The sequence below is a fragment of the Devosia naphthalenivorans genome, assembly GCF_003056355.1.
In the GTDB taxonomy this organism is placed as follows: Bacteria; Pseudomonadota; Alphaproteobacteria; order Rhizobiales; family Devosiaceae; genus Devosia; species Devosia naphthalenivorans.
Genome location: NZ_PYVW01000001.1, coordinates 108,182 through 219,563 on the forward strand (window position 1 = coordinate 108,182; position 111,382 = coordinate 219,563).

The window sequence follows — 111,382 nt, forward strand, 5'->3', positions numbered from 1 at the left end:
GTCTGGGGCTGGGCTATTTGCTGGGGCTGGGCGGCAGGCGCTACGGTTCGATGGTGTCGCGCGCGGCGGGCGGCCTTGCCGCCGTAGCAGGTGTCGGCATTCTCACCGGCATGCTCTGAACGGCGGCAATTTAACTAACGAGCCCGCCCGTCTTCTCGATAAAGCCGATGATCTGCTCAAGGCTTTCGCGCCGCAGCAGATCGGTGAACACATACGGCCGGCCCTCGCGGACTTTTTGCGTGTCGCTCTCCATCACTGCAAGACTGGCGCCGACATAGGCGGCCAGATCGGTGTGGGTGATCACCAGCAGATCGGATCGGGCAATGGCCGGGCCGCCCTTGCGGGGGATTTTTTCGCCCTGTGCCACCGATATGACGTAGATCGTCAAATCCGCCAGATCGGGCGAAAAAGTGGCGGCCAGATTGTCGCCGCCGCTTTCGATCAGGATGATATCGAGATCGGGGAAACTGCGGTTGAGTTCGGCAATGGCCGCCAGGTTCAGCGAGGCATCCTCGCGGATGGCGGTGTGCGGGCAGCCGCCGGTTTCGACGCCCACGATACGATCTTCGGAAATCGCCTGCGCCCGCGCCAGGATCAGCGCGTCTTCCTTGGTGTAGATGTCGTTGGTGACCACGGCCATGGAGTAGCGGTCCCGCATTGCCTTGAGCAGCATCTCGCATAGCGTGGTCTTGCCCGAGCCGACCGGGCCGCCAATGCCGATGCGGAGGGGGCCATTGGGTGATTTCATGATAACCTCAAGGTGAAATGTTCGCTCATGACCGGAAAATCCGGGTGTGCAGGGTTTCGTGCGCCATTTGCGCAATGTCGGTCGCGTAGGCCACGGCGCCGATGGCGTCCAGGCCGAGGTCTTGCCACTGTGAGGCGGCGGCTGAGATGGCTTCTTCCAGTGCGGCGATAATCGCCAGGCCGTCGCTTTGGCCAATCGGCACCAGCCGCACCGCTACCGACACCTGACCCTGTACCGTGGCGGTGAGAAACGCGGTCAACACGGCTTCGAGCGGTATGCCGTGAGCGGCAGTGATGGAGCCGACGGCAATCGGATAGGGGCAGGGTCGGGGCAGCGCGTCGTAGTTGGCAGGCCAGGCTTGGGCCGCGGCGAGGAAGGCGCCGCCCATGGCGAGCGTTTCGTCGTGGCGCTCGCGGGCCGGGGTCAGGGCAAGATAGAGATCAGCGAGATCACGCAGGGTGGGGGCGCTACCGCCAGAGCGATGGGCATGGGCCAGCAGGATGGCGTCGGTTCGCATACCGCCATGGGTCAGGTTGCCCGCGATCCAGCCCTGGGCGCTGGCCCGGTCATGCACCTTGCCAGCGGCGATTGCACTCTCCAGCCCCGCAGACCAGGCGAATGCGCCCACCGGAAAGGCCGGCGACAGCCAGGTCAGCAGTTTCTGCAGATCGCTGTTGGACGTCATCGCGCCAGCAGGGCATGGCCGCTGTCGGCATGGCCGCTGTCGGCATGGCTGTGATAGGCGCCGTGCTCGGCATAAAACGGCTCGTGCACCTCGACGATCCGGGCACCCAGGCCTTCGAGCATGGGCTTGAGCACATGATCGCGCTTGATCAGGATGCGCCCGGCCTCAAGCTGGGCCGAGGTGTGACGATTGCCGATATGCCAGGCCAGACGGACCAGATGGGCAGCATCGCGTCCCAGCACCTCGTATAGGTGTTCGGGGGCAGCGATGATTTCCACCAGCCGTCCGTCGTCGAGCTGTAGCGCGCCCAGATGGTCCAGTGTGACGGTCTGGGGAAAATCCACCATGACCTCGCCGCCGCCCTGCAAGGGCAGTAGCCTGCGCCGCAGCCGGCGCTGATCATGATCGAGCACGACGCTGTCAAAGGCGGGGCCTTGGGCGTGGCCGGCGGGGAGCTGAGTGGTGGCGCGCAGCATGGACATGCCCTTCTAAAACAGGAAGTACCGTTGAGCCATCGGCAAGATGGTGGCGGGTTCGCAGGTCAGCAATTCGCCATCGGCGTGGACCTCGTAGGTTTCCGGATCGACCTCGATCAGCGGGGTGGCGGAATTGTGGATCATCGCGGCCTTGCCGATGCCGCCACGGGTATTGGTGACCGGCACCAATTGCTTGTCGACGCCGAGCTTGTTGCGCAGGCCATCGTCGTGTGCGGCCTGCGAAATGAAGGTCACGGAGGAATTGGTGCGCAGCTTGCCGAAGGCGGCAAACATCGGGCGGTAGTGCATGGGTTGGGGTGTCGGGATCGACGCATTGGGGTCGCCCATCGGCGTGGCAGCGATCGAGCCGCCCAGCAACACCATTTCCGGCTTCACGCCGAAAAAAGCGGGGCTCCACATTACGAGATCGGCGCGCTTGCCAACTTCCACCGAGCCGATATGGGCGCTCATGCCGTGGGCGATGGCAGGGTTTATGGTGTATTTGGCGATGTAGCGTTTCACTCGCGCATTGTCGTTGTCGCCAGTTTCGCCCGGCAGCCGCCCGCGCTGCTTTTTCATTTTGTCGGCGGTCTGCCAGGTGCGGATCAAAACCTCGCCCACCCGGCCCATGGCCTGGCTGTCGGATGAGATGATGGAGAGCGCGCCCATATCGTGCAGGATATCCTCGGCGGCGATGGTTTCCTTGCGGATGCGCGACTCGGCGAAGGCGACGTCTTCTGGGATCGAAGGGGATAGATGGTGGCACACCATCAGCATGTCGAGATGCTCGGCGATGGTGTTGACCGTATAGGGCCGCGTGGGATTGGTGGAGGAGGGGATGACATTGGGTAGTCCGGCGACGCGCAGGATATCGGGCGCGTGCCCGCCGCCGGCGCCTTCGGTGTGGAAGGCGTGGATGGTACGGCCCTTGAAGGCGGCGATGGTGTCTTCCACGAAGCCGCTTTCATTGAGCGTATCGGTGTGGATCATCACCTGCACGTCGAAGGCGTCGGCGACGCTGAGGCAATTGTCGATGGTCGCGGGGGTGGTGCCCCAGTCTTCGTGCAGCTTGAGGCAGGAGGCGCCGGCGAGGATCATTTCCTCGAGCGGAGCAGGGAGCGAGGCATTGCCCTTGCCGGCGAGCGCCAGGTTCATCGGGAAGGCGTCGAAGCTCTCGATCATGCGTTGGATGTGCCAGGCGCCGGTGCAGGTCGTCGCCAGCGTGCCGTGAGCGGGACCGCTGCCGCCACCCAGCATGGTGGTAACGCCTGACATCAGCGCCTCTTCGATCTGCTGGGGGCAGATGAAATGGATATGGGCGTCCATCGCCCCGGCGGTGATGATGCGGCCCTCGCTGGCGATGATCTCGGTCGAGGGGCCGATGATGATGGTGACGCCCGGCTGGGTATCGGGATTGCCGGCCTTGCCGATGGCGTGGATGCGGCCGTCCTTGAGGCCGATGTCGGCCTTGTAGATGCCGCTGTGATCGACGATCAGCGCATTGGTGATGACGGTGTCGACGGCCCCTTCGGCTCGAGTCTTCTGGCTTTGGCCCATGCCGTCGCGGATGACCTTGCCACCCCCGAACTTCACCTCTTCGCCATAGATGGTGAAGTCCTTTTCTACCTCGATGAACAGTTCGGTATCGGCCAGCCGCACCCGATCGCCCGTGGTCGGGCCGTACATATCGGCATAGGTGGCGCGGAAAATGCGTGCGGGCATGGCAGGCTCCGTCTGATTGTGGGCCAAGGCGGCTAGAGCGCGCCCATGATTTTCTGTTGAAAGCCGTAGACGATCCGCGACCCACCCAGCGGCACAAGCCTGACTTCGCGAGTCTGGCCCGGCTCGAAGCGGATCGCGGTGCCGGCAGCGATATCGAGCCGCATGCCGCGCGCTGCTTCCCGGTCGAAATGCAGGCCCGCATTGGTTTCGTGGAAATGATAATGCGAGCCCACCTGGATCGGCCGGTCGCCGGTATTGGCGACGGCGATGGTGATCTGGGCGGCGCCTGCGTTGAGTTCTATATCGCCCGCCTGGGTGATGATTTCGCCAGGGATCATGGTGTCACCGAATGGGTTGGTGCACGGTCACGAGCTTCGTGCCGTCGGGGAAGGTGGCCTCGACCTGGATGTCGGCGATCATTTCAGCGATCCCCTCCATCACCTGCTCGCGGGTGATGACATGGGCGCCGGCCTCCATCAGCTCGGCCACCGGGCGACCGTCGCGCGCGCCCTCGACCACGAAATCGGTGATCAGCGCGATGGCTTCGGGATGGTTGAGCTTGACGCCGCGCTCCAGCCGCTTGCGCGCTACGATGGCGGCCATCGAGATCAGCAATTTGTCTTTTTCGCGCGGCGTCAGGTTCATGGGGTCTCCTTAGAGATGCCAGAGGCGGGGCAGGCGACCGGCCCCGGCCAGTCCGGCGAGAACGGGGATGATCATGCGGCGCAAAGCGAGGCCGGAGTCCGCCATGGCGCGCACGACCAGCCGGTCGCCGATGGCGCTGACGGCGATTTGCCCGTCCGAGGGCAGTAGCGCACGTACGGTTTCCAGACGCTGGGCGGCCTGCGGACCGATATGGACAATGGTGGCGAAGGCCCGCGCGCCATCGAGTAGCGACAGGCCATCGCGTTCGCCGCCATCCCCGTTCAACAAGGTTGCTTCGGCATGGATCAACCGGCCATTGCGGCGGATGCGCCAGTTGTCGCGTAGATAGGCATCGCGGGCCAACTCGCCCATGGCGTCGCGGCCCAGCAGCACAGCCTCGACGGCGGTGAGGCTGGCGCCTTCTGCCAACTCAATATCGATCTGGCGGTCAAGCTTGCTGGCGGCGAACAAAATGGTTTCCTGCGGCAGCCAATCGAGATGGCCGCCCGCGCCGACTTCCAGCCGGGTCTCGACCCGCGCCACTGCGCCGGTGGACCGGTAAATCCGCTCGCAGGCCTGGGTGGTCAGCACCATGTTGCCTCCGGGCGCGGCCTTGGCGTGCCATTGCAAATGGTCGCCACCGGTCAGGCCGCCAGCTGTGTTGATCAGCACGGCTTCGAGGGCATCACTGTGGGTGTTGGGCAGCCGGATCTTGGCGCAGCCGTCCTGATAGAGCGTGTCAATAACGCTGGCGCCGTCGCGCAGCTTGGTCGCGATGCGGCCGCTGCCGCGCGCGCGCTGCATGACAGGCTGATCTGCGAAGGCGATAGCGGTGCTCAATTCATACCATCAGGTGGCGGCGAACTTCGGGCCGGTCGAGATCGCTGGCAACACCGGCATGCTGAATCTCGCCGCGGTCCATCACATAGATATCGTCGGCGATTTCCCGGCAGAAATCCAGAAATTGCTCGACCAGCAGAATGGTCATACTCTTTTCGTCGCGCAGGAATTGCAGCGCCCGGCCGATGTCCTTGATGATGGAGGGCTGGATGCCTTCGGTGGGCTCATCCAGCACCAGCACCTTGGGCCGGGTGACCAGTGCCCGGCCAATGGCCAATTGCTGCTGCTGGCCACCCGAGAGGTCGCCGCCGCGCCGGCCCAGCATGGACTTCAGCACGGGGAATAACTCGAAGATGTAAGGAGGAATGTTCTTGTCGGCGCGTTTGAGCCCGGCATAGCCGGTTTCGAGGTTTTCCTTGACTGTCAGCAGGGGGAAGATTTCCCGGCCCTGCGGCACGTAGCCGAGGCCCATGCGGGCGCGCTTGTAGGGCGGGGATTTCTCCAGCATCTCGCCATCAAGCATGATTCCACCGGCACTGATCTGGTTCATCCCAGTGATGGCACGCAGGGTGGATGACTTGCCGACGCCATTGCGGCCAAGCACGGCGGTAATCCGATTGGGTTTGCAGTCCAGCGATACCGATTTCAACGCCTGGGCAGCGCCGTAGTGGAGATCTATGGAGTTGATGGACAGGGTCATGCTCATCGTCCCAGATACCTTTCGATGACCACCGGATTGGCGCTGACCTGGTCGAGGCTGCCTTCAGCCAGCACCGAACCTTCGGCGAGGCAGGTGACGCGGGAGTCGAGGTCGCGGACGAAACTCATGTCGTGTTCGACCACCACCACAGAGCGGGTTCGTGCGATGTCCTTGAGGAGCTTGGCGGTTTCGACGGTTTCGCTATCGGTCATGCCGGCAACGGGCTCGTCGACCAGCAGGAGTTTGGGATCCTGCGCCAGCAGCATGCCGATTTCGAGCCACTGCTTCTGGCCGTGGCTGAGGTCGGCAGCCAGATGGTCCTTGCGGGCCAGGAGGCGCACGGTTTCGAGGATTTCGCCGATGCGGGCGATATCGGCCGCGCTGGCGGTGTAGAACAGCGTCGGGAAGATGCCCCGGGGCTTTTTCAGCGCCATCTCCAGATTGTCCCAGACGGTCTGGCTCTCGAACACCGTCGGCTTCTGGAACTTGCGGCCGATGCCCAGATTGGCGATGGCGGCTTCGTCCAGCTTTGTCAAGTCGGTGCGGCCGTCGAACAGCACTTCGCCGTCATCGGGTCGGGTCTTGCCAGTGATGATGTCCATCATCGTGGTCTTGCCCGCCCCATTAGGGCCAATGATGGCCAGCATTTCGGCGGGATGGACGATGATCGACAGGCTGTTGAGGGCCTTGAAGCCGTCGAACGCTACCGAAACGCCGTCGAGATAGAGCATGGTGCCAGTCTTGTCGGTCATGGCCTACTCCGCAGCCTTGGGTTGGGGATCGGCGCCGGCCTCGACATCGGCCGGACTGGGAGCGCTGCGGTCGTGCTGCTCGCGCTTGGTGGTCAGGGTGCGGTATTGGCCGATGAGCCCGACAATGCCCTTGGGCAGGAACAGCGTGGTGATGACGAACAGCGCGCCGAGCGCGAAGAGCCAGAATTCGGGGAAGGCGCCGGTGAAATAGGACTTGCCGACATTGACCATGATGGCGCCGATGATCGGCCCGATAATGGTGCCGCGGCCGCCCACGGCGGTCCAGATTACCACTTCGATGGAGTTAGCCGGCTCGAACTCACCCGGATTGATGATGCCGACCTGGGGCACGTAGAGGGCTCCGGCGATGCCGGCGATGATGGCCGAGACCACGAAGGCGAAGAGTTTTACATATTCGACGCGGTAGCCGAGAAAGCGCGCGCGGCTTTCGGCATCTCGGACCGCCACCATCACCTTGCCAAGCTTGGAATTGACCACCATCGAGCAGACGAGCACGGCCAGTGCCAGAGCGATGGCCGACGCGGCAAACAGGGCGGCTCGCGTGGTGTCGGCAGAAATCGGCGCGCCCAGGATTTCCTTGAAGTCGGTCAGCCCATTATTGCCGCCAAAGCCCATGTCGTTGCGGAAAAAGGCCAGCAGCAGGGCATAGGTCATCGCCTGGGTGATGATAGAGAGATAAACGCCAGTAACGCGGCTGCGGAAGGCGAGGAAACCGAAGACGAAGGCGAGCAGGGCGGGCACCAGCATCACCATAAGCATGGCGAACCAGAAATTGTCGAAGCCATGCCAGTACCAGGGCAACTCCTTCCAGTTCAGGAACACCATGAAATCGGGCAGGACCGGATTGGCATAGACGCCGCGGTCGCCGATCTGGCGCATCAGATACATGCCCATGCCGTAGCCGCCGATGGCAAAGAATGCGCCATGCCCGAGCGAGAGTATGCCGCAATAGCCCCACACCAGATCGAGCGCGAGGGCGAGCATGGCGAAGGTCAGATATTTGCCGAATAGCGGCACGGCATAATTGGGCAGGCGCAACGGGTGGCCATTGGGTAGCAGCAGATTGGATGCCGGCACCAGGATCGCTACGGCGATCAGGATGGCGACGAGCCAGATGGCCTTTTTGTCGAGGGCGCGGAACAGGGCCTGGGTCAGCATGGGATGGTCCCCGAGGTCTGAAGGCCCCCCTCATCCGCCCTTCGGGCACCTTCTCCCACGAGGGGAGAAGGGGGGCATCGAGTTTGTTCAACCGCCGAAGTCCCCTTCTCCCCATGTGGGAGAAGGTGGCGCGCAGCGACGGATGAGGGGGACATCTGCATCGGTAAAATCATGCTTCCACCGACCTTCCCTTGAGGGCGAAAAGTCCGCGCGGACGCCGCTGGATGAACAGGATGATCAGCACGAGGATGAGGATTTTGCCGAGCACGGCTCCGGCATAAGGTTCGAGGAATTTATTGGCGATGCCGAGCGTCAGCGCGCCGACCAGCGTGCCCCACAGATTGCCCACGCCGCCGAACACCACGACCATGAAGCTATCGATGATGTAGCCTTGGCCCAGATTGGGCGAGACATTGTCGATCTGGCTGAGTGCTACGCCCGCGAGGCCTGCAACGCCCGAGCCCAGGCCGAACGTCATGGCGTCGACAAAAGGGGTGCGGATGCCCATGGCCGAGGCCATGCGCCGGTTCTGGGTGACGGCGCGCATCTGCAGACCCAGCGCGGTGCGCTTGAGCACCAGCAGCAGGGCGATAAACACCACCATCGCGAAGACGACGATCCACAGCCGGCTCCAGGTGATCGACAGGCCGCCCAGTTCGAACGAGCCTGTCATCCAACTGGGGTTGCCGACCTGGCGATTGGTGGGGCCGAAGATGGAGCGCACCGATTGCTGCAGGATGAGCGAAATGCCCCAGGTGGCGAGCAGGGTTTCCAGCGCCCGGCCATAAAGCCAGCGGATCACGCCACGCTCGATGGCGATGCCGATCAACGCGGTGACCAGGAAGGCCAGCGGCAGGGCAATGGCCAGCGAATAGTCAAACAATTGCGGAGCCGACTGGCGGATGGTCTCCTGCACCATGTAGGTGGTGTAGGCGCCCAGCATGACCATTTCACCGTGGGCCATGTTGATGACGCCCATGACGCCGAAGGTAATGGCCAGCCCGATCGCGGCGAGCAACAGCACCGAGCCCAGTGAAATGCCGTACCAGACGTTCTGCGCCGCATCCCAGACGGCGCGGTCGCGCGCCAGCCCGTCAATGCTCGCCTGGATGGAGGGTTTGAGTTCGTCGGGCGAATTGGTGAGCGCGCCGGTCAACAGGGTCAGCGCGTCACGGCCGCCGATGGCAGCGACAAGAGGCAGGGCGGCTTGTTTGTCCTCCAGCGTCGCGTCCGTCTGGAGGATGATAACGGCGCGCGCCGTCTCCATGATTTGCCTGATCTGTGGATCGGTTTCGGCAGCAATGCTGCCCTCGAGCAGTTCCAGATTGGCGGGGTCGGCATCGTGCAGGATGGATTGCGCGGCCGAGCGGCGGATGCGCGGATCGTCGCTTAGGAGGGTCAACTGGCCGATGGCGGTGCGGATGACGCGGCGAAGGCTATTATTGACCTTGACCTTTTCGAGGTCAGCCTTGGGCGCCTCGCCCAGTTCGGCTAAGGTGACCGGATCGACCAGTCCGAGCGTCGCGCCGGAGCCAGTGATGAACACCACCTTGCCGTCGGCCTCGCTGGCATAGAGGTCGCCTTCCGCCAGCGTTTGCAGCAGCGGGACGACGCGGGTATCCCCGGTGGCGACGAGGGCAGCGATAGCGGCTTCGCGGTCCTTGAAACTGCCAGGAGCCAGGGCGTCGACCAGTTGGGTCAGTTCGGCATCGGCGGTTTGGGCGTATGCGGGGGCGAGCAGTGTTCCGAGGAGCACGGTCAGCGTTGCTAGCAATCTAGAGAACGTCATGGCGGCCCCGGTCTATTCAGCAACTTGGTCTCATCCCGGCTCAAGGCCGGGGTGACATCGTGGTTGGGTGAGCATTCGCGTTGACGAAGGCGGCGGGCCGCCTTCGTCGGGGTGGAAAACCGATTACTGCGCGGCTACGGCAATGCTGCCGCCGCAGGACTTGGTCTCGGTGTTGTAGTTGCCGCAAGAGATCGGGGCGGTCCAATCGGCTTCGATCAACTTGGATTCCGGCAGGAAGTCGGACCAGGCATCGCCGGGGACGAGGTCGCTCTCGGAGACGACTTCGAACTGGCCATCGGCCTGGATTTCACCGATCAGCACCGGCTTGGTGATGTGGTGGTTCGGCAGCATGGTAGCGACGCCACCGCTCAGGTTCGGCGTTTCCAGCCCGATAATGGCGTCGAGCACGGCGTCGGTATCGGTGCTGCCAGCCTTCTCAACGGCCTGGACCCAGAGATTGAAGCCGATGACATGGGCCTCCATCGGGTCGTTGGTGACCTTGTCCGGGTTGCCCATGAAGGTCTGCCAGGCTTCGATGAAAGCCGCATTTTCAGGGGTGTCGACGGACTGGAAGTAATTCCAGGCGGCGAGATGACCAACCAGCGGGGTGGTGTCGAAGCCAGCGAGTTCTTCTTCGCCCACCGAGAAGGCCACGACCGGGATGTCCTCGGCCTTGATGCCCTGGTTGGCGAGTTCCTTGTAGAACGGCACGTTGGCGTCGCCGTTAATGGTGGATACCACGGCGGTCTTCTTGCCGGCAGAGCCGAAATTCCGGATGTCGGTGACGATGGTCTGCCAATCGGAGTGACCGAACGGCGTGTAGTTGATCATGATGTCTTCAGCAGCGACGCCCTTGTCCTTCAGGTACTGATCGAGGATCTTGTTGGTGGTCTGCGGATAAACGTAGTCCGTGCCGGCCAACACCCAGCGCTCGACGCCTTCGTTTTCCATCAGATAGTCGACTGCGGGGATGGCCTGCTGGTTCGGTGCGGCGCCGGTATAGAAGACGTTGCGCTGGCTTTCCTCACCCTCGTATTGCACGGGGTAAAAGAGGATCGAGTTCAGTTCCTCGAAGACCGGCAGCACGGCCTTGCGCGAGGACGAGGTCCAGCCGCCGAATACGGCGACGACATCGTTGACCGCGATCAGCTCGCGCGCCTTTTCGGCAAACAGGGGCCAGTCGGAAGCGGGGTCGACGACGACAGCTTCAAGCTGCTTGCCGAGAACGCCGCCTTTCTTGTTCTGCTCGTCGATGAGGAAGAGCATGGTGTCCTTCAGCGTCGTCTCGGAAATCGCCATCGTGCCCGACAGCGAATGCAGCACGCCGATCTTGATGGTCTCGTCCTGAGCCAGGGCGGGGACGGTCACCGCCCCCATAGTCATCGCGCCAATCCCCAGGCCCGCGATCATGCGGTTTACGCTTCTCATGCTTCCCTCCGGCAAATGTGTTTGCGTCGCCGAAAGAAAATGCAAAGCCCGTGCCAGCCGGTTTATGGCCTCCAACTAATTGATTCATAATGGAAAGTTCAATATCGCCGAACGGAGCCGCTAAACCGTCGGCAAAGAAGAGCCTAAATATAGGGCAAACTGATTATTAAGGCCTAAAATTTGGGCTTGTTGGTGCTTTTTGTGCACATTCAAGCCGGATCATGCGCGGCTCGCAACTTTGCCCAGTCAAATTCCACGCCTGAGCCGGGCGTGTCGGGTGCGATCGCCAGGCCATCGCGAAGCTGCAGGGGCCGTGTCGTGTACTGGTCGATATCGAAACTGTGCGCTTCCACCCAGCCGGCATTTGATTGTGCGGCCACCAGGCTCACATGCAGTTCCTGCATGCCGTGGCTGCAGACTGGCAGCCCGGCCTGACGCGAAAGCTCCGCCACCCGCAGGAAACCCGTAACGCCCCCGCAATTGGAGGCGTCCGGTTGAATGAAGGACAGCCTGGATTGGGCGAAGGCATACTCGAATTCGAGGATGGTGTGCAGGTTCTCACCCATGGCGAGCGGCATGCCGGTGGTCTCCGCGATTTCGGCATAGCCGGCATAATTGTCCGGAATGGTCGGCTCCTCGAACCACACCAAGTCGAAGGGGTTGAAAGCTTTGGCCGCGGCGATGGCCTGCGGCACATCCAGGGCGTAGTTGGCATCCACCATGAATGGCGTGTTGGGGCCGATCAGTCGCCGAACCGCCTCGACCCGTTCGATGTCTTCAGCGAGGTCCGCCTTGCCGACCTTGATCTTGATGGCGGTGAAGCCGGCCGCGAGATAGCCCTCGATACTGTCCAAGAGCTCGGTAAGCGTATAGTTGAGGTCAATGCCTCCGCGGTAAACCCTGGCGCTTGAGCTGGCGCCGCCGGCCATTTGCCAAAGCGGGCGGCCCTCGCGCTTGCCCTTGATATCCCACAATGCAATGTCCGCCGCGGACATTGCGAAACTGGTGATGCCGCCACGCCCGACATAGTGGATATGCCACCACATTGCATCGTAGACGGCGTCGATATCAGCCGCATCGCGGCCGAGCAGGAACGGCGCCAGATCATGTTCGATCGTCGCGAGAATGGCATGGCCGCCTTTGCCGCCGGTATAAGTGTAACCCGTGCCTTCGTGGCCATCGGCGGTGCGAATGGTGACGGTCACGAGTTCGAAATGAGTGTGGGCGCCGTGCTTGGCATCGGTCATGACCTGCCGCAGCGGCACGCGGAACAATTGGGCGCGGATGTCCTCGATCCGGGTGTCGGTCATCGGAGCCTCACGACCAGTTCACATACATGGTTTTCTTGCGGTAGTAGCCGTCGAGGCCGTATTTGCCGTCCTCGCCGCCCAGGCCCGATTGACCCCAGCCGGTGTGGAAGCCCTGGACCAGTTCGCCGCCGCTGCGGTTGAAATAGATCTCGCCGAACTGCAGCACCGACGCCGAGCGCATCAAATGGCGGAAATTCTGCGAATAGACATAGGCGGACAGGCCATAGTCGCTGTCATTGGCAAGCGCGAGCGCCTCTTCGAAGCTGCTGATGGTCATCGCCGGAACCACCGGGCCGAAGATTTCCTGGCGCATGGCCGGCGCTGCGTTGTCCTTCACCTTGAGCACGGTTGGAGCATACCAATGGCCATTGGCATATTCTCCCTCGTGGAGCGGCCCGCCCTTGAGCAGGACCTCGGCGCCGGCCGCGACGCTCTGCTCGACGATCGCCGCCACCTTGTCTAGTTCAGGACCGCTAATCTTGGGTCCGAGATCGGAGTTGGATAGCGGGTCGCCGATGCGCAGGCGCTGGGTGCGAGCGATGAACTTGTCGAGAAATTCCTCGGCAACCCGCTCGTGCAGGTACATGCGTTCATTGCAGGTGCAGATTTGGCCGCAATTGCTGAAGCGCGCGGTGACGGCGCTCTCGACGGCGGCGTTGATATCGGCATCGTCCATGACGATGAAGGGAGCTTTGCCGCCGAGTTCGAGACGCAGGACTTTGATCTGGTCGGCACCGGCGCGGTAGATTTCCTTTCCGGCGCGCGTGCTGCCGGTCATCGTGATGAGATCGGAGCCCGGATGTACGACAAGTGCTTTGCCGACGTTGTGGCCGGCCCCCGTCACCACGTTGAAGACCCCTGGCGGAATGCCGACGCTTTCGGCCAGCATGGCAAGGGCAATGCCCGAGAAGGGCGTGAATTCATGGGCCTTGAGCACGAAGGTGTTGCCGGCTACCAGGGCCGGGCCAAGCTTGCGGGCCGCCAGTGCCGCTGGAAAATTCCAGGCGGTCAGGCCAACTACGACGCCATGTGGCACGCGGCGGATCCACACTTCCTCGTCCGGGGCGTCCGATGGGAAGATGTCACCCTCGATGCGGCGCGCACTCTCGGCGGCGTAGCGCAGGAAGGTTTCGGTGGCGCCAATCTCCCCCATGGCCTGGTTGAGCGGTTTGCCTTGTTCGGCGACGACGATCCTTGCCAGCACGCCATCATTGGCCCTGATGGCATCGGCGAGCGCGAATAGCAGTTCGGCTCGGTCAAACGGGGGCAGGGCGGCCCAGGCAGGTTGCGCCTGCTTTGCCGCGGCCAGCGCCTCCGCGGCGTCATCCGGGCCGCCCTGGGGAATAGTGCCGATGGTGCGCTGGTTGGCAGGGTTCTCCACCTCGAAAATCTCGCGCGCGCTGCCATTAGTCCAGCGGCCCCCGATAAACATCTGGCCGCGATAGGCTCCCGCACCGGTGAGTTCCGACAACATTTGCTGAAGCATGGTGGTGTCCTGTGCAGGGTTTGATCAGACCAATGGGGTGGCAGTGAGTTCAAGAGTGCGACCAAAGTCAAGGTTCTTTGCCATAAGTCAGGGGATTTCGTGCATTGTTCATCAAGTATGGTCAGACCAAATATGTTTGGGGATTGCAATTTGGCGCGAACTTGGTTGAGGTGGTGGTGAGGAGACCGCCGTGCTCGATGCAGTAGATGACCTGACGCCTGAGAAGCCCGCCGACGCCCGCCGGGCAGCGGATTTGATCGTGGCTGAACTCGCGGCGATGATCGGTTCCGGTGCGCTTGCCGATGGCAGCTATCTGCCGGCGGAACGGGAGTTGATGGCGCAGTTTGGCATCAGCCGCACGGTGGCGCGCGAGGCGGTGGCTCAACTGGCCGGACGGGGGCTTGTGGAGGCGCGCCCGCGGTTTCGGCCGGTCGTGCGGCGCCCCGGCTACGATACCGCGCTCTCCGCGCTGGGTGGCGTGGTGACCCATTTGATGCGCGAGAGCGGGAGCGTCAAGCATCTCTATGACATCCGGGTTTTTCTCGAGGCGGCCTTGGTGCGGCATGCCGCCCTGCATGCCCGCAAGGACGACATCGCCGCGCTGCGGCGGGCGCTCGAGGCCAATGAAGTGGCGATCGGCGATTCCACTCAGTTCTATCTGACCGACATGGCTTTCCACGCCGTGCTTTATGACCTGCCGCGCAATCCGGTGATGCCCGCCATCCATCGTGCCTTCACATCCTGGCTCAGCCCGCATTGGCAGCGCATGCCGCGCGCGCCGGAGCGGAACCGGATCAACTTTCTCAGTCACCGCGAAATCTACACCGCCATCGTCGAGCGAGACCCCGATATGGCGGAGCGCGCCTTGAACGGGCATCTGGCAGCTGCCTGGGAATATGTGCGGGGGACGTTCGAAGCCGACTGATTTTGAAGCAATGCGGCCGTGAGGAGGACGGACAGCGTGGTGGAAGAGTACGATCATATCGTTGTGGGAGGCGGGGCCTCGGGCTGCGTCGTGGCGGCACGGCTCGTTGAGGCCGGACGCCGCGTGCTGCTGCTCGAAGCGGGCCACTCGCACCATCACCCGCTGCTGGACATGCCGCCCGGCATCTTCAAGATGATCAACGGCAGCAAGTTCATGCGCTATCACGCTACCACGCCACAAGAACATCTCGACGGTCGCGTGCACGAGATCAGCCAGGGCAACGTGCTGGGTGGCGGCACCTCGGTCAATGCCCAAGTCTACATGCGCGGCCGTCCGTCCGATTATGATTCATGGGATGAGCTGCTGCGCGGCAATAATTCCGGTGTGCGCTGGAACTGGGAGAGCGTCCTGCCGCACTTCCGAGGCATGGAGGGGAATAACCGGTTTTTCGACGAGCGGCATAATGACAGCGGGCCGCTGGTGGTCTCCGATCCGGGCCATATCGACGATGTGTCGCGCTGGTTCGTCCAGTCGGTGCAGGGCCTGGGCGTGCCATTTACGCCCGATTTCAATGGCGCGCGCCAGACCGGCGTTGGCTTTTACCAGTTCATGAACCGGCGGGGGAAGCGGTCCAGCGCCGCCTATGCCTTCATCGAACCGTTGATGAAAAATCCGCGTCTGACGGTGAAGCTCAACGCCGCTGTGCAGCGCATCCTGATCGAGGATGAACGCGCGACGGGAGTGATTTACGATGCAGGAGCAGGCGAGCAGATCGCGCGGTCGGCGACGGAGGTCATTATCTGTTCGGGCGCCCTGGTAACGCCCAAGCTGCTCATGCTTTCGGGCATCGGCCCGGCAGACGATCTGCGCCAGCATGGCATCGACGTGGCCATGGATGCGCCTGGGGTTGGGCAGAACCTGATCGACCATCCCGAAGTGCCTATCCTTGCCCATTTCAACGGCCCCTATGGCTATTTCGGCCATACCGATGGCTGGCGGATGATCATGCACGGCCTGCAGTTCAAGGTGTTTGGCACGGGCATGGTCACCTCGGCCGGGGTAGAGGCGGGGGCCTTCGTCAATCCCTTAGACCCTGATGCCGAACCGACGATCCAGGCTTTCTGCTTACCGTTCGTCTATCTAGATCGCGACCTGCTCAAGCTGATCGAGCCGACGCATGGAGTGACGGTCACGACGGTGGTGACAAAGCCCAAGTCGCGCGGTTTCGTGAAGCTGCGCTCCGCCAATCCGGCCGACATGCCAATCGTGTCGCCGCATCTGCTCAAGCATCCCGACGACATGGCGGCCATGATCGCGGGCCAGCGCTTTTTCCTTCGGGCTTTCCAGAGCGGCCCGCTCGGCGCCCGCGTTGACAAGATCCTGCGCCCCAATCCGGACGATCTCTCCGATGAAGCGCTGGCCACGCACTGCAAGCGCATGGTCAAGACCAATTACCATCCCGCAGGCACCTGCCGCATGGGCCCCGACGGGGACCCGTTGGCCGTGCTCGATGCGCAGATGCGGGTGCGTGGCGTGGAAAACCTGCGGGTAGCGGATATGTCCGTGTGCCCCACCATCAATGCTGGCAACACCGCAGCGCCGGCGATGATGCTGGGCGACCGCTGCGCCGACTTCATCCTCGGCGCGACTATCGAGACCCGCCAGAGCGAACGGGTGAGCCATGTCGCTTGAGGGCAAGACGGTGCTGGTCACGGGCGCAGGCAAGGGCATCGGCAGGGCGACGGCCGTGATGCTGGCTGGCAGGGGCGCCAAGGTCGTAGCCTTCAGCCGGACCGCAGCCGATCTCGACAGCCTGGTCGCCGATATCGGTTGCTTGCCGATAGTTGTGAATCTCGCCGACGCTGAAGCAACCCGGGCGGCTGCGCGTGCGGCTATGCCCGTGGACTTCCTCGTCAATAATGCCGGCGCGACAATCCTCGAGTCCTTCCTCGACACTAGTGTCGAAAGTTTCGACAGCCTGATGGCGGTCAATACCCGGGCGCCGATGATCCTGGGACAGGAATATGCGCGCGACCGGATCGGGCGAGGCCTCGGCGGCGCCGTCGTCAACGTCTCGAGCAATGCTTCATGGATGGGGTGGGCCGATCACGCGGCCTATTGCGCTAGCAAGGGCGCACTGGATGCAATGAGCCGGGTGATGGCAAACGAGCTGGGGCGCCATGGCATTCGCGTCAACTGCGTCAACCCGGCCATTACCCTGACGCCCATGGCGGTGAAGGCCTGGAGCGACCCGGTCAAGGCCGAACCAATGCTCAGGCGCATGCCGCTGGGCCGTTTCGTCGAGCCGGAAGAGGTCGCTTCAGTAATCCTGTTTCTGTTGAGCGACCAGGCAGCGATGATCAACGGAGTGACCATGCCGATTGACGCAGGTTTCGCAGTGAACTGAGGAGACAGGCAAAGACAGAGAGAGAGGTCTATGTAGTGTGTTTTGTATCGGAGATTTTCCGGTGCATGAACGTTGCTGTACGTACGCCAAGTGCTTGGTAAATATCGGTTAAGTGCAGCATTGACGTCATAAATTCTTTGGTTGAGACTAAACCTTAGTGGCCCAGCCACATGCTCGCGGAACAGCGAGATCAACAGGGAGGAATTATCATGCCGATTACCCGCCGTAGTCTGCTTATTGCCTCAGCCGCGAGTGCCGCAGCTTCGCTGCTGGCGTCTCGCGCCTTCGCCGCCGCGCCCCCATTGGAGAAGAAGGAAAGCTACAAGGTCGGGTTTGCCCAGACCGAGAGCAACAATCCCTGGCGCCTGGCGCAAACCAAATCCATGCAGGACGAAGCTGCCGCCCGTGGCTGGCAACTGGTCTATACCGACGCGGCCGGCTCAGCCGCAAAGCAGGTAGCCGATGTCAACTCGATGATTGCCCAGGGTGTCGATCTCATATTCCTTGCCCCGCGCGAGGAAAAACCGCTGATCCCGGCGATCATGGCCGCCAAGGGCGCCGGCATCCCGGTTATCCTGCTCGACCGTAACGTGGACCAGAGCCTGGCCAAGCCCGGCGAGGACTACGTGACCTTTATCGGCTCGAACTTCGTCGAGGAAGGCCAGCGCGTCGCCGAATATCTCGTTGGGTTGGGGCTCGACAAGAAAATCATCATCGAACTTGAGGGCACCACCGGCTCCTCGCCTGCCAACGACCGCAAGAAGGGCTTCGACGACGTCATTGCCCAAAATGCGGACTATCAGATCGTGGCGTCGCAATCGGGCGATTTCGCCCGCGACAAGGGACGGCAGGTGGCGGAAACGCTGTTGCAGGCGCACCCGGATGCCAATGTCATCTACGCCCATAATGACGAAATGGCGATCGGCGCCATTGCCGCGCTGGAAGCCGCCGGCCGCACCGCCGGTCGAGACGATTGCCTGGTATTCTCTATCGATGGCGGCCGGGAGGCCGTGCAACTGGTGGTCGACGGCAAGATCGAGGCGGTGGTCGAGTGCAATCCGCGCTTCGGACCCAAGGCGTTCGACACGGCAGTTGCCTATGCCAATGGTGAAACCATCCCGCCGGTGATCATCAACCCCGACGAGATGTATACGCCCGAGAACGCGGCGGAATTGCTCGACACCGCGTATTGATCTGACCCCGGCACCCGCCGGCTATAACGCTAGCGGGTGCTCCAATACCCCGGAGACTTGAGCATGGCCGATGGTCCGCTGCTGTCGATGATCGGCATCGAAAAGCGCTTTGCCGGCATTCCGGCCCTGGCCGGCGCCTCGCTGGAGATCCGGTCAGGCGAGGTGCATGCGCTGATTGGCCAGAATGGCGCCGGCAAGTCGACCATGATCAAGGTGCTGACCGGCTATCACAAGCGCGACGGCGGCGAGGTGCTGTTCGGCGGTGTTCCGTTCGAAGTGAACTCTCCGCATCAGGCGCAAAAAAGCGGCATCAGCACAATTTACCAGGAAATCAACCTCGTGCCGTTCCGCTCGGTCACGGAGAATATCTGCCTGGGGCGGGAGGCGCGGCGCTTTGGCATGCTCGATTGGAGTGCCATGCACGCGGAGGCTGAACGGCTGCTCGAGGCCTTTGGCATCAATATCAACGTGCGTCGGCCATTGATGGATTTCAACACGGCGACCCAGCAGATGGTCGCCATTGCCCGCGCCATCGGCTTCTCCGCCCGCCTGGTGATCATGGACGAGCCGACGTCCTCGCTGGACGAGGGCGAGGTGGCCATGCTGTTCAAGGTGATCCGGCGGCTCAAGGCCGATGGCGTCTCGGTGATTTTCGTCAGCCACAAGCTCGACGAACTCTATGAAGTGTGTGACCGGGTTACCATCATGCGTGACGGCAGGACCGTGCGCACGGCGGATATGGACCAGATCGACAAGCTCGAGCTGGTTTCGGCCATGCTGGGGCGTGATCTCAGCAAGGTCGAAGGCCATGCCACCGCCTTTACCGGCGCCACGCGCGAGGCGGGAGAAACTGTGTTCGTGGCGCAGCATCTGGCAGCGGCGCAAGCGGTGCAGGATGTGAGTTTCGAGGTGCGTCGCGGTGAGATCGTGGGCTTTGCCGGCCTCTTGGGTGCAGGACGTACGGAGACGGCGCGGCTGGTGTTCGGCATGGACCAAGCCCGCGCGGGCACCATGCAGGTCGAAGGCGGGCCGCATGTGCCCCAGCGGCCCTCCGACGCCATTGCCGCCGGCATGGGCTTCGTCACTGAGGATCGCAAGCATGAAGGCATCGTTCCCGAATTGAGCGTGGCGGAGAACATGAGCCTGGCGTTGCTGCCGTCGATCAGTCGCGGTGGCGTGGTGTCGGAGAGCAAGCAGCGCGAACTGGCCGAACGCTTCATCAAGCAGTTGGGCATCAAATGTTCGGGACCCAACCAGAAGATCCGCGACCTTTCCGGCGGTAATCAGCAGAAGGTATTGCTGGCCCGTTGGTTGGCTACAGATCCGAAACTCCTCATCCTCGACGAGCCTACCCGTGGCATCGACGTGGGTGCCAAGGGCGAAATCCAGCGCCTGATCCGGCAAATGGCCGACCGCGGGCTTGCGGTGCTGATGATCTCCTCGGAACTGGAAGAGGTGGTGGAGGGCGCCGACCGGGTATTCGTGCTGCGCGAGGGACGCAGCGTCGCTGAACTCGATGGCGACGGGATCAGCGAAGAGCGCGTGCTGGGCGCCATGGCCCACGGACATTCGAGCGAGACCGAGCAGGTGCGCGCATGACGGAAACCCTGTCCGGCCAATCGCCCGCCGGCCGCTTCTTCGATCCGCTCGATTTTCTGGCCCGCTACGGCACGGTGATCGCGCTGGCGCTGCTGCTGGTCTTCAACCTTATCTTCACGCGCAATTTTGCCACCCTGCAAACGCTCAACGTCAACCTCACGCAGGTCTGCACCATCGTGATCGTCGCGGTCGGCATGACCATGGTGATCGGCACCGGCGGCATCGACCTGTCCGTCGGCTCGATCATGGCGATCTCCGGCGCGCTGGCGCCGATGATCTTTCTTGGCACCATTGTGCCGGTGGGCAATATCTATCTGTGGGTGGCGGCTGCGATACTGATTGCGGTGGGAGCCGCGACGCTGCTGGGATTGTTCAACGGCTGGCTGGTGGCCTATTTCCGCATCCAGCCCATCGTCGCCACGCTGGTGCTGTTCATTGCCGGTCGCGGCATTGCGCAGGTGCTGACCAATGGCAATCTGCAGGTGTTCAGGGTGCCTGAGTTCCAGTGGATCGGCCTGGGCCGACCGCTGGGTATCCCGGTACAGGTCATCATCATGATGGCCATCGTGCTGCTGGCCGCCTGGTGCCTGCGCCGCACGGTCTTTGGCCGCTCGATCCTGGCCACCGGGGGCAATGAACGCGCGGCGGAACTGGCGGGTATTCCGGTCAATCGCGTCAAGCTCGCCGTCTACGCCATCAGCGGCTTCTGCGCCGGGATCGCCGGACTGGTCGTGGTGGCCATCAATTCGGCAAGCGACGCCAACCTGGTTGGCCTGGGCATGGAACTCGATGCCATCGCGGCCGTGGCGGTCGGCGGAACCCTGCTGAGCGGGGGCAAGGCGACCATCATCGGAACCCTGCTGGGTGCGCTCACCATCCAGCTCGTTCGCTATACGCTGCTAGCCAACGGCGTGCCCGACGCGGCGGCGCTGGTGGTGAAGGCCGCCATCATCGTGCTCGCCGTCTGGCTGCAGCAACAGGGGAGGGCCCGGTGAAGCGCAAGCTCGACGCCCGCATCCTGATCGGCACCTATGGCGTAGTGCTTGCCCTGGCCCTGCTGATCGCCTTCGGCTGGTGGCGGTACGAGAATTTCCTCGGCCTGTTCAATGTCATGAGCGTGCTGCGCTACAACTCCATGTTTGCGCTGGTGGCGCTGGGCATGTGCTTCGTGATCATGACCGGTGGGATCGACCTGTCCGTGGGCTCAACGGCTGCACTAGGCAGCGTCGCCGCTGCCCTCGCCAGCCCATATGGCATCCTGCCGGGTGCCGCGGCTGGCATTGGAGTGGGCGCAGTCGTCGGGGCTCTCAATGGGCTCTTGGTTACCCGGCTCAACATCATGCCGTTCATTGCCACGCTGGCGACCATGCTGGCTGCCAGCGGCTCGGCGCTTCTGCTCGCAAACAACCAGTCGGTGTCGGTTTCCTATGAAAGCGGTTTCACCAGCCTGGGGCAGGGCAATCTCTGGGTCCTTCCCATTCCCGCCCTGATCGCAGCGGGCGCTTACATCATCGGATCGATAGTCCTGAACTATACCAGCGCCGGCCGCACCATTCTCGCCATCGGCGGCAATGAGGAAGCCTCTCGTCTGATGGGCTTGCGCACCGACGCCATCAAGTTTTTCACCTATCTGGCGAGCGGCGGTCTGGCGGGACTGGCAGGGGTCATTCTGGCAGCCCAGTTCGGTGCCGGGCAGCCCATCGAGGGCGTGGGCTGGGAGCTGTTCGCCATTGCTGCGGTCGTGGTGGGCGGAACTCTGCTTACCGGCGGGGTAGGGTCAGTGGGTACAACGCTGGCCGGGGTGCTTCTTCTCGGGATTTTGTTCAACGTGCTCAATTTCGAGAACGGCATGGGCTGGATCTCGCTCTCCGCCTATTGGCAATCAGTAATCCGCGGTGCCTTTCTGCTCGTAGTTGTCATCATACAGGCTCGCCTCATGACCAGCCGACGTGCGGCCCTATAAGGGCCTAGTAGGACCAGCCAGGCTGCGAAACGTCAGCGAATAGCGGGTCTGGGACACCGCCGGGATGCTGTGTTCCCATGCTGACCGCACCTCGCCGCTGAATAGGTAGACCGATCGGGCAAGCAGTTCCGTCGATACCCGTCGCCATTTTCCGCCGGCCTTCTGGCGTAGTCGCAGCGTGCACGAGGCCGCGAGCGACATGCCGATGACCTCACCGAACACCGCCTTGTCCTTGTGCCAACCAATGCCGGCGCCGGGACTATATTCGGTGACCAGCACTTGCTCGAACATCTCGGGAGTGCGGTTCACCGCTGTCGCAACCTTGAGGCGGGCGGAAATAAGAAAATCCGGGATAGGGTCGGCCTGCCGCAGCGTCGCGGCCGCAAAGTCATATTTCCACCCGAACGATACAACCCGCCGTTTTCCCAGAAAGCCGTGGAAGTCAAATTCCCGAAAGGGCAGCTTCTCGATCTCGTCGAGCAGAACCTGTTCATCAGCAGGAGAAAGCACCTCCGTCTGATAGACGAAGCCTTCGGGGAACGAGGTGCCGCCAAAGAGATCAAGGGTCATGACCGAGCTAACGTCGCTGGGGCGGGCGTGGTTCAGTATGGCCGCGCCAGCCGCTTCGAACCTCAAGCTTTTTCTCGCTTGTGATCATGCCGCCTCGCCAAGCGCACAGATAATTTGTTTGTCGAGCTATGTAAGGTCTGACGCTGCCCGGAATAAAAAGGAGGTCATGACGGGCCCCATTTAGCGAAGCAGCCCGTCACGTTCGAATTCTTCCCATCCCTTGAGCAGATAGCGCGCGGCGTCCTCTGGATTACTGTCAGGCGCTGGCTCTCTGACGCGTGGCTTCTGCGCACGGGTGAGCTTTGCCTTCCAGGCTGCCTGGCGCCGGTTCTCGGCTTTGGTAATCGCATCGTCCTCGCGCCAGGCTGATACGAGGTCCTCGTTGAGCACTTCTTCGACAAATCGAGGATCGAATACATGAAAGGTTATCTTCTTGGCGCGACCACGCAGTTTCACCGTGCGCGTTCCAGCGCTTTTAAGCCGGCCGTCCTTGAGCCAACGATATCGTTCGGTGTTTGATATGGAAAGGATATCCTGGATCTCGCGGGGGATCACTGGCAGGCTTTCTATACCTTCCAGTCCTTTCGACACGATCGCCAATGCCGCTCGAAACTCGTCGTCAAAGCCCTCCGGCATGCGCAGAGTCAGCACCACGCCCATTACGTCGAGCGACCTCTTCGTGGCAGAAGGCAAGCGGGCGCGCATTTCAAGCAGGATTCCCTTGGTCCTGACCGTCGATCCGAGTGTGGCAGCGGGTGGCAGCGTCCACTCCTCGACCAGATCGGTCTCCGCGATGATTTTGGGTTTTGCTGGCATACTCGTCAGATATGTCTTCCGCACCGATGCTTCAACTCATTGACTGGAGCAAAGGACCCATGTCTCCAGCATTGGCGACCAGAGGCTCTCAAGTTACTCGGACCGATCGTGATCCCCATATTCGCTTTACCGCACTGACCGAATTGGCGCGCAGGGCGAACATACCTAAGGTGAACCCGTTCAGCCATCGCAGGGAACGCTGTTGTAGAACAGCGTCCCACAGTAGTTTGTTGCTCATACTAGCATTTGCAAAGGCGCTAACTAGGGGACCTAACCGACGCGAGCCAGGATTGCTGTAGCATCAACGATAAACGCTTGCGCTGCATCTTCTGGTGATCGCATGCCGAAGGCAATTTCCTGCGATATGTGTCCAAGCGCCTTGCTGACTTCGCCCGCCGCAGGTGGAGGAGATGGCGGCAATGGCCCGACGAGTTCACCAAGCGAGCCGACGAACTCGACTGCCGCGCGGCTTTCTGGTGGAAGATCATCCGTAAGCGCATCGCGTGCACGCTGACTGCAGGGTACACCGCGTTCCACACCGAGCACCTTTGCAGCCCCGGGATCGTTGACGAAAAAGGAGATAAAGGCCGCTGCTTCCGCAACATTAGCCGAGCTGCCGCTGATCGAAAAGAACTGGGATGGCTTGCGGTAGTGCCCGCCCGTCCCGGTATCGATCAAGGGATAGCAGGCAAGACCTAGCTTTTCCTGGCTTAGCCCTTGATAGACGACCAGCTCGTTGGAATGAATAGGCGTTGTGGCCGCCTTGTTCGTGATAATCATGCTGGCCTCAGCGGAAGCCGTGCTTAAGGCCTGATCCTCGGGAGCAACGATGATGCCTGCATCGCGTAGACCTGCCCACAAACGGAACCATTCGAGCAAGGCTGCTTCATCGTACCCTATCGTTCCTTCGGCCGTATAGAGCGCGCTACCCTGTTGGCGAAGCCAGTTCTCGAATACCACATCGCTGCCGGATGAGTCGGAGAGCACCTTGATGCCATTGCGAACGTTGGCTTTGGCAAAGGCCTCCCCCATTGCTCGATAATCATCGTAGGTTGTCGACAGATCAGGCGGCGCTATGCCCACTTCCTCGAACACCGCGGCGTTGTAGATCATCGCTGCCGAGTTACTGCCAAGCGACACGCCATATAGTTTGCCGCCCACCCGGCCGCCCTCAACCTGGTCCTCGTCAAAACCATCGAGCCGGAGCGTTTCGCCGAGCAGGTCATCGAGGGGCGCGACCACGCCACGCGATGCGTACTCGACAATATAGCGATAATCCATCTGGAACACATCGGGGGCACCGCCACCCGACACCTGAGTGGCCAACCGCGTCCAGTATTCGTCCCAGCCAATGAATTCACCCGCAATCTCGGTGCCGGTCTCCGCCGTAAACATGTCGGCCACTGCATATGTGCGGTTGGCACGATCCTGGCCGCCCCAAAATGCGAGACGCAGCGAGGCCTGCTGCGCGAACGTCGGCATCAAACCGAATGAAGAGACAGCTAGTGCCGAACTGCCCAGCAAAAACTGGCGGCGGGGAATGCGAAACGTCATCTTGATCCTCCGATGATTCGTTGCGGAAGCGCTATGTGCGCCATTTTATTTTCCGGCAGTCTGGCATAGTGGAGTGCGTAAGAAAAATACGATCTGGTATACTCTCGATAGAGAAAACCTATCACCGGAGGCAAGGTGGATAAGCTGCTCAACCAGTTCATCGCGATCGCGGAAACAGGCAGCATCAGGGCGGCGACCGCTGTTCTGAATGTCACCCAGCCGACGCTCACCGTGAATATGCACAAGCTTGGGAGCGACCTCAAAGCGCAACTTTTTGTCCGCTCAGCCCGTGGCGTGCGGCTCACCGCCTATGGAGAAATCGTCTACGAGAATGCCCGGCTGATCCAGCGCCTGGACGACAACATGCGCAAGTCGGTGGGGGACATGCGCACGCGCAACGAGCGCGGCATCAGTATCGGCAGCGGTTATTCCTGGTGGACCGTCTTTGTTCGCGAAATGCTGCTCGACTACCAGCGGCACAATCCAAGAGCACCTGTGCAGGTGAGCCTCGGAGACCAGTTGCGTTGCCTTGACCAGCTGCTGTCAGGCGACATTTCCCTGTTCGTCTCGCACGAAATTCGGGGCCTCAGTTCCGGCATCGGCACGCAGTTCATAAGGCTTAGCCAGGTCTATAACGGTGTCTTCGTTCGCGAGGGGCATCCATTGCTCGGAGCAATGCGTACGAGCCAGGAGATCGAGGCCTATCCCTTGATCACCAGTTCCCTTGCGGAGAGCCGGCAGCAGCGCTTCTTTGACAACGACTGGCGGCGCGAGCGCGGCGAAGATTCATTTGGTCGCGACCGCTACATCTTCGGATCGAACTCCATTTCCGCCTGTATCGACTATTTGCGCAATACTGATGCCTTCTTGCGAATTTCCAACGTCATCGCTCCGTACTTCGCTGAACAGGGAGTGATGGAGGTCCTGCAGGAGGCAAGACCGACCAGCATACCGATGGGGATCTATGTGCTTAAGGAGCGGCGCGGAGAACAGCGGCTGGAACAAACGCTGGATTGGCTGATCGCAGCGTGCCGTAAAACGCTGCCCCCGCTCTTAACTTGACCTTTGCATGATCATCCCGAAACCCGCGAGATCAATGCTGTGGATTCGCCGGGTGAGTTGCGGTGCGCAGTAAGCAAACGCTGGGTGTGGGAGGGCTTTTGCAAATCAGTGATCTTCGAAGCCACCATTTCGGCCGGCTTGCACGGTACTGAGAGGCTGCGAGTGATCTCTTCTGCGCTTGCCAAGCGTCCTGCGGCCAAGAACCCGGCCGCCCCGCCTAAGCTACATCATCGTCTTGATGTAATAATTGAACATGGTTCATTTCGTCCGCGCCATTTGGTTCTTGATATATCAGATTTCAGATGGTAAGTCGCTCTTATGTAAACAGAGGGGGCGGCAATGAATGAGCAAGTTCCACTGTCTCCAGTTGACCCCTGGATGCTGAAGAATCTCCGTGAGCATGTGCACGGCCTCGTTCGCAAGGCGATCATCTCGGGTCGGCTGAAAGCCGGCGAAAAGCTCAATGAGCGCCGTCTCGCCACGGAGCTGGGCATCAGTACGACACCCCTTAAGGAAGCACTCCGCCAATTGGAGGCGGAGGGGCTCGTCCGTACAGAAGCGCGGCGAGGCAGCTATGTGACCTTCAACGCGCGTCAGGCGGAGGAAATGACACTCGCCCGTGCTGCGCTTGAGAGCATGATTGCGCGCCAAGCCGCCAAGCACATCGAAAAATCTCATGTCCTGCGTCTCAGCGAAACCCTAGAGCAGATGAAGAGCGCTCTCCTGGTTGCCGACCTCAATGAGTTGATCGCACTCAATGAGAAGTTCCACGACGCAATTCATGAGGCTTCAGGATGCCAATATCTGCGGCGGTTGCAGAGCAATCAGCGCATGTACAACCATGAAACGCGTCTTCTAGTTCTTGCGGAGGCGCATGAACGCGAACGCTCGTTTCGCGAACACACGGCAATTTTCGAAGCGATCAACCTGCGAGACCAGGACCTAGCCGAAAAACGCATGCGCGAGCATGTGATGACGGCTGGGGAGGAGCATGTGCGCAGGGTTTTTGGATCACAGGCTCTGGGGGATTGAATGAATATCGAAGCTTATCGGCGCGTACTGACCGGCATTTCCGGCGTGCATGTTACTGCATACGACAGCTCGGGTGAAATCGACCCGAAATTGACCGGCAAAATTGTCGCGCGCATTGCAGCCGCTGGCATCCACAACATCGTCAGCGGCGGCAATACCGGCGAGTTCTTCAGCCTGACTTTTGACGAGGTGGTAAGGCTTCAATCGATCGCCATCGAAGCCAATGATGGACGCGCCACTGTGACAGCCGCCGCAGGCCGCTCGATAAAGGAGGCGATCGCCACCACCAAGGCAGCCAAGCAGGCGGGAGCAAATGGTGTGATGGTTCACCACCCGCTTGATCCATTCGCCGCGCCGCAGTCGCAAGCCGACTATTTCCTTGCCATTGCCGAGGCCTCCGAACTGCCGGTCGTAGCGTACCTTCGTTCCGATGCCATCAAGCTCGACGATCTCGGACGGATCGCCGAACATGCCAACATCGCCGGAATAAAGTTCGCCTCCACGAACCTGACGCTGTTCTCAGAATGCGTTCGGGCCACTGCCGGGCAGGCGCCCGTTTGGATTTGTGGGCTGGCCGAAAGTTGGGCAGTGCCGTTTTACTCCTTAGGAGCCAAGGGGTTTACCTCAGGCCTCGTCAATCTTGATCCAGGGCGCTCGCTGGCTGTTTGGAAGGCGCTGGAAGCAGGAGACTACGCGTTGGCCCGCTCGCTTGTCGACGCGATCGCCAGCTTCGAGCAGATGCGAACCAAGTTCAACAACGGCGCCAATGTGACTGTCGTCAAAGAAGCGCTGACCATGCGTGGAGATTCCGTCGGACCTGCCCGTTTGCCGGGCTTACCCGCTCTGGATGACGCCGACCGTAGGCGGCTGAACGAAATTCTGTCCGGCTGGGAGGCAAGCAAGGCCGCCTGAAGACAACAAACTGCCCGGTGAGTTTGGCACCGGCATTAGAACAACCAAACTTACCCTGAGGAGGACATAATGAGTTTCACACTATCACGTCGACATTTCCTTGGCGGCGCAGCCGGCATTGCTGGCCTTGGCGCACTCGCACCGCTACGCGCAATGGCTGCCGGTCTCCCCCTGCCAACATCGCCGGTTACGCTGAACATCATCGATGCTGCGGGCAATCTAGCGCTGACCCAGCCTGCCTTCGACAATTACGTTGCCGCCAGGGGCGATCTGGTGTCGCGCATTACCTTCAACAAGGCACCATCCCCGGAGTTGCCGGGGAAAATCCGCGCCCAGCAGGCAGCCAATCGCGTCGACATCGACATGGTTATTATCGGTCCCGATGCCTTGTCGGCCGGTCTTGCCGACGACATTTGGGTTAATCTGCTGGATGTCGCGGACAGCGGCTTGCCAGACCTGCAGTCCATCTATCTTGATCCAGCTTGGCGCATGCAGGAATTGGCACAGGGGCGTGGGGTCACCATCACTTACTACCCGTCCGGGCCGCTGCTTTCCTATATGCCCGATAAAGTTGCCAAGGTTCCTGCCACCGCCGAGCAACTGCTCGACTGGACCCGCCAAAACCCCAACAAGTTCATCTATGCCCGGCCAGCAAACTCCGGCCCAGGCCGCACTTTCCTGATGGGGCTGCCCTATCTTCTGGGCGACAGCGATCCCAAGGACCCATCAGCCGGATGGAGCAAAACCTGGGAATACCTCAAGGAACTGCACAAGAATATCGAGTATTACCCGTCCGGCACGGGAGCGCTAATGAAAGAGTTTGGCGAAGGCACCCGCGACATGACTGTGACCACCACTGGGTGGGACATTAATCCGCGCGTTCTGGGTGTCGTGCCCAAGGAAGCCAAGGTTTCCAAGCTCGAGGGCTTCCATTGGGTCTGCGACGCCCATTATTTCGCCGTGCCCAAGGGTGTGTCCAATGAAAAGCTGGCCGTGATATTTGACATGATGGCGTTCATGCTGACTCCGGAGCAGCAGGCCTATACCTATGACCAGGGCTATTTCTACCCTGGTCCGGCAGTCAAGGGCGTGACACTGGAGATGGCACCGCAGGAAAGCCAGGACGCGATTGCCGAGTTCGGGCGTCCAGAATATGCCGATTGGATTGCGAACAATCCAATCGAACTGCCGCTTGAGCCGGAATCGCTGGTGACAGCATTCCGCCGCTGGGACGAGGAAGTCGCCTCAGTCGCCAAGTAAGCCTATCCACGCCAACAACAAACTCACGGTGCGCTTCATAGCTTTGCACCGTGAGCCCTTGTGGAGTTAATTCCCATGCAGCTGTCGTCCACCCCATTCAAGGAACTCAGGCTGGAGCGCATGAGCCGCGCCTTCGGTTCCTTCAATGCCCTGCGCGAAATTTCCCTCACCATCCGCCAGGGGGAGTTTATCGCTCTGCTGGGTCCCTCGGGATGTGGAAAATCCACCGCGCTCAATTGCATTGCCGGCCTGCTCGCAACGACGGGCGGCGGCATCTTTATCGATGACAAGCGCATCGATCAGCTCAAGCCCGAAGACCGTGGCTTTGGCATGGTGTTCCAAAACTATGCGCTGTTCCCGCATATGAGCGTACGCGAGAATATTGGGTTCGGCCTCAAGATGCGCGGCGTAGCCAAAGCTGAAATCGAGAGCCGGGTCGATGCGGCTCTCACACTCGTGCGGCTGCAAGGGCAGGGCAATAAGCCGCCGGGGCAACTTTCGGGAGGCCAGCAACAACGCGTCGCCATCGCCCGCGCTATCGTCATCGAGCCGCCATTGGTGCTCATGGATGAGCCATTGTCCAATCTTGACGCCAAGTTGCGCCTCGAAATGCGCGCCGAAATTCGTCGCATTCACGCCCAGTTGGGCGCAACTACGATTTATGTGACCCACGATCAGGACGAAGCGCTGTCATTGGCCGATAGGGTTGTCGTCCTGCGCGACGGTGCTATTCGCCAAATCGGCGCCCCGCATGAACTTTATGACAGTCCCGATCACATCGACGTCGCTCAGTTCATGGGTTTCCGAAATTGTCTTCGTGGCGTCGTCACCGCTCGCAACGGCCTGCAGGCATCGGTGGCGGTAGGCAATGCAACACTGACTGGCATGCTGCGAAATGATCTCAACGTCGGTGACGCCGCTCTGGTAGCCGCACGCGGCGATGACGTCACCTCTGGCGATGAGCACGCAAATACCCTGCCGGCGGTGATCGAAAGCATCGAATATCGTGGGCGCGAATTTGTCGGGTCGGCGCGAACCGCTGACGACGTGGAGCTTGTTTTCCATACGCCCAAAAACGTGGCGGTCGGCAGCCGGGTATTCCTGTCGGTGGATCCGGATCGCACCATCATCTTTGCCGACAAGGAGGTGTGATGACAGTCTCCGCACTCGATGGTCACCATGCCGAGCGAGGCAACAAGAGCATCCGTCAGAAACTGGCGTTGCGCGGTATTGATGGTGTGACGCTATTGATCCTGCCGGCAGCCATCTTCATCGTGGGAGTGTTCATCTACCCGTTTTTTTACGGGCTGGTGCTTTCGTTCACGCCGATGGCAGGCGGCGGCGCCCTCGCGAATTACCAGGCGTTCTTTTCCGATCCGTACCTCTACAACACCATCGCAGCGACGCTGCGCCTCGCGCTGCCCGTAACCATCCTGAGCTTGGCTTTCTCCATCCCGATTGCGATGCGAGTGCGCCTGATGGAACGCCAACGCCTGCTCACAACCATTCTTGTGCTGCCGCTGACACTGGGCACGGTGTTGGTCGCAGAAGGCCTGCTCAATTATCTCGGTCCACAGGGCTGGTTCAGCCGCATCCTCATTCTGATCGGTCTGATCGAGGAGCCGCTGAAGCTGACGAACAACTACTGGGGCGTGCTGGCCTCTCTGATTATCACGGTGTTCCCATTCACGTTCCTGCTGACACTTTCATATATCACCGGGATCGATCCGGCGCTGGAAAAGGCAGCCGCCACGCACGGTGCCAATAGCTGGCAGCGGTTCCGCTTTGTCATGCTGCCGCTTCTGGTGCCTGGCATTGCCATCGCATTCTGCCTGACCTTCGTTCAAGCCTTTGCGGTGTTTCCCTCGGCAGTTCTGCTGGGTGCGCCATCTGGAGATACGCGCGTGATCTCCATTGCCGCGGCGCAAGCGGCGTTTGAGCAGTACGATTTCTCCATGGCATCGGCGATCGCCATGATCATGGCTGTGGTGCAGCTCGGGGTCGTCGTCGCCATTCTCGCTATCCGCAACATGTTCTATCGGGGCACGACCTCGGGCGGGAAAGGGTAATTCTATGATCCGCGATACCACAATCGGTGCCAAGCTCTGGATCGCCGCCGTCTGGGCCACCGTCATCTTCTTCGTCGTCAACGTACTGGCGATGATCGCCGTCGTCGTGATCTCCTCCTTCGGTACCCGCTGGCTGGGCACCTGGCTCCCGGAAGCCCTTACCTTGAAGTGGTATCTCGCAGCCTGGAAGGAATTTCAGCTCAGCGAGGTGCTGCTTGTCACCTTCCAGATCGCCTTCACCGTGGTCGCCTTATCGGGGATCATCGGAGTAACAGCGGCCTATGCCATGGCGCGAAGAGACTTTCCGGGCAAGAAACTGCTGATGTTGCTGTTCCTCTTGCCGCTGCTGGTCCCTCCGATAACGTACGGTATTCCGCTCGCTACGGTCCTCTACCAGTGGGGTCCGGGCGGTACGTTCTGGGGCGTGGTGCTGGCCAATCTGGTCCCTACCGTGCCCTTCGTGATCCTTGTCATGATCCCGTTCATCGAGCAGATCGACCCCAAGATCGAAGCCGCCGCACGAGTCTTCGGTGCCGGCACCTTCCGGCTGTTCATTCATGTACTCCTGCCCATGCTGTTGCCGGGCATTCTGGCCGCCCTGCTGCTGGTCCTGGTGCGCACGGTCGCCATGTTCGAGCTCACCTTCCTCACTGCGGGACCCACCAGCCAGACTCTCGTCGTCGCGCTTTACTACTCTGTCTTCGCGGCGGGTGTTCGCGCGGTGCAATCGATCGATGCCATGGCCGTCATCTATATGGTCTCGACGCTGATCTGGCTGTTGATTGCCTTGCGCTTCGTCAACCCCACCCAGATCGTGGCGCGCGGCAAGCAGGCCAACGCTCACTGACTTTGTCCATTCCGACGGAAGCGCATTGCAGCGCTTCCGTTCGCAGCGAGATCGCAAACAATGAAGATTACGGCGCTCGAAACTATCCAGCTTCCTCATCTGAACAACATCTTATGGGTGCGGCTGCATACCGATCAGGGCATCGTCGGCTTGGGCGAGACCTTCCGCGGTGTGCCAGCGGTTGCAGCATATTTGCACAACGATATCGCGCCGCTCCTGATCGGGCAAAATCCACTCGAAATTGACCGGATTTCCAAGCTGCTGCTGGAGCCTTATGTGGGGTTCCGGTCGTCCGGAGTTGAAATCCGCGCGGCGTCCGCGGTCGATATCGCATTGTGGGATATCTTCGGGAAATCAACAGGTCTGCCCATCCACCAGATGCTGGGCGGCCTCTCTCGTCCGTCGATCCGAACCTATAATACCTGTGCGGGCTATACCTATAACAAGAAGGGCGCCCGTCGCTACGTCAACGCCAACGAAACCGTAGAGGCCGAGGGCCCCTACGAGGACCAGGTTGCTTTTCACAACGATGCCGGAGCACTTGCGCAAAGCCTGCTCGCGGAGGGTATCGAGGCCATGAAGATATGGCCCTTTGACCCATTCGCGGTGTCCGGCGGCGGCAATTTCATCCATCGCAAAGATCTGGATAAGGCGCTTGAGCCCTTCCGCCTGATCCGCGACGCTGTCGGCGACAAAATGGAAGTAATGGTAGAGCTGCACTCGATGTGGGATCTTCCATCGGCCTTGGCGATTGCACGCGAAATTAAGGAATTCCGCCCCTTCTGGATGGAAGATCCAATCAAGATGCAGGATGCGGACGCGCTGGCTATCTATGCCGAACGCTCGGGACTTCCCGTGTGCGCAAGCGAGACGCTTGCCACGCGCGCTCAGTTTCTCGAATTGTTGCGTCGGGGAGCGGCCGACTACGTTATGCTCGACATCTCCTGGTGCGGGGGCCTTTCGGAAGCCAAGAAGGTCGCAACCATGGCGGAAGCTTTCCAGCGGCCGATCGCACCCCATGATTGCACGGGCCCGGTTGTCTTCGCGGCGTCCATCCATCTGGCACTCAACGCGCCCAATGCGATTTTCCAGGAATCCGTTCGCGCCTATTACAGTTCCTGGTATCGAGACCTCGTCACCGTCATGCCGCGCATCGAAAACGGGCAGATCTACCCCTTCGAGGGGCCTGGGCTTGGTCTTGAACTCAGCGAGTTCGTGCTGACCAACAAGGACGCTGTTCGGCGGACGACGGGCGTTGCCGACTTGTGACGCCGTTGGCAGCCCAGACGATTTTGCCTGTTCTCCCGGGGCAGTGGCTCGAATAAGGGGCTGAGATCATGCCAGATAATCTAACCAAACCCATCTTGCTGACTGGTGCGGCAGGCACAATCGGCCGCGTCCTGACACCCCTTCTGGCCGCGCGCGGATACCGGCTGCGATTGACCGATATCCTCGACTTTCCCGATGACCTTCCTCAGAACGCCACGTTCCTTCGACTGGACATTGCGGACGTCGATGCCGTCATGTCGGCCGCAGAGGGTGTCTCTGCCATCCTCCATTTCGGCGGCGTCAATGGAGAGCATTCTCATGAGGCGATATTGCCGGCAAATGTCATCGGCACGTCCAACATGTACGAAGCGGCTCGCCGCTTTGGCGCGCGTATGGTATTCGCCAGTTCCAACCATACCGTCGGCTTTCATCCGCGCAGCCGAGCGATAACGGCTCGGGAGGAATTCAGGCCCGATGGCTTTTACGCCATTTCCAAGATCTATGGCGAAATGCTGGGCCAGCTCTATTTTGCCAAGCACGGGGTCGAGAGCGTGCATCTGCGCATCGGCTCTTGCTTGCCGCGCCCCGTGGATATTCGTCAGCTTTCTACTTGGCTCTCTCATCCCGATCTCGAGCGCCTGATCCTGGCGGCCCTGAATGCGGAAGCGCCCGGCTGTGCAATCGTATGGGGTATTTCAAACAATACCCGAGCGTGGTGGAGCGGGGATGATGCGGCGCGGATTGGCTATAGCCCGCAGGACAATGCGGAAGACTATGCCGCAGATATCGCCCACGCAGACGAGCATCCTGCAGCCGCTCACTACCAGGGTGGTGGCATCTGCGCGATCGATTATACGCGTCAGCGACCCGGTTTCGAAGGTTTGTAGCGGTGGCGATTGTCGAACTGTGCAACGAGCATTGCGGCGTCACGCTCGACCCTGATCGAGGCGCGCATCTTCTCGCATTCGCCTGGGGACGTGGCGACGAGCGTTTCGATATCCTGCGGCGCTGCCCCGAGGAGGGGCCGACACAGGGGGCGGGGTGTTTCGTCATGGCGCCTTTCGCCAACCGGCTCGCCGGCGCGCAATTTGACTTCCAGGGACGATTGATCGCCGTGCCGATGAACCATGCCGCACAGCATGCGGCGCTTCATGGTTTTTCCCGGGATCGAAAATGGGAGGTATTGGGCAAAACGGCGACTGTCGTCAAAATGCGGACGAACTTTGCCAATCCGCTTAACCCGTTCGCCTATGTCCTTGAACAAACGCTTTCACTTCAGGACGATGGCATCGATGTTCAACTAACTCTGACCAATACAGGTCAGGTTGCGATGCCCTTTGGCATGGGTCTGCACCCATGGTTTGCCAAAGAGCAGGGAACCATCCTGACTTTTGCCGCCGAGACGGCCTTTGGGCGAACCGAATTGGGTTTTGCGAATAAGCCAGTCCCAATGGCGCCGCATGGCGGTTTTGCCGACGGTCTGGACGTCAGCACGATGAACTGGTTCGATGGGCATTTTTCAGGGTGGAACAGCCGGACCGCCACAATCGATTGGCCGCCCCGAAGCCTACGTGTGACAATGACCGCAAGCGGAGCGCTTTCCAACCTCCATATTTACGCGCCCGACGATCAGCCGGTAGTGTGCATTGAGCCCGTCAGCCACGTTCCCGACGTCCACAACCGTCGAGAATTTGCGCCCTTTGGTGACTACGTCGCTCTTGCTCCAAACGAGAGCATGAGCGGAGCAATGTCGCTTCGTGCTTCTTGTTGGTCCAGCACTGGCGGCATCTAGTTTCCCTACAGAGCCTCGGGGCTTTGTCGAAAAACTGAACTGAGGAGCCTTGCCGGCTCGCTCCTCACGTGGCGAATATTTCGACCCAGTTCGGTCCCTTGCCGGTGGCGACTGCGTCGCGCTTATCCAGGCTGCCATTACTTTGATCGATCGAGAAAACTTCTATTCGATCCGACATCTCGCCTAGGCTGATAATGAAACGGCCATCGGGCGTGATGTTGAATGCGCGTGGCCAACAGGCGACATTGGTATACCCGATTGACCGAAGCACGCCGCCGTTGGCATGCACAGAAAAGCCGGCAATGGTCGATGATGTGCGGTCGGAAGCGTAGCAGAAGCGGCCGTCTGGCGTCAGCCTAATGTCGGCACCCCAGCCTTCGCGTTGCCAGTGCGGGGGCAGTGTGGATGCGGTACACAAAGCCTGCGGTGAGAGCCCTTCGCCATCCAGGCTGTATACCGATACGGTGGCCGCGAACTCTGTGACAAGGTAGCAGAACCTTCCAGATGGATGCAGGACTAAATGGCGCGGGCCACTCCCGGGGGCCGCAACGGATCGGCTCGGTATCTGGCTCAATTTACCGGCGTCGCTGACACGCAGGGTTAGAATTACGCTGTCTTCCAGACTGGTCGCAAGGAATGCATTGCTGCCCGGTAACGGCACGCAACAGTGCATCTTGCCAGCCGTCGCCAGCGTATCTGTCGGTGCGCCGACAACACCATCGCTCCCGACCGGGTTCATGCTCACGCAGCCGCCGCCATAGGAGGCTGAAAGCAGAAACCGCCCATCGCTGCTGAGTGCGATATGCGCCATAGATTCCGCCAATGGAGCACGGCCAAGCAACACGAGCGATCTTTGAGCTGGATCTACGCCGAAGCTGAGTATTTCATCTGGCTGGCCGCGAAAAGCCAGGTAAAGCCGCTGACGGTCTTCACTGACGGTCATGGGACACGCACCATTGGGCGCGCCGACGCCGGGCAGGGGCTGCTCTCCGAGCTCGGCCAATTTGCCTTCTGCGCTCATGGCATAATGGCTCAGACTGCCTCCGGTAGAATTGCAGACCACGACGAAATAGGCAGGTTGCAAGTAGTTCCTCCCGCTGCTGACGGCGAATGACGACGTAACGCGCTGTATAAGCCACGCGTCATTCCCCGGCGCAAGCAAGTATCATTTTCGAGTTAGGGGGGCATGGACGCTCCATGTCGCCTGTCCCCGCAAATTCCAATTTGGCGGCTATTCTTCTACGAATCTAAGCCGTCGCGATAATCGTTAAGGTCGGCATCGACAGAGGACGGAGCGTCGATCCATTCATGCATCGGCTCACCAGTGGCCGGATCAAGCGCCGGGATGGGGAGCATCATGATGCGCTTGGCAGCGGCGCGACGGATATCCTCGGTGAGGTGAGCTTGCTGAACGTTGTCCCAGTCGCGGCCCTCGGGATAGCCGCCGACCATCTGGATGTCGTTTGAATTGGCGGTCATGCAGTGCGACACGCCGGCAGGCAGCACGATAATATCGCCGGCCTCAATGCGGACGTGCACGCCGCCCTCGCCGAAGAGCACCACCTCCATCCATCCGCCAGCACACCCGAGGCATTCGTGGGTGGTCGAATGGAAATGGTGATAGGTATAGATGCCCGGATAGCGCCAGTTGTTGAGCCAGCCATTGGATCGGAAACGAGCCTGCACGGCGTCCTGGCCGCCTTCGGGCACGGCGTTGCGATGCACGAGCACTGGAAAGCGGCTGTTGGGCAGCATGCCCTTGGGCTTGGACCAAAGCTGTTCGGTCGTTGTCATCACCACCTCCAATGGCGCCGTATTAGCGCTCCGATCTCATAAAAATCGGGGCGCCCGAGGGCGCCCCAACCAGATCACTTCGTGCCGCCCCAAGCTTCGGGGTAGGTTTCCATGTCTTCGCAACCGCACATGGCGTAGTGCAGCGGCGGCATCTTCTCGTTGATGTACTGGTCGAGTACGTCCTGCGTGATTGCCGGCTGCGGCAGCACCCATTCCGGACCTGGGACCTGCTCGCCCTTGAGCGTGTTCACGGCTGCAATGACCGCGGTGCGCCACTGGTAGCTTGGGTAGGTGGGGGCAATGCCCTTGAAACCCAGATCACGCCATTTCTGCAGGTAGTCCTGCTGGTCTTCGCCAGTGACGACCGGTATGTCGACGCCCTGGTCTTCGAAGGCTTCGACCGCGGCAACGGCCGTTGCGCCGGCATCCATCCACACCGCATCGATCGTGCCGCGCTGCAGGTAATCTTCCACGATCGACTTGGTCTTGGCATTGTCGCCGTCGGTGAATTCTTCACCCAGCACCGTCAGCCCGGCTTCCGCAAACATGTTGCGGGCACCGGAGGCACGGGTTTCGAGCACGTCGACGCCGGGCAAGATGCGCAGCATCAGCACGTTGCCCCCAGCCGGCACGTTGGCGATGATGTGGTCAGCCGCCTGGATGCCGAATCCATAGCCACCCACCGGGTGGACAAAGGTCACGGGGCAGTCGGTGGTCACGCCACGGTCGAACACGATGACCGGCAGACCGGCCGCGCAGGCCTTTTCGACCGCCGGCGTCAGAGCCGCCGTCGAGTTGGGCGACACGATCAGCGCGTCGCAATTGCCACCGGCGAGCAGGTCGTCGATGTCGGCAATCTGCTTGTCGTCCGAACCTTCGGCATCGACATGGGTGAAGGTGCCGATTTCGGGATGCAGCTTCACTTCCTCGGTCATGTTGGTGTAGCCCACCACACGCCAGGGGTTGTTCACGCCTGCGTTGGAGAAGCAGACCGTCCAGGGGCCTTCCTTCTTGAATTCTGTCGTATCGACCATCGCGTCGCCTGCATATTGCAGGTAGGGCTGGTCAGCCGGACCGTTGAATGTGGCTGTCAGCTGTTCCCGCTGCTTGGCGAATTCGGCCGGGTCGTCGAAGTTCGGAGCCTGCGCAAATGCACTTCCGGTCAGCATGCCGAGGATGGCCACTGCCAATAGGGTCTTCTTCAAGTTGTCCTCCCTTGTGGGGTTTCCCACCTTTGCTCGGGCGGCCAGAACGACCGTCCGTCGTCGCTCATCGCCCGGCACGCTTGCGCTGGTAAGTCGCAAGCGCCACCGCGCCGATGAGTATGAGGCCCTGCACCACGAGGCGGACTGGCTGGGCCAGGCCGATCAGGTTGAGCAGGGTGAAAATCGCTTCGAGAGCCAATGCTCCAGCAATGGTTGCCGGCACCGAGCCACGCCCACCAAGCAGTTGCGCCCCGCCGATGACAGCGGCGGTAATCGCCTGGAGTTCGTAGCCGGACCCGATATCGACCGAGACGCCGCCGCGTCCGCCCAGGATCACGCCGGCCAGGACGGCCGTGAGCGCCGAGACGACAAAGGCTGAAATGCGCACGCGCTGCACCGGCACACCGGCCAGCCGCGCCGCTTGCGGATTGTCGCCAATGGCATGCAGCATGCGGCCATAGTTGGTCCGGTGCATGCCCCACCAGAGGATCGTGCCGAAGACGACCAGGCAGATCACCGCGACAGGCAGGATGCCGATGAGCGGCACGTCGCTGATATTGAAGCGGCCGAAGAAGCGGAAAGTATCGGGCAGGTAGCCGCGCGGTGCCCCACCCGACCACATGAAGGCCACGCCATTGAGCGTGATCATCATACCCAGGGTGGCGATCAGCGAGGGTACCTTGAGGTAGCTGACGACGAGGCCGTTAATCAGCCCGACGACCAGCCCGATGCCGAGCATCAGCGGGATGATCCAGTAGGTAGAGTTCGGATCATTGCTGGCCAGCATGGACGAGCCGATCACCGTCAGCGTCAGCGTCATCGTCGAGCCGACGCTGAGATCGAAACCGCCCGAGACGATGACGTAAAGTGCCCCGCCCGACAGGATAGCCAGCGCCGCCACGCGCTTGAGGAAGTTCATGTAGCCGGTCGGTTCGCCGAAAGCCGGATTCATGATGAAAATGGCCAGCAGCAAGGCCACGACCAGAACATAGACCGGATTGACCCCGGGCAAGCGGCGCCTGGAGACCTCTGGGCGGGCGGCGGTTTGCTCGGTCATGCCACGGGCCTTTGCGAACGGGCCGCATAGAAGGCGACGGCGGCGATGATGATGATGCCGCGCAGCACCTGCTTCACGAAGGCATCGACGCCGGCCACGTTGAAGATGGAATCGATCAGCGAGAAGATGATGACGCCGGCCATGGTGCCCCAGATGCCGCCGCGTCCGCCAGCCAGCACAGTACCGCCGATGACCACCACGGCGATGGATTCAAGGTCATAGACCCCTTCGGCGCCGATCCATGGGGCGCCCGAACGCAGGCGCGAAGCGAGATAGATGCCGGCAATGGCGGCGCAGAGCGAGCAGATGACATGCGCGCCGATCACCACGCGCGCCGTCTTGATGCCGGCGAGCCGGGCGGCGTCCTGGTTGCCGCCGACCGAATAGATGTCCGAGCCGAAACGGGTGAAGCGCAGCACGAACCAGGCGAGGCCGGCCAGGGCAAACATGAAGATGAGCGAATAGGGCACGATGCCCACCGAGCCGTAGGCGAAGACCTGGAATTCGGCCGGCACGGCCCCGGCGAAGTTGTTGTAGTAATAGGACAGCACGCCCTGGATGATCAGCGACATGCCGAGCGTGGCGATCAGCGGATTGACCTCGAGCTTGGTGATCACCAACCCGTTGATAAGGCCGACCACCGCCCCCAGCGACAGCACGGCCAAGATCGCTGGCAGCATCATCGACGGCTCGCCATTCATCACCACCGAGGTTACGACGGCGGCCGCGGAGATGACGCTGGCGACGCTGAGATCGATCGAGGCGACCAGGATGGCGAAGGTCTGCCCGATGGCCGTTATGCCCAGGGTGATGGACCGGCCCAGGATTGCCACGAGGTTGTCGAGCGTGAGGAACCGCGTCTGGCCGAGCGCGACGACGAGGACGATATAGATGGCGATCGCGGCGAGCAGCAGGATGGTGGATGCGTGCCGGTCGAAGCGGAAGCGCGGCGGCTTGGACGCCGTCAGGGGCGTGTCGGTCATGCCGCGACTCCTGCCGCTTCGCCCGTGGCCGCCAGCATGAGCTCGGCCTCGGTCGCGGTGCGATCGAACTGGCCGACGATACGTCCATCGCGCATGACGACGATGCGATCGGAGGCACCCAGTATTTCGGGCAGGTCGGAAGAGACCATCATCACCGCGGCGCCGCCACGGGCCAAATCACGCATCAGGTGATAGATGCTCGCCTTGGTATCGACGTCGATGCCGCGCGTCGGCTCGATGAAGATCAGCACCTTGGGACGGAGCGCCAGCCAACGCGCCACGATTGCCTTCTGCTGGTTGCCGCCGGACAGGAACCGCATCTCCTGTTCGTAGGAGGGCGCGCGAACCTTCATCTGGTCGAGCAGGCCGTCCATGCCTTCGATGCCGATGAAGCGATTGCTGTTCCGCCTGCCCAGCGCATGAGCAAAACTGCGTGCGGTCAACATGCCGTTGTCGCGCACTGACTGCATCAGCACGAGCGCGCTCGCCTTGCGATCGCCGGGCAACATGCCGATGCCGGCACGAATGGCGTCGCGTGGAGTGAGCAGGCGCACCGTTTTTCCGTCGAGGGTCATGGTGCCGGCGGTGAGCGGGGCGGCGCCGAAGATGGCCATGGCGAGGGCCGTTCGGCCGGCGCCCTGCAGGCCGGCAAAGCCCACGATCTCTCCCGCGCGCAGCTCCAGATCGATATCGCGGAGGGACGCATTGGATCCGCCTGCGATTGTGAGAACCGGTTTGCCGATCTCTGCCGGCGCCGCCGGCTCCGGATAATATTCGGAGATGTCGCGGCCGACCATGGCGCGCACGATGACTTCCGGGGCCGGAACGGTGTCAAAACTCGCCGTCACTTCGCCATCCTTGATCACCGTGACCCGGTTTGCGATCCGCGTGACTTCGCGCATGCGGTGCGTGATGTAGACGATCGCTGTTCCCGACGCCCGCAGACGATCGACCAGCGCGAACAGCACCTCGCATTCGGCCTCGTTGAGCGCAGCGGTCGGCTCGTCCATGACGATGACCTTTGCATTGAGTGAGATCGCCTTGGCGATCTCGACCATTTGCTGGCTGGCGACATCGAGATCGGCGACCAGAGTCTCCGGCTTGATGCGATGCCGGATACCGAACAGAGCGAGGACGCGCTGCGTCTCGGTGATCATGGCACGACTGTCGATGATGCCGTTCTTCAGTGGCTCGCGGCCGAGAAAGAGGTTCTGCGCGACTGTCCGCTCCCGCAGCAGCGAGAATTCCTGATAGATCACCGAAATACCGGCCAACAGCGCGTTTTGCGGATGGCTGAAGTGCTGCGCTTTACCGTCGATCAGCACCTCGCCGGCATCGGGGCGATAGACGCCGGACAGGATCTTGATAAGCGTCGACTTGCCCGCGCCGTTTTCGCCGCAAAGGGCATGCACCTCGCCCCTGGCGCAGGCAAAGGATACGCCCCGCAGCGCTTTCACGCCGGGAAACGACTTTGAGATTCCGCGCATCTCGATAACGGGGGCGTCGATCATGCAGCGAGGTCCCTCCCTGCCGCGTCCCAAGTCCGGCGGATAAACGCGGCGCTTTCGGAAAACAGCGTATCATAGTCGGGGAACAAGGGACGCCAAACTCGCGTCGCAGCCGCGATTGCCGGCAGGCCAGCGCCGAATGCTTCCAGCGTTACCCAGCCATCGTAACCGGAGCGTCTTACCGCCCCCATGATGGCCGCAAAGTCGATATGGCCGCGCCCTGGAATGCCGCGATCGTTCTCCGAAATGTGAACGATCCCGACATGTGGCGCGACCGTCTCATAGGCTTCGACCTGGTTGCGATCCTCGATATTGGCGTGGAACGTGTCGTACATGATCCGCAATGCCGGATGGTCGACGCGGCGCGCGTAGTCGCGGCATTGCACGGTGGTATTGAGGAAATAGGTCTCGAAGCGGTTGAGGTGTTCAAGGCTGAGATAGATCCCATTGGCCTCGGCGCGTTCGGCGAGTGCGCGATGCGCCTCCGCCCCATAGGACAGCTCGCTTTCGGTCGGTCCTGTGCCGGTAAAATGCCCGATGGGCGCATGGATTGGCCCGCCGACGCTCTGGGCGCCGAGCGCGATCGCGCAATCCAGCGCCCAGTGCAGGTGCTTGCGGCCCTGGGCGCGAATAGTGGCGTCGGACGAGATCGGGCTGAGATCGGGGGTGGGAATGATCGACGTCGTGCAACGTTCAAGCCCGATCGCATCCAATTCTCGGGCCAGCCAGGCATAATGCACAGGATCGCCGGACAGGACGGGCACTTCGACGCCGTCATAGCCGAGCGCCTTAATCTGCCGGATCGCTGGTAGGTGCGCCTCGGTCACGAAATCGGTCAAGCACAGCAGGTTGATGCCGAGCTTCATGGCTTACCCCTCGACCCGGCCATACGGTCGAAACGCCTTGAGGTACGTGCAACAACCGTGGCAGCGCACCCTGTCGGCGGATTTCGAACGTTGCCGAAGACCGGCGCCGGACAAACTCCTCCACAATCCTGCAAGTCAGGCCGGCGGCGCTGTTCGCCGCTCTGGTTGACTTGTGGATGTTCCACTCTCTAGCTTGGTGGCAGGGAGCAGAACGCGACGATCATGGCGCACCGGCGCACGACGCGCGTTCGAATGACAACACTGGTAGAATTTATACAGGGATGAGGCGATGAACGGATCAGAGCGTTTGCATGCGGTATCGCGACCGGCGGTCTTCACCGAGCCAGGCGCGCTGATGTATGCGGGCAATTGTGCCGACCTTTACCAGGCATCGCTGGACGGAAAGGTAACGCTCAGCGCCTGGACGCGCCGCAAGTATCCCGGCAAACCTCTGGGCGATGCGCTGCCCCAAGTGCTGTCCGTTGGGGGCTGGGACGCCGCCAATTCGCAGGACTGGGGGCTAAAGGAGCATTGCAACGAGGGCGTCAAGATCGCCTATCTCGCACGTGGCACCATGGTGCTCAAAGTGGATGGCCAGCGCCATGAATTGAGGAAAGGACAGATGTTCGTCGTCCGGCCCTGGCAATTGCACCAGTTCGGTGATCCGCACGTTTCCGCCAGCCAGATCATCTGGGTTCTGTTCGACGTCGGCGTCCGCCGTCCGCACGAGGATTGGCTGTGGCCGGACTGGATGGCTTGGCCGGAACGCGACACAGCGCGGCTGACCACGATGCTGTCGCGCAACGAACAACACGTATTGACAGCCAGCCGCGACGTCGCCCGCAGTTTTCACGATATTGCCGACATCGTTGCCGGGGATGATATTCCCGGCAGCGAAACCCGGCTGCGCCTGCAGATCTCGCTGATGCTGCTGCAGTTCATGGAGCAACTGGAGCACCAGTCCCCGATGCTCGATGAAGACCTGGCGAGCTCCAAACGCACGGTGCAGATTTTTCTCGACCGCCTGCCGCACGCGCTGGACGAACCATGGACGCTTGAGAACATGGCAGCCGAATGCAGCCTGTCGCGCACCCAGTTCTCCCAGCATTGTCAGTCCCTGACCAACATGACGCCGGTTCGCTACCTGCAGATGGTGCGGCTCGAGGCGGGCAAGAAATGGCTGGCCGAGCGCGCCACCGCCACGGTGACCGAAATCGCCCTCGAATGCGGCTTCTCATCCAGCCAATATTTCGCCACCTGCTACAAACGCCGCTTCGGCTTCTCCCCGCAACAAACTCGGCCATAGCTCAGCGCGCGATGCGATGCCTCGCTAGACTGCGTGCTGGGCCATAAGTCTGAGACTTCGGTGAGGGCGGCTTCAAAATGCATGTGCGCCCACTTCTGACACACGCGCCTATTTAGCCGGCGGCTTTCAGGACTCGATCAGGTTTCGTGAACGTCTGAAAGGGTCGCGCAAGCGCGCATTCCCAACAGTTGCCATTCTTGGCTATGATGTTGAGGAAGTCCCGATTTCGCCGTAGCGCGGGCGTTCAACCTACCGGCCACAACTCCGAGCGCCGTCAGCTTTCCTCGTCGTCCTCGACGTCGGTCAGATAGACGGAGATTTCGATGTCGATGCCGTGCCCGGCAATTGCTGCGGCTACATGGGCTGGCAGCCGGGCCGACATGGCTTCCCCATGCTCGGGATAGTCGAATGCGATGTCGAGTACGGCCTTGCCGATGCGCCGGTCTTCCAGCATGGCCGCTATCGGCGAGCCCGAGCGTTCCGCCAGTTCCAGCAGCGCGCGCACCGGATTGTTCACCGGCACATCGACTTGCGCATAAAAGCTCTGCTCAGCGTCTTCCGGCTCATAACGGCTGGTGAGTTGCTTGAGGGCAACGTCCAGATCCTGCTGGTTGAGCGTCACCCCGGAAAGGCGCAGCGCCATGGCAAAGGGCGCAAACTGACTCACGGGATTCGTCCTGCGGTAGCGGCGAACAAGGCAATGGCGGCCGCATTGGAGACGTTCAGCGACTTGATCGGGCCGGGCATGTCGAGCTTGACCATTTCGTCGCATAGCTCGCGCGTGCGCTGGCGCAAGCCTTTACCTTCGGCGCCCATGACAATCGCCAGTGGCTGATCGTCCGTTCTGGGCTTCAGCTGCTGCTCGGATTCTGAATCAAAACCCAGCACCAACATGCCGCGATCCTTGAGCTTTTGTAGCGCGTCCCCAAGGTTGCGAACCTCGATCATGGGTACGAGATCGAGCGCGCCAGAAGCCGATTTAGCCATCACGCCCGTTTCCCGCGGTGAATGGCGCGCCGTGGTGATGACTGCATCGGCCCCGAATGCACATGCGGTGCGCAAGATGGCGCCGACATTATGCGGATCGGTGATCTGGTCCAGCACGACCACCAGCCGCAACGGCTTGATGTCGTCGAGGCCGAACCGGCTGACCGGGTCCACTTCCAGTGCAGCGCCCTGATGTACAGCGTCGTCGCCCAGCAGGCGGTCCAGTTCCTTGGGCGTGGTTTCCTTGACGGTCACCTTGCCGATCTCACCGGTCTCCTTGAGCCGCATCAACGCATTGGGCGTCGCCAGCAGGACCTTCTTGATGCGATTCTTGTTATCCAGCGCGGCACGCACGGTGTGCAACCCGTAAAGGTACACCGGGCCGTCATCGGGATTGTAGCGGGGCTTGGGCGGAAATTTGTTGAAGCTCATTGCCGAGCCCTACCGCCTTTGCGCGAGGCCAGCAAGCGGCATGCTTGCAGTGCTTCTGTGCGGCTTGTCACGGGGGCTAGAGGAGGAAACGGGCGACGCCAAGAACAAACAGGGCCAATAAGAGCCAGGCGACGATCAAGCAACCAACAACGATCCATCCGCGGGGCAGCCGGCGCGTATCACTGAAAACCCGCGACCGAAGCATGTAGTCCACGAACTTGGCCATCATGCACCTCCCAACAACGCGACCTTTGGTTCTGCGCCGTTGAGAGCGTATCGATGCCCAAACTTTGGGCAAGGCAGGTCGTGTACCTAAGCCGAAATGATCAAACAGCTATAATCCGGTCTATGACCGGCAGGTCAAACGAGCGAGATGGCGAAATTGTGGTGGCTTGCCCAAGCTCAAATGTCGCGCGGGATCAGTACGCGGCGAAGAACGATGGTAGAGGGGACTGGACTGCAAGACTCTTTGCTCTCCAACGTCTTGGCTTGGCTAACCTACCTTAAACCGCACATTGAACCAGAACGGCTTTTTGCCAGTGTTGGCTAACTCCCGCCGATCGATTTCATGGCCGATCCGCTAGGCGCTTTTGGTCTGCTGCCTTCGTGTCGCGTGTTGATTGGGCTGCGCCGGCAGCCTGATCGATTGGCTTAGATCGAAGTAGTAGCTGAATAGCGGACGCGCGACTAACCAGTGTTATATTTCTAACTTCATCAACATGTCAGCTTCCAGTCAGTCAAGTAAGCGTAGAGTGCTTGGAAAGGAGGCGGGATGCACAAGAATTTACTAAGGTACCCTCCGATAAAAGCCGGCATCGCCGTATCCATGGCGGTGGCAGTATCTATCACGGCATTTGCGATACTCGCCTCTGTCGAGATGGCGCTTCATTGGCCTACCGGCTTTGCAGTTGCAGTTTTCGCGGGTTTGCTGGCCGGCATCTATGTGGAGTTTTGGGTGTTCCCAAAGATCCGGGCAAAGCGCGAGGCGCTGATCCAGGAGGCGGTTTCTCAACGGTGTGGGCGGACGGAATAAGCACCGAACTTCCTGCTCGTATTGCTAGTTCGCGCCGGCCTCAGATGGCGGCATCTCGACCAAAGCGATGTACTGGGCGATCAGCGCTCGACCGCTCCGCGCTATGTGGATCTTGGCAGGCGAGCCCATCGGGGTCATACCAACACCGCCCCGGCGACGTCGCCGAAACTGTGTAACAACCTGTTCAATATCGATTTTGCGAGAAGCCCGGTTTTGTTGGCCTTTGGGCTTATCCGGGTGGGCGATGGTGGAGGGGACTGGATTCGAACCAGTGTACGCTAAGCGGTCAGATTTACAGTCTGATGGATTTAACCACTCTCCCACCCCTCCACTACAACGTCGCTTGGGTAGGAAACGAAGCGCAATAGCGCGTCGTCGGGGCGGTTTATGGTGGGCAGATGACAGTGTGTCAACACCCCTTTGCCAAACCACGCCAGATTTCCAAGCTAAGTTCGCTGCCAAGATGCCGGGCAGTGCAAAAAACTGCGCGGCCACCGCGACCCATTCCCGCAAGGGGTTGCCTTCAATGGCGAACTCGCGCTAATGCCAGTGGCGTCGGTCACCGACCGGGCGGGTATAGCTCAGTGGTAGAGCAGCAGCCTTCCAAGCTGACTATGCGGGTTCGATTCCCGCTACCCGCTCCAGTTCTCCTCATTCAAATGATAGCCGTTCTTGTTCACCGCTATCGATCCGTCGCGACTGCCCGTTGGGCCTCGTATGCTCGCTGGTATGCCGGCCTCGCCTCGGCCCGTGCGACATAGGCAGCAAGATTTGGATATTCTTCCAGGAGATTGCTCCCCTCCAGGCGGCGTAGCACCAGCACCATCAACAGATCGCCTGCGCTGAAGGAGCCATCCAGCCAACCGGCGTCGCCGAGCCGGTCTGAGAGTTCGCCTAGCCGCTGGCGGATGCGTTCGTCCATGAGAGGCAGACGTTGCGCGTGCCAAGGTTTGTCGCGCTCGGCGTACGAGACCTGTTCGCGTTCGACGATCGGCGGCTCGATGGTGTTCAGTGCGGCGAACATCCAGGCAATCGCGCGTGCCCGGGCGTTCGGCTCCTCCGGTAGCAGTCCCGCGTGGTGCTGGGCAATGTGGAGGATGATCGCGCCGGATTCAAACAACACAAGATCGCCTTCTTCATAGGTCGGGATTTGACCGAAGGGATGAAGCGCCAGGTGTTCCGGTTCTTTCATCTGGGTGAACGATACAAGACGAACATCATAGGGTTGGCCGGTTTCCTCAAGCGCCCAGCGCACGCGCATGTCGCGTGCCAGCCCCATGCCGCCGTCGGGTGATCGTTCAAAAGCGGTGATGGTGGGGATCATCAACGGGTTCCGAAGCAGAATGTTCTTCTGGCGCTTTGGACGTTGCCCGCTAAATTGATGCGTCGCGCCCCTGATCGGGCAAACTGCGGGCAGGAATAGGGCTGTTTGATGACATGCGCGGCGCGCATCTCAGCGTCACCCCAAGTCCGGTTGACCCCCTCGCGCTGGCATCCTCAAGTGTCCGTTCATTCTCGTCGCTTTGGTGGGAGTGCCCGTGCATCGTTCCGCTGCATGCGGGGCGAACTGCTGCAGATTGCGGCTCGCCCGGTATGCGGCATGGCGCTGTTTGGGACAGGAGACGCTCGTTGCCAAGAATATTGTACCTCGTTCACAACCTTTCAGATCCGGCTGTTGGGCGGCGTGTGGCCATGTTCCAGCAGGGCGGAGCCGAGGTCGAGGTCGCCGGGTTCCGGCGTGGCGATGCGCCCCCTCCAGCGCTGCCGCTCGAAACCGTAATCGAACTCGATGTCACCCATGATGGGCGCATGCTGCACCGTCTGGGCGCGACGCTTGGAGCGGCCTGGCGGGGGCCGGAATGGGCGAAGCCGCTTCGGCGGCCGGACATCATCGTAGCTCGCAATCTTGAAATGCTCGGCATCGCCAACCGGCTGCTCGGGCTTTGGGGCCGCGCCCCATCATTGGTCTATGAGTGCCTCGATATTCACCGGTTGATGTTGCGCCCGGACTTGGCCGGGCAGGCGATGCGGGCCGTCGAGCAGCGCCTGATGCGCCATGTCGACCTTCTCATCACCAGTTCACCGGCCTTCCTGCGCAATCATTTCGACAACAATCGCGCGCCCCCATCGCTACTGGTCGAGAACAAGGTTTTTGCCCCGGACCTTCGGGAGCCAGGGTTAAACCCAGCTTTGATTGAGGACAGCGAACCCATCCGTATCGGCTGGTTCGGCGCGCTGCGCTGCAGCAAGTCGCTCGCAGCGCTGGATGCCTTGTCCCGGCATTTCGACGGACAGGTCGAGGTCTCATTGCGGGGCCGCCCGGCACTGACGGAGTTCGAAGATTTCCACGGTGTCACCGCAGCCTCGCCGCATCTCAATTACGAGGGAACTTTCCGATACCCCGACGATCTCGCGCCGATGTACTCGGCCGTGCATTTCGTCTGGGCGATCGACTTCTTCGAAGCGGGTCTCAACTCGGACTGGCTGCTGCCCAACCGGCTTTATGAGGGATGCCTGAACGGCGCGATTCCCATCGCACTGGCGGGTACCGAGACGGCAGCCTTCATCGAGCGGCTGGGCATCGGGATCGTGGTACCCGACATTTCGCAGCAGACGCTGATCGATCTGTTCGAGGGGATGTCGGCCGGCCGCATTGGCGAGTTGGCTGCGGCCGTGGCCAGGCAGGACAACACAATTTTCCGCTGCGGCACGCAGGAATGCGTCGATCTGGTCGCCCGGCTTTCACAATTCAAATCTGCCAAGCCACAATTGGAGGTCGCTGCATGAGTGCGCGCACCATCGTCATCGTTCCCACGCTCAATGAGGCGCGACACATTGGCGGACTGCTGCAAGCCCTACTGGTGGAGGCCGAAGCATTGGACGCCCGTATCGTGGTGGCCGATGGCGGCAGCACCGATGGAACAATCGATATCGTAGCGGCTATTGCGATTAGTGCCCCGCGCGTGGTGCTGATCCATAACCCGCAGCGCATTCAGAGTGCTGCCATCAACCTGGCAGTCGAGCAATTTGGCGACGGCGCGGAGTATTTCATCCGGATCGACGCCCATGGCGCCTATCCGGCCAATTACTGCCGCACCCTGGTTGCCGAGGCGCAGGAGCGGCAGGTGAGCAGCGTGGTGGTGCCGATGACCACGGTGGGCTTGGCATCGTTCCAGCGCGCCGTGGCCACGGCGCAAAATTCGGCAATCGGAACGGGTGGTTCCGCGCACCGTACGGGCAAGGGGCAGGGGCCGGTGGACCATGGCCACCATGCGCTGATGCGGGTCGATGCCTTCCGCAGCGTGGGTGGATATGACCAGACGTTCCGCTTCAACGAGGATGCGGAACTCGATTTTCGGCTGCGCCAGGCCGGCAATACGATCTGGCTGACCAACCGCACGGCGATGACCTATTATCCGCGCTCAACGGCAGCGGGCCTGTTCCGGCAGTATTTCGGCTATGGCGGGGGCAGGGCGCGCAACATCCTGAAGCACCGGATGCGTCCGCGCCTGCGCCAAATGGCGCCCCTGGCCATATTGCCGGTCGTGCTGCTCGCAGCGCTCTCGATCTGGCATTGGGGCTTTCTCGTGCCGCTGGCGCTCTGGGGCGTCGGCTGCATTGCCCTCGGCGTGCATGCGGCGAGGAAGCACTATCCAGAATATGGCATGCCCATGGTGCTGTCGCCCCTGGTTGGGCTTGCGGCCATGATCATGCACTTTGCCTGGTCGTCCGGGTTTTGGGCACATCTGGCGCAGCGCTCGTTCCGGCGCGGGACGGTGTAGCCCATGGCCAGCGTTGATATCTGCATCTGCACCTTCCGGCGGGCTTTCCTGGCTCAAACTCTCCAGTCCATCGCGCGTATGGACAATGGCGGGCACGCGATCCGTGTGATTATTGCCGACAATGACCACGATCCATCCGCCCGCGATCTGGTTGAGGGCATGCGCGAGCAACTGCCGTTCCCGCTCATTTATGTACATGCCCCGGCCGCCAATATCTGCATCGCCCGCAATGCCTGTCTCGATCACGCGGAAGCCGAGTTCATCGCCTTCGTGGATGACGATGAAGTGGCGACGCCCGGCTGGCTTACCGGACTGGTCGGCAAGGCCCAAGCAAGCGGGGCTGCAGCGGTGTTGGGCCCAGTGCGGGCTATCTATCGCCCGGATGCGCCGCGCTGGATGGTCGAGGGCGATTTCCACTCGACCTTCCCCGTCTTCGTCAATGGCGCGATCCGCACGGGCTATACCTGCAACGTGCTGGTCCGCTGGAACGAGAGTTATCGCAAGCTGCGCTTCGACCCGGCACTGGGCAAGTCCGGCGGAGAGGATACCGCGTTTTTCTATCAACTGACTGCCTTGGGCGGCACGATCGATTATGCCCCCGATGCCCTGGTGGACGAGCCGGTTCCGGCGGAGCGCGCCAGCATGGATTGGTTGGTGCGCCGGCGCCTGCGGTTTGGGCAGACCCATGGCATGCTGCAATCGGGGTCGCGCGCCAAGGCGCTGGCCATCGTTGGCGCCAAGATCGCCTTCTGCGGCGCCATGACGGCGCTGACCACATTTTCACCTGTCCTGCGGCGGAGGAACTGGCTGCGGGCAGTTCTCCATCTGGGCGTGGCTGGGGGCATCCTCGGGGTGCGCCAGGCAACCCATTACGGACATTCGACGCCCTCGTGAGCGTCTCCTTCTTCTTGCCGACCATATTGGCGGAGTGCATGCATGCTTGAAAAATCTGGCTTTCTGGAACCACTGGCGCCCAAGTCGTCGGACCTCAAGACGATCGACCTCGAGCGGGTGCTTTCGCTGCTGCGCCGTCAGTCGCTCGTTCTTGGGCTGTGTATCGGGTTGGCGCTGCTGCTGGCGGCATTCTATCTGACGCTGGCGCCGCGCAACTACATGTCGGCTGGCCAGGTGCTGCTGGACCGTAACCTGGAGCAGGCTGCGGGTGAGGGTGGCACGGTGACCAGCAGCGTTGACATGGAAGCCCAGGTGCTCAACCAGATCGAAGTGCTCCGCTCCAGCCGCGTCGCTGCCGCGGTGGCGCAGGCGGAGAACCTGATGACCGATCAGGAGTTCCTCAATCCGCCGCCTTCGTTCAGCCAGCGCGTGCGCGGCCTCATTCCCTTCATGAGCACGGAACGCCCGACCGATCTGGAGGCAAGTCTCGACGAAGTCGTGGGCATGCTGCGATCCAATGTGCAGGTTGATCGCATGGGACGCAGTTCGATCATTCGCATCGGCTATGAAGCCGCGACGCCCGAACTGGCACAACGCATTGCCCAGGCCTATGCCGAGGCGCTGCTGCAGGACCAGCTCAATGCGGAGCTGGAAGCGACCAGCGCAGCGTCGGACTGGCTGCAGCAGCGGTTGGCCGAAATCGGTGAAAGCCAGCGCCAGGCCAGCCTTGCCATCGAGAATTACCGCCGGCAAACCGGTCTTTCCGTAGGGCAGGACCGGAATCTGACGACCAAGCGCATCGAGAGCCTGTCCGAGCAACTGGCCGAGGCGCAGGCTGAGGCGGCCCGGCTGCGGGCTCTGTCCGGACAATTGGAAACCATCGTTGCCGCAGGGCCGGAGTCTGCCTCCAGCAATGTGTCGCTATTGAGCGACACGGCGGCCGATCCGGCTGAAATCGCGGCGCTGCGCACGCAGTCGGCGGCACTGATCAGCCGTATCGGCGAGGTCGAGGCCAATTTTGGCGAGGACCACCCGCAATTGCAGACGCTCCGCGCCGGGCAAGCGAGCCTTAACAGCCGCATCTATGCCCTGCTGCAGAACCTCGACCAGCAATACCGCACCCAGCTTTCCATCGCCGTACAGCAGGAAGCCGGCCTGCGCCGCGATATCGACGCCGAAGGCCAGAGCGCCGGCTCGATCAGCCAGGAGCAGGTGCGGCTCAATGAGCTGCAGCAACGCTCCGACGCACTGCGCTCGCTCTATAACAGCTATCTGCTGCGCTATGAGGAATCGGTGCAGCGCCAGAGCTTCCCGATCCCGTCCATTCGGATCGTGACGGACGCCTTGCTGCCCGAGCAGCCATCGAGCCCCAAGATCCTGGTGATCCTGGCCGCGGCCTTTATCGCCGGCTCGTTCCTTGGGGCCCTGGTGGGCACGTTCAACGAACTGCGCGAAAGCGGCTTCCGCATCGGCTCCCAGGTGCGCCGCCATCTGGGGCTGCGGTTCCTGGGCTATGTTCCCAAGCTGCAGATCGACGCGAGCGCTCCGCCAGCCGATCGGCGCCGGGCCGTTCGCACCCTGATCCGCAGTGCTACCGGCCGGCGCATCGGCCGGCGTTGGGGCGGGCCCTACATGGAAACGCTCAAGGCCGCGCGCCTCGTGCTGCAGCCGATGGCCGATCGCGGCACAACGGTGGTCGGCGTCTTGTCCGCACTGCCTGGCGAGGGCAAATCGACCTTTGCCGCGTCGTTCTCCGAGATGCTGGCGGCCTCCGGCTCGCGCGTCCTCGTGATCGATGCCGACGAGAACGCACCGCAGGACCGCTCAAATCGTATCATGCCATCGCAGATGGGTGATTGGCGCGCGGCGACGACCACCGATAACGAGACCGGCATCGTGACGCTCCCAGCTGCAGCGCCCGAAGCGGGAGCAGGGGACTTGTCCGGTGCAGCCATGCAGAAGGTGCTGAATGAAGCTCGCGGGCAGTTCGACTACGTCATCATCGACTTGCCCGCGCTGGGCATGGTGATCGATGCGCTGGCCGTCCTGCCGCTCACGGATGGTAGCATTCTAGTTACCGAATGGGGCAAGACGCCTCGTCGGCTACTGACCGGATTGATGGAGCGGGAGCCGGAACTGGCTGACTATATCGCCGGCGTGGTGCTCAACAATGTGGACCTCAACGCCCTGCCGAAATTCACCGATGCCGGTGGGCTGGAGCGGTTCGCCTACAACGCCGAACAGCGGATGGAGGCGGCGCCCAACTAGGGCGCCGTCCACTCATGGTTATTCAGCGGCGATTCTGAAGCCTTCGGTCAGCGTCTCGTTCAGGCCCAGCCGGGCGAGCGCCGCCAGGAAGTCGTCGCCGATATCTTCGCGATCCAGCGCATAGGCCACGTTGGCGGTGAGGAAGCCGATCTTGGAGCCGCAGTCGAAGGACTGGCCGTCATACTTGACGCCGGTGAAATTCTGCTGCGTCATCAATGTCTGCATGGCATCGGTGATCTGGATTTCGCCACCGGCGCCGCGCGGCTGGTCCGCCAGCAGGTTGAATACCTCCGGCTGCAGAATGTAGCGGCCCGAGATGATGAGGTTGGATGGCGCATCCGCCACTGCAGGTTTTTCGACCATGCCATTGATGCGGAAGCTTTTATCGTCGCCTTCGCCGCGCCCTACAACGCCGTAGGAGGATACCTCGGCCATGGGCACTTCCTCGACCGCGACGACATTGCCGCCGGTGGCTTCGTAGGTATCCATCATCTGCTTGAGCACGCCGCGCTCGGCCTTGAACAGCATGTCTGGCAGAAGCAGGGCGAAGGGTTGATCCCCCACGATATCGCGGGCGCACCATACTGCGTGGCCGAGCCCCAGGGGCTCTTGTTGCCGGGTGAAGCTGGTGCGGCCGGCCGAGGGCAGGTCGCGCTGCAGTTCACGCAATATGCCGGTCTTGCCGCGAACCTCTAGCGTCGCTTCGAGCTCGAACTGGCGGTCGAAATGGTCTTCGATGACACCCTTGTTTCGGCCGGTCACGAAAACGAAGTGCGTGATTCCCGCCTCGCGCGCTTCATCCACCGCATATTGGATCAGCGGACGATCGACGACTGTGAGCATCTCTTTGGGCATGGCCTTCGTCGCAGGCAAGAAACGGGTTCCCAGTCCTGCAACGGGAAATACGGCAGTCGTTACACGTTTTGGCAATTCACTCTCCTTGAAATGAGAAAACGAGTGAATTGGACCATGACCCGGCAAGTCCAGCCACCTAAAATTGCTGGTGAAGCTGCATGGCTCGATTGCAGATATGCTGTTGATCTTGCTTGCCCAGCTTCAACGTGATTAGGTCAGATTTTAGCCGTATTGTCACGGCTCTGTCATGTTTTCTTTCAAGTTGATCTAAGAACTTTACAGTAAATTCGAGTTGGCAGCCCCAGTTCCAAGTAGATGAACGGCCCGGAGAGAACAGGCGGGGCGCTTCCTCAACGCAGACGTGATCGAAGGTCCTATTTGCCCTTTGGCGTGAGGGTTGTATTTACCCGAAGTTGGTAGAGAGTTGTGGGGCGCTGAGGGTGTCCGGCAGAAGATAGGCCAGCTATCGCTGCCGAGGGCCGTAACGGCGTCGTGGGGAGGTTTTTGTGGAGCCAAAGCTGCCTGATGACGGCCGAGCGCGCGACGCCCGGCTAGTGGCGTCCCCCTCTGCCCGTGATCGTACAACGCTCCCCTGGCCCTGGGGCCTGGTTGCCATCGGCGTCATGGCGCTGGCTTGGGTCGGCATTTACCTGCTGTGGAATGGCGTGGCGTTCCTGTTTGGCTGGTAGGCCGTATCTCAGCTTTTCAGTCCTGCATTATTTGCACGGCTTGGCCGGCTAAGAACAACTCCACAGATAGTCTTTGAGACCTGCCAGAGCCTGGCTCTTTTGACTTTACCCGCTGATTTGCCTATGAATTCGGACAGCGATTTTGGGTAAATTTATGACGAAGGCCCGCATCGCAGCTATGCGCCCCGGGCGTTGCCTCGCATTTCCGATCATGTTTGCCTGACCTCGACAGCGCAGCATCGTCCAGTGAAGGACGGGGCGCGGTTATGAACGGCGCGCCCGGCGAAAGGGCGAACTGACGACTTCGATGTGCCTGGATCACGTGCGCGCCTGTGTGCCTTCGCGATCCATGTCCAATGTCCAGACGAACGGGGAAGCGCCGCATGTTCAAAGTCTCAAACTTTGCGAGAGAGCGTCATGTCGATCACAAATGCTGAAGTCGGCCCACCGGACGGGCAGTCCAATTCCGGCACGAAGCGAGGGCTCGGCACAAAGCGGACCTTCGACGTCATGGTTGCTACGGCCATGTTGCTGTTTGCGCTGCCAGCCATGTTCTTCATCGCCGTCATCATGTTTTCTACCGACCGCGGACCGATCCTGTTTTCGCATGAGCGGATCGGGCAAAACGGCAAGAGGTTCCGGTGCCTCAAGTTCCGCTCGATGGTTGTCGACTCCCAGGAAGCGCTGCGCCGCCACCTGGAATTGTTCCCCCAGGCGCGAGCCGAATGGGAAGCGACGCAGAAGCTGCGCGACGATCCCCGCATTACCCCGCTCGGACGCTTCCTGCGCGTGACCAGCCTTGATGAGCTGCCCCAGCTCATCAACGTCATCAAGGGCGACATGAGCCTCGTTGGCCCGCGCCCTATCGTCCAGGACGAGGTGGTCCGCTATGCCGATCAGATCGAGCACTACGCCGCCGTTCGCCCGGGCATCACCGGATTGTGGCAGGTCAGCGGTCGTAGCGACGTTGACTATGAGCAGCGTGTCCAGCTCGACACGCTCTATGTCCGCGAGTGGTCGTTCATTGGCGATCTCGTGATCATGCTCAAGACCGTCAAGGTCGTCGTTCTGCGCACCGGTAGTCGGTAAAAGGAGACCAAAATGGTACTGCTTTCACTTCGTCCTCGTGCCTTCCGCACCCGCAATCCCGGCCGCGATGCCGAAACGGACGAGGCGCGCCTCGGCACGATCAGCAATGCCATTTCCATGGCGCTGGCAGACGCCCGCCGCGAGCGTGATGGATTGGGCCAGCGCATGAACCTCTACTACGCCCAGGCGGCATCGCTGCTGGACAATTCGCCAGATTACGGCAAGCGCAATCGCACGGACGAAGCTGCCATCGGTTCGGCTGAGAACAGCGCCGCGCGCGCCCGCCGGCGCGTCGCGCATCTCGATGTCCAGATCGAGAAGCTCGAAGGCCTGCTGGCGCAAGTCAACGGCACCTTTGCCACCGATGCCCAGCCCAGCGAAGGCGTCGCCTGAAGGCGGCGCGGCAGACCAGTAGCATGCAGCCCCTGAACGGACAGGCTTCGGCCAGGCCGCGCGTCAGCGTGATCATGGCCAACTACCAGGCGGGCGACAAGATCGTGCCCGCCTTGGAATCCGTGCTTGCCCAGACCATGCCGGACCTGGAAGTGATCGTCAGTGACGACGCCTCCCAGGATGACAGCATCGCACTGGTGCGTGCCAGGATGGCTGCGGACCCACGTATTCGCCTGATCGAGAACCCCGCCAACCGGGGGCCGGCCCATTGCCGCAACCAGGCCCTGGCTGTTGCCCTTGGCGAATGGGTCGCGATCGTTGACTCTGACGACATCATCCATCCCGAGCGCTTCGAGCGGCTCCTTGCCGCAGCAGCGCACCACCACGCCGATATCGTGGCGGATGACCTGCTGTTGTTCCATGAGGATGGCAGTCCTCCTCGTCTGATGCTGGGCGAGGAAGCGCGCGGCAGTTTCGCGGTTTCGGCGCAGGATTGGGTACTGGCCGGCCTCGATGGCTCGCCGGCGCTTGGCTACCTCAAGCCGATGATCCGTGCCGAACGCCTCACCCGGTTCCGCTATGACGAAGCCCTGCGTATTGGCGAGGACTACGATTTCGTACTCCGCCTGCTGCTGGCGGGCGCGCGCATGGTAATCGCGCCGGAGCCGTTCTACCTCTACCGGCGGCATTCCGCATCCATTTCGCATCGCCTTTCCGTACCGGACATGGAGGCCATGGCCCAGCGCCAGCAGGATCTGGCTGACGCGCACCAACCCCTACCAATTGAGCTTTCGGCCGCCTTCGCCCGGCGGCTTTCAGAACTGCGATCGGGACTGCGCTACGAGCAACTCGTCGCCAGCATAAAGCAGCGCAAACCAGCCGATGCGCTGGCCTTGCTGCTGCGCGACCCAGCTCATCTGCTCCGCCTTTGGGCTTCGTTCAGCGAGGGACGCCGGCGCCGGAATGCGCAACCAATTGCTCCCCAGAGCCGGGATTTGATCGTCCTTGGCGGGCAGGGCACCTCCGGCCCGGGGAAACTGGTTCCCGATTATGTGCCTCCCCACCTGGTCGACTGGTCAATCCCTCGTCCGCGCTCGACATGGTGCGAACTGGCGGCTCACGCCAAAGGGCGCTGTGTCGCGCTGGATCAGGCGGGGCGCTACGCCGCCGGCTTCATTCCAGAGGCGATCCTCGACAAGCCGGAGGTCGCATCATGAACACGGCCCCTCTGCGCGTGACGATAGATCAGGCCTACATCCTGGCTTTCGGCGCCTTTGCCGCCCTGGTGCTCAACGCCATGTTCGGCTCGCTCGCGGCCCTGACATTTCTAGGGTGTGGCGGGTTGCTGATCGTCAGCAATCCTGCCGCCAGCATCGATAGCCTGCGCCGCTGGTGGTTCGTATTGCTGCTGCCCGCCTTTTGCCTGCTGACGGCGCTGTGGTCGCAATATCCCAGCAACTCCTTGCGTTACGGGCTGCAACTGACCTTCACCTTCGTCGTTGCCATCGTGCTGACGGGGCGGCTGTCGACTGCTTCGCTGATGCGCATGATGTTCATTGTCTATGGCATCGGGGTAATCGCCAGCATTCTGTTTGGCCGCACCGGCACCGGCGGTGTCTGGTTGGGTGTGTTTGGCAGCAAGAATGCTTTCGCTGCCCATATCGCGGTGTTTGCCCTGATCGCGGTTGCCGTGGCCGCGGACGAGAATTCCAACTGGGTGCTGCGCCTCCTCGGCGCCGCGGGGGCTGTCGCTTCGGCTCCGCTGCTCGCCCTGGCGCAGTCGGCCGGTGCCAGCCTCATGGTTGCGCCATGCGTTGCCATTGTCCTGCTGAGCATCCTCTCGGTTCGCCTGAGCGGCATGCAACGGCTCTTCCTGATCGTCATGCTGACGGTGATCAGTGCTGCCTTCGCTCTCGTGGTCATAACCATGGGCGATACGCTGCTCGCCGGCATTCTCGAAGGATCGGGCAAGGACGCGACCCTGACCGGGCGCACGGACCTTTGGGCAACGGGGCTCAGCTACATCGCCGAGCGGCCACTTCAAGGCCTGGGCTATCGCTCGTTCTGGGTCACTGGCTTCGCTCCGGCCGAAGAGCTCTGGGCCATGTTCGGCGTGCCTTCCGGGGCCGGTTTCAACTTTCACAACACCTATATTTCCAACGCCGTGGAGATCGGCCTGATTGGCCTCGGGCTCCAGATCGCTATCATGTATGGCGGCGCGATCCTGATGGCGGCCCTGACCTTCGCGCGGCCCAATGCGCCGAATGCCCTGCTTTTGGCCCTGCAGACGCTGATGATCCTGCGCAGCTTCATCGAGGTGGAGGTGTTCTTCGAATTCTCCATCCGCTCCATCATGGGCGTCGCCACCCTCATATATGCCGCCGCCGGGCTTATTGCCTTGCGCCGGCCTTCGGCTGCCCCAAGGCGGCCGCACCTTTCCAAAGGACTACTGAGCCATGTCGCAGTACCAGCCCGACCTCGTCCACTTCCGCACCCCGACCTATAAGCGTCCCGAGGCATTGCGCCGGGCGCTGGAGTCGATGATCGCGCAGAGTTCGCCGCACTGGGTCTGCGACGTCTACGATGATGACCCGGCCGAGGCCGGTCGCGCCGTCGTGGAAGCCCTGGGCGACAAGCGCATCCATTACACCGCCAACAAGCCGCAGCTGTTCGCCTCGCGCAATATCGACCATTGCTTCACTGCCGAGAACCCGCATGGCGCGGAGTTCTTCTGTGTGGTCGAGGACGATAATTTCCTGATGCCGAGCTTTTGCGCTGACAACATCGCCCTGTCGCGACGGGAGGGCGTCGAGATCGTGCTGCGCAACCAGGTGATCGAATATTCCAGCGGCACCTCTTCTGCCCGCGTCGGTACGGTGGGCGTGCTCGACGACCTGTTTACGGAAGGGCGCTTTGCAGCCGATGAATTCCGCCTGGCCTTGTTGGCCGGCATCGGCGTTTCCAACGGTGGCCTGTTCTGGTCGGTGCGGACCAGATCGCCGCTCGAGATCCAATATTCCTGCACCGCGACGCTGCAGGAATATCTGCGCACCTATTCCATCACCGAACCGGTTTACGTCGCCATGGAGCCGCTCGCAGTGTGGGCAGAAAATGCGGAGCAAACTACACGAAATGCGGAGCTAAATGCGGGGTACCTTCGTCGCGAACTCGATCTAAAGCGAAGCGTGCAGGCCCTTCGCCGCATGGTCTGGGACCAGACCAGTCCAGAACAACGGGCCGCCTTCATGACCAATCCACGCTTTGCCGCCCCAGCCGGCGTGCGCGCCACCCATGTCGGAAAAGCCCTTATATCGGAACAGCTTACGCGCCATGTCTCCCACTTTGATGCCCTCCGGCTGCGCGCCCGCGGCCTGATGATCCGCGTCCTCGGCCGCCTGACGCCCGAGTTCGACCAGTTCGTCGCCTCCCGCCAATGACCATCGCCGCAGAACCCGCCACCCGCGACCACCTCACCAGGGGCCGGGCGTCGGCCGCGATCAAGGGAACGCTATGGTCGCTGGTCAGCAGCTTTGTGCCGGGAGCCCTGGGTTTCCTGGTGTTTTTGGCCAGCTCCCGCGTCCTGACGCCTGCCGAATTCGGCATCGTCGCCTTCGCCGTCAGCATCGCCAGCATCGGCGTTGCCGTCGCGCCCGCAGGCTTTCGCGAGGCCCTGATCCAGCGCGAAAAGATCACCTCCGTTCACCTCGATACGGTGTTCTGGCTCTGCACCGGTGCGGCGCTCGTCATCTATGCGGCGCTGTGCGGTTCGGGGCCGCTCCTCGCGCAGGCGTTCGGTCAGCCGCAACTGGCGCTGCTCATTCCGCTGGTCGCGGCCCGCGTCATCTTCGAGATGGCGGCGGCGGTGCCTAACGCGCTGATCGTGCGCACCATGTCCTTCAAGATGCTGGCGCTGCGCACCACGGTGGCGTCCGTTGTTACGGCCCTCGTGTGCCTAGGCCTGCTCTGGGCCGGTTTGGGCATCTGGGCGCTGGCTTTCTCGCAGCTAGCGGGCTCGATTGCGGCGTGCCTGGCCGCGCTGGTCGGGGCGCGGTGGTTGCCGGGACGGCAGTTCGACATGTCCGCACTGCGCGATCTTCGTGCCTTCGGCCTGTTCTCCAACGGCAGCCATTTCATCACTACGCTCAATGTCGACCAGTTGCTGATCGGCGCACTGATGGGCCCCAACTGGCTCGGCATCTACAGCTTCGCCCGCCGCATCTTCCAGATTCTCACCGATCTTATGTCCGGCGCCCTGAACCTGGTTTCCTATTCGTTGCTATCGTCCATGCAGCGCGAGCCAGCCAAGCTGCGCGAGGCCTACCTTTTGGGCACGTTTGCCTCGTCCGTGGTGGCCTTTCCGGTATTCTCCGGGCTGGCGCTGGTGGCGCCCGACCTCATTCCGTTCGCATTCGGCGAGGCTTGGCTTTCAGCCGTGCCGGTCGTGCAGGCCTTCTGCGTGTTGGGGCTGCTAACGGCCGTCGGCATATTGCAATCCTCGCTGATCCGCAGCCAGGGGCAGGCGGACCTATGGTTCTACTATATCTTGGGCAAGCAAGCCGTCACCGTGCTGTACATTTTCCTGTTCGCTGGCTGGGGTGTGGTGGCGCTGACGACGTCGCTGGTGATCCTTAACTGCCTGCTCTGGCTGCTGGCGGTTCGCATGGTGGTCAAGCTGCTGGACGTTTCTGTCTGGGCCTATCTCGCCACGTTCGCACTGCCCGTGGCCGCGACGCTTCTCATGTGGGGCTGCGGTTGGCTGGTGCAGCAGGAACTGGCCGAAGCTGAGACTGTGGTTCGGCTCGGCGCAACAATAGGCGCCGGAGCGGTGAGCTACGGCGCCTTGATCATGCTGCTGGGGCGGGGCCGCATCGGCCCCCTGCTACGCTTCCTGCGCCGCCGGTCTTAAGCGGCAGCCACGCGACTGCGGACAAACTCATCCACCGCCGATTGGGCACGCTCGGTCACCTGCTGGATCATCCCGTCGCTGCTCAACTGCGGCTCGATGCGGGCCATTGAATCCAGATGCCGGGCTGCGATGTCGGTCAGTATCCGGTTGGGAATACCCGCCAATGGCGAAGCGCTCACACGCCCGACTTTGCCCAGAGCTCCGCCGCGGCCGGTCTTGCCGATATAATATTCAAGCACGCTGCTGGGCTTGAGCGTATTGAGGCGCACGTCGATGTCCAGCGCACCCGCCCAGTCGAGCCATTTCTTGTGGTGGCCGCCATAGATCGGACGCGCCCCGACCCACGGCGTGCGCAGGGCATCGGCGACGATGGCGCCGTGCATGGCTTCGGTGACGAGCAGTCGTGCCCCGCGGATCTGGCTCAACACCTTCTCGACCGGCTCGGTGGCGTCGATCAGGGTGATCCCCGCCTGCCGGCAAGCCTCGGCCCAATTGCCGCGCTCAAGGCTTTCATAATGCGGCATGAAGGCGACGCCGACGTTCTTTGCCGGAGCCGGAAGTTCCATGGCGCGCAAGAGAATGGCGCTATCACAGATGGACAGGTTGGGGTCGATCTTCAACGTCTTGGCGGTATTGGGGCCACGAACGAAGCGGATGTCCCAGCTTCCGTCATGCACATCGGGCAGGCCCATATAGCCCGCATAACCCGAACCCATGACGAATTTGCGCGATTTGGCCGGCAGATGGTTGCCGATGATCGAGCCGATGCCGACGAAAAGCTCGTCCTCGTCTTCGTCGAGAAAACCCTGCGGCAGCAGCGCCGGCCAGACGTGCAGATTCAGCTCATCGCCAAAGTTCGGCACCTTGCCGCGAAAGAAAACCAGCTTCATCAATTGTCCTTGTCGTCTTAGCAGAGAATGGAGTCGTCAAACGCGCAGCTTTCGCCAAGGGGAGTGAAGGCCACCCAATCGACCTCCATGGCAATGGGCGCAGAGACGGGTGCGAATGCGCCCATCCAGTCGGTCAGCGTGTCGGAGCCCCACAGGCTGAAGAAGATGCGCTGGGGATTGCTCGGAATGGCTTTTGGATCGTCCATTGTGCGGACGAGTTCGCCGTCGATGTAGAAGCGCAGGCGGTCCGGCTCCCAGGTGAAGGCATAGGTGATGAAGTCGCTATCCGAAGACCGGGGCAGGGTGTGAGACTGGCCGCTGCCGGTCTCGCCGTCGCCGCTCTTGCCGTTGACGAAGGTGGTGGTGTCCACCTGGCCGGTATTGCGCAGCAGCACTTCGAAATCGATCTCGTCATGCGGCTTGCTCTGCTGCGGGCCGATATAGGTAAAGAACGCAGCGTTGAGCCCTGAACCAGCGGGCGTCTTGAGGCGCGCTTCGAATGTGCCGTAGCCATAGGCCGTGCGCGTCTGGATTTCACCGCAGCGAAATTGCCGATCGCCCTTTGGCTCCGGGGCAAAGCCGACCTGCAGCATGCCATCTGAGGCTTTGGCCTGATCGGCGGACCATATGCAGTTCTGGTGTGCACCATTGCTCCAGCCATCCGAAACATACCAGCGGGACTGGTCGAGCTGGTCGAAATCATCATGGAACGCCGCGCCCTGGGCCAAGGCAGGCTGCGCCAGCGTCAAGGCACCGGCGGCAATGAGAAGGGCTTTGGTGATCATTGTGTCAACTCCAGTCGGGCGACCACGACGTCGCCTGCGACGAGCGGGGTGGTTGGGTCTGCGGGCACTTCCTGGTCATCACGAACGATGACGTAGGTGTAGGTGGGGGCAGTTTCGCCGGGCAACGTGACACCGGTATAAAGCGCCGCCTCCTGCACCAGTCCCTGCTGTGTTGCGATCTTGAGCTGCAGCGCGGCAATCTGTCCGTCCACGGTCTGCCGCTCGAGCGAAAGGTCGGAAATCCGCTGATCAGTCAATTGCGCCTGCTCGCGCTCGGCAGCGGCAATATCCTGCTGCGCCTGCAGCGTTGTGGTCTGGGTATCCAGCAGCCGAGATTCCAGATCGGAAACATTGGTCTGGAGGGACGCAACCCGAGAGGCCAGAGCGAGCCCATCATCGGAAAGCGTCGCGATCTTGTCCAACTGCGCGCGCGCCATTTCCAGCTGCTCTTGCGTGCCCTGTTCCTTCTGGCGAAAGGCATCGATCTGGCTGTTGAGCAGCGAGACCTGGTCAGTCAGCGAGGTCGATTGCGCCTCGGCCTGCCGCCGATGCGCCGAGAGGATTGCCGTTTCCGCAGCGAGAAGCGCTTCGAGATCATCCGCCTCCGCAAGCTCTGCCGGAACCGCAATCTGCTGCTCGCCCGCCAGTTCGGCGTCGAGACGCGCACGGCGGATCGTCAGCCGGCGATACTCTTCCTGCAGAACGTCCAGGGCGCCGGAAGTGGTCAGCATCTCCCGTTCAGGGCGCGCCAGGACCTCGGCGCCGCGGCGTTCGCCACCAGCCAAAGCTAGTGCCTTGGCGACGGTCAGATTAGGCGCAAACGGGTATTCACCGGGACTGCCGACATCGCCAGACACATAAATGGGCCCGTATGCGGCCACTTCTACCGTGACTGTCGGAGCGGTGCTGAGCCCCAACGTCTGCTTCAGGGCGTCGCCGAGCGTAGCGGCTAGTTCAGCAGTTGTCCTGCCGGCGCCTTCGGTAGCGCCAACTGCGGGAAAGTTCACATTGCCATCGGGCCCGACGACATATTCGCCACCCAGGGCCGCCCATTCCTCGAAGGTGGAATCGGCGGCTTTCCATTGCACCACCTTGATGTTCACCTTGTCCGACACGCCCAGCATGTACGGCGTGGCGGCGTAGGCGGAGCCAAACGCGGCCAGCCCGAGGGCAAGGCCGGCGGCGCGCATGGCATGTCGAAGGTGGCCGGGGGGTGAAATCATGTCCCATCCTTGCTGCTGATAGTCGTAGCAAGGATTGTCGGGACCGATCGTGCCCGCAATGGGGCACCGGTAGGGCGCTATCTGGCCTTTGGGGTAGTTTTTCCCGGTAAACTACTGAGCAGGCTTGCTTTTGGGAACTAGTTCAACGCCTGCCGCCTCACTCACAACAGGTATGCGCGGGGCGGCCAACTGGATCTCCACGCGCGGCGGTTTGCGCCCGGATCGCCTGGTGATCTGCACGCCCGAAGGGGCAAAACCCAAGGATGTCAGACGCCGTCGCTGTTGTTGCGACAGAGCATTCCACACCAGCCTGCGTTGCTCATCGGCAAGTTCACCGAACTCCTGCTGATGTGCCTTGCTCCGCGTCTGGACCTCGAAGACCGAGGCGATGGTTTCATGGCCAATCTGCGCCAGGGCTGCAAACAGCCGCGCCGCATGTTGAGGGGAAAGCTGTACGTTGCGGTCGAAATAGACAGCGACTTCTTCCAACTCCGGGGTCGGGAGTTCTGCCTGCACGCTCCGGATAATGTCATGGCAAGTCTGCTGCTTGAGGCGCGCCGTCAGACCATGCGCGTAGCCTCGGGCGGCCTTTGGCCCCAGCGGTTCGCCATCGAGGTCCGCGGCGATGTTATAGCGGCTGACGCAGGATTCGCAGATCCAGGCGGTGCGTGTGTCGTGGCTAACTTCGTAGGTCAGCCGTTGGGCTGTCCGTCCGCAGAATTCGCAGGTGCTGGATGACGTTATGTCGTCCCTGATCTGCCAAGTGTAACGCCACTCATTTGGATTGCCCACGTGCTCAAGTAACGTGTATCGGTTTTGAACCAAAGGATACTCTCAGTCAGTTGGCTGGGCGGCCATCCCGCGTCGAACCGCGCCACGCAATTGTACGTAATCGATATGTAAGCCAAATCCGGCCGCAGCATGGCGGGGTAGGGCGCGGAATCGAGGCAGATGCTCCAATGCCGTCAGCACCTTGCCGGCCATGCGTCCGCATCCTCCCTATTGCCATAGCACCAGCACGCTCTGCCGCTCCCCTAACGAATAGGCTGAACCAGTGATCACGTCGGTCCACTGCTGAACTGCCAAATTCTGGGGCAGGCTAAGTCCAGCATCGTGCCCCGGCGACAGGTCGGCCATCACTAGCAGCCGGGCGTTTCCAGCTTCGCGCAGGAAGGCCAGGGTGGTTTCCCCCATGTCGATCGGTTGATAGCTCGTGTGGGTGAAAAGTTCAGGGTGCGATTGGCGGAAGCGCAGCAGCTTTTGCGTCAGCACCAGCTTCTGGTCCACCGGACCGTTCGGGCCTGCAAGGCGTCGCCTAAGAGCGGAAAAATCGACCGGCCGGCGGTTGTCGGGATCGACAAAGCTCTGTTCCCAATCTTCGGCGCCGCGGTAGATGTCCGGAACGCCCGGACTTGTCAGCTTCAGCGCCACCTGGATCAAGGCTTTGCGCTGGCCAATCTGCACCAGTGGGGTGCGCAGTTCATGGAAGCAGGCCATGAAGTCCGCATTGCCCAGCGCATTGTCGATAAACGAGGCGACCATCGCTTCGTATTCGGTGTTGTTGACTCCCCAGTCGCTGCGCTCCCGCGCCTCGCGGAGGGATTTTTCCATGGCGCCTTTCAGCCGTTCGGCCAGTGGGGCGGTATCGCCGGCGATTGGCCAGCCGCCATGCAGCAATTGAAAGAACAGATAAAGGTCATTGGGGTGGATGTAGTCGGACCCAAGCATGTCGCGCCACTGCTTGACCGCGCTGTCCCAAACGTCCGGACGGTCTGCGATGGCGCCGATCATGGCGCGGGTGTCTTCGCCGCGCTTGGTGTCGTGCGTGGAAGTGCCGAGCAGGCAAAGCGGGTGACCGGCAAGACGGCGCTGATTGCCGTCGTGGAACGCCGCTATGTCGAGCGAGAACCGATCCGGATGGGCGCCCACCTCGTTGAGCGACACCAGCCGGTTGTAGCGATACAGCGCGGTGTCCTCGAGCCCCTTGGCCATGACCGGGCCGGTATATTGCTGGAACTTCCCAACTGCCGCAGCCACAAGCTTGGGGTCGTATTCGGTTCCAAGCGTACCCAGCAGCAGGTGTTCGATGAAGTTGAACAGGGCAGGCAGGTAATGCGGCTTATATTGCCGCGCCCGGCCAAGTGCGAGGCTGATCTCGCGCCGGTCCCGGTCATTGATGCCCTGATCGTCGATATAGGTGCGATAGACGCCCAGATGCGCGATGGTTTCACGCATCGCCTTACGCAGTCCGTGCTCGCTCAGATCCCTCGTCGCGGGTGCCGACCAGGCGAGATCGGCAAGACAGCGCGCAAGACCAGCCAGTTCTGCGGCGAGTTCATGTTCCATCACGCGCAGCTTGCAATGGTAGGCTTCCTCGTGCGGGTCCGGGACGGCTCCGACAAAGTCCTGATATGTTTTGGTTACCTGTTCTTCTCCGGCGGCGCTGGTCAGTACCCGGGTCAACTGTGCTCCGAACTCATAGCCCGTGGTGCCGTCGACAGGCCAATCGGCGCGAAGCTGCTCGTGCGGAGCCAGTATTTTCTCAATCGCAAGATAGATCGTTCGCGGCGACTTTTCCTTCAGCGTCTTGAGATATCCCGTGGGGTCCAGCAGGCCATCCACATGGTCGATGCGCAGGCCATCCACCAGACCTTCATCGATCAACGAGAATATCACCTGATGGGCGTGGTCGAACACCTCCGGGCGGTCAATGCGAATACCGGCCAGTTCACTGTTGATGAAAAAGCGCCGGTAATTGATCTCGTCATGGGCCGTTGAAAAGTGGATCGGCCGCCAATGCTGGTCGCCGATGAGGCTGTCCAGCGCCGCCCAACTGGTGGGTTCGCCCTTGTTGCCGTTGAGGGCCGCGGTGGCGGCTGTAAGTGACCCGTAACGGTTCAGTATCGCGTTCTGATCCTGGGTGCGGATGGGGAGTTTCTCGGTGCCATAGGCCCACACTGCCAAACCATCGTCATCAACCTTGAGCTGCAGATCGCCATTGGCCAGTGCGTCGGCATAGCTCGTGCCCAGAAACGGCACCATCAGCTTGCCGGCGAGGTCAGGCCGGCGCGGGTTCCAGTCGATGTCGAACCAATCTGCATACTGGCTCTCTGGACCGTGCTTGAGCACATCCAACCAAAGCCAGTTCTGCGATCCCCCAACGCCCATGTGATTGGGCACGAAGTCGAGGATGATGCCCATCCCCGCGTCAGCCAGCGTTTTCGCCAGCGCCCGAAAATCCTCGATGGTGCCGAGTTCAGGATTGATGAGCCTGTGATTGACAGTGTCGTATCCATGCGTGCTGCCCGGTTGCGCCTTGAGGATCGGGGAGAGATAGGCGTGGCTGATGCCGAGATCTGCAAGATAGGGCACCAGGGTTCGCGCGTGGCCGAATGTGAAATCCTTGTTCAGTTGCAGACGATAGGTGGCGAGCGGGATCGTCATGTTATCGAGGGCCTCCAAACAGTAAGCCGCAACGGCAGACGAACGTAAGGGTTGCGCATGATAGGCATGCGTCAGGGTCGGAACTGCCCGGAGCATGGTTGCGTTGCCGAACTGCTGGTCGATCAACTTACCTTTCTGCGCCAGCCACTCGGGGGAACATGAAGTCAGCAAAACCCGTCTCGGTCGTCCGCAATCATGCCATGCGTTTTGGCGCAGAAGTATTTGATGGCGGGACGCGCTTCAAACTGTGGGCACCGCTGCACGAGCAAATTTCGCTCAAGCTCAAAGGCAAACGCAAAAATCTGGCCATGGAAGCCATTGGCGATGGTTGGCACCGGCTGGAAGCAGAAGGTGTTACTGCGGGGACGCTCTACAAATATGTGCTGCCCGACGCCACAGAGATCCCCGATCCCGCGTCCCGCTATCAACCCGAAGATGTCAACGGCTTTAGCCAGGTCGTGGACGGCCGCGCCTTCCGCTGGACCGATGTCGAATGGGTAGGCCGCCCATGGGAAGAAACAATCATCTACGAGCTGCATGTCGGCACGTTCAGCGAGGCGGGCACGTTTCGGGGCGTCATCGGCAAGCTGGACCACCTCGTCAGGCTCGGAATTACCGCCATCCAACTGATGCCGATTGCCGATTTCTACGGCAGCTTCAACTGGGGCTATGATGGCGTGGCCTGGTATGCTCCAGAATCCAGCTACGGCACACCCGATGACCTGAAATCCCTCATCGACGCCGCCCATGGGCGGGGGCTGATGGTCTTCCTGGATGTGGTCTACAATCACCTTGGCGCGCACGGAAATTACCTGCCGGCCATCGCGCCCATCTTCAACAAGAACCACACCAGTCCCTGGGGCGACGCCATAAATTATGACGGGGCGGGCGCCTCGGTCGTCCGCGAGTTCGTCATCGAGAATGCGCTGTACTGGGTCAACGAGTTTAATTTTGACGGTCTGCGCTTCGACGCCGTTCACGCCATCCAAGATGACAGCACCACCCATATTCTGGAAATCCTCGCCGCACGGATTCGTTCGGCGCGCCCGGCGCACTACACGCATCTGATCCTCGAGAACGCCGAGAACCAGGAGAGTTGGCTCAAGCGCAACAGCAGCCTCATTCCGGTCCACTACACGGCGCAATGGAACGATGACGTGCATCACCTGCTCCATTCGGCTGCCACCGGCGAGAACACCGGCTATTACGCGGATTTCGATCATCTCGAAGAGCGCAGCGACAAGCTGGGGCGGGCCCTAGCCGAAGGTTTTGCCTACCAGGGCGAGATGAAGCCGCACGAGGGCATGCACCGGGGGGAGCCTAGTGTCGGCCTGCCGGGCACGAGCTTTGTGGTCTACATGCAGGATCACGACCAGGTGGGCAATCGCATCAAGGGCGATCGCATCACCGAAATCGCCAACGCCGACGCGGTGCGTGCGCTTGCCTCGGTTTACCTGCTGTCTCCTCAGATCCCGATGGTGTTCATGGGCGAAGAGTGGGCTACCAAGCGGCACTTCCCCTATTTCGCCGATGTGCCGCCGGATATGCGCGATGTCGTTCTCAAGGGACGTCAGGAAGAGCTCAAGGGCACGCCCGAGCATGATGATCCGGCCAAGCCCGCGGTGGAAGAAACCGTCGATCCGACGCTCAGGTCGACCTTTGAATCCGCGCGCCTCGATTGGTCAGCGCTTGGCTTGCGTGAGCATGCCGAATGGCTGCAGTTCTATCGCAACCTCATCGACGTGCGGCGCATGGAAATCATCCCGCGCCTCGCCGGCCTCGAAGGTTTCTCCTCAGGTTACGAGGTGATTGGCCCAAAGGCAGTCGCCGTATCCTGGTCGTTGGCCGGAGGAGCGACGCTCCGCCTCTACGCCAATCTAGCAAGTGATACCCAGCACGATGTCCCCCAGATTCGAGGGCGGCGTATCTGGCTGCATGGCTATTCGGAAGAAGCCAGCCTTGGGCCCTGGACAGTTCTTTGGACAGTGGAACTAGCCTCCTGACCTGCTACCAGTAAGCTGCTGAAACGCGGACGTCCTCCGAATCCAGTGCCCTTGATGCGATGGTGAGTAAATCATGCTGCTGATGATCTTTCTGGTCCTTGTTCTCTTGCTCGTGCAAGCATTTTTGCCGGGCAAGTTCCTCGCGGATCAGATCGGCCCGGAGGGACAGATGGGACCTCGAGACAATCTGCCCGAACCCACTCCGGAGCTCTCGCGCTCCCGCCGCGCCCTCGCCAATCTCCAGGAAACGCTGCCAATTTTCCTCGCCTTGGCCATTCTCAGCATCGTCTTCGACGAGCAGGGCTGGCTGTCGCTCCTGGGGGCAGGCGCCTACTTCGTGGCCCGCATCGCCCATCTGATTTGCTACATGAAGGCCCTGTCGCCCTGGCGGTCCATCTTTTTTCTCATCAGCCTCATTGGCAATGTCCTGATCGCCATTCCGCTGGTTACGCATATCTGGAGCTAGTCATCGCGAAGGGTCTTGCGAATTTGCGCTATTGCCATTAGACACAGCCTCGCCTGAAGGGGTTTAGCTCAGTTGGTAGAGCATCGGTCTCCAAAACCGAGGGTCGTGGGTTCGAGTCCCCCAGCCCCTGCCAGGCACAATCAATGACATTGACGATAGTTTCGGAGCCTCTGGGCTCCGCTGCCGCTGCGGCGAGCAACGAAGCCAAGCGTCTTCGTTTGTGGCAGCTGCGCGCGCCCTAATCACATCACCTCCCGCTTAACATAGCGCAATTGCGCAACCCAATGATCTATGGAGCTGTTGGCGCTCGTCTCGCATACCAGCAATGGGAGTGTGCTGGAGGGTCCCATGAATTTCATCGAGCGGAGTGAAACGTCAAAGTCGGCCTGCACCTGCTGCTACATTGTCGTGGAGATTCAGGGCACCTGGTGGATCGATGTGGAAGGCAAGCCCTGCGGTCCCTGTGACACCAAGCAGGAAGCCATTGAATGTGCGTTCAAGCTCATCGACGCTTTTGGTGACCGGAGCCGTCCGGCAGCGGTCTATGCGCCAGGAGACGATGGCCGAACCGAATTGATCTGGCGAGGGCGCCACCCCTGACCGGCCCGATGGTGCACCGGAAACAGCGGAGTGAATCATGGCCAACAACAGGGGCAGGCGCTCTGTCGGCACGATCATTCTGGCGTTGGTCCTGCTGGTCCTGGCGGTGTTGATCGTCTCGTTTGCCCTCGGTTTCGGCCTGGCTACGCGGAACCCTTGAGTGGCAACTCGATGTCTTGCTGCACCTGTCGTTTGAGCTTCTTCTCGGCTTCTCCAGGGTCAGCTTCACCCGAATTGCGGATATTCTGTTCGATGCGAGCGGCCTCGTCGTCATCAATGTAGAGCGGCTTGCCGGTGTCATCCGGCGCTCCCGCTCCGGTCTGAGCGATTGTCGCGTCCTTTGGCCGATCATTAGTGCCTTGAGTGAGCTTTGCCTTGGTCATCGCTTGTTCTCCGTTTCTCAGTCATCCCGGATTTTCATTGTCCACTGCAGGGTGGCTGGGGCGACATAGGCTCGTCCTAGTCGTAGGTGTCTTCGTCGGCGCCGGCAGAAAGCGGGCCTTCGGCACCTGCAATGTCCTCGCTCTTGGACTTGGTCTGGCTATCTTGATCCTTGTTTGGAGCCGGGCTTGCACTCTGTTTGCCGCGTTGTTGAACGGACTCTTCACCCTTCTTCTCAGTTTTGCTCATGAAGGCTCTCCTTGGCTGGCAAAACTCAACGCGCAGGGCCGCGCATGAGGTCCATCACAGCGTCGAAACAATCTTCCAAAGGCAGGAGGCGGCGGCAACCGAGAAGCGTGATGTACCCGGGGCCGGCCAAGCGCGACGCGCTCTCAAATCCCAGCGGTGTGGCCAGAGGTCTCCAGCGCCACGTTGGCCGAGAACCTGGCGCCGTCGTCGGATGTAACTGTGTAGGTGCCAGACATCTGCGCAACGACCCCCTTGAGCAGGCGCGTGCCCATGCCGGGCGTCGTGCCGTCAGTGCTCAATCCGACCCCATTGTCTGAGACCACCAGGTCCGCGCGGCCCGGTCCCGCGGCCTTGATGCTGACGTGGATTTTTCCCGGGGCACGATCCTGGAACGCGTATTTGATGGAGTTGGTCACCAGTTCGCTGAGCAATAGGGCAAGCGGCGTCGCATGGTCCCGGTCCACGCGCAGATGCTCGATGTCATAGACGACCTCCAGATTGGCACCATAGGCCGCCACCACCTCGTTGACCACGCTTGGTACATAGTCGTGCGCGTCGATGTCATCGAAGCTATCGAATTCATAAATATGGGTATGCATCGCGGCCATCGCCGCAAGGCGACTACGCAAGTCGCGCTTGGCACCGTCCGGCATTTCCTGCAAGGCGACCAGGCTTTGCACCGACTGAAGATTGTTCTTCACCCGATGGTGGATTTCCCGGAACAGCAGATTGTTGGCGTCGATAGCTTGTTCGAGCGCCTTGCCCCAGGCAGCATCACGATACAGCAGGCGTACGATCCATATCGAGCCAGCCACCAGGCCCAGTACGATTGGCGAGACGATAAGAAATACCGCAAAGATTCCGTTGCGGAATGTGTTCCAGGTTTGCTGCGAGGAAATCGAGGCCAATGCAACGATCGGCGTACCCTCCACAAGCCGATAGCTGACAACCCTGGCAACGCCGTCGAGCGGAGAAGCTTCGGAGGTATAGGTCCCGACGGGTGTCTCGGGCAGATACTCCTGGAAGAGCGGCAGGTCGGACAGATCTACCGGCCCTTCCGTGGGCGGGAAGCGCGCGATCAGCATGCCATCCGTCCTGACAAGGCTGATGGTGGAGGCGTCCTCGAAATCGAGCATCGCCCAGAAGTCCCTGACCACATCGACCGGAAAGGACAGCATGGCGGCGCCGGCGAATCTGCCGTCGCGCTCGATGCGTTTGCTAAATACGAAGATCGGCTCGGTCGTCAGCCGGCTGACGATCAGGGAAGACATTGCGAAAGGCGCGCCATCGCGCACTTGCGTGAAGTAGTCGCGATCCCGGATGGAAACATTGTCGGCGCCGTCCACGCTCGAAAACAGCGTTCCGCCGGCCTGATCGACGACATAGAGTTCCGCCTGCGCCGGAAGACCCTCCAGCACCAGATCAATGCGCGTCTGGTCCCGCATCTGGGGGCCTATGGCAGCATCGACGCGCCTGAGGGTTTGCTGGGCCAGTTGGTCGATCCAGAACGCGTTGTTGGCGACCACCTGCGCCGCTGCCGCAGAACGCTCTTCAAGGCGCTGTTGGTTGGTGCGAATACCTTGCTGCAGGAAAAATCCGAAAATGCCGGCAAACGCCGCCAGGAATACCAGGAGCAAGCCGAGGATCACCGGTATCGCAGAGATACCCTTTGGCCGGTTGGCAGCAGAACGAGCCAGAGGAGCCTCCTCGGTTATCGAGGCGACTATAAATTGAAGGTGGGCGCAGTCAATTATTGTTTTGAGGCCGTCACTTATCGGACGTGAACGTCACGATGAGATCGGCTCGCCTACCTGGGGTCAGGCTCAGTTCCGCACAAACGGTTGAGGGTGGGTAAAAGGGCTCGGTGCGGGAACGCGGGGCAAGTTGTCGAAGCGGCGCTGCATCTGCAAAGACTGGATGGCGCGCTCATTGGCCCTGATGTCGGACTCTAGCTTGCGCATGCGTGTGTCCTGCTCGATTTCCTGCTGCAGGCAGAGCACGCGCTGCTCGTTGGCGCGGATCGCTTCCCTTGTATTGCCCGGCACGCTGGTGGGGCAGGCGGCCATGGCAGCACTGCCGAGAAGCATCGTCAGCACGCCGGCGAGTGCTATAGCCTTGGTCATAGCCAAATCCTCCTGAGGACATGAATTTGGTCCATGCCTGACAAGGATACAAGGCTGACCCTGATCACTCTGCGGCGATAGGCACCTTGTAGGTGTGGCGGGCCTTGAGCTTGTTGAGCTGGTGGGCGGCATGCGCGAGCAGGGCGGTCCGCACTTCGTTGGAAGCGACATGACCCACATCGGCCTTCACCTTGAGGTCGAGCTTATAATTGGTCAGCGTGCCCATGAAACGCTCTTCGATGTGAACCCGGACGACGCCGGTGATCCGACCAGCGATCAGCTTGTGCGGTCCATAATAGCGGACCTCGCAGCCCTTCACGTCAAACGAAGTATCCCCGAACCCCATGGCCAGTGCCCCTCTGCCATTTTTTCGCCGAAATTGGATCAAAGTCCAACCAGGGAAACGAATCAAGCCGGATTCTGGAAATTCTGCACGAATCGTTAATGTTTGATTCGGATGTGGCGCCGGCGGCCGTCAAAACTCCGGTTTGAACCCTGTTGCAATTGGTGGCGAGTTTCTCTAGATACGCAGTCTCCAGCCGTGTGGGATTCCTGCGCGGCCTTTGGTTTTGCACCAAAACGCCGAAGAGTAGTTTAGCATATGGCCCGACAGAACCCGATCCAGTTCCTGCAGCAAGTCCGGCAGGAAACGTCCAAGGTCACCTGGCCTAGCCGCAACGAAGTCCTGATCTCCACGATCATGGTCATTGTGCTTGTGGCCTTTGCGAGCCTGTTCTTCCTGCTGGCTGATCAGCTCATCTCATGGCTGGTCGGTTTGATGCTGTCGATCCGCTAGTCGGGTCAAAACGAGAATATTAGGAGCGGCGACGCGGCATGGCCAAACGCTGGTACATCGTTCAGGCGTACTCGAATTTCGAGCGCAAGGTGGCGGAAGACATTCGCCAGAAGGTTGCGCAGAAGAAGCTTGAACATCTGTTCGAGGACGTGATCGTGCCGACCGAAAAGGTCGTCGAGATCCGCCGCGGCCGCAAGGTCGATGCCGAACGCAAGTTCTTTCCGGGCTATGTCCTGGTCAAGATGGACATGACCGACGAGGCATTCCATCTGATCAAGAACACGCCCAAGGTCACTGGTTTCCTCGGTTCGGACAACAAGCCGATGCCGATTTCGGAAAAGGAAGCCATGGCCATCCTGCAGCAGGTGCAGGAAGGCGTTGAGCATCCCAAGCCTTCCGTCTCCTTTGAAGTGGGCGAGAATGTGCGTGTGTCGGACGGCCCCTTCGCCAGCTTCAATGGCGTGGTGGAAGAAGTCGACGAAGAACGCGCCCGCCTCAAGGTGGAAGTGTCGATTTTCGGGCGTCCCACTCCGGTGGAGCTCGAATACGGTCAGGTCGAAAAGGTCTGATCTCAGCCTTTTGGCGCAAGCCAAAATGGCCCAGCGTTTCGGCCTCGGCCGAAATCGCTCCCAGCCTCGTGCTGGAAAAACCGTGGGAGAGCAGGGTGCATGCCAATGCCCATCAGCCTCGCACCACGGCGTCAAACGCCTGCTTCTGGCAGGCATTAGAAAGGACGAAAAATGGCAAAGAAAATCGTTGGCTACGTAAAGCTACAGGTGCCCGCGGCCTCCGCGACGCCATCCCCGCCTATCGGACCGGCCCTCGGTCAGCGCGGCCTGAACATCATGGAATTCTGCAAGGCATTCAACGCTGCCACGCAGGAAATGGAAAAGGGCTCGCCCATTCCAGTCGTGATCACCGCCTATGCCGACAAGAGCTTCACCTTCGAGATGAAGCAGCCTCCGGTGACCTACTTCATCAAGAAGGCCGTGAACCTGAAGTCCGGCTCCAAGCTTCCGGGCAAGGAATCGGCTGGCACGATCACCACAGCCCAGCTGCGTGAGATCGCCGAAAAGAAGATGAAGGATCTCAACGCTGACAATATCGATGCTGCCGTGTCGATGATTGCCGGCTCTGCCCGTTCCATGGGCATTCAGGTCGAGGGCTAAGAGGATGGCAAAAGTCGGTAAGAAGATCGCCAAGGCCCGCGAAGGCATCGATCGCAACAAGCTCTACAAGCTTGATGAAGCCATCAAGATGGTTCGCGAACGCGCTTCGGCCAAGTTCGACGAAACCATCGAGATCGCCATCAACCTTGGTGTTGATCCGCGCCACGCCGACCAGATGGTCCGCGGCGTCGTGAATCTGCCCAACGGTACGGGCAAGACCGTGCGCGTTGCCGTGTTCGCCCGTGGCGACAAGGCCGAAGAGGCCCGCAAGGCCGGTGCCGACATCGTTGGCGCTGAAGACCTGATGGAGCAGATCCAGGGCGGCAAGATCGATTTCGATCGTTGCATTGCCACTCCGGACATGATGCCGATCGTTGGTCGCCTGGGTAAGATCCTGGGCCCGCGTAACCTGATGCCGAACCCCAAGGTTGGCACGGTTACTCCTGACGTTGCCGGCGCCGTTAAGTCGGCCAAGGGCGGCGCTGTTGAATACCGCGTGGAAAAGGCCGGTATCCTGCATGCTGGTGTTGGCAAGGTTTCCTTCTCGGAAGAAGCCCTGCTGCAGAACATCAAGGCGTTCACCGACGCCGTGCAGAAGAGCAAGCCAGCTGGAGCCAAGGGCACCTATGTGAAGCGCGTCGCCGTGTCTTCGACCATGGGCCCAGGCGTACATGTGGAGCCGGCTTCGGCGATGTAAGTTTCGAAGACCTCATGGTGAGCTTGTCGAACCACGAGGTCGGGCGCTGCAGCACGCACCGGCGTTTCCCTCGGGTTTGACCCGAGGGCCGGGCTGATAGTGGCCCTCGGATCAAGTCCGAAGGAAACGCTGTGGGTGGGGTGATCCTGGTGATCTCCCCGACATCGAATTCCAGGCGGTTTCGACCGCCCGGATTGCCTCCCGCAAGGGAAGCATAAGTCCTGTCCGAGACTGCCGGTGCCAACCAATCTGGGTTGGCTTAATGTCCACAGACGCCAGCATAGATGGGGTGAAGACCAGAATTTTCCTGGCCCGCAAGGGCAGGGTGATTGCGGTTCGAACCAGGCCAGTTGCCCTTTCGGGCAGCACGGTTGACAGGCATGTAACCGTTGCTCCTCTCCTCCCTCCGGGGAGATCGGAGGGCAGCAATTGGCAATGACCCGGCGCTTCTTCGCCGGGTTAAATGTGGAGACTAGCAGTGGAAAGAGCGGAAAAGCGTGAGCTTGTCGCATCGCTTCAGTCAGCCCTCTCGGGCGCTGGATCGATCGTCCTTGCGCAGAATACCGGTCTGACCGTGGCCAATCTGGAGCTTCTTCGCCGTGAGGTGAAGGGTGCCGGTGGCTATGTGAAGATCGCTAAAAACCGTCTTGCCAAGCTTGCTCTTAAAGACACCGACCACGCTGATATTTCGGACCTGTTCACGGGTCCGATCGTCATCGCCTATGCGGAAGACCCCATGACTGCGCCGAAGATTGCGCAGAAATTCGCTGACAAGAACGCGAAATACGTCGTTCTTGGTGGCGTCATGGGCAAGACCGCGCTGGACGCGAATAGCGTCAAGGCGTTGTCGACCATGCCTTCGCTCGATGAACTGCGCGCCACGCTCGCCGGGATGCTCAAGCAGCCCGCAACGCGTATCGCGTCCGTCATCGTCGCACCGGCTGGTGGTATCGCGCGCGTGTTGGCCGCGCATGCGGAAAAGAGCAACGAAGCAGCGTAACCCCATGGCCCTCACCGAGGGCTGGTTTGAACTGAACATCATAAAGAGAGATTTATCAAATGGCTGATCTCGCCAAGATCGTAGACGACCTGTCTGCCCTGACCGTTCTGGAAGCTTCCGAGCTGTCCAAGATGCTTGAAGAAAAGTGGGGCGTTTCCGCCGCTGCTCCGGTTGCTGTTGCTGCCGCTGCTGGTGGTGCTGCCGCTCCTGCTGCTGAAGAAAAGACCGAATTTGACGTGATCCTCGCCTCCTTCGGCGAAAACAAGATCAACGTCATCAAGGAAGTCCGTGCCATCACCGGTCTGGGCCTCGGCGAAGCCAAGGCGCTGGTTGAAGCAGCTCCCAAGGCCGTCAAGGAAGGCGCTTCGAAGGCTGAAGCCGAAGACATCCAGAAGAAGCTGGAAGCTGCCGGCGCCAAGGTCGAACTCAAGTAATCTCGTTTACTTGACTTGAAATTTGCGAGACGGCGCGCTATGTGCCGTCTTGCATTCTCGTTTTTATGCGAGATGATTCGCCGGACCGATAGGATGGGTCGCAGGCGCCAATTTGCGGAATATATGACGATTTCGATGTCTGAGACACGCTGACGTCCATTGGACCTCATGGTTTTTGACCATGGGGTGTTTGGCGTTTACGGGTCGACACTGTCCTTGGCTAGGACGGCGCCAGAGGCATCGCCAGCCTGACTGACTAGAACAATGAAAGGCACATATCCCGAGACCCGACGGCTGATAGTCGGATTTTTGGATATCTGCCTCCGAGACAAATCGCAAAGAAACAGGAGCTTTCATGGCTACCACGTTCAACGGCCGCCGCAAGGTACGCAAGTCCTTCGGTTCCATTCGCGAAGTCACGGAGATGCCCAATCTGATCGAGGTCCAGAAGGCCTCCTATGATCAGTTCCTCCTCGTCGACGAGCCCAAGGGTGGCCGTCCCGATGAAGGGCTTCAATCCGTCTTCCGTTCGGTTTTCCCGATCACCGACTTTTCCAACACGGCATCTCTTGAATTTGTGAAGTACGAATTCGAGCAGCCGAAGTATGACATCGACGAGTGCCGTGCGCGCGACATCACGTTCGCTGCCCCGCTCAAGGTGACGCTCCGCCTGATCGTGTTCGAAGTGGACGAGGAAACCGGCGCCCGCTCGGTCAAGGACATCAAGGAGCAGGACGTCTACATGGGCGACATGCCCTTCATGACGTCGAACGGCACGTTCATCGTCAACGGTACCGAGCGCGTCATCGTCTCGCAGATGCACCGGTCCCCTGGCGTGTTCTTTGACCACGACAAGGGCAAGACGCACTCGTCCGGCAAGCTGCTGTTTGCCGGACGTATCATCCCGTACCGTGGTTCCTGGCTCGATATCGAGTTCGACGCCAAGGACGTTGTGTTCGCCCGTATCGATCGTCGCCGCAAGATCCCGGTGACCTCGCTGCTCAAGGCGCTCGGCATGGATACCGAAGAAATCCTGTCGACCTACTACAACAAGCTCACCTTCGAAAAGACCGCGACCGGCTGGCAGAAGCCATACGATGCGGAGAAGATGAAGAATGCCAAGCCATCGGTGGACCTGATCGACGCCAAGACCGGCGACGTGGTCCATGAGGCCGGCAAGAAGCTCTCGGCCCGCCAGGCTAAGAAGCTGGCCGAAAACGGCCTGACACATCTGCTGGCGGTCAACGAAGACCTCTATGGCATGTATGTCGCCGAAGACCTGATCAACATGAAGACCGGCGAGGTCTACATGGAGGCTGGTGACGAACTCGACGAAAAGACCCTGACCAACTTGATGGAACTGGGTTTCGACGAATTGCCGATCCTCGACATCGATCACATCTCGATCGGTGGCTATATCCGCAACACGCTGGCCGTGGACAAGAACGAGACGCGTGAAGACGCGCTGTTCGATATCTACCGCGTGATGCGTCCTGGCGAGCCGCCGACCGTCGACACTGCCGAAGCCATGTTCCAGTCGCTGTTCTTTGACAGCGAGCGCTATGACCTGTCCGCTGTGGGCCGCGTCAAGATGAACATGCGCCTTGAGCTCGACGCTCCGGACACCATGCGCACCCTGCGCAAGGAAGACATCGTGGAAGTCGTCCGCACCCTGGTCGACCTGCGCGATGGCCGTGGCGAAATCGATGACATCGACAACCTCGGCAACCGTCGTGTTCGCTCCGTTGGCGAATTGATGGAGAACTCCTACCGCCTCGGCCTGCTCCGCATGGAGCGCGCCATCAAGGAGCGTATGAGCTCGGTCGAAATCGACACCGTGATGCCGCAGGACCTGATCAACGCCAAGCCGGCTGCTGCCGCTGTGCGTGAGTTCTTCGGTTCCTCGCAGCTCTCGCAGTTCATGGACCAGACCAATCCGCTGTCGGAAATCACCCACAAGCGTCGTCTTTCGGCGCTTGGGCCTGGTGGTCTCACCCGTGAACGTGCTGGTTTCGAAGTTCGAGACGTGCACCCGACCCACTACGGTCGTATCTGCCCGATCGAGACGCCGGAAGGCCCGAACATCGGTCTGATCAATTCGCTCTCGACCTTCGCCCGCGTCAACAAGTACGGCTTCATCGAGACACCGTACCGCAAGATCGTCGACGGCGTGTTGACCAACGAAGTCGTCTACCTCTCCGCCATGGAAGAGGCCAAGCACTACGTTGCCCAAGCCAACGTGCAGTTCAACAAGGACGGCACGCTGCAGGACGATCTGGTGGTGGCTCGCCATGCCGGCGACAACGGTCTGACGCCCAAGGAAAACGTCGACCTTATGGACGTTTCCCCCAAGCAGATGGTGTCGGTTGCCGCCTCGCTGATCCCGTTCCTTGAGAACGACGACGCCAACCGTGCTCTGATGGGCTCGAACATGCAGCGTCAGGCTGTGCCGCTGCTGCGCGCCCATGCGCCGTTCGTCGGCACCGGCATGGAAGCTGTCGTGGCTCGTGACTCGGGCGCCGCCATCGTTGCCAAGCGCAAAGGTATCGTCGACCAGGTGGATGCGACTCGTATCGTTATCCGTGCGACCGAAGAAACCGATGCATCGGTGTCGGGCGTCGACATCTACAATTTGATGAAGTTCCAGCGTTCGAACCAGTCGACCTGCATCAACCAGCGGCCACTCGTGGTCGTCGGCGATCACGTCAACCAGGGCGACATCATCGCCGATGGTCCGTCGACCGAGTTGGGCGATCTGGCGCTTGGCCGCAACGTGCTCGTCGCGTTCATGCCGTGGAATGGCTACAACTTCGAAGATTCGATCCTGCTGTCTGAAAAGATTGCCATGAACGACGTCTTCACCTCGATCCATATCGAGGAATATGAAGTCATGGCCCGTGACACCAAGCTTGGTCCCGAGGAAATCACCCGCGACATTCCGAACGTATCGGAAGAAGCGCTGAAGAACCTCGACGAAGCCGGTATCGTCCATATCGGTGCTGAAGTTGCGCCGGGCGACATCTTGGTCGGCAAGATCACCCCCAAGGGTGAATCGCCGATGACGCCGGAAGAAAAGCTCCTCCGCGCCATCTTCGGCGAGAAGGCATCCGACGTTCGTGACACCTCCCTGCGCGTGCCGCCGGGCGACGCTGGTACTGTTGTTGAAGTGCGCGTGTTCAACCGCCACGGCATCGACAAGGACGAGCGCGCCATGGCCATCGAGCGCGAGGAAATCGAGCGTCTCGCCAAGGACCGTGACGACGAACAGTCGATCCTCGACCGTAACGTCTATGCGCGTCTCAAGGAAATGCTGTTCGGCAAGGCGGCTACGGCTGGCCCTAAGGGCTATGTCGTGGGCACCAAGCTCAACGATCAGATGTTCGAGGCACAGCCCCGTTCGAAGTGGTGGCAGTTTGCGGTCGATGACGACAAGGTCATGACCGAGATGGAAGCTCTTCATGCTCAGTATGAAGAGAGCCGCCGTCTGCTCGAACAGCGCTTCATCGACAAGGTCGACAAGCTGCAGCGCGGTGACGAACTTCCGCCGGGCGTGATGAAGATGGTCAAGGTCTTCATCGCAACCAAGCGCAAGATCCAGCCGGGCGACAAGATGGCCGGCCGCCATGGTAACAAGGGTGTGGTTTCCCGCATCGTTCCCGTGGAAGACATGCCGTACCTTGAAGACGGCACGTCGGTTGACATCGTGCTGAACCCGTTGGGCGTGCCTTCGCGCATGAACGTGGGCCAGATCCTCGAAACTCACCTGGGCTGGGCTTGCGCCGGCATGGGCAAGAAGATCGACGACATGGTCCGTGCGTATCATCGCAATGGTGACCTGACGCCGCTGCGTCTGGAAGTGCAGGACCTGTTTGCCGGTGATGAATCCATCACCGACCTCGACGACGACGGCCTCGTGCGTCTCGGCGAGCACCTCTCCAAGGGTGTCTCGATCGCGACCCCGGTGTTCGACGGCGCCAAGGAAGCTGATATCGTCACAATGCTGGAACGGGCAGGGCTCAAGGCCTCTGGTCAGTCCACTGTCTATGACGGGCGTTCCGGCGAGCAGTTCGACCGGCAGGTGACGGTTGGGTATATCTATATGCTCAAGCTCGACCACCTTGTGGACAACAAGATCCACGCCCGTTCGATCGGTCCTTACTCCCTGGTTACTCAGCAGCCACTGGGCGGCAAGGCCCAGTTCGGCGGTCAGCGCTTCGGCGAGATGGAAGTTTGGGCTCTGGAAGCCTATGGCGCGGCTTATACGCTCCAGGAAATGCTCACCATCAAGTCGGACGACGTTGCCGGTCGTACCAAGGTCTACGAATCCATTGTGCGCGGCGACGATACGTTCGAGCCGGGCATCCCCGAGAGCTTCAACGTCCTGGTCAAGGAAATCCGTTCGCTCGGTCTCAATGTCGAACTCGACATGCGTGACCTTGATGACGGTTCGGGCCAGGCCGAAGCGGAGCTCGCCCCTCCTCAGGAAGCGGCGGAATAATCCGGCACTTCCAAACCCAATCAACTTCCAAGCATGCTCGTGGCAAAACCGCAGCATGCTTGGATAGAGGAGAGAACTGATGAATCATCATTCCCACGTCATGGACCCGTTCAACCCGGCTGTCCCGGTTCAGACTTTCGATCAGATGAAGATCTCGATCGCGAGCCCCGAGAAGATCCTCAGCTGGTCCTATGGCGAGATCAAGAAGCCAGAGACCATCAACTATCGTACGTTCAAGCCTGAACGCGATGGTCTGTTCTGCGCGCGTATCTTTGGCCCTGTGAAGGACTACGAATGCTTGTGCGGTAAGTACAAGCGCATGAAGTTCAAGGGCGTCATCTGCGAAAAATGCGGTGTGGAAGTCACCTTGTCTCGCGTTCGCCGCGAGCGCATGGGCCACATTGAACTCGCCGCTCCAGTTGCTCACATCTGGTTCCTGAAGTCTTTGCCGAGCCGCATCGCATTGCTGCTCGACATGACTCTGAAGGACATCGAGCGCATCCTGTATTTCGAGAACTACGTCGTTCTTGACGCTGGTCTCACTCCGTTCACCCAGCATGAACTGCTGAGCGAAGAGCAGTACCTGGACGCCCAGGATGAATACGGCGCCGACAGCTTCACCGCCAAGATCGGCGCCGAAGCCATCCGCGACATCCTGCTCGCGCTCGATCTGGAGAAGATCGCGGCCGATCTGCGCGTTGAAATTGCTGAGTCCACAACGGAACTTAAGCCCAAGAAGCTCGCAAAGCGGTTGAAGATCGTCGAGCAGTTCATCGTCTCGGGTAACAAGCCCGAATGGATGATCATGACCGTCATTCCGGTCATTCCGCCCGAACTCCGCCCGCTCGTTCCGCTGGACGGCGGCCGCTTCGCCACGTCCGATCTGAACGACCTTTACCGTCGCGTGATAAACCGCAACAACCGTCTGAAGCGGCTGATTGAACTGCGGGCGCCTGACATCATCGTCCGCAACGAAAAGCGCATGCTGCAGGAAGCTGTGGACGCGCTGTTCGACAATGGCCGCCGTGGCCGCACCATCACCGGTGCCAACAAGCGTCCGCTGAAGTCGCTGTCCGACATGCTAAAGGGCAAGCAGGGCCGGTTCCGCCAGAACCTGCTCGGCAAGCGCGTCGACTATTCGGGCCGTTCGGTTATCACCGTGGGTCCCAACCTCAAGCTGCACCAGTGCGGTCTTCCCAAGAAGATGGCGCTCGAGCTGTTCAAGCCGTTCATCTACAGCCGTCTTGAAGCGAAGGGTTTCTCTTCGACCGTCAAGCAGGCCAAGAAGCTGGTCGAGAAGGAAAAGCCCGAGGTTTGGGATATCCTGGACGAAGTGATCCGCGAGCATCCGGTTCTGCTGAACCGCGCTCCGACGCTGCACCGTCTTGGCATCCAGGCGTTTGAGCCTATCCTGATCGAAGGCAAGGCAATCCGTCTGCATCCGCTCGTCTGCTCGGCCTTCAACGCCGACTTCGACGGTGACCAGATGGCCGTGCACGTTCCGCTGTCGCTTGAAGCGCAGCTGGAAGCGCGCGTCTTGATGATGTCGACCAACAACATCCTCCATCCTGCAAACGGCCAGCCGATCATCGTGCCGTCGCAGGACATCGTGCTGGGTCTTTATTACCTGTCGCTGATGAACGAGGGTGAGCCAGGGCAGGGCATGGCGTTCTCGTCCTATGCCGAGCTCGAGCATGCGCTCGACAACAAGGTCGTTACCCTTCACACCAAGATCAAAGGCCGCGTGCCTGCTTGGGACGAAAACGGCAACGAGACGACCGAGATCGTGGAGACCACGCCTGGCCGTATGCTGATTGGGCAGATCCTGCCCAAGAACCCGGCCGTGCCGTTCTCGACGGCCAACCAGCTGATGACCAAGAAGATGATCTCCAAGATGATCGACACGGTCTACCGTGGCTGCGGTCAGAAGGAGACCGTGATCTTCTGTGACCGCGTCATGCAGCTCGGCTTCAAGAACGCTTGTGACGCCGGCATCTCGTTCGGCAAGGACGACATGGTTATCCCTACGTCCAAGTACACGATCGTGGAAGCCGCGCGTAAGCAGGTCGAAGAGTTCGAGCAGCAGTACAATGACGGCCTGATCACTCAGGGCGAAAAGTACAACAAGGTGGTCGACGCCTGGGCCAAGTGCGGTGACAAGGTCGCCGAAGAGATGATGGACGCGATCCGCAAGGTGCAGATCGACGAGGAGACCGGCCGTCAGAAGCCGATCAACTCGGTCTACATGATGTCTCACTCGGGTGCCCGTGGTTCGCCGGCCCAGATGAAGCAGCTTGCCGGCATGCGCGGCCTGATGGCTCGTCCGGACGGCTCGATCATCGAGACGCCGATCACGGCTAACTTCAAGGAAGGCCTCAACGTTCTTGAGTACTTCAACTCCACCCACGGTGCCCGCAAGGGTCTCGCGGATACGGCGCTGAAGACCGCGAACTCGGGTTACCTCACCCGCCGTCTGGTTGACGTGGCGCAGGACGCGATCATCGTGTCCAACGACTGCGGCACCGATCGCGGCCTCACCATGGAGCCAATCGTCGATGCCGGCCAGATCGTGGCCTCCATCGGCCAGCGCGTTCTGGGCCGTACGGCTGCCGATGACATCTTCCATCCGTTGTCCGGCGATCTGATCGCGCCCAAGGGCACCATGCTGGAAGAAAAGCATGTCGACATCATCGAGGAAGCCCGGATCCAGTCGATCCGTATCCGTTCCCCGCTGACCTGCGACATGCGCCAGGGTACCTGCGCGGCCTGCTATGGCCGTGACCTTGCTCGCGGCACGCCCGTGAACATGGGTGAAGCTGTCGGCGTTATCGCCGCACAGTCGATCGGTGAACCCGGCACCCAGCTCACCATGCGCACGTTCCACATCGGTGGCACGGCTCAGGTGGTCGACAGCTCGTTCCTGGAATCGGGTGCAGAAGGCAAGATCGCCATCCGCAATCCGAACGTGGTTCAGGTTGAAGGCGGCAAGCTGGTCGTCATGGCCCGTAACGTCTCGCTCGCAATCCTCGATGCCGAGGGCAAGGAACGCGCCACTCACAAGGTGACGTATGGCTCCAAGCTCCTGGTCAAGGAAGGCGATTCTGTTCGCCGCGGCCAGCGTCTGGCTGAATGGGACCCCTACACTCGTCCGGTTCTGGCCGAAGTCGAGGGCGAGGTCGTGTTCGAAGATCTGGTCGATGGTGCTTCCGTTGCTGAGAACACCGATGAGGCGACCGGCTTCACCAAGCGCGTTGTCATCGACTGGCGCACCAACCAGCGTGGCGAGGGCCTGAAGCCGGCCCTGGCTATCGCTCGTGGCGGTGCCGTGCAGAAGGTGGAACGTGGTGGCGACGCCCGTTACCTGCTCTCGGTGGATGCTGTTATTGCAGTCGAGCCAGGCGAGAAGGTCTCGCCGGGTGACGTGCTGGCCCGTATTCCGCTGGAATCGGCCAAGACCAAGGACATCACGGGCGGTCTGCCGCGCGTGGCGGAATTGTTCGAAGCGCGTCGTCCCAAGGATCACGCCATCATCGCCGAGATCGATGGCACCATCCGCTTTGGCCGCGACTACAAGAACAAGCGCCGCGTGATCATCGAGCCGCATGAGGATGGTGGCGAGCCAGTCGAGTATCTGATCCCCAAGGGCAAGCCGTTCCACCTCCAGGAAGGCGATGCCATTGAAAAGGGTGAATACATTCTCGACGGCAACCCGGCACCGCACGACATCCTGGCCATCAAGGGCGTGGAAGAGCTTGCTCGTTACCTCGTCAATGAAATCCAGGAGGTCTATCGTCTGCAGGGCGTGCTGATCAACGACAAGCACATCGAGGTGATCGTTCGCCAGATGCTGCAGAAGGTCGAGATCGTGGACCCAGGTGAATCCGGCCTGCTCAAGGACGAGCAACTCGACAAGCTGGACTTCGACGAGCTCAACGACGCTCTGGTTGCTGAAGGCAAGAAGCCTGCAACGGCCAACCCGGTGCTGCTCGGCATCACCAAGGCGTCGCTGCAGACCCGTTCGTTCATCTCTGCTGCATCGTTCCAGGAAACCACGCGCGTCCTCACGGAAGCAGCGGTTTCCGGCAAGGCAGACTTGCTCGAAGGCCTCAAGGAGAACGTCATCGTCGGCCGCCTGATCCCAGCCGGTACCGGTGCAGGCATCTCCTCGGCCAAGCTGATCGCCACCAAGCGCGACGATCTCATTCTTGAAGAGCGTCGCCGCCAGGCCAACACGGTTCAGATCCCGGCGCCTGCCGCCGAGTAAGACCGTTCAGTATCGAAGTGAGGGAAGGGGGCCGCAAGGCTCCCTTTCTTTTTTGCGGGTATGCTTTGTTGGTTGTCGCGTGCCAAAGCACCGCCCGGGAGTGAAGCCCTGCGGGTGATGGGTCGGTGTTTGTCGCAGAAGGCTGCGACATGGGGCGAGGTTCGTCCCGGTGCCGGTCGTCCGGCAAATTGGTAGAGGTGGAACCCACCTCGCCCCATGTTTCCGGGGGCTCTATGGAGTAAGGACCGTCTGCGGCTAGTCGCCCGTGCCGAAAGTCACACCGGGGGCTTTAATCGGTGCCAGATCATCCTTGTGCCACAGGAGATGGAGCGACCCCCACCTCACCCGGCATTCCCGCACCGACCGTTCGTCGCGACCGCGCAGCGTGTGCGGGAATGGGAGGATGATGACATGGCGCCGTGGGTGGGGGGATAAGGGGGATAAGTTTGCGTCATCGCGCCATTTATCCCCACACCCACAGGGTTCCCTCGGGCCTGACCCGAGGGTCTCTCACCGCTTGTGCCGTGGGGAGAGTGGCCCTCGGGTCAAGCCCGAGGGAAGCATGGTGGGTGGGTGAGGTGGTGCCATACCCTGATATGGGCCTGGGGAGGTGCTGCCTCGCACGGTTGCGGTGGCGAGTTAGCGCCCCACACTCTGGATGGTCACCTCGGGCTTGCCCCGAGGGGTCTGCACTTCGGATTGGCGCCAGCGAGTATAGGACCCTCGGGTCGAGCCCGAGGGTGACGATCGGTGGGGCCCGCGCGTTCTATTGTGAGGGGCGAAGGGTGACCCGGTGGCGGAGCCCCAGCGGCGGTTGCGGTAGGAGTGGGCAGCCAATATGCTCGGGAGTCAGCAGAAAGGGCAGGGCACCTGCTCGCCTAGTTATATCCGACGTGTTCGGCGAACTGGGTCAGAACCATGTTCCAGAGCTCAAACTGAGCGTCGAGGTATTCGGCGGAGACGCCATTGACCAGATCAATATCCATTTCGATGCAAGCGTCCTTGTCCTGGTCCAGATAGGCACGGCTGAAGCGCTTGTTGAGGTTCCAGTCATTGATGACCTCAAGCGTCGGCTTGAGATCCAGGAAGCCCAGATAGAAGTTGATGTCCTCGCAGTCGGCGTTATCGGTGCAATTGCGGAAATAGACTTGGTAGCTGATGCCGTTGATCTTGCCACTGATCTGTGGGTCGCCATTGCTCTGGGTTGCCAGGGTGGCGGCGCCATGGCCTCTGGCAATGTTCAAGATTTCGTCAGTATCGGCGCCGGTGATCGTGGTCTGGGCTTGAGCCGACACGCTCATCGCGAGTGCCAAGATCCCACCGGCGACGAATGATGTGGTTTTCATGTCGGGCTCCTTGCCTGTTGAAACGGCCTGATGCCAGATCTAACAAGGGTGTGCATCGGGAGCAACGCGGAAGCGGGGAAATGCTAACCAAGTGTTAGCACCAAGATGATGAGGTGAGTGCCGATGCGCCGCCGGCATAGAAGCTGCGCGGTTTTTGCGCGAAAGAATCCTTGACGCGCGGGCGAGTCGGCTCTAAACAGCGCGTACCTAAGCGGTCGGTCGTGATTGTCACACCGGGTACCTGCCATCTTGTGCGGGCATCCAGGACACTCAAACACACTGTCGGGTAACTAGAAGACGCAAATCCTTGTGCGCATGACTGCCTGTTTACGCGGGTGGTCCGCTGCAATTAAGGCGCCGCCGCTCCTCGGTTGAGGTCCAGCGAGCGCCGTTTTGGTTTGCTTTTGCTAGACCGCAATGAATTTTGGACGATGGAAAGAGCGCAATGCCCACCATTAATCAGCTGATCCGCAAACCACGCGCCAGCAAGCCAAAGCGGAACAAGGTTCCGGCCATGGAAGCTAACCCGCAAAAGCGCGGCGTTTGCTCCCGCGTTTATACGACGACCCCAAAGAAGCCGAACTCGGCTCTGCGCAAGGTCGCCAAGGTTCGCCTGACCAATCAGCGCGAAGTGATTTCGTATATTCCGGGTGAGGGTCACAACCTGCAGGAGCACTCCGTGGTCCTGATCCGTGGCGGCCGCGTTCGCGACCTTCCGGGCGTTCGTTACCACGTGCTCCGCGGCGTTCTCGACACGCAGAGCGTCAAGGACCGCAAGCAACGCCGTTCGAAGTACGGCGCGAAGCGTCCGAAGTAAGGAGATCGAGATATGTCCCGTCGTCACCGCGCTGAAAAACGCGACGTTATTCCAGACGCCAAGTATGGCGATCTCGTCCTGACCAAGTTCATGAACTCGCTCATGAAGGACGGCAAGAAGTCGTCCGCCGAGAGCATTGTCTATGGTGCATTCGACATCGTCGAAGCCAAGGTCAAGCAGAACCCCGTCGAGGTGTTCCACACCGCGCTCGACAACATCCGTCCGGCTGTCGAGGTCCGGTCGCGCCGCGTTGGTGGTGCTACCTACCAGGTTCCGGTCGAAGTCCGTGCCGATCGTCAGCAGGCCCTGGCCATTCGCTGGCTTATCGAATCCGCCCGCAAGCGTGGTGAGAACACCATGCGCGAGCGTCTTTCGGGTGAGCTGATGGATGCCCTCAATGGCCGTGGCCAGGCCGTCAAGAAACGCGAAGATACGCACCGTATGGCTGACGCCAACCGTGCCTTCTCGCACTACCGCTGGTAGTAGGAGCGCCCTATGGCACGCGAATATCCCATCCCGCTGTATCGTAACTTCGGCATCATGGCTCACATCGATGCTGGCAAGACGACCACGACCGAACGCATTCTGTTCTACACCGGCAAGTCCCACAAGATCGGCGAAGTCCATGACGGCGCCGCTACCATGGACTGGATGGAGCAGGAGCAGGAACGCGGCATCACGATCACCTCGGCTGCCACGACCACGTTCTGGAAGGACCGTAATGGCGTCCAGCATCGCTTCAACATCATCGACACGCCCGGCCACGTGGACTTCACCATTGAAGTCGAGCGTTCGCTGCGTGTGCTCGACGGTGCCGTGACCCTGCTCGATGCCAATGCCGGTGTTGAGCCGCAGACGGAAACCGTCTGGCGCCAGGCCGACAAGTATCACGTTCCGCGTCTCATCTTCGTGAACAAGATGGACAAGATCGGCGCCGATTTCTATCGCTGCGTCGAAATGATCGGCTCGCGCCTCGGCGCCAAGGCCGTTCCCGTCCAGCTGCCGATCGGTTCCGAAACCGAGTTCAAGGGCGTCGTCGACCTGATCGAGATGAATGCACTGGTCTGGCGTAACGAAGAGCTAGGCGCGCAGTGGGACATCGTCGAGATTCCTGAAGACCTCAAGGAATCGGCCGTCAAGTACCGCGAAGCCATGGTCGAAGCCGCTGTCGAACTCGACGACGACGCGATGGAAGCCTATCTGAACGGTGAAGTGCCGAACAACGACACCATCCGTCGCCTGCTTCGTCGCGGCACAATCGATGCGAAGTTCTTCCCGGTGTTTGCTGGTTCCTCGTTCAAGAACAAGGGCGTGCAGCCTCTGCTGGACGGCGTTATCGACTTCCTGCCGTCTCCGTCCGACGTTCCGGCCATCCAGGGCATCGACGCTCGTACGGAAGAGCCGATCGAGCGTCACGCCGATGACAACGAGCCGCTCTCGATGCTGGCGTTCAAGATCGCCAACGACCCGCACATGGGTACGCTGACCTTCTGCCGCATCTATTCGGGCCACGTCGAGCAGGGCGCGATGCTGGAAAACACGGTCAAGGAAAAGCGCGAACGCGTTGGCCGCATGTTCCAGATGCACTCCAACAGCCGTGAGCAGATCACCGAAGCCTTCGCTGGTGACATTGTCGCTATCGTTGGCCTCAAGGACACGACCACTGGTGACACGCTTTGTGCCCAGAACGCACAGGTCATCCTTGAGCGCATGATCTTCCCAGAGCCGGTTATCGACATCTCGGTTGAACCAAAGTCCAAGGCCGACCAGGAAAAGATGGGCCTCGCGCTCAACCGCCTGGCAGCTGAAGATCCGTCCTTCCGCGTCAAGACCGACGAAGAATCCGGCCAGACCATCATTTCGGGCATGGGCGAGCTTCACCTCGACATTCTCGTGGACCGTATGCGTCGTGAGTTCAAGGTCGAGGCCAATATCGGTCAGCCGCAGGTGGCTTACCGCGAGACCATCACCAAGCCTGCCAATGTGGACTATACCCACAAGAAGCAGTCGGGTGGTTCGGGCCAGTTCGCTCGCGTCAAGCTCAGTGTCGAGCCAGGCGAAGTGGGCAAGGGTCTTGAGTTCATCAACGCCGTCGTCGGCGGTTCGGTGCCCAAGGAATACATCCCGGGTGTCGAAAAGGGCGTGAAGTCCGTCATGTCTGCAGGTCCGTTGATCGGGTTCCCGATCGTGGACGTGAAGGTGACACTGACCGAAGGCGCTTACCACGACGTGGACTCCTCGGTGCTGGCTTTCGAAATCGCCGGTCGTGCAGGCTTCAACGAAGCACTGCGCAAGGCGTCGCCGAAAATCCTCGAGCCGATCATGAAGGTTGAAGTTGTCACGCCGGAAGACTACATGGGCGATGTCATCGGTGACCTGAACTCCCGCCGTGGTCAGATCCACGGCACCGAGGGTCGTGGTGTCCTCCAGGTCGTGAATGCCTACGTTCCGCTTGCGAACATGTTCGGGTATGTGAACTCGCTGCGCTCCATGAGCCAGGGTCGTGCGCAGTACTCGATGACGTTCGATCATTACGAGCAGGTACCGCAGGCAGTCGCCGACGAAGTCCAGGCCAAATACGCCTAAACAAGAAACTGAAACTCAAGGTTGGCCGCAGGGCTAACGAATACGGAGAGAAGCGATGGGCAAGGAAAAGTTTTCCCGCAATAAGCCTCACTGCAACATCGGCACCATCGGTCACGTCGACCATGGTAAGACCTCGCTGACTGCAGCGATCACCAAGGTGCTGGCTGAAACCGGTGGCGCCACCTTCAAGGACTACGCTGCCATCGACAGCGCGCCTGAAGAAAAGGCACGCGGGATCACGATCAACACCTCGCACGTCGAGTACGAGACGGCCAACCGTCACTACGCTCACGTCGACTGCCCCGGCCACGCCGACTATGTGAAGAACATGATCACCGGTGCTGCCCAGATGGACGGCGCGATCCTGGTCGTGTCGGCTGCCGACGGCCCGATGCCCCAGACCCGCGAGCACATCCTGCTCGCCCGTCAGGTTGGCGTTCCTGCGCTGGTGGTGTTCCTGAACAAGTGCGACATGGTCGACGATCCGGAACTGCTTGAGCTCGTTGAACTCGAAGTTCGCGAACTGCTGTCGTCCTACGAATTCCCGGGCGACGACATTCCGATCATCAAGGGCTCGGCTCTGGCCGCTCTCGAAGACAGCGACAAGACGCTCGGCCATGATGCCGTGCTCGAGCTGATGCGCAATGTCGACGAGTACATCCCGCAGCCAGAACGTCCGGTTGACCAGCCGTTCCTGCTCCCGATCGAAGACGTGTTCTCGATCTCGGGCCGCGGCACCGTGGTTACCGGCCGTGTTGAACGCGGTATCGTAAAGGTTGGTGAAGAAGTCGAAATCGTCGGTATCAAGCCGACGCAGAAGACCACCGTCACCGGCGTTGAAATGTTCCGCAAGCTGCTCGATTCGGGCCAGGCTGGCGACAACGTTGGCGCACTGATCCGTGGTATCGACCGCACTCAGGTCGAGCGCGGCCAGGTGCTCTGCAAGCCCGGTTCCGTGACCCCGCACACCGACTTCGTTGCTGAGGCTTATATCCTCACCAAGGAGGAAGGCGGTCGTCACACTCCGTTCTTCGGCAACTACCGTCCCCAGTTCTACTTCCGTACCACGGACGTGACGGGCATCGTGACCCTGCCGGAAGGCACGGAAATGGTTATGCCGGGCGACAACATCAACATGAACGTTCAGCTCATCGTTCCGATCGCCATGGAAGAGAAGCTCCGCTTCGCTATCCGTGAAGGTGGCCGCACTGTCGGCGCCGGCGTCGTCGCGAAGATCCTGAAGTAAGCCCCCTAAAGATATTCGCGGCGCGCGGATAAACGCGCGCCGCGATCCATTTTCGTCAGGATTTACAAGATGAACGGTCAGAATATTCGCATCCGCCTCAAGGCGTTTGACCACCGCGTTCTCGACGCTTCGACGCGCGAGATCGTGTCGACGGCCAAGCGTACGGGCGCGCAGGTTCGCGGGCCGATCCCGCTGCCGACGCGAATCGACAAATTTACCGTCAACCGCTCCCCGCACATCGACAAGAAGTCGCGCGAGCAGTTCGAGATCCGGACCCACAAGCGTCTTCTGGACATCGTGGACCCGACCCCTCAGACGGTTGATGCACTGATGAAGCTCGATCTAGCCGCCGGCGTCGACGTCGAAATCAAGCTCTAAGAATACTGAAGTTTCCGCGCCTACCGCAAAAAGGGTCCTCTGAAACCATGACCCGGTACGGCGCCAAAAGAGAAGGTAACAACCGATGCGTTCTGGATTGATCGCACAGAAGCTGGGCATGACCCGCATCTTTACCGAGGACGGCTCGCACGTCCCCGTAACGGTGCTGGAACTGCAGAACTGCCAGGTGGTAGGCCAGCGGACCGCAGACAAGGACGGCTATGTCGCCCTGCAGCTTGGCGCAGGCCAGGCCAAGGTCAAGAACACGACCAAGGCAGAGCGCGGCCAGTTCGCCGTTGCCAAGGTAGAGCCCAAGCGCCACGTCGCCGAATTCCGCGTTGACGAAGCCAACCTCATCGAGGTCGGCGCAACGCTGCAGGCGGACCATTTCGTCGAAGGCCAGCTGGTGGACGTCACCGGCACTTCGATCGGCAAGGGCTTTGCCGGCGGTATGAAGCGCTGGAACTTCGGCGGCCTGCGTGCAACGCACGGCGTGTCGGTTTCGCACCGCTCGATCGGTTCTACCGGTGGTCGTCAGGACCCAGGTAAGACCTTCAAGAACAAGAAGATGCCGGGCCACATGGGCGATCGTCGCATCACTACGCAGAACCTCAAGGTCGTCAAGACCGATGTGGAACGTGGTTTGATCATGATCCAAGGTTCGGTTCCCGGCTCCAAGGGCGCCTGGATCATGATCAAGGACGCGGTCAAGAAGCCGGCTCCGCAGGGCGCTGCCTTCCCAGGCTCGTTCAAGGCCGCCGCTGAAGTCGCGGGGGAAGGTAACTAAATGGAACTCAAGGTCACAACCCTCGACGGCAAGGCCGCTGGTAGCATCCAGCTCGCCGACGACGTCTTCGGTCTGGAAGTCCGCCAGGACATCCTGCACCGCATGGTTCGTTATCAGCAGCTCAAGGCAATGGCTGGCACGCACGATGTGAAGCATCGTTCGGAAGGCTCGCGCACGGGCAAGAAGTTCGTGAAGCAGAAGGGCTCGGGCGGCGCTCGCCATGGCGATCGCAAGGCTCCGCAGTTCCGTGGTGGTGGCCGTGCATTCGGTCCGACGCCGCGCAGCCATGCCATCGATCTTCCCAAGAAGGTCCGCGCCCTGGCGCTGAAGCATGCCCTGTCGTCCAAGGCCAAGTCCGGCTCGCTGATCGTTGTCGATAGCGTTGCACAGAAGGAAGCCAAGACAGCAGGTCTGCTGGCCACCTTCGGCAAGCTCGAGTGGACCAATGCGCTGATCATCGATGGTGCAGCAGTGGATCAGAACTTCGCTCTGTCCGCCCGCAACATCCCGCATATCGACGTGCTGCCTGTGCAGGGGATCAACGTTGTTTCGATCCTCAAGCGTGACAAGCTCGTCCTGACCAAGGCAGCGCTCGAAGCGCTGGAAGCGAGGTTCGCATGAACAAGCTCAGCGCTTATGACATCGTCCGCAACCCGGTGGTGACTGAAAAGTCGACGCTGGCTTCGGAAAATAACCAGGTCGTTTTCGACGTGGCGATCGATGCCAACAAGACCGATATCAAGGCTGCTGTCGAGCAGCTGTTCTCGGTCAAGGTCAAGGCAGTGAACACGCTGGTCCGCAAGGGCAAGGTGAAGCGCTTCCGCGGTCGCATCGGTACGCGTAACGACGTCAAAAAGGCGATCGTGACCCTCGTCGACGGCCAGTCGATCGACATTTCGACCGGCCTGTAAGGGGATAGAGACAAAAAATGGCTCTTAGGCACTATAATCCCACCTCCGAAGGTCACCGCCACCTGGTGACGACTGATCGTTCGGAACTGTGGAAGGGCAAGCCGGTCAAGACCCTGACCGAAGGCCTCAGCAAATCCGGTGGTCGCAACAATCGCGGTCGCATCACCACGTTCCATCGTGGTGGCGGTCACAAGCGCACCTATCGCCTGATCGACTTCAAGCGCGTCAAGTTCGATGCGGTTGGTACGGTCGAGCGTCTCGAATATGATCCTAACCGAACGGCCTGGATCGCTCTGATCAAGTACGAAGACGGCGAGCTGGCCTATATCGTGGCTCCGCAGCGTCTTTCGGCTGGCGACAAGGTCATCTCGTCGATGAACGCTGTCGACGTGAAGCCGGGCAACGCGATGCCGCTCGAGAACATGCCGGTCGGTACGATCGTGCACAATATCGAGCTGAAGCCCCGCAAGGGCGGCCAGGTTGCCCGTTCGGCTGGTGCTTATGCCCAGTATGTCGGTCGTGACCAGGGTTGGGCGATCCTTCGCCTGAAGTCGGGCGAGCAGCGCCGCGTGCATGGCACCTGCCTTGCAACGGTTGGCGCCGTGTCTAACCAGGATCACTCCAACACCTCGCTCGGCAAGGCCGGTCGTGCACGTTGGCTGGGCCGCAAGCCCGTCAACCGCGGCGTGACCATGAACCCGATCGACCACCCGCATGGTGGTGGTGAAGGCCGTACCTCTGGTGGCCGTCATCCGGTTACGCCATGGGGTAAGCCGACCAAGGGCAAGAAGACCCGTACCAACAAGGCAACGGACAAGTTCATCGTTCGCAGCCGTCACGTGAAGAAGGGCAGGTAAGCCATGACCCGTTCAATCTGGAAGGGGCCGTTTGTCGACGGCTACATGCTCAAGAAGGCCGAAAAGGCCCTCTCGTCTGGCCGCAACGACGTGGTCAAGATCTGGAGCCGCCGCTCGACCATCCTGCCGCAGTTCGTGGGTATCACGTTCGGCGTGCACAATGGCCACAAGCACATTCCGGTCAGCGTCACCGAAGACATGATCGGTCACAAGTTCGGCGAATTCGCACCGACCCGTACCTATTACGGTCATGCGGCCGACAAGAAGGCCAAGAGGAAGTAAGATGGGCAAGCCAAAAACTGAGCGCGCTCTCAAGGACAACGAGGCTAAGGCTGTTCTGCGCATGCTGCGCATCAGCCCTCAGAAGCTGAACCTCGTCGCGCAGTTGATCCGTGGCAAGAAGGTAGAGAAGGCCCTGGCCGATCTCGAGTTCAGCCACAAGCGCATCTCCGGCCAGGTCAAGAAGGTGCTGGAAAGCGCCATCGCGAACGCCGAGAACAACCATGGTCTCGATACCGACGCTCTCGTCGTTGCCGAAGCCTTTGTTGGTAATTCGCTGGTGATGAAGCGCTTCATGGCTCGTGGCCGTGGTCGCTCCTCGCAGATCCAGAAACCCTTCGCGCATCTGACGATCGTCGTCCGGCAAGTTGAGGAGGCCGCATAATGGGCCAGAAGATCAATCCAATCGGCTTCCGTCTCGGCATCAACCGCACGTGGGACAGCCGCTGGTTCGCCAACAAGGGTGAATACGGCTCGCTGCTGCAGGAAGACCTGAAGATCCGCACGATGCTGCTGGAGGACCTCAAGGCCGCCGCAGTTTCCAAGATCGTCATCGAGCGCCCGCACCGCAAGTGCCGCGTGTCGATCCACACTGCCCGTCCGGGCATCGTGATCGGCAAGAAGGGCGCTGACATCGACAAGATCCGCGCCAAGGTGAAGAAGTTCACCGACAGCGAAGTGCACATCAACATCGTTGAAGTGCGCAAGCCGGAAACCGATGCGACGCTGGTTGCCCAGGGCATTGCCCAGCAGCTGGAACGCCGTGTGGCATTCCGCCGTGCCATGAAGCGCGCCGTGCAGACCGCGATCCGCATGGGCGCCGGTGGCATCCGCGTGAACGTTGGTGGCCGTCTGGGTGGTGCCGACATCGCTCGTACCGAATGGTACCGCGAAGGTCGCGTTCCGCTGCACACGCTGCGTGCTGATATCGACTACGGCACTGCCGAAGCCGAGACCACGTATGGCATCATCGGGATCAAGGTCTGGATCTTCAAGGGCGAAGTCCTCGAGCATGATCCCACCGCACATGAACGCCGCGCCACCGAAGGTGCCGATGGTGGTCAGCGTAGTGAACGTGAACCGCGCCGCGAGCGTGGCGATCGTGACCGCGAACGCGCATAAGAAGGTTAGTTCATTATGCTGCAACCTAAAAAGACCAAGTTCCGCAAGGCTCACAAGGGCCGTATCCATGGCGTTGCCAAGGGCGGCACCGAGCTGGCTTTCGGCCAGTATGCCTTGAAGGCGACCGAACCCGAGCGCGTCACTGCTCGCCAGATCGAAGCGGCCCGCCGTGCGATCACCCGCGAAATGAAGCGCCAGGGCCGTGTATGGATCCGGATTTTCCCGGACGTGCCGGTTTCCAAGAAGCCGACCGAAGTTCGTATGGGTAAGGGCAAGGGTTCTGTTGAATTCTGGGCCGCCCGCGTGAAGCCCGGTCGTATCGTATTCGAGATCGACGGCGTCCCCGAGGACGTTGCAAAGGAAGCTCTGCGTCTCGGCGCGATGAAGCTCCCGATCATGACGCGGGTTGTTACCCGCATTGCCGACTAAGGACGAGAGCCATGAAAGCCAGTGATGTGCGGAGCAAGACCGCAGACGAACTGAAGGATCAGCTCGTCGGCCTGAAAAAAGAACAGTTCAATCTGCGTTTCCAGCGTGCTACCCAGCAGCTCGAAAAGCCGACCGAGGTCAAGAAGGTCCGCCGCGATATCGCGCGGATCAAGACGATCCTGGCCGAAAAGAACGCAGCGAAGTAAGGAGCCGCGACCATGCCAAAGCGCGTTTTGCAGGGGACTGTGGTCTCCGACGCCAATGAGAAGACGGTCGTGGTGCGCGTAGAGCGCCGCTTCACTCACCCAGTGATGAAGAAGACCGTTCGCCGTACCAAGAAGTACCACGCTCACGACGAAGCAAATGTGGCCAAGATCGGCCAGATCGTCTGGATCGAGGAATGTGCGCCGATTTCCAAGAACAAGCGCTGGACGCTGGTTCAGGGTGCGGCTCAGCAAGAAGGCATCACGTCATGATCCAGATGCAGTCCAATCTCGATGTCGCCGACAATTCCGGTGCACGTCGCGTCATGTGCATCAAGGTACTTGGCGGTTCGCACCGCAAGTATGCTTCGGTCGGTGACATCATCGTCGTGTCGGTGAAGGATGCCATTCCACGTGGTCGCGTCAAGAAGGGCCAGGTCATGAAGGCCGTGGTCGTTCGCACCGCGTTCGACATCCGCCGTCCTGATGGCACGGTGATCCGTTTTGACAAGAATGCCGCGGTTCTGATCAACAATCAGAAAGAGCCGATCGGCACCCGTATCTTCGGACCAGTTCCGCGCGAGCTTCGCGCCAAGAACCACATGAAGATCATCTCGCTCGCACCAGAGGTGCTGTAATGGCTGCCAAGATCAAGAAGGGCGACAAGGTTGTCGTCCTGACTGGCAAGGACAAAGGCAAAACCGGCCAGGTCCTGTCCGTCATCCCGACCGAAACCAAGGCGCTGGTCCAGGGCATCAACCTGGTTCGTCGCCATACCAAGCAGACCGCGTCGACTGATGCCGGCATCTTCACCAAGGAAGCGCCGATCCATCTGTCCAACCTCGCGATCGCCGACAAGGATGGCAAGCCCACCCGCGTCGGTTTCCAGATCAAGGACGGCGTGAAGACCCGCGTCGCAAAATCGACCGGAGATTCGATCGATGGCTGAGACCGCTTACATTCCGCGTCTCCGGACCGAATACGACGAGAACATCCGCAAGGCTCTGACCGAGCAGTTCGGCTACAAGAACGTCATGGAGCTTCCGCGCCTTGACAAGATCGTGCTGAACATGGGCGTTGGCGAAGCCGTCAACGACACCAAGAAGGTCAAGACCGCTGCAGCCGAGATGGAAAAGATCGCTGGCCAGAAGCCGGTCATCACCTATGCTCGCAAGTCGATCGCCGGCTTCAAGGTTCGTGAAGAGATGCCGCTTGGTGTGAAGGTCACGCTGCGCAAGACTCGTATGTACGAGTTTCTTGACCGTCTCGTGAACATCGCACTGCCGCGCGTTCGTGACTTCCGCGGGTTGAACCCCAACTCGTTTGACGGCCGTGGCAACTATGCCATGGGCATCAAGGAACACATCATCTTCCCAGAAATCAACTATGATCAGATCGATCAAGTTTGGGGCATGGACATCGTGGTTGCCACGACGGCCAAGACCGATGATGAAGCACGGGCGCTGCTCAAGGCATTCAACTTCCCCTTCCGCACGTAAGCGGACAGGGAAGGGAAAAAGGATCAGGATATGGCAAAGACCAGCTCCATCGAAAAGAACAACAAGCGCGCAGCGCTCGCCAAGCAGTATGCTGGCAAGCGCGCCGCTCTCAAGGCACAGACCAAGGATCAGTCGATCCCGGCCGATCAGCGTTTTGCAGCTCAGCTCAAGCTTGCCGAACTGCCGCGCAATTCCGCCAAGGTCCGCGTGCGCAACCGTTGCGAAGTCTCGGGTCGTCCCCGTGGCTACTATCGCAAGCTGAAGCTGAGCCGTATCGCTCTGCGTCAGCTGGGCAATCTGGGGCAGATCCCAGGTCTCGTGAAGTCGAGCTGGTAAGGAGAAACCAAGATGAGCTTTTCCGATCCAATCGGCGATATGCTGACCCGCATCCGCAACGCCCAGATGCGTCGCAAGAATTCCGTTTCGACACCAGCGTCGACCCTTCGCGGTCGTGTGCTGGACGTGCTCCAGTCCGAGGGTTTTATCCGCGGCTATTCGGAGACCAAGTTCGAGAACGGCGCTTCCGAGTACGAAATCGAGTTGAAGTATTCGGAAAACGAAGCAGTCATCCGCACGATCGAGCGCGTTTCGCGTCCGGGCCGTCGGGTTTACGCCTCTGTTAAGAACATTCCGCAGGTTGCCAATGGCTTGGGTGTTTCGATCCTCTCCACCCCCAAGGGTGTGATGGCCGACCACGAAGCCAAGGCTGCCAATGTTGGTGGCGAGGTACTCTGCCGCGTATTCTAAGGCCAAGGCCTTAGGATCCGGGGTAAGACGATTACTCAAGGATTGAACTAGAATGTCACGTACTGGCAAGAAACCGGTTGCACCGGTAAGCGGCGTGACGGTCACGATCGATGGTCGTACCGTTTCCGCAAAGGGCCCGAAGGGCGAACAGAGCATCAAGCTCATGGACGTTGTCAATGTGGAGAACGGCACCGACGGTGTCGTCGTGTCTCCCGCCAATGACACGCGTGAGGCTCGTGCCGCCTGGGGCACTACTCGTGCACTGATCCAGAACCTGGTCACCGGCGTTTCGGCTGGCTTCGAAAAGAAGCTCGCCATCCAGGGCGTTGGCTATCGCGCTGCAATGCAGGGCAAGGATGTCAAGCTGTCGCTTGGTTTCAGCCACGAAGTCGTCTACCAAGCCCCACAGGGAATCACGCTCGCTGTCCCGGCGCCGACGGAAATCGTCGTCACCGGTATCGACAAGCAGCAGGTTGGCCAGGTTGCGGCGGACATTCGTGCCTGGCGCAAGCCGGAGCCCTACAAGGGCAAGGGCGTTCGCTATGCCGGCGAGTTCGTCTTCCGCAAAGAAGGCAAGAAGAAGTAAGGAGCGCCACCTATGGCTATCAGTGCAAAAGGTGCGGAACGCCGCAAGGCTCGTGTCCGCAAGGCGCTCAAGGCTCGTGCCTTCGGTCGTCCCCGTCTGTCGGTTTTCCGTTCGGACAAGAATATCTACGCCCAGATTATCGACGACGCGAACGGCCGTACGCTGGCCGCTGCGTCCACCCTCGACAAGGACGTCAAGGCTACCGTCAAGAACGGTGGTTCGGCTGAAGCAGCTGCCGTTATCGGCAAGCTGATCGCCGAGCGTGGCACCAAGGCCGGTGTGGCCGAGGTCGTGTTCGACCGTGGGTCGTATATCTATCATGGCCGTGTGAAGGCCCTTGCAGACGCTGCCCGTGAGGGCGGCCTGCAGTTCTAGGCACGGACAAGGAAAGAAACATTATGAGCAGAGACGTTCAAGAACGCGACAGCGAATTCGTCGATCGCCTGGTCCACATCAACCGCGTGGCCAAGGTGGTCAAGGGCGGCCGTCGTTTCGGTTTTGCCGCACTCGTCGTTGTTGGCGACCAGAAAGGCCGCGTTGGCTTTGGTCACGGCAAGGCCCGTGAAGTGCCGGAAGCCATCCGCAAGGCCACCGAAGCGGCAAAGCGCACCATGATCCGCGTGCCGCTGCGCGATGCGCGTACGCTGCACCACGACGTGCAGGGTCGCCACGGCGCCGGCAAGGTCATCCTGCGTGCAGCCGTTCCCGGTACCGGAATCATCGCCGGCGGTCCGATGCGCGCCGTGTTCGAAACGCTTGGCATCAACGATATCGTTGCCAAGTCGCAGGGCACTGCTAACCCATACAACATGGTGCGGGCAACTTTTGATGCGCTCAAGCGCGTCGACAGCCCTCGCTCGGTTGCATCCCGCCGCGGCCTCAAGGTTTCGGAACTCCAGGCTCGCCGCGGCGAGACTGCAGTCGAAGCTTGATTGCCCGAGGTCAGGAGATAAATCATGGCTGAGAAGAAAATGATCACCGTGCAGCAGATCGGTTCGCCGATCCGCCGCGACAAGGTGCAGCGCGCGACCCTTATCGGGCTCGGGCTCAACAAGATGAACAAGCAGCGCGAGCTGATCGATACGCCCGAAGTTCGCGGCATGATCAACAAGCTCCCGCACCTCGTCCGCGTCGTTGGCGAGTAAGAGGGAAGGTCGATCAAATGACCCGTTTGAATGAACTCCGGGATAATCCCGGCGCCAATAAAACCCGCATGCGTATCGGTCGTGGTATCGGTTCGGGCAAGGGCAAGACCGGTGGTCGTGGCGGCAAGGGCCAGACGGCGCGCTCGGGCGTTGCCATCAACGGCTTCGAAGGCGGCCAGATGCCCCTTCACATGCGTATGCCAAAGCGCGGCTTCAATGCACTGAACCCAGGCAACTGGAACGAAGTGCGCATTGACCGCCTGCAGGCCTATATCGACGCCGGCAAGCTCGATCCGAAGGCTGTGATCGATGCTGCAGCGCTGATCGCTGCCCGCGTGATCCGTCGTCCCAAGGACGGCGTGCGTCTGATTGGCTCCGAGGGCTTCATCTCCAAGAAGGTGACCTTCAACGTGAACTATGCGACCAAGGGCGCGCTTGCGGCTATCGAAGCTGCTGGTGGCAAGGTTGATCTCATCCCGGCCAAGGAGCCGTGGAAGAAGACTCCATACGCCGGTTAATCATCGGCTTGGCGCATCCGACCGCGTGGTTGGGTGCGCTTTTGGTTTGTTGCGTTAGTGGGGCAGATGCATCTGCGTCCCGAAGCGCTCCGAGCGCACCAGGCCCAAAAGCCATAGGGAGCGAATAATGGCGTCCGCAGCCGAACAGCTGGCACGTAATCTCAATTTCTCGACATTTTCCAAGGCGAAAGCCCTGCAACAGCGCATCTGGTTCACACTAGGCGCGCTGCTTGTCTATCGTCTGGGGACCTTCATCCCGGTCCCGGGGATCGATCCGGATGCGTTCCGCGCGACTTTCGAACAGTCGCAGCAGGGCATCATCGGCATGTTCAACATGTTTTCCGGTGGCGCCGTCGAGCGCATGGCGATCTTCGCACTGAACGTCATTCCCTACATTACCGCATCCATCGTGGTGCAGGTGATCACCACTGCTTCGCCGCGCCTGGAAGCCCTCAAGAAAGAGGGTGAGGCTGGCCGTCGCAAGATGAACCAGTACACACGCTATCTGACGGTGCTGTTCTGCGCCATCCAGGCCTATGGCATTGCCGTTGGTCTCGAGGCGAGCCAGGGCGTCGTGCTCGATCCAGGTTGGTTCTTCCGCATTTCCACGGTTATCACCCTGGTAGGCGGCACGATGCTGCTGATGTGGCTGGGCGAGCAGATCACCGCCCGTGGCGTCGGTAACGGTATTTCGTTGATCATTTTTGCCGGCATCGTCGCCAACCTGCCGACCACCATCGTGCAGACGCTCGAACTCAGCCGCACCGGCGCTATTCCGGGCTTTGCCGCCTTCGGAATCTTGTTGATGGGGCTCGCGGTGATCGCCATCATCGTGTTCTTCGAGCGAGCGCAGCGGCGCCTGCTTATCCAGTATCCGAAGCGCCAGGTCGGCAACAAGATGTTCCAGGGCGACAGCTCGCATCTGCCGCTCAAGCTCAATACGTCGGGCGTCATCCCGGTGATTTTTGCGTCGTCGCTGCTGTTGCTGCCGGCCACGGTGGCTTCGTTTACCGCACAGGGTACGGGCTCGGAATGGCTGCAGACGGTTACGGCACTGCTGGGCCGCGGCCAGCCGCTTTATCTGTTCGTCTATGGCGGCCTGACTATCTTCTTCGCTTTCTTCTATACGGCGATCGTCTTCAACCCGCAGGAGACAGCCGATAACCTGAAGCGCTCGGGTGGCTTTATTCCTGGCATTCGCCCGGGTGAACGCACGGCTGCCCACATCGACTACGTGCTGACTCGCATCACGGTGATCGGCGCAATCTACCTGACGGTCGTAGCTTTGATCCCCGAAGTGATGTTCAGCCAGCTGGCAGTGAGCCAGTTCATCGGCGGCACCTCGCTGCTGATCATGGTGACGGTGACGCTGGATACGGTTAGCCAGATCCAGAGCCATCTGATCGCCCAGCAATATGAGGGACTGGTCAAGAAATCCCGTCTTGGAGGAGGCAAGCGTCGATGAGGTTGATACTGCTCGGACCGCCAGGAGCGGGGAAGGGGACGCAGGCCAAGATTCTGGTTGAAGCTTACGGCATTCCCCAGCTCTCCACCGGTGACATCCTGCGGGCGGCAATTGCCGCGCGCACGCCGCTCGGGCTCGAGGCGAAGGCAATCGTGGACCGTGGAGATCTGGTGTCCGACGTCATCGTCAACGGCATTGTCTCCGAGCGTCTGGATGCCGAGGATTGCAAGCCGGGGTTTATCCTCGACGGCTTTCCCCGGACCATTGCGCAGGCGGAGGCACTCGACGAAATGCTCGACGAAAAGGGCGTCAAACTCGACGCCGTGGTCGAGATCAAGGCCGATGCCGATGAACTCGTTCGCCGGGTCATTCAGCGGGCGAAGGAATCGGGCGGTGCTCGTGCCGATGACAACGAAGACGTGCTGCGCAAGCGGCTTGGCGTCTATCAGGACCAGACAGCTCCGCTGGTCGCGTACTACCAGAGCAAGGGTCTGCTCAAGACTGTCGACGGCATGGAGCCAGTCGAGCGCGTGACAGCTGCCATCCAGGCGGCGATCGCGCAATAGAATGAGGCTTGACTTCGCGGTTGACTCTGCGGAATCGAGCCCTTAAAGAACCGGATCAGTCTCAAAGATTATTGGGCTGGATTCGGTTCCTCACAGAAGTTGGGGGTCGAAATCCGGTCCCTTGTTGTTTAAACGGCACGGGCCGTGATGGTTACCGTGTTGAACGAAGGAGAGCAGACGTGGCTCGTATTGCTGGCGTCAATATCCCGACCAATAAGCGCGTGATCATCGCGTTGCAGTATATCCACGGGATTGGCGAGAAGTTCGCCAAGGATATCACTGAAAAGGCAAACATTCCTGCCGAGCGCCGCGTCAACGAACTGACCGACGCCGAAGTGATTTTGATCCGTGAAGCCATTGACCGCGATTACGTCGTGGAAGGTGATCTTCGCCGCAACGTTGCGATGAACATCAAGCGCCTGATGGATCTGGGCAACTATCGTGGCCTGCGCCACCGTCGTGGCCTGCCTGTTCGTGGTCAGCGCACCCACACCAATGCTCGTACCCGCAAGGGTCCGGCAAAGCCGATCGCCGGCAAGAAGAAGTAAGAACCCGCTTCTCGGGTTCTTCGATGTAGCTGCCGGGGCCGGATGGCTAACGGCAGCGCTGATATCGTATAGAGGATATAGATGGCTAAGACTGAAACCGCGCGCGTCAAGCGCAAGGAACGCAAGAACATCACGTCGGGCGTTGCCCACGTGAATGCCTCGTTCAACAACACCATGGTCACCATTGCCGATATGCAGGGCAACACGATTTCGTGGTCCAGCTCGGGTGTCATGGGTTTCAAGGGCTCGCGCAAGTCGACCCCGTATGCTGCCCAGGTTGCTGCTGAAGACGCTGCCAAGAAGGCCCAGGAACATGGCATGAAGACCCTCGAGGTCGAAGTGCGTGGCCCAGGTTCGGGCCGTGAATCGGCGCTCCGCGCGCTGCAGGCGGCTGGCTTCAACGTTACCTCGATCCGTGACGTTACCTCGATTCCGCACAATGGCTGCCGCCCACGCAAGCGGCGCCGCGTCTAAGTCAGGCGAATTGAAGAGCTCCCGGCCCTTGGTGGCCGGGAGTCTTATTGCGTTTGCGGCGGAGCGGCTCGGGCTGGGGCCGCGATTTTGAAAGGACATAACCGTGACGATCCAGAGGAACTGGCAAGAACTGATCAAGCCGACCAAGCTGGAGATTGTTTCGGGCAGCGACAACGCGCGCGTGGCCTCGGTAGTTGCCGAGCCGCTTGAGCGCGGTTACGGGCTTACCCTTGGTAACGCCCTGCGTCGCGTGCTGCTGTCGTCGCTCCAGGGCGCGGCAGTGACCGCAATCCAGATTGACGGCATCCTGCATGAATTCTCCTCGCTTCCGGGCGTGCGGGAAGACATCACCGATCTGGTCCTCAACGTGAAGGAAATCGCGTTGAAGATGGGCGGTGAGGGCCCGAAGCGTCTGGCACTCTCCAAGCAGGGTCCGGGTTCGGTGACCGCTGGCGACATCAAGGTCACCGGCGATATCGAAGTCTTGAACCCTGAACTCGTTATCTGCCATCTCGATGATGGCGCCGAGATCAACATCGAGTTCACCGTCGATACCGGCAAGGGTTACGTTGCCGCCGACAAGAACCGTCCGGAAGACGCACCGATCGGCTATATCCCGGTCGACTCGCTGTTTTCCCCGGTTCGCCGCGTGAGCTACAAGGTCGATGCGACCCGTGCGGGCGAAAGCCTGGACAAGGACAAGCTGACCCTTCAGGTGGAAACCAACGGCGCCGTGTCGCCGGAAGATGCCGTGGCTTATGCCGCGCGTATCCTGCAGGACCAGCTGTCGGTGTTCGTCAACTTCGAAGAGCCCAGCAAGGAAAAGGCCCAGGATTCGGTTCCTGAACTCGCCTTCAACCCGGCGCTGCTCAAGAAGGTCGACGAGCTCGAGCTGTCGGTTCGCTCGGCAAACTGCCTCAAGAACGACAACATCGTTTATATCGGCGACCTGATCCAGAAGACGGAAGCCGAGATGTTGCGGACGCCGAACTTCGGCCGCAAGTCGCTCAATGAAATCAAGGAAGTCCTGGCACAAATGGGGCTTCATCTCGGAATGGACGTCAACAACTGGCCACCCGAGAATATCGATGACCTCGCCAAGCGCTACGAAGATCATTATTGATCTGGCGCTGCCAAGCCCCTTAGGAGACTACCATGCGCCACGGTAATTCAGGCCGCAAACTCAACCGGACTGCCAGCCACCGCAAGGCAATGTTCGCCAACATGTCCGCCGCGCTGATCAAGCACGAGCAGATCGTTACCACCCTGCCCAAGGCGAAGGATTTGCGTCCGATCGTCGAGAAGCTGATCACGCTCGGCAAGCGTGGCGATCTGCATGCTCGCCGCCAGGCCATTGCCCAGGTGCGCGACGAGGGCCAGGTGGCCAAGCTGTTCGCAGTGCTCGGCCCGCGCTACAAGGAACGCCAGGGCGGCTATATCCGCATCATGAAGGCTGGTTTCCGTTATGGCGACAATGCCCCGATGGCCGTGATCGAATTCGTTGATCGTGATGTCAACGCCAAGGGCCAGGACAGCGGCCCGGTGCAGTTCCGTGACGAAGACGAGTCCGAAGCCGCGTAAGCGACATTCGGTTCAAGATTTAAGGCGGTCCGCGTTTGATGACGCGGGCCGCCTTTTCGTTTGCTCAGACCGCTCGAACGTCGGCGAGCCGCTGGACGGCGTAATCGTCCTTCCAACAGACGGCGGCTTCCCACGCAGCGGACGCTTGCGCGGCGATGTCATGCGCGACGTCATCGAGATTGGCGGCATTGTGGGGCAGTGCCAGATCAAGATCAGGGGCGTCGACATGCGACTCGTCCCAATCGATCAGCGCAACCCGATCCGCGGTCATGCGGATATTGCCCGGGTTGGTGGGGTTGCCGTGGACGACGCATGTCGGACGCCCTACGAGCCGGACCCAGGCTGCCCGGCAGCGCGCAACGCCTTCAGGCGGCATGGTGGCAAGATTGATCCTCGTTCCAGTTTCGACGTGCAGGAGATCGGTCGAAGATCGCCAGCCCGGCCGCTGCGGCCAGGTTTGCGTCAATCGATGCAGTTCACGCAATGTGTCGGCAACGCGGCGCCAGTCCGCCTCGGTTTCGGGCGGTCCGCCTTCCAGATAGCGCATCACTACTAGGCCATCGGCGAACAGCCGGCCGTCCGTGGTGGGGATCGGCACCGGCACGGTCAGGCCCGCGCGATCAAGATATTGGAGCAGCCCGGTCTCCCAGGCCAGATCGGCGTGGCTCCTGGTGCCCAGCCGGGCTACCGCGAGGCGCCCGTTGACGCGCACGCTCCAGACATCGTTGGCGACGCCACCCGACAGCGGCTCGATGCGGACGGCACCGCCGCCCCATTGTGCAAGCGCGTCCCAGCCCATGGTCAGGACACCGCGCCCCAGAGCAGCGTCACGCCCAGGCCCATGCAAAGCGGGCCGATCAAGATCACCGCGACGCGGCGGCGGCGCGGCCACTTCATCATCGTTTCGGGCACATCGTTCCTCTCGACTTGTGCTCAGGTTAGCGCCGAATGTCGTGATGGGGCAATTGGCCCGGTAAACGCCGACAGTCTGCCTACAAATTGGCAGTTCGGTGTACCGGCTCCAGATTCCACGCGGCATAAAGCCGATTGAGCTCCCGTCCACCGTTCACAAACACGTGCGGCAGGCCGGTTCTTCGCGCCACATCGCGGTACTTGCGGGCCGAGTTCCGGGTCTTCCACAGCCAGCTCACCATCTCCCATCGGACTCCGTCCTGCCCGCCATCCAGGGCGCCAGCCCGCACCTTCTGGAACAGGCTGCGCCTGAAATAGCGCCGATAACGCGTGACGAGATTGTCAGTGACAACAACGATAGCTGTGGCCCGCTCAAACCGCTGCGGCGCCAGCTTTGAATAGCCACCATCCATCACCCATGCAGGCGTCATGATGGCTTCGTCGTGCAAGGCGGCGAACTCGGCATCTGGTCGTTGCTCCCAATTTGTGTGGGGCAAATGTCGTAGCTGGTCGAGATGAACGGCAGGAATGTCGAGCTTTTTGCCGAGGGCGACGGCCAGCGTCGACTTGCCGGAATTGGTCGGCCCCATGATGACGATGCGGCGGCCGAGGTTCTCAAGAGGTGGAAAGGTCTGCATTTTCAGTTCCGATATATGGTTTGAAGGATCGGGGTGGAAAAGCGTAGTGGGCAGGCGGGTCCTTTGTTGGAGAGACAAAAATCCCCGCCGTGGCGGGGATTGGTATTGCTTGTGAGCCGGGCGGCAGGCCTATTCGGGCTGCTGGTCCTTGCCGGTGTAGATCTCCTCGACCCAATACTGGTCGCGGCGGTCGAAGCCATTGAAGGGGGTAAGCGATGCCTGGGTGTAGGCGCCCATCAGGCCGAATTCGATCCAGTCGTCTTCATCGATGTCGGCGGGCAGGGTGAACACCTGGGGCAGTACGTCGTAGCTGTCGCAGGTCGGGCCCCAGATGGTGAACTCGGAGAACTCAGCGTCGTTGTCATGCACGCGCGGGCCGCGCCAGACGCGGACCGGCGGCGTGAAGTGCATGAATTTAACTTCCATCAGCGATCCATAGGCGCCGTCATTGACATAAACCGATTGGCCGCCGCGTTGGTGCTTGACGCGCAGCAGCAGCGAGGTGGAGGACGTGACGAGCGCGCGGCCGGGCTCGATGATGAGTTCGGGCTTGCGCTTTTCGCCGAAGTGATCGTTGACGGCGGTCGCGATGGTCTCGAAGTAGTAGTCCATCGGCGGGGCTTCGCTGGTCGGGTACGGGGCCGGGTAGCCGCCGCCGATATTGAGGCGTTTCAGCTCGATGCCCGCTTCGTCAACGATGCGGGCGGCTGCGGCGATGTGGCGCTCATAGGCGTAGGCGTCTTCGCACTGCGATCCGACGTGGAAGCAGAGGCTGGGCGTGTAGCCCATCTTCTCGACGGCGGTCACGATTTCGGCCGCGCCCTGTTCCATGACGCCGAACTTGATGCCGAAATCATAGGATTTCAGCGCCTTGCCGGCCTTGAAACGGGTGGTGACTTCGACATCGCGGCTGGGTGAAACCACGGCGGCGAGCTGGTCTAGCTGCTGGGGATGGTCGATGGTGAAGGAGCGGACGCCGAATTCTTCATAGGCGCGCTCGATCTCGCGCTTGTTCTTGATCGGGTTGTTGTAGTGCATGACCGCGCCGGGGGCGAAGTCGCGCACCAACTCCATTTCCCGGTTGGAGGCGACGTCGAATGCCTTCAAACCTTCTTGATGCAGCTGCGCGATGATGTGTGGCGATGGGTTGCACTTGACGGCATAGGTCAGCAGCCCATCAAAGCCCTTCCGGAAGACCTTGACGGCCTTGTGAAACTCACGTTCGGAGAACAGAAAAGCCGGAAAATCGGGGGCTTCCGCTGCAATCAGCGCGGAGGTGTTCGGGTAAACGTGCTTCGGCTCGGTGGTCATGGACGACTGGCCTTTCGGGACTTGAAAGTGCGGGAAAAGAAACGCTGCATATAGGGCGAGGGAACCCCCGGTGCAAACGTTTATTTGACTGGCATTTGCGTCACGGGCGTGACGCCATTTTGGTGACAGAATCCGGGCGTTTGGCTCGGTTTCAACGCTGGTTCCGGAGGTTGGTTCAATGTCTTTGCGTGCGCTGCTGCTGGCGAGTGTTGCCGTGGTCGGTTTGGCCGTGGGCGGCACGGTCGCGTTTTCGCCGTGGAACGCACCGAGCCTGGCGCAGGTCGAAACGCCTGCGGCACCTCCCTCCATCGAAAACCGCATCGTCCCGCAAAGCGATAGCGAAATGCGGCTCAGCTTCGCGCCCGTCGTGCAAGCGGCCTCGCCATCGGTCGTCAATGTTTACGCGACCCGGATCGAGCAGCAGGCGGTGTCGCCGTTTGCGAACGACCCGTTCTTTTCGCGCTTTTTCGGCGAGGGGCGATTTCGCAGCCGGCCACGCGAGTCCCAATCACTCGGCTCAGGCGTTATCGTGGATGCCGGTGGGGTCATCCTCACCAACCGGCATGTGATCGAGGGCGCGACGGATGTGCGGATTGCACTGTCGGATGGGCGTGAGTTCGCGGTGGATGTGGTGATCGAAGACGAGCAGACCGATCTGGCGGTGCTGCGCGTTCGCGATCCCGGCAATGCCAATTTCCCGGCGATCCGATTTGCGGATTCGGATTCTCTGCTGGTGGGGGACCTCGTGCTGGCCATCGGCAATCCGTTCGGCGTTGGCCAGACGGTAACCAGCGGCATCGTCTCGGCACTGGCGCGAACCGGGGTGGAGAGCTCGGATTACGAGTTCTTCATCCAGACCGACGCGGCAATCAATCCGGGCAATTCGGGAGGTGCGCTGGTCGATCTCGATGGCAATTTGGTGGGGATCAATACGGCCATCTATTCGCAGACCGGCGGTTCGGTGGGCATCGGCTTTGCGATTCCCGCCAATATGGCGCGGCTTGTCGCAGAAGCGGGCATCAGCGGCGGGGAGATCGTGCGACCCTGGTTCGGCGCCAAGATGCAGGCGGTGAATTCCGATATTGCCGCTAGCCTGGGGATCGCGGCGCCGCATGGGGCTTTGATCACCGAAGTGGCGCCGGACGGGCCCGCTGAGCGAGCCGGGTTCCGGTCGGGCGACGTCGTTCTGTCGGTCGATGGCGTGGCGGTGGATGATCCGAGCGCGTTCAATTTCCGGCTGGCGACCAAACCGATTGGGCAGACGACACAGTTGGAGCGCTGGCGTGGTGGAACGAGCGAAACGGTGACATTCACCGTGGAGGCGGCGCCTGTTGCGGGCAGCGATATGATTGCCGTTATAACGGGCAATTCGCGGTTTGCGGGAACCAGCGTGCGCCAGATGGATGCCGCCCTGGCCGAGAGCAAAGGGCTGCCATATGACGCAAAAGGGGTGATCGTGACCGCAGTGGAACCAGGCTCACCCGCCGCGGAGATGGGTTTGCAGGTGGATGATATCATCCTGTCGCTCAATGATGTGGCGATGGAAACAGCGTCGGCGTTCTCGGAAATGGCTTCGCAGCGAGTACGGATGTGGCAGATCATTCTGCAACGTGGCGGGCGCGTGATGCGGAGCGTCGTGAGCGGGTAGGGGGCACGCCCCCTGGTTCGAGGGCGTGGCAATGCGCTGGCGGTGGCTGGTTGTTCCCGGCGTCATCGGCTAGATAATACTCATGTCCGATCTGTTTGCTGCTGATACCGATGAGAATGACCGCGCGCGACCGCTGGCTGACCAGTTGCGGCCGCGATCGCTTGATGAGGTGATTGGGCAGACGCATTTGCTGGGACCCGATGGGACCTTGCGGCGGATGATCGCCAGCGGACGGCTTGGGTCTCTCATTCTGTGGGGCCCGCCCGGAACGGGCAAGACGACAGTGGCGCGGTTGCTGGCGGACCAGATCGGGTATCGGTTCGAGCAAATTTCAGCGGTATTCTCCGGCGTCGCGGACCTCAAGAAGGTGTTCGAGAAGGCGCGATTCGAGCGCTTGAGCGGGCACAAGACGTTGCTTTTCGTCGACGAGATCCACCGTTTCAATCGGGCGCAGCAGGACGGGTTCCTGCCGGTGATGGAGGATGGCACCGTGGTGCTGGTGGGCGCCACGACCGAGAATCCATCCTTCGAACTCAATGCCGCTCTGCTGTCACGAAGCCAGGTGCTGCGTTTCGAGTCCCTGGGGCTCGAAGACTTGGAAAAGCTGGTGGAGCGGGCCGAGGCGCTGACCGGGGCGACGCTGCCGCTGGACGCCGAGGCGCGGCAGACTCTGCTGACACTGGC

Annotated in this window: 119 protein-coding genes and 3 tRNA genes (2 of these 122 cut by a window edge); 78 read left to right on the plus strand and 44 right to left on the minus strand. The window is 60.9% G+C overall.

Annotated features, from left to right (window positions below):
• A protein-coding gene (locus C8264_RS00600) for a HupE/UreJ family protein (RefSeq protein WP_108459017.1) crosses the window boundary here: on the plus strand, window positions 1-119 show its 3' end. The gene continues 481 nt to the left of window position 1, outside the view; only the last 119 of its 600 coding nucleotides appear in the window; the start codon falls outside the window, past its left edge; the stop codon is at window positions 117-119.
• A gap of 11 nt (window positions 120-130) precedes the next feature.
• Here C8264_RS00600 and ureG read toward each other — a convergent pair whose 3' ends face one another.
• The 14 genes from ureG to C8264_RS00670 all read right to left on the minus strand — a co-directional run bounded on the left by ureG (window position 131) and on the right by C8264_RS00670 (window position 13,760).
• Window positions 131-748 (minus strand): urease accessory protein UreG, encoded by a 618-nt coding sequence (gene ureG / locus C8264_RS00605; protein WP_108459018.1) that lies wholly within the window; start codon window positions 746-748, stop codon window positions 131-133.
• A 25-nt stretch (window positions 749-773) separates the two neighbouring features.
• Window positions 774-1,433, minus strand: a complete 660-nt coding sequence (locus tag C8264_RS00610) for an urease accessory protein UreF (RefSeq protein WP_108459019.1) — start codon at window positions 1,431-1,433, stop codon at window positions 774-776.
• Window positions 1,430-1,909: an urease accessory protein UreE gene (locus C8264_RS00615; RefSeq protein WP_108459471.1), complete on the minus strand. Its 480-nt coding sequence runs from the start codon at window positions 1,907-1,909 to the stop codon at window positions 1,430-1,432. Before C8264_RS00615 ends, C8264_RS00610 begins: the two co-directional genes overlap by 4 nt.
• A gap of 12 nt (window positions 1,910-1,921) precedes the next feature.
• Window positions 1,922-3,631, minus strand: coding sequence for an urease subunit alpha (gene ureC, locus C8264_RS00620; RefSeq protein ID WP_108459020.1), 1,710 nt, complete (start codon window positions 3,629-3,631; stop codon window positions 1,922-1,924).
• A gap of 32 nt (window positions 3,632-3,663) precedes the next feature.
• Window positions 3,664-3,969: an urease subunit beta gene (locus tag C8264_RS00625; RefSeq protein WP_108459021.1), complete on the minus strand. Its 306-nt coding sequence runs from the start codon at window positions 3,967-3,969 to the stop codon at window positions 3,664-3,666.
• A gap of 4 nt (window positions 3,970-3,973) precedes the next feature.
• Window positions 3,974-4,276 carry an urease subunit gamma gene (locus tag C8264_RS00630; RefSeq protein WP_108459022.1) on the minus strand — a complete coding sequence of 101 codons (303 nt, stop codon included), beginning with the start codon at window positions 4,274-4,276 and terminating at the stop codon, window positions 3,974-3,976.
• Window positions 4,277-4,285: 9 nt separating this feature from the next.
• Window positions 4,286-5,116, minus strand: coding sequence for an urease accessory protein UreD (locus C8264_RS00635; RefSeq protein ID WP_245892879.1), 831 nt, complete (start codon window positions 5,114-5,116; stop codon window positions 4,286-4,288).
• A 1-nt stretch (window position 5,117) separates the two neighbouring features.
• Window positions 5,118-5,822 (minus strand): urea ABC transporter ATP-binding subunit UrtE, encoded by a 705-nt coding sequence (urtE, locus tag C8264_RS00640; protein ID WP_210205905.1) that lies wholly within the window; start codon window positions 5,820-5,822, stop codon window positions 5,118-5,120.
• A complete protein-coding gene (urtD, locus tag C8264_RS00645; RefSeq protein ID WP_108459024.1) occupies window positions 5,819-6,568 on the minus strand; it encodes an urea ABC transporter ATP-binding protein UrtD in 750 nt (249 codons plus the stop codon). Before urtD ends, urtE begins: the two co-directional genes overlap by 4 nt.
• Window positions 6,569-6,571: 3 nt before the next feature.
• A complete protein-coding gene (gene urtC / locus C8264_RS00650) occupies window positions 6,572-7,747 on the minus strand; it encodes an urea ABC transporter permease subunit UrtC (protein WP_108459025.1) in 1,176 nt (391 codons plus the stop codon).
• 169 nt (window positions 7,748-7,916) lie between these two features.
• Window positions 7,917-9,536, minus strand: a complete 1,620-nt coding sequence (gene urtB, locus C8264_RS00655) for an urea ABC transporter permease subunit UrtB (protein WP_108459026.1) — start codon at window positions 9,534-9,536, stop codon at window positions 7,917-7,919.
• A 123-nt stretch (window positions 9,537-9,659) separates the two neighbouring features.
• Window positions 9,660-10,946: an urea ABC transporter substrate-binding protein gene (urtA, locus tag C8264_RS00660; RefSeq protein WP_108459027.1), complete on the minus strand. Its 1,287-nt coding sequence runs from the start codon at window positions 10,944-10,946 to the stop codon at window positions 9,660-9,662.
• Between the two features lie 227 nt (window positions 10,947-11,173).
• Complete coding sequence (locus C8264_RS00665) at window positions 11,174-12,274, minus strand: mandelate racemase/muconate lactonizing enzyme family protein (protein WP_108459028.1); 1,101 nt, start codon at window positions 12,272-12,274, stop codon at window positions 11,174-11,176.
• 7 nt (window positions 12,275-12,281) lie between these two features.
• Complete coding sequence (locus C8264_RS00670; protein WP_108459029.1) at window positions 12,282-13,760, minus strand: aldehyde dehydrogenase family protein; 1,479 nt, start codon at window positions 13,758-13,760, stop codon at window positions 12,282-12,284.
• Between the two features lie 190 nt (window positions 13,761-13,950).
• Between C8264_RS00670 and C8264_RS00675 the strand changes: the two genes are divergently transcribed.
• The 7 genes from C8264_RS00675 to C8264_RS00705 all read left to right on the plus strand — a co-directional run bounded on the left by C8264_RS00675 (window position 13,951) and on the right by C8264_RS00705 (window position 21,847).
• Window positions 13,951-14,685, plus strand: coding sequence for an FCD domain-containing protein (locus C8264_RS00675; RefSeq protein ID WP_245892880.1), 735 nt, complete (start codon window positions 13,951-13,953; stop codon window positions 14,683-14,685).
• 39 nt (window positions 14,686-14,724) lie between these two features.
• Window positions 14,725-16,377: a GMC family oxidoreductase gene (locus C8264_RS00680; protein ID WP_245892881.1), complete on the plus strand. Its 1,653-nt coding sequence runs from the start codon at window positions 14,725-14,727 to the stop codon at window positions 16,375-16,377.
• The gene (locus tag C8264_RS00685) at window positions 16,367-17,092 is read left to right on the plus strand and encodes an SDR family oxidoreductase (RefSeq protein WP_108459031.1); all 726 of its coding nucleotides are present in this window, start codon (window positions 16,367-16,369) and stop codon (window positions 17,090-17,092) included. Before C8264_RS00680 ends, C8264_RS00685 begins: the two co-directional genes overlap by 11 nt.
• A gap of 209 nt (window positions 17,093-17,301) precedes the next feature.
• Entirely contained in the window at window positions 17,302-18,285 is a 984-nt protein-coding gene (locus C8264_RS00690) for an ABC transporter substrate-binding protein (protein WP_108459032.1), read from the plus strand.
• Window positions 18,286-18,348: 63 nt separating this feature from the next.
• On the plus strand, window positions 18,349-19,884 hold the full coding sequence (locus tag C8264_RS00695; protein WP_245892882.1) for a sugar ABC transporter ATP-binding protein: 1,536 nt from the start codon (window positions 18,349-18,351) through the stop codon (window positions 19,882-19,884).
• Complete coding sequence (locus tag C8264_RS00700; protein ID WP_108459033.1) at window positions 19,881-20,879, plus strand: ABC transporter permease; 999 nt, start codon at window positions 19,881-19,883, stop codon at window positions 20,877-20,879. Before C8264_RS00695 ends, C8264_RS00700 begins: the two co-directional genes overlap by 4 nt.
• Window positions 20,876-21,847: an ABC transporter permease gene (locus tag C8264_RS00705; protein ID WP_108459034.1), complete on the plus strand. Its 972-nt coding sequence runs from the start codon at window positions 20,876-20,878 to the stop codon at window positions 21,845-21,847. Before C8264_RS00700 ends, C8264_RS00705 begins: the two co-directional genes overlap by 4 nt.
• Here the strand turns inward: C8264_RS00705 and C8264_RS00710 are convergent.
• The 3 genes from C8264_RS00710 to C8264_RS00720 all read right to left on the minus strand — a co-directional run bounded on the left by C8264_RS00710 (window position 21,842) and on the right by C8264_RS00720 (window position 24,787).
• Window positions 21,842-22,417: an alpha-ketoglutarate-dependent dioxygenase AlkB gene (locus C8264_RS00710; RefSeq protein WP_108459475.1), complete on the minus strand. Its 576-nt coding sequence runs from the start codon at window positions 22,415-22,417 to the stop codon at window positions 21,842-21,844. The genes C8264_RS00705 and C8264_RS00710 overlap by 6 nt on opposite strands.
• 180 nt (window positions 22,418-22,597) lie before the next feature.
• A complete protein-coding gene (locus C8264_RS00715; RefSeq protein WP_108459035.1) occupies window positions 22,598-23,233 on the minus strand; it encodes a hypothetical protein in 636 nt (211 codons plus the stop codon).
• A 270-nt stretch (window positions 23,234-23,503) separates the two neighbouring features.
• The gene (locus tag C8264_RS00720) at window positions 23,504-24,787 is read right to left on the minus strand and encodes an ABC transporter substrate-binding protein (protein ID WP_108459036.1); all 1,284 of its coding nucleotides are present in this window, start codon (window positions 24,785-24,787) and stop codon (window positions 23,504-23,506) included.
• Between the two features lie 135 nt (window positions 24,788-24,922).
• On the opposite strand from C8264_RS00720, the gene C8264_RS00725 reads away from it, so the two are divergent.
• From C8264_RS00725 to C8264_RS00770, 10 genes are all read left to right on the plus strand, one after another.
• Window positions 24,923-25,849 (plus strand): LysR family transcriptional regulator, encoded by a 927-nt coding sequence (locus C8264_RS00725; protein ID WP_108459037.1) that lies wholly within the window; start codon window positions 24,923-24,925, stop codon window positions 25,847-25,849.
• Window positions 25,850-26,227: 378 nt separating this feature from the next.
• The gene (locus C8264_RS00730; RefSeq protein ID WP_245892883.1) at window positions 26,228-26,881 is read left to right on the plus strand and encodes a GntR family transcriptional regulator; all 654 of its coding nucleotides are present in this window, start codon (window positions 26,228-26,230) and stop codon (window positions 26,879-26,881) included.
• Window positions 26,882-27,793 carry a dihydrodipicolinate synthase family protein gene (locus C8264_RS00735; protein WP_108459038.1) on the plus strand — a complete coding sequence of 304 codons (912 nt, stop codon included), beginning with the start codon at window positions 26,882-26,884 and terminating at the stop codon, window positions 27,791-27,793. It begins immediately after the preceding gene.
• Window positions 27,794-27,862: 69 nt separating this feature from the next.
• Complete coding sequence (locus tag C8264_RS00740; protein ID WP_108459039.1) at window positions 27,863-29,053, plus strand: extracellular solute-binding protein; 1,191 nt, start codon at window positions 27,863-27,865, stop codon at window positions 29,051-29,053.
• A 75-nt stretch (window positions 29,054-29,128) separates the two neighbouring features.
• Window positions 29,129-30,205, plus strand: coding sequence for an ABC transporter ATP-binding protein (locus tag C8264_RS00745; protein WP_108459040.1), 1,077 nt, complete (start codon window positions 29,129-29,131; stop codon window positions 30,203-30,205).
• Window positions 30,205-31,122: an ABC transporter permease gene (locus tag C8264_RS00750; RefSeq protein ID WP_108459041.1), complete on the plus strand. Its 918-nt coding sequence runs from the start codon at window positions 30,205-30,207 to the stop codon at window positions 31,120-31,122. The genes C8264_RS00745 and C8264_RS00750 overlap by 1 nt, the downstream gene beginning before the upstream one ends.
• 4 nt (window positions 31,123-31,126) lie before the next feature.
• Window positions 31,127-31,969: an ABC transporter permease gene (locus C8264_RS00755; protein ID WP_108459042.1), complete on the plus strand. Its 843-nt coding sequence runs from the start codon at window positions 31,127-31,129 to the stop codon at window positions 31,967-31,969.
• A gap of 60 nt (window positions 31,970-32,029) precedes the next feature.
• Window positions 32,030-33,238, plus strand: coding sequence for a mandelate racemase/muconate lactonizing enzyme family protein (locus C8264_RS00760; RefSeq protein ID WP_108459043.1), 1,209 nt, complete (start codon window positions 32,030-32,032; stop codon window positions 33,236-33,238).
• Between the two features lie 68 nt (window positions 33,239-33,306).
• Window positions 33,307-34,125 carry an NAD-dependent epimerase/dehydratase family protein gene (locus tag C8264_RS00765; RefSeq protein WP_108459044.1) on the plus strand — a complete coding sequence of 273 codons (819 nt, stop codon included), beginning with the start codon at window positions 33,307-33,309 and terminating at the stop codon, window positions 34,123-34,125.
• Between the two features lie 2 nt (window positions 34,126-34,127).
• The gene (locus C8264_RS00770) at window positions 34,128-35,030 is read left to right on the plus strand and encodes an aldose epimerase family protein (protein ID WP_162783388.1); all 903 of its coding nucleotides are present in this window, start codon (window positions 34,128-34,130) and stop codon (window positions 35,028-35,030) included.
• A gap of 64 nt (window positions 35,031-35,094) precedes the next feature.
• Here C8264_RS00770 and C8264_RS00775 read toward each other — a convergent pair whose 3' ends face one another.
• From C8264_RS00775 to C8264_RS00805, 7 genes are all read right to left on the minus strand, one after another.
• Complete coding sequence (locus C8264_RS00775; RefSeq protein WP_108459046.1) at window positions 35,095-36,114, minus strand: lactonase family protein; 1,020 nt, start codon at window positions 36,112-36,114, stop codon at window positions 35,095-35,097.
• 155 nt (window positions 36,115-36,269) lie between these two features.
• Window positions 36,270-36,824 carry a cupin domain-containing protein gene (locus C8264_RS00780; protein WP_108459047.1) on the minus strand — a complete coding sequence of 185 codons (555 nt, stop codon included), beginning with the start codon at window positions 36,822-36,824 and terminating at the stop codon, window positions 36,270-36,272.
• A gap of 74 nt (window positions 36,825-36,898) precedes the next feature.
• The gene (locus tag C8264_RS00785; RefSeq protein WP_245892884.1) at window positions 36,899-38,029 is read right to left on the minus strand and encodes a substrate-binding domain-containing protein; all 1,131 of its coding nucleotides are present in this window, start codon (window positions 38,027-38,029) and stop codon (window positions 36,899-36,901) included.
• Window positions 38,030-38,093: 64 nt separating this feature from the next.
• Window positions 38,094-39,086 (minus strand): ABC transporter permease, encoded by a 993-nt coding sequence (locus tag C8264_RS00790; RefSeq protein ID WP_108459048.1) that lies wholly within the window; start codon window positions 39,084-39,086, stop codon window positions 38,094-38,096.
• Window positions 39,083-40,069 (minus strand): ABC transporter permease, encoded by a 987-nt coding sequence (locus C8264_RS00795; RefSeq protein ID WP_108459049.1) that lies wholly within the window; start codon window positions 40,067-40,069, stop codon window positions 39,083-39,085. Before C8264_RS00795 ends, C8264_RS00790 begins: the two co-directional genes overlap by 4 nt.
• Entirely contained in the window at window positions 40,066-41,580 is a 1,515-nt protein-coding gene (locus tag C8264_RS00800) for a sugar ABC transporter ATP-binding protein (RefSeq protein ID WP_108459050.1), read from the minus strand. The genes C8264_RS00795 and C8264_RS00800 overlap by 4 nt, the downstream gene beginning before the upstream one ends.
• Window positions 41,577-42,443, minus strand: a complete 867-nt coding sequence (locus C8264_RS00805; RefSeq protein ID WP_108459051.1) for a sugar phosphate isomerase/epimerase family protein — start codon at window positions 42,441-42,443, stop codon at window positions 41,577-41,579. The genes C8264_RS00800 and C8264_RS00805 overlap by 4 nt, the downstream gene beginning before the upstream one ends.
• Before the next feature lie 289 nt (window positions 42,444-42,732).
• Here C8264_RS00805 and C8264_RS00810 point away from each other — a divergent pair, with 289 nt between their 5' ends.
• Window positions 42,733-43,749, plus strand: a complete 1,017-nt coding sequence (locus C8264_RS00810; RefSeq protein ID WP_108459052.1) for an AraC family transcriptional regulator — start codon at window positions 42,733-42,735, stop codon at window positions 43,747-43,749.
• A 274-nt stretch (window positions 43,750-44,023) separates the two neighbouring features.
• Here the strand turns inward: C8264_RS00810 and C8264_RS00815 are convergent, their stop codons facing one another.
• From C8264_RS00815 to C8264_RS22345, 3 genes are all read right to left on the minus strand, one after another.
• Window positions 44,024-44,416, minus strand: a complete 393-nt coding sequence (locus tag C8264_RS00815; protein WP_108459053.1) for a hypothetical protein — start codon at window positions 44,414-44,416, stop codon at window positions 44,024-44,026.
• Window positions 44,413-45,168: a 23S rRNA (guanosine(2251)-2'-O)-methyltransferase RlmB gene (rlmB, locus tag C8264_RS00820; RefSeq protein ID WP_108459054.1), complete on the minus strand. Its 756-nt coding sequence runs from the start codon at window positions 45,166-45,168 to the stop codon at window positions 44,413-44,415. Before rlmB ends, C8264_RS00815 begins: the two co-directional genes overlap by 4 nt.
• A gap of 76 nt (window positions 45,169-45,244) precedes the next feature.
• A complete protein-coding gene (locus C8264_RS22345) occupies window positions 45,245-45,394 on the minus strand; it encodes a hypothetical protein (RefSeq protein ID WP_205245591.1) in 150 nt (49 codons plus the stop codon).
• A 546-nt stretch (window positions 45,395-45,940) separates the two neighbouring features.
• On the opposite strand from C8264_RS22345, the gene C8264_RS00825 reads away from it, so the two are divergent.
• Window positions 45,941-46,201: a hypothetical protein gene (locus C8264_RS00825; protein WP_108459055.1), complete on the plus strand. Its 261-nt coding sequence runs from the start codon at window positions 45,941-45,943 to the stop codon at window positions 46,199-46,201.
• A gap of 245 nt (window positions 46,202-46,446) precedes the next feature.
• Here the strand turns inward: C8264_RS00825 and C8264_RS00830 are convergent.
• Window positions 46,447-46,531: transfer RNA gene (locus tag C8264_RS00830), tRNA-Tyr, on the minus strand.
• A gap of 240 nt (window positions 46,532-46,771) precedes the next feature.
• Here C8264_RS00830 and C8264_RS00835 point away from each other — a divergent pair.
• Window positions 46,772-46,845, plus strand: a tRNA-Gly gene (locus tag C8264_RS00835).
• Between the two features lie 38 nt (window positions 46,846-46,883).
• Here C8264_RS00835 and C8264_RS00840 read toward each other — a convergent pair.
• Entirely contained in the window at window positions 46,884-47,525 is a 642-nt protein-coding gene (locus tag C8264_RS00840) for a glutathione S-transferase family protein (RefSeq protein WP_108459056.1), read from the minus strand.
• Between the two features lie 305 nt (window positions 47,526-47,830).
• On the opposite strand from C8264_RS00840, the gene C8264_RS22005 reads away from it, so the two are divergent.
• Genes C8264_RS22005 through C8264_RS00855 form a run of 4 tightly spaced genes read left to right on the plus strand, consistent with a single transcriptional unit; the run spans window position 47,831 to window position 53,145 of the window.
• On the plus strand, window positions 47,831-48,988 hold the full coding sequence (locus C8264_RS22005; protein ID WP_162783389.1) for a glycosyltransferase: 1,158 nt from the start codon (window positions 47,831-47,833) through the stop codon (window positions 48,986-48,988).
• Window positions 48,985-49,983 carry a glycosyltransferase family 2 protein gene (locus tag C8264_RS22010; protein WP_162783390.1) on the plus strand — a complete coding sequence of 333 codons (999 nt, stop codon included), beginning with the start codon at window positions 48,985-48,987 and terminating at the stop codon, window positions 49,981-49,983. Before C8264_RS22005 ends, C8264_RS22010 begins: the two co-directional genes overlap by 4 nt.
• Before the next feature lie 3 nt (window positions 49,984-49,986).
• Window positions 49,987-50,877, plus strand: coding sequence for a glycosyltransferase family 2 protein (locus C8264_RS00850; protein WP_108459057.1), 891 nt, complete (start codon window positions 49,987-49,989; stop codon window positions 50,875-50,877).
• A 42-nt stretch (window positions 50,878-50,919) separates the two neighbouring features.
• Window positions 50,920-53,145 carry a Wzz/FepE/Etk N-terminal domain-containing protein gene (locus tag C8264_RS00855; RefSeq protein WP_108459058.1) on the plus strand — a complete coding sequence of 742 codons (2,226 nt, stop codon included), beginning with the start codon at window positions 50,920-50,922 and terminating at the stop codon, window positions 53,143-53,145.
• A gap of 18 nt (window positions 53,146-53,163) precedes the next feature.
• On the opposite strand, the gene galU is transcribed toward C8264_RS00855, so the two are convergent.
• Window positions 53,164-54,075 carry a UTP--glucose-1-phosphate uridylyltransferase GalU gene (gene galU, locus C8264_RS00860; protein WP_108459059.1) on the minus strand — a complete coding sequence of 304 codons (912 nt, stop codon included), beginning with the start codon at window positions 54,073-54,075 and terminating at the stop codon, window positions 53,164-53,166.
• Between the two features lie 431 nt (window positions 54,076-54,506).
• On the opposite strand from galU, the gene C8264_RS00865 reads away from it, so the two are divergent.
• The 7 genes from C8264_RS00865 (at window position 54,507) to C8264_RS00895 (ending at window position 61,077) form a co-directional block, all read left to right on the plus strand.
• Window positions 54,507-54,689, plus strand: a complete 183-nt coding sequence (locus C8264_RS00865) for a hypothetical protein (RefSeq protein ID WP_108459060.1) — start codon at window positions 54,507-54,509, stop codon at window positions 54,687-54,689.
• Window positions 54,690-55,106: 417 nt separating this feature from the next.
• Window positions 55,107-55,778, plus strand: coding sequence for a sugar transferase (locus C8264_RS00870; RefSeq protein WP_108459061.1), 672 nt, complete (start codon window positions 55,107-55,109; stop codon window positions 55,776-55,778).
• 12 nt (window positions 55,779-55,790) lie between these two features.
• A complete protein-coding gene (locus tag C8264_RS00875; RefSeq protein WP_108459062.1) occupies window positions 55,791-56,171 on the plus strand; it encodes a hypothetical protein in 381 nt (126 codons plus the stop codon).
• 23 nt (window positions 56,172-56,194) lie between these two features.
• Window positions 56,195-57,388 carry a glycosyltransferase family 2 protein gene (locus C8264_RS00880; RefSeq protein WP_108459063.1) on the plus strand — a complete coding sequence of 398 codons (1,194 nt, stop codon included), beginning with the start codon at window positions 56,195-56,197 and terminating at the stop codon, window positions 57,386-57,388.
• Window positions 57,385-58,677: an O-antigen ligase family protein gene (locus tag C8264_RS00885; protein ID WP_162783391.1), complete on the plus strand. Its 1,293-nt coding sequence runs from the start codon at window positions 57,385-57,387 to the stop codon at window positions 58,675-58,677. The genes C8264_RS00880 and C8264_RS00885 overlap by 4 nt, the downstream gene beginning before the upstream one ends.
• Window positions 58,628-59,608 (plus strand): glycosyltransferase, encoded by a 981-nt coding sequence (locus C8264_RS00890; RefSeq protein ID WP_108459065.1) that lies wholly within the window; start codon window positions 58,628-58,630, stop codon window positions 59,606-59,608. The genes C8264_RS00885 and C8264_RS00890 overlap by 50 nt, the downstream gene beginning before the upstream one ends.
• Window positions 59,605-61,077, plus strand: coding sequence for a lipopolysaccharide biosynthesis protein (locus C8264_RS00895; protein WP_108459066.1), 1,473 nt, complete (start codon window positions 59,605-59,607; stop codon window positions 61,075-61,077). Before C8264_RS00890 ends, C8264_RS00895 begins: the two co-directional genes overlap by 4 nt.
• Here C8264_RS00895 and C8264_RS00900 read toward each other — a convergent pair.
• The 5 genes from C8264_RS00900 to treY form a co-directional block, all read right to left on the minus strand.
• A complete protein-coding gene (locus C8264_RS00900) occupies window positions 61,074-61,967 on the minus strand; it encodes a polysaccharide pyruvyl transferase family protein (protein ID WP_108459067.1) in 894 nt (297 codons plus the stop codon). The genes C8264_RS00895 and C8264_RS00900 overlap by 4 nt on opposite strands.
• Window positions 61,968-61,984: 17 nt before the next feature.
• A complete protein-coding gene (gene exoK / locus C8264_RS00905; RefSeq protein WP_108459068.1) occupies window positions 61,985-62,752 on the minus strand; it encodes an endo-1,3-1,4-beta-glycanase ExoK in 768 nt (255 codons plus the stop codon).
• Window positions 62,749-63,975, minus strand: a complete 1,227-nt coding sequence (locus C8264_RS00910; protein WP_108459069.1) for a polysaccharide biosynthesis/export family protein — start codon at window positions 63,973-63,975, stop codon at window positions 62,749-62,751. Before C8264_RS00910 ends, exoK begins: the two co-directional genes overlap by 4 nt.
• A gap of 111 nt (window positions 63,976-64,086) precedes the next feature.
• Window positions 64,087-64,767, minus strand: a complete 681-nt coding sequence (locus C8264_RS00915; RefSeq protein WP_108459070.1) for a hypothetical protein — start codon at window positions 64,765-64,767, stop codon at window positions 64,087-64,089.
• 207 nt (window positions 64,768-64,974) lie between these two features.
• Entirely contained in the window at window positions 64,975-67,419 is a 2,445-nt protein-coding gene (gene treY, locus C8264_RS00920) for a malto-oligosyltrehalose synthase (protein ID WP_162783392.1), read from the minus strand.
• A 158-nt stretch (window positions 67,420-67,577) separates the two neighbouring features.
• On the opposite strand from treY, the gene treZ reads away from it, so the two are divergent.
• From treZ to C8264_RS22695, 5 genes are all read left to right on the plus strand, one after another.
• Window positions 67,578-69,422 carry a malto-oligosyltrehalose trehalohydrolase gene (treZ, locus tag C8264_RS00925; RefSeq protein WP_245892885.1) on the plus strand — a complete coding sequence of 615 codons (1,845 nt, stop codon included), beginning with the start codon at window positions 67,578-67,580 and terminating at the stop codon, window positions 69,420-69,422.
• 73 nt (window positions 69,423-69,495) lie between these two features.
• A complete protein-coding gene (locus C8264_RS00930; protein ID WP_108459073.1) occupies window positions 69,496-69,888 on the plus strand; it encodes an MAPEG family protein in 393 nt (130 codons plus the stop codon).
• Window positions 69,889-69,945: 57 nt separating this feature from the next.
• A tRNA-Trp gene (locus C8264_RS00935) sits at window positions 69,946-70,021 on the plus strand.
• A 215-nt stretch (window positions 70,022-70,236) separates the two neighbouring features.
• Window positions 70,237-70,488, plus strand: a complete 252-nt coding sequence (locus C8264_RS00940; protein ID WP_162783393.1) for a hypothetical protein — start codon at window positions 70,237-70,239, stop codon at window positions 70,486-70,488.
• Window positions 70,489-70,525: 37 nt separating this feature from the next.
• Window positions 70,526-70,648, plus strand: coding sequence for a hypothetical protein (locus tag C8264_RS22695; RefSeq protein ID WP_281261428.1), 123 nt, complete (start codon window positions 70,526-70,528; stop codon window positions 70,646-70,648).
• On the opposite strand, the gene C8264_RS00945 is transcribed toward C8264_RS22695, so the two are convergent.
• The 5 genes from C8264_RS00945 to C8264_RS00960 all read right to left on the minus strand — a co-directional run bounded on the left by C8264_RS00945 (window position 70,632) and on the right by C8264_RS00960 (window position 73,587).
• Window positions 70,632-70,871 (minus strand): hypothetical protein, encoded by a 240-nt coding sequence (locus C8264_RS00945; protein ID WP_108459075.1) that lies wholly within the window; start codon window positions 70,869-70,871, stop codon window positions 70,632-70,634. The two genes, C8264_RS22695 and C8264_RS00945, sit on opposite strands and share 17 nt — an antisense overlap.
• A gap of 76 nt (window positions 70,872-70,947) precedes the next feature.
• Window positions 70,948-71,118, minus strand: a complete 171-nt coding sequence (locus C8264_RS22015; protein ID WP_162783394.1) for a hypothetical protein — start codon at window positions 71,116-71,118, stop codon at window positions 70,948-70,950.
• Window positions 71,119-71,261: 143 nt separating this feature from the next.
• Window positions 71,262-72,755 carry a sensor histidine kinase gene (locus C8264_RS00950; RefSeq protein ID WP_162783395.1) on the minus strand — a complete coding sequence of 498 codons (1,494 nt, stop codon included), beginning with the start codon at window positions 72,753-72,755 and terminating at the stop codon, window positions 71,262-71,264.
• A 186-nt stretch (window positions 72,756-72,941) separates the two neighbouring features.
• Window positions 72,942-73,241 (minus strand): hypothetical protein, encoded by a 300-nt coding sequence (locus C8264_RS00955; RefSeq protein WP_108459077.1) that lies wholly within the window; start codon window positions 73,239-73,241, stop codon window positions 72,942-72,944.
• A gap of 64 nt (window positions 73,242-73,305) precedes the next feature.
• A complete protein-coding gene (locus tag C8264_RS00960) occupies window positions 73,306-73,587 on the minus strand; it encodes a hypothetical protein (RefSeq protein ID WP_108459078.1) in 282 nt (93 codons plus the stop codon).
• A gap of 255 nt (window positions 73,588-73,842) precedes the next feature.
• On the opposite strand from C8264_RS00960, the gene secE reads away from it, so the two are divergent.
• The 8 genes from secE to rpoC all read left to right on the plus strand — a co-directional run bounded on the left by secE (window position 73,843) and on the right by rpoC (window position 86,099).
• Window positions 73,843-74,037, plus strand: a complete 195-nt coding sequence (gene secE, locus C8264_RS00965; protein ID WP_108459079.1) for a preprotein translocase subunit SecE — start codon at window positions 73,843-73,845, stop codon at window positions 74,035-74,037.
• Window positions 74,038-74,075: 38 nt separating this feature from the next.
• Window positions 74,076-74,606 (plus strand): transcription termination/antitermination protein NusG, encoded by a 531-nt coding sequence (gene nusG, locus C8264_RS00970; RefSeq protein WP_108459080.1) that lies wholly within the window; start codon window positions 74,076-74,078, stop codon window positions 74,604-74,606.
• Between the two features lie 171 nt (window positions 74,607-74,777).
• The gene (gene rplK, locus C8264_RS00975; protein ID WP_108459081.1) at window positions 74,778-75,206 is read left to right on the plus strand and encodes a 50S ribosomal protein L11; all 429 of its coding nucleotides are present in this window, start codon (window positions 74,778-74,780) and stop codon (window positions 75,204-75,206) included.
• Between the two features lie 4 nt (window positions 75,207-75,210).
• Entirely contained in the window at window positions 75,211-75,903 is a 693-nt protein-coding gene (rplA, locus tag C8264_RS00980; RefSeq protein ID WP_108459082.1) for a 50S ribosomal protein L1, read from the plus strand.
• 478 nt (window positions 75,904-76,381) lie between these two features.
• Window positions 76,382-76,903: a 50S ribosomal protein L10 gene (gene rplJ / locus C8264_RS00985; protein WP_108459083.1), complete on the plus strand. Its 522-nt coding sequence runs from the start codon at window positions 76,382-76,384 to the stop codon at window positions 76,901-76,903.
• 59 nt (window positions 76,904-76,962) lie between these two features.
• Window positions 76,963-77,337, plus strand: coding sequence for a 50S ribosomal protein L7/L12 (rplL, locus tag C8264_RS00990; protein ID WP_108459084.1), 375 nt, complete (start codon window positions 76,963-76,965; stop codon window positions 77,335-77,337).
• A gap of 355 nt (window positions 77,338-77,692) precedes the next feature.
• A complete protein-coding gene (gene rpoB, locus C8264_RS00995) occupies window positions 77,693-81,835 on the plus strand; it encodes a DNA-directed RNA polymerase subunit beta (protein WP_108459085.1) in 4,143 nt (1,380 codons plus the stop codon).
• A 79-nt stretch (window positions 81,836-81,914) separates the two neighbouring features.
• Complete coding sequence (gene rpoC / locus C8264_RS01000; protein ID WP_108459086.1) at window positions 81,915-86,099, plus strand: DNA-directed RNA polymerase subunit beta'; 4,185 nt, start codon at window positions 81,915-81,917, stop codon at window positions 86,097-86,099.
• A gap of 878 nt (window positions 86,100-86,977) precedes the next feature.
• Here the strand turns inward: rpoC and C8264_RS01005 are convergent.
• Window positions 86,978-87,445 (minus strand): YbjN domain-containing protein, encoded by a 468-nt coding sequence (locus tag C8264_RS01005; RefSeq protein WP_108459087.1) that lies wholly within the window; start codon window positions 87,443-87,445, stop codon window positions 86,978-86,980.
• Window positions 87,446-87,890: 445 nt separating this feature from the next.
• Between C8264_RS01005 and rpsL the strand changes: the two genes are divergently transcribed.
• The 31 genes from rpsL (at window position 87,891) to rplQ (ending at window position 106,189) form a co-directional block, all read left to right on the plus strand.
• Window positions 87,891-88,262, plus strand: a complete 372-nt coding sequence (gene rpsL, locus C8264_RS01010) for a 30S ribosomal protein S12 (RefSeq protein WP_035080811.1) — start codon at window positions 87,891-87,893, stop codon at window positions 88,260-88,262.
• A gap of 12 nt (window positions 88,263-88,274) precedes the next feature.
• Window positions 88,275-88,745 carry a 30S ribosomal protein S7 gene (gene rpsG, locus C8264_RS01015; protein ID WP_108459088.1) on the plus strand — a complete coding sequence of 157 codons (471 nt, stop codon included), beginning with the start codon at window positions 88,275-88,277 and terminating at the stop codon, window positions 88,743-88,745.
• A gap of 12 nt (window positions 88,746-88,757) precedes the next feature.
• Window positions 88,758-90,848: an elongation factor G gene (fusA, locus tag C8264_RS01020; protein WP_108459089.1), complete on the plus strand. Its 2,091-nt coding sequence runs from the start codon at window positions 88,758-88,760 to the stop codon at window positions 90,846-90,848.
• Between the two features lie 55 nt (window positions 90,849-90,903).
• Window positions 90,904-92,094 (plus strand): elongation factor Tu, encoded by a 1,191-nt coding sequence (gene tuf / locus C8264_RS01025; protein WP_108459090.1) that lies wholly within the window; start codon window positions 90,904-90,906, stop codon window positions 92,092-92,094.
• A gap of 69 nt (window positions 92,095-92,163) precedes the next feature.
• The gene (rpsJ, locus tag C8264_RS01030) at window positions 92,164-92,472 is read left to right on the plus strand and encodes a 30S ribosomal protein S10 (protein ID WP_056232628.1); all 309 of its coding nucleotides are present in this window, start codon (window positions 92,164-92,166) and stop codon (window positions 92,470-92,472) included.
• An 85-nt stretch (window positions 92,473-92,557) separates the two neighbouring features.
• Window positions 92,558-93,259 (plus strand): 50S ribosomal protein L3, encoded by a 702-nt coding sequence (rplC, locus tag C8264_RS01035; protein ID WP_108459091.1) that lies wholly within the window; start codon window positions 92,558-92,560, stop codon window positions 93,257-93,259.
• A complete protein-coding gene (rplD, locus tag C8264_RS01040; protein WP_108459092.1) occupies window positions 93,260-93,880 on the plus strand; it encodes a 50S ribosomal protein L4 in 621 nt (206 codons plus the stop codon).
• Complete coding sequence (locus tag C8264_RS01045; protein WP_108459093.1) at window positions 93,877-94,170, plus strand: 50S ribosomal protein L23; 294 nt, start codon at window positions 93,877-93,879, stop codon at window positions 94,168-94,170. The genes rplD and C8264_RS01045 overlap by 4 nt, the downstream gene beginning before the upstream one ends.
• A gap of 17 nt (window positions 94,171-94,187) precedes the next feature.
• On the plus strand, window positions 94,188-95,027 hold the full coding sequence (rplB, locus tag C8264_RS01050) for a 50S ribosomal protein L2 (RefSeq protein WP_108459094.1): 840 nt from the start codon (window positions 94,188-94,190) through the stop codon (window positions 95,025-95,027).
• Between the two features lie 3 nt (window positions 95,028-95,030).
• The gene (gene rpsS / locus C8264_RS01055; RefSeq protein ID WP_108398526.1) at window positions 95,031-95,309 is read left to right on the plus strand and encodes a 30S ribosomal protein S19; all 279 of its coding nucleotides are present in this window, start codon (window positions 95,031-95,033) and stop codon (window positions 95,307-95,309) included.
• A gap of 1 nt (window position 95,310) precedes the next feature.
• Entirely contained in the window at window positions 95,311-95,691 is a 381-nt protein-coding gene (gene rplV / locus C8264_RS01060) for a 50S ribosomal protein L22 (protein WP_108459095.1), read from the plus strand.
• Window positions 95,691-96,428, plus strand: a complete 738-nt coding sequence (gene rpsC / locus C8264_RS01065) for a 30S ribosomal protein S3 (RefSeq protein ID WP_108459096.1) — start codon at window positions 95,691-95,693, stop codon at window positions 96,426-96,428. The genes rplV and rpsC overlap by 1 nt, the downstream gene beginning before the upstream one ends.
• A 15-nt stretch (window positions 96,429-96,443) precedes the next feature.
• Complete coding sequence (gene rplP, locus C8264_RS01070; RefSeq protein ID WP_108459097.1) at window positions 96,444-96,857, plus strand: 50S ribosomal protein L16; 414 nt, start codon at window positions 96,444-96,446, stop codon at window positions 96,855-96,857.
• 11 nt (window positions 96,858-96,868) lie between these two features.
• Window positions 96,869-97,063: a 50S ribosomal protein L29 gene (rpmC, locus tag C8264_RS01075; RefSeq protein ID WP_108459098.1), complete on the plus strand. Its 195-nt coding sequence runs from the start codon at window positions 96,869-96,871 to the stop codon at window positions 97,061-97,063.
• A gap of 12 nt (window positions 97,064-97,075) precedes the next feature.
• Window positions 97,076-97,333 carry a 30S ribosomal protein S17 gene (gene rpsQ, locus C8264_RS01080; protein WP_108459099.1) on the plus strand — a complete coding sequence of 86 codons (258 nt, stop codon included), beginning with the start codon at window positions 97,076-97,078 and terminating at the stop codon, window positions 97,331-97,333.
• Window positions 97,330-97,698 (plus strand): 50S ribosomal protein L14, encoded by a 369-nt coding sequence (gene rplN, locus C8264_RS01085; RefSeq protein ID WP_035102635.1) that lies wholly within the window; start codon window positions 97,330-97,332, stop codon window positions 97,696-97,698. Before rpsQ ends, rplN begins: the two co-directional genes overlap by 4 nt.
• Window positions 97,698-98,009 (plus strand): 50S ribosomal protein L24, encoded by a 312-nt coding sequence (gene rplX, locus C8264_RS01090; protein WP_108459100.1) that lies wholly within the window; start codon window positions 97,698-97,700, stop codon window positions 98,007-98,009. The genes rplN and rplX overlap by 1 nt, the downstream gene beginning before the upstream one ends.
• The gene (gene rplE, locus C8264_RS01095) at window positions 98,002-98,559 is read left to right on the plus strand and encodes a 50S ribosomal protein L5 (RefSeq protein ID WP_108459101.1); all 558 of its coding nucleotides are present in this window, start codon (window positions 98,002-98,004) and stop codon (window positions 98,557-98,559) included. The genes rplX and rplE overlap by 8 nt, the downstream gene beginning before the upstream one ends.
• Before the next feature lie 30 nt (window positions 98,560-98,589).
• Entirely contained in the window at window positions 98,590-98,895 is a 306-nt protein-coding gene (gene rpsN / locus C8264_RS01100; RefSeq protein WP_108459102.1) for a 30S ribosomal protein S14, read from the plus strand.
• Between the two features lie 12 nt (window positions 98,896-98,907).
• Window positions 98,908-99,306, plus strand: a complete 399-nt coding sequence (rpsH, locus tag C8264_RS01105) for a 30S ribosomal protein S8 (protein WP_108459103.1) — start codon at window positions 98,908-98,910, stop codon at window positions 99,304-99,306.
• Window positions 99,307-99,358: 52 nt separating this feature from the next.
• On the plus strand, window positions 99,359-99,892 hold the full coding sequence (gene rplF, locus C8264_RS01110) for a 50S ribosomal protein L6 (protein ID WP_108459104.1): 534 nt from the start codon (window positions 99,359-99,361) through the stop codon (window positions 99,890-99,892).
• Between the two features lie 12 nt (window positions 99,893-99,904).
• A complete protein-coding gene (rplR, locus tag C8264_RS01115) occupies window positions 99,905-100,267 on the plus strand; it encodes a 50S ribosomal protein L18 (protein ID WP_108459105.1) in 363 nt (120 codons plus the stop codon).
• Window positions 100,268-100,290: 23 nt separating this feature from the next.
• Window positions 100,291-100,824, plus strand: a complete 534-nt coding sequence (gene rpsE / locus C8264_RS01120) for a 30S ribosomal protein S5 (protein ID WP_046172883.1) — start codon at window positions 100,291-100,293, stop codon at window positions 100,822-100,824.
• Window positions 100,825-100,848: 24 nt separating this feature from the next.
• A complete protein-coding gene (rpmD, locus tag C8264_RS01125) occupies window positions 100,849-101,037 on the plus strand; it encodes a 50S ribosomal protein L30 (protein WP_108459106.1) in 189 nt (62 codons plus the stop codon).
• A gap of 17 nt (window positions 101,038-101,054) precedes the next feature.
• Entirely contained in the window at window positions 101,055-101,555 is a 501-nt protein-coding gene (rplO, locus tag C8264_RS01130) for a 50S ribosomal protein L15 (protein WP_108459107.1), read from the plus strand.
• A gap of 127 nt (window positions 101,556-101,682) precedes the next feature.
• Complete coding sequence (gene secY, locus C8264_RS01135; RefSeq protein WP_108459108.1) at window positions 101,683-103,020, plus strand: preprotein translocase subunit SecY; 1,338 nt, start codon at window positions 101,683-101,685, stop codon at window positions 103,018-103,020.
• Window positions 103,017-103,586 carry an adenylate kinase gene (locus tag C8264_RS01140; RefSeq protein ID WP_108459109.1) on the plus strand — a complete coding sequence of 190 codons (570 nt, stop codon included), beginning with the start codon at window positions 103,017-103,019 and terminating at the stop codon, window positions 103,584-103,586. Before secY ends, C8264_RS01140 begins: the two co-directional genes overlap by 4 nt.
• Window positions 103,587-103,765: 179 nt before the next feature.
• Complete coding sequence (rpsM, locus tag C8264_RS01145) at window positions 103,766-104,134, plus strand: 30S ribosomal protein S13 (protein WP_035102654.1); 369 nt, start codon at window positions 103,766-103,768, stop codon at window positions 104,132-104,134.
• Window positions 104,135-104,215: 81 nt separating this feature from the next.
• Window positions 104,216-104,608: a 30S ribosomal protein S11 gene (gene rpsK / locus C8264_RS01150; RefSeq protein ID WP_108459110.1), complete on the plus strand. Its 393-nt coding sequence runs from the start codon at window positions 104,216-104,218 to the stop codon at window positions 104,606-104,608.
• A gap of 97 nt (window positions 104,609-104,705) precedes the next feature.
• Window positions 104,706-105,731: a DNA-directed RNA polymerase subunit alpha gene (locus C8264_RS01155; RefSeq protein WP_245892913.1), complete on the plus strand. Its 1,026-nt coding sequence runs from the start codon at window positions 104,706-104,708 to the stop codon at window positions 105,729-105,731.
• A gap of 32 nt (window positions 105,732-105,763) precedes the next feature.
• Window positions 105,764-106,189 carry a 50S ribosomal protein L17 gene (gene rplQ / locus C8264_RS01160; RefSeq protein WP_108459112.1) on the plus strand — a complete coding sequence of 142 codons (426 nt, stop codon included), beginning with the start codon at window positions 105,764-105,766 and terminating at the stop codon, window positions 106,187-106,189.
• A gap of 64 nt (window positions 106,190-106,253) precedes the next feature.
• Here rplQ and C8264_RS01165 read toward each other — a convergent pair whose 3' ends face one another.
• The 3 genes from C8264_RS01165 to C8264_RS01175 all read right to left on the minus strand — a co-directional run bounded on the left by C8264_RS01165 (window position 106,254) and on the right by C8264_RS01175 (window position 109,050).
• Entirely contained in the window at window positions 106,254-106,988 is a 735-nt protein-coding gene (locus C8264_RS01165) for a phosphotransferase enzyme family protein (RefSeq protein WP_108459113.1), read from the minus strand.
• A 193-nt stretch (window positions 106,989-107,181) separates the two neighbouring features.
• Window positions 107,182-107,739 carry an AAA family ATPase gene (locus C8264_RS01170; RefSeq protein ID WP_108459114.1) on the minus strand — a complete coding sequence of 186 codons (558 nt, stop codon included), beginning with the start codon at window positions 107,737-107,739 and terminating at the stop codon, window positions 107,182-107,184.
• A gap of 129 nt (window positions 107,740-107,868) precedes the next feature.
• Window positions 107,869-109,050, minus strand: a complete 1,182-nt coding sequence (locus C8264_RS01175) for a type III PLP-dependent enzyme domain-containing protein (RefSeq protein ID WP_108459115.1) — start codon at window positions 109,048-109,050, stop codon at window positions 107,869-107,871.
• A 178-nt stretch (window positions 109,051-109,228) separates the two neighbouring features.
• Between C8264_RS01175 and C8264_RS01180 the strand changes: the two genes are divergently transcribed.
• Window positions 109,229-110,698 carry a DegQ family serine endoprotease gene (locus tag C8264_RS01180; RefSeq protein WP_108459116.1) on the plus strand — a complete coding sequence of 490 codons (1,470 nt, stop codon included), beginning with the start codon at window positions 109,229-109,231 and terminating at the stop codon, window positions 110,696-110,698.
• An 82-nt stretch (window positions 110,699-110,780) separates the two neighbouring features.
• On the plus strand, window positions 110,781-111,382 hold the 5' portion of the coding sequence (locus tag C8264_RS01185) for a replication-associated recombination protein A (protein ID WP_108459117.1). It continues 706 nt past the right edge of the window; only the first 602 of its 1,308 coding nucleotides appear in the window; it begins with the start codon at window positions 110,781-110,783; its stop codon lies off the right edge, out of view.

What these genes read in the sequence shown, in the direction of transcription:
- ureG (WP_108459018.1), bottom strand. Translation starts at nt 748, where the DNA reads ATGAAATCACCCAATGGCCCCCTCCGCATCGGCATTGGCGGCCCGGTC.
- C8264_RS00610 (WP_108459019.1), bottom strand. Translation starts at nt 1,433, where the DNA reads ATGACGTCCAACAGCGATCTGCAGAAACTGCTGACCTGGCTGTCGCCG.
- C8264_RS00615 (WP_108459471.1), bottom strand. Translation starts at nt 1,909, where the DNA reads ATGCTGCGCGCCACCACTCAGCTCCCCGCCGGCCACGCCCAAGGCCCC.
- ureC (WP_108459020.1), bottom strand. Translation starts at nt 3,631, where the DNA reads ATGCCCGCACGCATTTTCCGCGCCACCTATGCCGATATGTACGGCCCG.
- C8264_RS00625 (WP_108459021.1), bottom strand. Translation starts at nt 3,969, where the DNA reads ATGATCCCTGGCGAAATCATCACCCAGGCGGGCGATATAGAACTCAAC.
- C8264_RS00630 (WP_108459022.1), bottom strand. Translation starts at nt 4,276, where the DNA reads ATGAACCTGACGCCGCGCGAAAAAGACAAATTGCTGATCTCGATGGCC.
- urtE (WP_210205905.1), bottom strand. Translation starts at nt 5,822, where the DNA reads ATGAGCATGACCCTGTCCATCAACTCCATAGATCTCCACTACGGCGCT.
- urtD (WP_108459024.1), bottom strand. Translation starts at nt 6,568, where the DNA reads ATGACCGACAAGACTGGCACCATGCTCTATCTCGACGGCGTTTCGGTA.
- urtC (WP_108459025.1), bottom strand. Translation starts at nt 7,747, where the DNA reads ATGCTGACCCAGGCCCTGTTCCGCGCCCTCGACAAAAAGGCCATCTGG.
- urtB (WP_108459026.1), bottom strand. Translation starts at nt 9,536, where the DNA reads ATGACGTTCTCTAGATTGCTAGCAACGCTGACCGTGCTCCTCGGAACA.
- urtA (WP_108459027.1), bottom strand. Translation starts at nt 10,946, where the DNA reads ATGATCGCGGGCCTGGGGATTGGCGCGATGACTATGGGGGCGGTGACC.
- C8264_RS00665 (WP_108459028.1), bottom strand. Translation starts at nt 12,274, where the DNA reads ATGACCGACACCCGGATCGAGGACATCCGCGCCCAATTGTTCCGCGTG.
- C8264_RS00670 (WP_108459029.1), bottom strand. Translation starts at nt 13,760, where the DNA reads ATGCTTCAGCAAATGTTGTCGGAACTCACCGGTGCGGGAGCCTATCGC.
- C8264_RS00685 (WP_108459031.1), top strand. Translation starts at nt 16,367, where the DNA reads ATGTCGCTTGAGGGCAAGACGGTGCTGGTCACGGGCGCAGGCAAGGGC.
- C8264_RS00690 (WP_108459032.1), top strand. Translation starts at nt 17,302, where the DNA reads ATGCCGATTACCCGCCGTAGTCTGCTTATTGCCTCAGCCGCGAGTGCC.
- C8264_RS00695 (WP_245892882.1), top strand. Translation starts at nt 18,349, where the DNA reads ATGGCCGATGGTCCGCTGCTGTCGATGATCGGCATCGAAAAGCGCTTT.
- C8264_RS00700 (WP_108459033.1), top strand. Translation starts at nt 19,881, where the DNA reads ATGACGGAAACCCTGTCCGGCCAATCGCCCGCCGGCCGCTTCTTCGAT.
- C8264_RS00710 (WP_108459475.1), bottom strand. Translation starts at nt 22,417, where the DNA reads ATGACCCTTGATCTCTTTGGCGGCACCTCGTTCCCCGAAGGCTTCGTC.
- C8264_RS00715 (WP_108459035.1), bottom strand. Translation starts at nt 23,233, where the DNA reads ATGCCAGCAAAACCCAAAATCATCGCGGAGACCGATCTGGTCGAGGAG.
- C8264_RS00720 (WP_108459036.1), bottom strand. Translation starts at nt 24,787, where the DNA reads ATGACGTTTCGCATTCCCCGCCGCCAGTTTTTGCTGGGCAGTTCGGCA.
- C8264_RS00730 (WP_245892883.1), top strand. Translation starts at nt 26,228, where the DNA reads ATGCTGAAGAATCTCCGTGAGCATGTGCACGGCCTCGTTCGCAAGGCG.
- C8264_RS00735 (WP_108459038.1), top strand. Translation starts at nt 26,882, where the DNA reads ATGAATATCGAAGCTTATCGGCGCGTACTGACCGGCATTTCCGGCGTG.
- C8264_RS00740 (WP_108459039.1), top strand. Translation starts at nt 27,863, where the DNA reads ATGAGTTTCACACTATCACGTCGACATTTCCTTGGCGGCGCAGCCGGC.
- C8264_RS00745 (WP_108459040.1), top strand. Translation starts at nt 29,129, where the DNA reads ATGCAGCTGTCGTCCACCCCATTCAAGGAACTCAGGCTGGAGCGCATG.
- C8264_RS00750 (WP_108459041.1), top strand. Translation starts at nt 30,205, where the DNA reads ATGACAGTCTCCGCACTCGATGGTCACCATGCCGAGCGAGGCAACAAG.
- C8264_RS00755 (WP_108459042.1), top strand. Translation starts at nt 31,127, where the DNA reads ATGATCCGCGATACCACAATCGGTGCCAAGCTCTGGATCGCCGCCGTC.
- C8264_RS00760 (WP_108459043.1), top strand. Translation starts at nt 32,030, where the DNA reads ATGAAGATTACGGCGCTCGAAACTATCCAGCTTCCTCATCTGAACAAC.
- C8264_RS00765 (WP_108459044.1), top strand. Translation starts at nt 33,307, where the DNA reads ATGCCAGATAATCTAACCAAACCCATCTTGCTGACTGGTGCGGCAGGC.
- C8264_RS00780 (WP_108459047.1), bottom strand. Translation starts at nt 36,824, where the DNA reads ATGACAACGACCGAACAGCTTTGGTCCAAGCCCAAGGGCATGCTGCCC.
- C8264_RS00790 (WP_108459048.1), bottom strand. Translation starts at nt 39,086, where the DNA reads ATGACCGAGCAAACCGCCGCCCGCCCAGAGGTCTCCAGGCGCCGCTTG.
- C8264_RS00795 (WP_108459049.1), bottom strand. Translation starts at nt 40,069, where the DNA reads ATGACCGACACGCCCCTGACGGCGTCCAAGCCGCCGCGCTTCCGCTTC.
- C8264_RS00800 (WP_108459050.1), bottom strand. Translation starts at nt 41,580, where the DNA reads ATGATCGACGCCCCCGTTATCGAGATGCGCGGAATCTCAAAGTCGTTT.
- C8264_RS00805 (WP_108459051.1), bottom strand. Translation starts at nt 42,443, where the DNA reads ATGAAGCTCGGCATCAACCTGCTGTGCTTGACCGATTTCGTGACCGAG.
- C8264_RS00810 (WP_108459052.1), top strand. Translation starts at nt 42,733, where the DNA reads ATGAACGGATCAGAGCGTTTGCATGCGGTATCGCGACCGGCGGTCTTC.
- rlmB (WP_108459054.1), bottom strand. Translation starts at nt 45,168, where the DNA reads ATGAGCTTCAACAAATTTCCGCCCAAGCCCCGCTACAATCCCGATGAC.
- C8264_RS22345 (WP_205245591.1), bottom strand. Translation starts at nt 45,394, where the DNA reads ATGGCCAAGTTCGTGGACTACATGCTTCGGTCGCGGGTTTTCAGTGAT.
- C8264_RS00825 (WP_108459055.1), top strand. Translation starts at nt 45,941, where the DNA reads ATGCACAAGAATTTACTAAGGTACCCTCCGATAAAAGCCGGCATCGCC.
- C8264_RS00840 (WP_108459056.1), bottom strand. Translation starts at nt 47,525, where the DNA reads ATGATCCCCACCATCACCGCTTTTGAACGATCACCCGACGGCGGCATG.
- C8264_RS22010 (WP_162783390.1), top strand. Translation starts at nt 48,985, where the DNA reads ATGAGTGCGCGCACCATCGTCATCGTTCCCACGCTCAATGAGGCGCGA.
- C8264_RS00850 (WP_108459057.1), top strand. Translation starts at nt 49,987, where the DNA reads ATGGCCAGCGTTGATATCTGCATCTGCACCTTCCGGCGGGCTTTCCTG.
- C8264_RS00855 (WP_108459058.1), top strand. Translation starts at nt 50,920, where the DNA reads ATGCTTGAAAAATCTGGCTTTCTGGAACCACTGGCGCCCAAGTCGTCG.
- C8264_RS00870 (WP_108459061.1), top strand. Translation starts at nt 55,107, where the DNA reads ATGTCGATCACAAATGCTGAAGTCGGCCCACCGGACGGGCAGTCCAAT.
- C8264_RS00875 (WP_108459062.1), top strand. Translation starts at nt 55,791, where the DNA reads ATGGTACTGCTTTCACTTCGTCCTCGTGCCTTCCGCACCCGCAATCCC.
- C8264_RS00880 (WP_108459063.1), top strand. Translation starts at nt 56,195, where the DNA reads ATGCAGCCCCTGAACGGACAGGCTTCGGCCAGGCCGCGCGTCAGCGTG.
- C8264_RS00885 (WP_162783391.1), top strand. Translation starts at nt 57,385, where the DNA reads ATGAACACGGCCCCTCTGCGCGTGACGATAGATCAGGCCTACATCCTG.
- C8264_RS00890 (WP_108459065.1), top strand. Translation starts at nt 58,628, where the DNA reads ATGTCGCAGTACCAGCCCGACCTCGTCCACTTCCGCACCCCGACCTAT.
- C8264_RS00895 (WP_108459066.1), top strand. Translation starts at nt 59,605, where the DNA reads ATGACCATCGCCGCAGAACCCGCCACCCGCGACCACCTCACCAGGGGC.
- C8264_RS00900 (WP_108459067.1), bottom strand. Translation starts at nt 61,967, where the DNA reads ATGAAGCTGGTTTTCTTTCGCGGCAAGGTGCCGAACTTTGGCGATGAG.
- exoK (WP_108459068.1), bottom strand. Translation starts at nt 62,752, where the DNA reads ATGATCACCAAAGCCCTTCTCATTGCCGCCGGTGCCTTGACGCTGGCG.
- C8264_RS00910 (WP_108459069.1), bottom strand. Translation starts at nt 63,975, where the DNA reads ATGATTTCACCCCCCGGCCACCTTCGACATGCCATGCGCGCCGCCGGC.
- treY (WP_162783392.1), bottom strand. Translation starts at nt 67,419, where the DNA reads ATGACGATCCCGCTCGCCACCTATCGTCTGCAACTGAACAAGGATTTC.
- treZ (WP_245892885.1), top strand. Translation starts at nt 67,578, where the DNA reads ATGAAGTCAGCAAAACCCGTCTCGGTCGTCCGCAATCATGCCATGCGT.
- C8264_RS00930 (WP_108459073.1), top strand. Translation starts at nt 69,496, where the DNA reads ATGCTGCTGATGATCTTTCTGGTCCTTGTTCTCTTGCTCGTGCAAGCA.
- C8264_RS00940 (WP_162783393.1), top strand. Translation starts at nt 70,237, where the DNA reads ATGAATTTCATCGAGCGGAGTGAAACGTCAAAGTCGGCCTGCACCTGC.
- C8264_RS22695 (WP_281261428.1), top strand. Translation starts at nt 70,526, where the DNA reads ATGGCCAACAACAGGGGCAGGCGCTCTGTCGGCACGATCATTCTGGCG.
- C8264_RS00945 (WP_108459075.1), bottom strand. Translation starts at nt 70,871, where the DNA reads ATGACCAAGGCAAAGCTCACTCAAGGCACTAATGATCGGCCAAAGGAC.
- C8264_RS22015 (WP_162783394.1), bottom strand. Translation starts at nt 71,118, where the DNA reads ATGAGCAAAACTGAGAAGAAGGGTGAAGAGTCCGTTCAACAACGCGGC.
- C8264_RS00955 (WP_108459077.1), bottom strand. Translation starts at nt 73,241, where the DNA reads ATGACCAAGGCTATAGCACTCGCCGGCGTGCTGACGATGCTTCTCGGC.
- C8264_RS00960 (WP_108459078.1), bottom strand. Translation starts at nt 73,587, where the DNA reads ATGGGGTTCGGGGATACTTCGTTTGACGTGAAGGGCTGCGAGGTCCGC.
- secE (WP_108459079.1), top strand. Translation starts at nt 73,843, where the DNA reads ATGGCCCGACAGAACCCGATCCAGTTCCTGCAGCAAGTCCGGCAGGAA.
- nusG (WP_108459080.1), top strand. Translation starts at nt 74,076, where the DNA reads ATGGCCAAACGCTGGTACATCGTTCAGGCGTACTCGAATTTCGAGCGC.
- rplK (WP_108459081.1), top strand. Translation starts at nt 74,778, where the DNA reads ATGGCAAAGAAAATCGTTGGCTACGTAAAGCTACAGGTGCCCGCGGCC.
- rplA (WP_108459082.1), top strand. Translation starts at nt 75,211, where the DNA reads ATGGCAAAAGTCGGTAAGAAGATCGCCAAGGCCCGCGAAGGCATCGAT.
- rplL (WP_108459084.1), top strand. Translation starts at nt 76,963, where the DNA reads ATGGCTGATCTCGCCAAGATCGTAGACGACCTGTCTGCCCTGACCGTT.
- rpoB (WP_108459085.1), top strand. Translation starts at nt 77,693, where the DNA reads ATGGCTACCACGTTCAACGGCCGCCGCAAGGTACGCAAGTCCTTCGGT.
- rpoC (WP_108459086.1), top strand. Translation starts at nt 81,915, where the DNA reads ATGAATCATCATTCCCACGTCATGGACCCGTTCAACCCGGCTGTCCCG.
- C8264_RS01005 (WP_108459087.1), bottom strand. Translation starts at nt 87,445, where the DNA reads ATGAAAACCACATCATTCGTCGCCGGTGGGATCTTGGCACTCGCGATG.
- rpsL (WP_035080811.1), top strand. Translation starts at nt 87,891, where the DNA reads ATGCCCACCATTAATCAGCTGATCCGCAAACCACGCGCCAGCAAGCCA.
- rpsG (WP_108459088.1), top strand. Translation starts at nt 88,275, where the DNA reads ATGTCCCGTCGTCACCGCGCTGAAAAACGCGACGTTATTCCAGACGCC.
- fusA (WP_108459089.1), top strand. Translation starts at nt 88,758, where the DNA reads ATGGCACGCGAATATCCCATCCCGCTGTATCGTAACTTCGGCATCATG.
- tuf (WP_108459090.1), top strand. Translation starts at nt 90,904, where the DNA reads ATGGGCAAGGAAAAGTTTTCCCGCAATAAGCCTCACTGCAACATCGGC.
- rpsJ (WP_056232628.1), top strand. Translation starts at nt 92,164, where the DNA reads ATGAACGGTCAGAATATTCGCATCCGCCTCAAGGCGTTTGACCACCGC.
- rplC (WP_108459091.1), top strand. Translation starts at nt 92,558, where the DNA reads ATGCGTTCTGGATTGATCGCACAGAAGCTGGGCATGACCCGCATCTTT.
- rplD (WP_108459092.1), top strand. Translation starts at nt 93,260, where the DNA reads ATGGAACTCAAGGTCACAACCCTCGACGGCAAGGCCGCTGGTAGCATC.
- C8264_RS01045 (WP_108459093.1), top strand. Translation starts at nt 93,877, where the DNA reads ATGAACAAGCTCAGCGCTTATGACATCGTCCGCAACCCGGTGGTGACT.
- rplB (WP_108459094.1), top strand. Translation starts at nt 94,188, where the DNA reads ATGGCTCTTAGGCACTATAATCCCACCTCCGAAGGTCACCGCCACCTG.
- rpsS (WP_108398526.1), top strand. Translation starts at nt 95,031, where the DNA reads ATGACCCGTTCAATCTGGAAGGGGCCGTTTGTCGACGGCTACATGCTC.
- rplV (WP_108459095.1), top strand. Translation starts at nt 95,311, where the DNA reads ATGGGCAAGCCAAAAACTGAGCGCGCTCTCAAGGACAACGAGGCTAAG.
- rpsC (WP_108459096.1), top strand. Translation starts at nt 95,691, where the DNA reads ATGGGCCAGAAGATCAATCCAATCGGCTTCCGTCTCGGCATCAACCGC.
- rplP (WP_108459097.1), top strand. Translation starts at nt 96,444, where the DNA reads ATGCTGCAACCTAAAAAGACCAAGTTCCGCAAGGCTCACAAGGGCCGT.
- rpmC (WP_108459098.1), top strand. Translation starts at nt 96,869, where the DNA reads ATGAAAGCCAGTGATGTGCGGAGCAAGACCGCAGACGAACTGAAGGAT.
- rpsQ (WP_108459099.1), top strand. Translation starts at nt 97,076, where the DNA reads ATGCCAAAGCGCGTTTTGCAGGGGACTGTGGTCTCCGACGCCAATGAG.
- rplN (WP_035102635.1), top strand. Translation starts at nt 97,330, where the DNA reads ATGATCCAGATGCAGTCCAATCTCGATGTCGCCGACAATTCCGGTGCA.
- rplX (WP_108459100.1), top strand. Translation starts at nt 97,698, where the DNA reads ATGGCTGCCAAGATCAAGAAGGGCGACAAGGTTGTCGTCCTGACTGGC.
- rplE (WP_108459101.1), top strand. Translation starts at nt 98,002, where the DNA reads ATGGCTGAGACCGCTTACATTCCGCGTCTCCGGACCGAATACGACGAG.
- rpsN (WP_108459102.1), top strand. Translation starts at nt 98,590, where the DNA reads ATGGCAAAGACCAGCTCCATCGAAAAGAACAACAAGCGCGCAGCGCTC.
- rpsH (WP_108459103.1), top strand. Translation starts at nt 98,908, where the DNA reads ATGAGCTTTTCCGATCCAATCGGCGATATGCTGACCCGCATCCGCAAC.
- rplF (WP_108459104.1), top strand. Translation starts at nt 99,359, where the DNA reads ATGTCACGTACTGGCAAGAAACCGGTTGCACCGGTAAGCGGCGTGACG.
- rplR (WP_108459105.1), top strand. Translation starts at nt 99,905, where the DNA reads ATGGCTATCAGTGCAAAAGGTGCGGAACGCCGCAAGGCTCGTGTCCGC.
- rpsE (WP_046172883.1), top strand. Translation starts at nt 100,291, where the DNA reads ATGAGCAGAGACGTTCAAGAACGCGACAGCGAATTCGTCGATCGCCTG.
- rpmD (WP_108459106.1), top strand. Translation starts at nt 100,849, where the DNA reads ATGGCTGAGAAGAAAATGATCACCGTGCAGCAGATCGGTTCGCCGATC.
- rplO (WP_108459107.1), top strand. Translation starts at nt 101,055, where the DNA reads ATGACCCGTTTGAATGAACTCCGGGATAATCCCGGCGCCAATAAAACC.
- secY (WP_108459108.1), top strand. Translation starts at nt 101,683, where the DNA reads ATGGCGTCCGCAGCCGAACAGCTGGCACGTAATCTCAATTTCTCGACA.
- C8264_RS01140 (WP_108459109.1), top strand. Translation starts at nt 103,017, where the DNA reads ATGAGGTTGATACTGCTCGGACCGCCAGGAGCGGGGAAGGGGACGCAG.
- rpsK (WP_108459110.1), top strand. Translation starts at nt 104,216, where the DNA reads ATGGCTAAGACTGAAACCGCGCGCGTCAAGCGCAAGGAACGCAAGAAC.
- rplQ (WP_108459112.1), top strand. Translation starts at nt 105,764, where the DNA reads ATGCGCCACGGTAATTCAGGCCGCAAACTCAACCGGACTGCCAGCCAC.
- C8264_RS01165 (WP_108459113.1), bottom strand. Translation starts at nt 106,988, where the DNA reads ATGGGCTGGGACGCGCTTGCACAATGGGGCGGCGGTGCCGTCCGCATC.
- C8264_RS01170 (WP_108459114.1), bottom strand. Translation starts at nt 107,739, where the DNA reads ATGCAGACCTTTCCACCTCTTGAGAACCTCGGCCGCCGCATCGTCATC.
- C8264_RS01175 (WP_108459115.1), bottom strand. Translation starts at nt 109,050, where the DNA reads ATGACCACCGAGCCGAAGCACGTTTACCCGAACACCTCCGCGCTGATT.
- C8264_RS01180 (WP_108459116.1), top strand. Translation starts at nt 109,229, where the DNA reads ATGTCTTTGCGTGCGCTGCTGCTGGCGAGTGTTGCCGTGGTCGGTTTG.